Here is a 113,266-nt window from a genome sequence, read left to right on the forward strand (position 1 = left end):
GCGTGAACCATTGCGGCGGAGGCGTCGGCCCCGACCAGACCGACCTCCTCGTCGCCCTGGATCGTTGGGTCATGGAAAACGCGGCGCCGGCCACCTTGTTGGCGGAAAAGTTCGACGCCGAGGGCGCGCCGGTCCAGTCCCTGCCGCTCTGCCAATACCCGCTGTATCCACAGTACGCCGGACCGCCGAACGATGCGGCTGCGTCCAAAAAGGCGGCTAACTTCATTTGCGTGGCGCCGCAATCAGATGGGTCATAGCGCCAGCCGAACGCGTTCCGCTTCGTCGATCCCTGTCGACCCTGATCTCATTCCATTGCCGGCCCCGACCATGAAGTCGCAGCCTGCGTCGATCTCCGCCCCCGCGCATTGCGTCCTAACACAAAGGAGTCACCCATGATCAGAACCCTCGCCCTGTCCGCCGCTCTGTCCTTCTCATCTCTCGCCGTCGGTCCCGCCCTCGCCCAGTCGTCCGTCACGCAACCGTCCTCCGGCCAGACCGCGACCGCCGCCTTCGCCCTCCCGGCCCTACCCTATGCCGCAGAAGCGCTTGAACCGGCGATCGATGCGGAGACCATGCGTGTTCACCACGGCCGGCATCACAAGACTTATGTCGACAACCTCAACGCTGCGGTAGCGGCTGACCCAGCGCTCGCCGGCGTCTCCATCGAAGACCTTCTGGGCCGCGTCTCCACCCTGCCCACGGCCATCCGCAACAACGGTGGCGGCCACTGGAACCATAGCCTGTTCTGGACTCTGCTCGCGCCCGTCGGTCAGGGCGGCGAACCTTCCGCCGAGCTGACGGCGGCCATCACCCGCGATTTCGGCTCGATGGACGCTTTCAAAACCGCCTTCAACCAAGCCGCCACGACCCGCTTCGGCTCCGGCTGGGCCTGGTTGATCGTCAAGGACGGCAAGCTGCAGATCACCTCGACAGCCAACCAGGACAATCCCTTGATGGACCTTGCCGAGGTCCGTGGCGCGCCTGTACTCGCCGTCGACGTCTGGGAACACGCCTACTATCTGAAGTACCAGAACAAGCGCGCTGACTACCTCACCGCCTGGTGGACCGTCGTGAACTGGAACACGGTCAACCGTCTCTACGCCGAAGCGCAGTAGCGCCTTTCCATCACCCCGCGCCGTCGTCTGACGGCGCGGCGCCGCTCCGGGGATCTTGATGACCGACGACTATCGCCTCACAGCTGAAACGCCCTCCCCCGCCGACTATCTGAGACTGCGCGTCGAGGCGGGTCTTTCACCGAAAACGACCGAGGGCGCGGCGGCCGGCCTGCCCAATACCGTCTATGCTGTGGTGATCAGACGGAATGGCGAGGCTGTCGGGATGGGCCGGATTATTGGTGATGGCGGCCTCTTCTTCCAGGTGGTCGATATCGCGGTCCAGCCCGCACACCAGGGCCGGGGACTGGGCAAAGCCATCGTCGCCGCCCTGGTCGATCACTTACGAGCAACCGCCCCCAAGGGGGCCTATGTCAGCCTGATGGCGGATGGAGAGGCGCATCGACTCTACGCCCAGTTTGGCTTCGCGCTTACCGCACCTCGCTCGGTTGCGATGGCGTTCGTGATCTAGGTCGCTGGAAGACGCGCCTCCACACGAAGCCCCCCATCTGCTGACCGGAGAAACTGCACCTGTCCCCCATGAGCCTTCACAGTGGCGAGGACGATGGAAAGGCCCAGACCGCTCCCTCCGGTAGGGGCATTCGACGCGCGGAAAAAGCGCCGTCCCAAACGATGCAGATCCGAGAAGGCCACGCCCGGTCCGTCGTCCTCGACGATCAAGCGTCCGGAAGTCGGGTCGTAGCTGATCAGGATTGAAGACTCTGCGTGCGCCTGTGCGTTGGCAAGGAGATTGGCGGCCGCTGCCCCGAAGCGATCCGGATCCACATTCAGCAGGGCGTCACCTTCGACGATCGACACCCGGGAATCGCCTTCCGCTCCCGCAAACAGTGATCGGAGCGTCACCCAGCGGCGATCTTCGTCGCTAACCGGCATCTCGTCCTCGCGCGCCAGGGCGAGAAGCCCCGTGACGAGGCGGGCGGTGCGATCGACAGAGGTCTGAATCTGCTCCAGCGCGCGGCTTCGAACGGCAGGATCCGAAGACGACGCCGCAATCTGCGCCTGGACACGCAGCCCTGCCAGAGGCGTGCGCAACTCGTGCGCGGCGGCGGCCGTGAACTCGGCCTCGCGACGCCGCGCTGCGCCAAGGCGTGACATCAGGTCGTTCAGCGCCAGGGCGAAGGGACGGAGTTCGCGGGCGTCCGGCGATACGTCCAACGCCGTCAGATCTTCCGCATCCCGTACCGCAAGGCTGCGGGTCATTTGTCGAATAGGGGCCAGCCCCCGCCCAACCGACCACCAGATCAGCACGCCCAGCGCCAGCAGGCCGAGGACCGCCGGACCGATCAAGGCGGTGACGACATTGCCGACCAGGTGTTCGCGAACGGCCAGATTGTCCCCGACCATGACCCGGAAACCGGCGTCACGATCATGCACCGTATAGACACGCCAGCGCTCGCCCCGGATCGTGCGCTCAGAAAATCCGTCGCCCCCTTCCGACAACCGCTCGGCAGGCGCGCTTTGGGAACGGCCGATCAGATCGCCTTCCAGCGACCAGATCTGGCAGGAGAGCTGACGGTCGTAGACATCGGCGGCCCCGGTGTCCGGAGCCTGGATCGCCGGGCGCACGCTGCCGGCCTGCATCAAGGACGAAACCATGCGGGCCGACTCCATCAGGCGCCGGTCCAGCACCCGTTGCACTTCGGCTCGGGTTTGGATTTCAACCCAGACGACCGCGCCGCCCCAGACCAGGGCGGTCACGAGCGCGAGAGTGACGAACAGACGCAAGCGGATCGAGCTCATTGCAGGGTGTATCCCACGCCGCGGACGGTGCGGATGAAGCCGGCTCCCAACTTGGCCCGCAGATAGTGGATGTGCACTTCCACGGCGTTGGAGCCGATCTCCTCCTGCCAGCCGTACAGGCGTTCTTCCAGCTGACTGCGCGAGAGGACCTGTGCGGGCCGTTCCATCAGGGCCTCCAGGATAGCGAACTCACGTCTCGAAAGGGGCAGGTCCCCCTCTTCACGCCAAGCCAGACGCGACTTGGGATCGATGGTCACCCCGCCGTGGCGCAAGGCGGGGGTCGAACGTCCGAGCAGGCGACGCCGCACCGCGCGCAATCGCGCGGCCAGCTCGTCGAGATCGAACGGTTTGCCGACATAATCGTCCGCGCCGGCGTCCAGACCCACTATGCGGTCCCGACTGTCATCGCGCGCCGACAAGACCACCACGCCGACATCCATGTCGCGCTCTCGAACGAAACGCAGCACCGAAAGGCCGTCGCCGTCAGGAAGACCCAGGTCCAGCACGACCGCATCGAACGCCGAGCTTTCCAGCGCCGCGAGGGCGTCCTCGACCCGCCCGACGACCTCGACCGTCCAGCCACAGGCGCTGAGCCCGACCTGGAGGCCGTCAGCGAGAACGGGATCGTCTTCTATGGCGAGCAATCTCATGCGTTGTGACGTGCAAGCTCCGGCTTAAGCCTGACTTAAGCTCGCTTGCCCACGAGATGGCCATGAGGTTTTTCCGCCGACTGCTGCCCGCCGCTCTCGCTCTTCTGTCCTTCGCCCTACCGGGTTCGGCCTTGGGTCAGGCTCCGCTTTCGCCTGACAAGGCCTTCGCCCTGACGGTGACGCGTGAGGCTGACGGCGACCTGGCCTTCGCCTGGGACATTGCGCCTGGCCATTATCTCTATCGTGACCACACCGTCGCCAGCACGCCGGGCGGGAAGGAGTCTCTGCCGCTGGAACTGGCCGCCGGCGAAACCAAGGACGATCCGGGCTTCGGCGTCGTCGACGTCTGGCATGACGCGGGTCGCGCGATCCTGTCGGCGCAGACGTTGACGCAGGCCGGCGAGCCGACGTCGGTCAACATCACCTATCAGGGCTGCCTCGAAGACTCGATCTGCTACCCGCCGATGACGCGCACCATCGACGTGCCGACCCGGCCGCAGTCCGACGTGGCCGCGCGGGAGGCCGATGCGCAGACCGCACAGGCCGCGGCCATGCTGGCGATCCAGGCGCCGGGCGCTGCACCCGCGCCCGAGAACGACGAGGGAGCGGCGGCGCCTTCGCCGGTCGCGTCATCGCCGGCGGTCACTCTGGACGCCAACCCGGGCTTCGTCGATCGCCTGGCGCTGCAGGGCGGGGCGACCTGGGTCCTGCTCTCCTTCTTCGGCTTTGGCGTGCTGCTGGCCTTCACGCCCTGCGTCTTTCCCATGTATCCGATCCTGGCCGGCGTCATCGGACGCGGCGTGGACGGGCGCGGTACGCGCCGAGGCCTGATGCTCTCGGTCGCCTATGTGCTCGGCCTTTCCATCGCCTTCGCCCTCCTGGGCGTCGCGGCCGCCTGGTCCGGACAGAACCTGCAGATGGCGCTCCAGTCGGTTTGGGCCGTGGGCGCTCTGGCTGTCGTCTTCGTCATCCTCGCCGCCTCCATGTTCGGCGGCTTCGAGTTGCAACTGCCCTCGACCTGGACCAGCCGCCTCTCCCGCGACGGCGGCGATGGCCGGCGGTCCCTGCCCTCAGCCGCAGGTCTGGGCTTCGTCTCCGCCCTTATCGTGGGGCCTTGCGTCACCGCGCCCCTGGCGGGCGCCCTGCTCTACATCGCCCAGACCGGCGACGTTGGGCTGGGCGCGGCGGCCCTGTTCTTCCTGGGCCTGGGCAAGGGGGTGCCCTTGATCGTGTTCGGCACGGTCGGCGCGCGCTTCCTGCCCAAGGCCGGGCCGTGGATGGACCGGGTGAAGATGCTGTTCGGCTTCATCTTCCTGGGCATGGCCTGGTGGCTGGCCAGCCGCATCCTGCCGCCGAACGCGACGCTGGCTCTCGGCGCGGCGCTGGCGCTCGGTCTGGCGGCGGCCCTCGGCCTGTTCCAGCCGCTGAGCCCGAACCTGAGAAACGGCGTCGCCCGCGTCGCCGGCCTGGCGGCCGCGACCTGGGGCCTGTTGCTGCTCGTCGGCCTCAGTCTCGGGGCGGACGACCCTTGGCGTCCGCTTGAGCCCCTAGCGCGTCCCGCCGGAGCCGCAGCCGCCGCGCCGGTCGAAACCGCGGCGGTCGTGCTGGATCAGACGGCGCTGGACCGCGCCGTCGCCGATGCCGGCGCGCGCAAACGTCCCGCCCTGGTCTATTTCACCGCTGACTGGTGCGTCAGCTGCAAGGTGATCGAGCGGACGGTGTTCGAGGACCCCGCCGTCATCGCCAGCCTTTCGAACACCGACCTCATCAAGGTCGACGTCACGCGCAGCACGCCCGAGGCGCGCGCGCTTCTTGAGCGGCACGGGGTGGTCGGACCGCCGACGATGATCTTCCTTTCGCCCTCGGCGACCGAAGCGCCGGGCAGCCGACTGATCGGAGAGATGTCGGCCCAAGACGTCGCATCCGCCCTGCAGAGCGCCGGAGCCGCCGCATGAACGCCATCACCCTGGGCCCGCTCGTCCTGTCGGGAGAGCGGTTCGCCATCATCGCCGGCGTGTTCGTCTTCATGATCGGCGCCGGACTGCTGGCCAGCCGGGTCAGCCCGCGCTTCAATCTGTGGAGCACGGTTCTGGTCTTCGGCGGTCTGGCCACCGCCCGCCTCGGTCACGTGGCGACGCACTGGGAGTATTTCGGGGCCGACCCGTGGCGAGCGCTCGCGATCTGGCAGGGCGGGTTCAGCTGGATCTGGGTCGCGCCGGTCATGATCCTGGCCACGATCCTGCTGCTGCGCACGACGCGCGAACGCGCCTGGGCCATTGCGCCTGTGCTGGCCAGCGCCCTGGTTTGGACTACCGCCCATCAGTTGGCCTCGGCGACGCAGCCCATGGCGCCGCCCGCCCTGACGCTGGCCGCGATGGACGCCCCGCCCATCAACCTCTCCGCTCCGGGCGACCGGCCCACGGTGATCAATCTCTGGGCCACCTGGTGCCCGCCCTGCCGGCGCGAGATGCCGGCTTTGGCCCAGGCCGAAAAAGCCCATCCGAATGTGCGCTTCCTCTTCGTCAACCAGGGCGAGGGCGAAGCCGGCGTTCGGGCCTTTCTGCAGAGCCAGGGGCTGGCCCTCGACCATGTGCTGTTCGACGAGGCCATGGCGGTGCCCCGCCACTACGGCACGGCCGGCATTCCGGTGACCCTGTTCCTCCACGCCGACGGCCGTCTGGCCAAGGCCCACATGGGGGAAATCGCCCCCGAACAGATCGCGACCGAAATCGCGCGTCTGCACTGACCCCTCGCCTCACGGAGCTTCCATGAACCGCACCTTCGCCCCTGCCCTCGCCGCCGTCCTGGCGCTCGCCGCCTGCGGCCCCGCCGACGCCGACAACGGCGCGGCGCCCGCCAGCCCTTCCGCCGCCTCCGGACAAGACATGCCGCCCATCGCCCAGGTCGGCTTCAACGATCTGCTGCGCGACCCGGCAGCGCCCTTCATCGGCGCCGAAAACGCCGATGTGACCATCATCGGCTTCGTCGATTACAACTGCCCCTACTGCAAGAAGATGCAGCCGGAGATCGACGGCCTGCTGAAGGCGGACCCCAAGGTGCGCGTCCTGTACAAGGACTGGCCGATCTTCGGCGACGTCTCGGAGACCGCCGCCCGGACCGCCCTCGCCGCCAGTTACCAAGGCAAGTACGAGGCCGTCCATAACGCCTTCATGCTGTCGCCGTCGCGCATCGGCGACCAGGCGGACATCACGCGTCTGGTCCAGTCGGCCGGCGTGGACATGGCGCGCCTGAATCAGGACCTGGCCGATCACCGCGCAGACATCGACGCGGTGCTCGACCGAAACGGCCGAGAAGCGGCGGCCCTGGCCCTGCAGGGCACGCCCGCCTTTATCATCAACGGCAATCTGATCCCCGGCGGCATGCCCCAGGCGCAACTCGAAGCGGTGATCGGTCGTATCCGCTCCGGACAACCGCTGCGCTGAGACCGGCCATGACCACCTTGACCCTGCTCCAGCTGAACGACCTGCACGGCTATCTCGAGCCGCATCCCGAACTGGTGCGCACCGAAGGCGGCTGGCGGTTCGAACGGCTGGGCGGGGTCGCCCGCATCGCGCGCCTCTTCGAAGAGGCGCGCGCCGAAGGTCCATGCCTGACCCTGGACAACGGCGACACCTTCCATGGCACGCGGGTCGCCGTCGCCAGCCGGGGCGAGGCCTTGGTCCCGATCATGAACGCCCTGAAGATCGACGCCATGACGGCGCACTGGGAGTTCGCCTATGGCCCCGCGGGGTTCAAGGCGTTGGCGGCGCGACTGGATTATCCCGTCCTGGCCGCCAATGTCTTTCGCAAGGATGACGGCGCGCCGGTGTTCGACGGGCGATGGGTGTTCGAGCGCGGCGGTCTGAGGATCGGCGTGATGGGCCTGGCCTGCCCCATCGTCGACAAGACCATGCCCCCCGCCTTCTCCGAAGGCGTGCGGTTTGAAATGGGTGTGGCCGAAGCCCGCGAGCAACTGCACCAGCTCCGCGAGGAGAAGGTCGATCTGGTCGTCCTGCTGTCGCACCTCGGCTTTCCGCAGGATCTGAAGTTGGCCGCGGAAACACCGGGCATCGACGTGATCCTGAGCGGCCATACCCATAACCGCCTGCACGAGCCGGCCCGCGTCGGCGACACCCTGATCATCCAGTCCGGCTGCCACGGCGCCTATATCGGCCGGCTGGACCTCGAGATTGCAGAGGGCCGCGTGTCCCTGCGCCGCCATCGGCTCATAGCCGTGGACGCTGGCCCCCAAGACGATCAAGTCGCCGGCTTGGTGGAGACGGCCCTGGCGCCCGAGCGGGAGCGTCTGGCGCGCGTCGTCGGCCGCACGGCCATTCCCCTTCACCGCTACGCCATGGCGAGCGCGCCGATGGACGACGTCCTGCTGGCGGCGGCGGCGCAGGCAGCGGGCGTGGACATCGCCTTCTCGAACGGCTGGCGGTATGGCGCGCCCGTCGCGCCGGGTCCGGTCACTCTGGGCGACCTCTACAATATCGCGCCGATGAACCCGCCCATCTCGCGCACGACGCTGACCGGAGCCGAGTTGAAGGCGATGCTGGAAGAGAATCTTGAGCGCACCTTCGCCGCCGACCCGTATGAGCAGATGGGCGGCTACATCAAACGCTGCCGGGGCCTCACGGCCTTTGTGAAGCTGGAGAATCCCAAGGGGCAGCGCCTTGATCGCCTGCTGGTCGGGGACCGACCTTTCGAGCCGGAGGCGGACTATCCGGTGGCCTTCGTCACCGCCCAGGGCGTGCCCGAACATTACGGGCGGGACCGCCGGACGCTCGACATCGACACTGTGGGCGCGCTTGAATCCTGGTTCGCCGACCATACGCCCGGCGAGACCGATCTGCCCGCCAGCGTCCTCATCATATGAAGGAACACCTTATGGACTCCGTCGCCGCCCGCGACTTCTGGAATAGCCGCTATGACCGCCAGGACTATCTGTTCGGCAAGACGCCCAACGCCTTCCTGGCCGCTCAGATCGCGCGGCTCCAGCCCGGCATGACCGCTCTGGCGGTCGCCGACGGCGAGGGACGAAACGGCGTTTGGCTCGCCGAACAGGGCCTGACCGTCACGACCACGGACATCGCCCCGCGCGCGATCGAGAAGGCCCTCGCCCTGGCCGAGCGACGCAGGGTCACACTGGACGCCCAGGTGGCGGACCTCGAGACCTGGGCCTGGCCGCAGGATGCGTTCGACGTCGTGGTCGCCGTCTTCATTCAGTTCGCCCCGCCTCCCCTGCGCGACCGACTTTTCGAGCGTATGAAGGCGGCCGTGAAGCCTGGCGGCCTGTTCCTGCTGCAGGGCTATCGGCCGGAACAGATCGCCTATGGAACGGGCGGTCCGGGCCAGGTCGAGAACCTCTACACCGAGGCGCTGCTCCGCGACGCCTTCGCCGACTTCGACATCCTGCATCTGAAAAGCCACGACAGCGACGTCTCCGAAGGCGCCGGCCACAGCGGCCGGTCCGCCCTGATCGATCTCGTCGCCCGCCGTCCCTGACCCCCAGCGCCCGCACACCGGAACCGGCCATGAAAACCCTCCTCCTCGCCCTGTCCCTGGCCGCCTCCCTGGCGGCCTCCCCGAGCTTCGCTCAAGCTGTTTCAGGCTTCGGCGGCTTCAAGCCCCTGCCCGAGGCCGGCGAACAGCCGGATCCGTCGCGCGTCTATCGGGTCATCTTCGACGTGTCCCAGGGCGGTCCGGACGACAGGCCGCTGAAGGGACTGGATCGCGTTGCGCGGCTGGCGAATATGCTGGCGGCGGGCGGCGTGGACGCCGACCATCGTCAGATCGTCGTTGTGCTACACGGCGCCGCCACCCCTGCGGTCCTCTCCGACGCCGCCTGGGCCGCGCGCGGCAAGGGCGACGCCAACCCCAACAGCGCCCTGATCCGCAGCCTCATCGCCGCCGGCGTCCAGGTTCGGCTGTGCGGCCAGGCCATGGCCGGGAACGGCATCGCGCAAGCCGACCTCGAACCGGGCGTGAGCGTTGATCTCGCCGCCCTGATGACGGTCATCCACCTTCAACAGGCCGGATATGCCCTGGTTGTGAACTGACGTCTCGGCATAGGCGGAACCTTCACTGGCCATAAGAACTATTAGTTTGGGTAAGTGTGTATGTAAGTGTTCAATGGGGCGTCTGAAGGAGACATCGACATGACCGGACTGCCCCGCCTCAACGAACCCGCCCCCGACTTTCACGCCCGCACCACGCACGGGGATCGCAGCCTGGCCGATTACCGCGGCAATTGGCTGATCCTCTTCTCCCACCCGTCGGACTTCACCCCGGTATGCACGACCGAGTTCATCGGCTTCGCCAAGCACGCGGATGAGTTCGCCGCTATGAACTGCGAGCTCCTGGGGCTCTCGATCGACAGCATCTTCTCGCACCTGGCCTGGACCCGGAACATCAAGGAGAAGTTCGGCGTCGAAATCCCCTTCCCCATCATCGAGGATCTGAAGATGGAGGTGGCCCAGGCCTACGGGATGATCCACCCCGGGGCGGCCGACACCTCGGCTGTCCGCGCCACCTTCCTGATCGATCCGGAAGGCAAGCTGCGCGCCATGGTCTACTATCCCATGAGCAATGGCCGCAGCATCGAAGAGTTCGTTCGGCTGCTCACCGCGCTCCAGGCGTCCGACGCCAACGGGGTCGCGACGCCTGAGAACTGGCGCCCTGGCCAACCGGCTATCGTCCCTCCGCCCAAGACCGCCGAGGCGGCCGAGGCTCGCGCTTCCGAGGGTTACGTCTACACCGACTGGTATTTCTCGACGCGCGACCTCCCCGACGCCCCGAAAGCCGCCTGATCGGACGCTGGCCGGACCGCGCAAGCGGTCCGGCCCTGTTCTTCGCAAACCAAACGGAGCCTTCATGCAGATCATCGACCACGGCGGAGCCCGCATCGCGGCGCTCCACGACAAGAAGACCGGCAGTTGGCAATATGTCGTCTCCGACCCGGTCAGCCGCAAATGCGCGATCATCGATCCGGTCTGGGATTTCGACGAGAAGGCGGCGGCGACCTCGACCCGCAACGCCGACGCCATCCTGGACTACGTGAAGGCTGAAGGCCTAACCGTCGAATGGCTGCTGGACACCCATCCCCACGCCGACCACTTCTCCGCCGCGCCCTACCTCAAAGAGAGACTGGGTGCGCCGACCGCCATCGGCGAGAAGGTCATCGGCGTCCAGAGGCTGTGGAAGGACATCTACGGCCTGGACGACGACTTCCCGACCGACGGTCGCCAGTGGGACCGTCTCTTCCAGGCCGGAGATACGTTTGCTGTCGGCGACCTGCAGGGGCGGGTCATCTTCTCCCCAGGCCACACCCTGGCGTCCATCACCTATGTGATCGGCGGCAACGCCTTCGTCCACGACACCTTGATGATGCCCTATGCCGGCACCTCGCGCGCCGACTTTCCGGGCGGCGATTCCAAGGCCCTCTACCGAAGCATCCAGGACATCCTGGCCCTGCCCGATGAGACCGGCATCTTCGTCGGCCACGACTACGGTCCCGATGGCCGCGAGCCCGCCTGCTTCAGCACCGTGAGAGAGCAGAAGGCGGACAACATCCATGTCGGCGGCGGACGCGGAGAGGCGGATTTCGTGCGGCTTCGCGACGGCCGGGATGCCACCCTTCCCCTGCCGAACCTGATGCTCTACGCGCTTCAGGTGAACATCCGCGGCGGGGTGCTGCCGCCACCCGCCGAGGACGGCCGCATCTATTTCAAGATCCCCGCCAATCACTTCGCCCCGCCCCAGGAGAACTCTTGATGCGTCCTTCCACCCTGGCCCTGGCCGCCCTTTTGAGCACGACGGCCCTGGCCGCCCACGCCCAGACGCCCGCCGATCCTCTTCATGTCTACGGTCCGGGCGGCCCCGCCCCCGCCATGCGCGAAGCGGCGAAGGCCTATGAAGCGCGCACCGGTCGCGCCGTGGCCGTCGTCGCCGGACCCACGCCCCAATGGCTGGACCAGGCCAAGGCGGACGGCGACCTGATCTTCTCCGGCTCCGAGACGATGATGACCGACTTCGTCAGCGCTCTGGAGGGCCGCATCCGCGCCGAGGCGGTCGAGCCGCTCTATCTGCGCACCGCCTCCATTCTCGTTCGCCCGGGAAATCCGAACGGCATCGGCGGCCTGGAAGATCTCTTCCAGCCGGGTCGCCGAGTCCTGGTCGTCAACGGCGCGGGCCAGAACGGCCTGTGGGAAGATATGGCCGGTCGCACCGGCGACATCGCCAAGGTGCGCGCCCTGCGTCGCAACATCGTCGTCTACGCCCGCAACAGCGCCGAGGCCCGACAAGCCTGGATCGACGGCCCGACGCTCGACGCCTGGATCATCTGGGGCATCTGGCAGGTCGCCAATCCGGACCTCGCTGATGTGGTCGAGGTCGAAGAGCCCTATCGCATCTACCGCGACGCCGGCGCCGTTGTGACCGAGACCGGCCGCCAGGACGCCGACGCCCAGCCGTTCCTTGAATTTTTGAAGTCCGACGAGGGAGCCGCCATCTTCGCGCGCTGGGGCTGGCGGACCGGCCAACCTTAAGCCTGCCTTAAGGTGAACCCCGCGGTGTCGGCGGCATGGCCAACCGTCGCTCCTTCACCCTGAACCGCCGACACCTGCTCGCGGCGGCCGCGGCGCCGCTCTGGCTCTCGACAACCGCGCGAGCCGCATCGGCGCCCGCCGCCTTGAACATCAGCGCCCTGACCGCAGCCTTCTACGCCGCCCGCGGCGGACGCCCGGCCTGGGCGGGGCCAGCGCGCCGGCAAGCCATGGACGCCCTGGCCCTGGCGGACCGCCACGGTCTATCAGCGCCCGACGGTCTGGCCCTAAGTGAAGCCGAACTGACCCAGGCCGTCCTGACCCTGGCCGAGGCGCTCGCCCATGGCCGGGTCGACCCGGCATCCGTCGAGACCCTTTGGGAGATGGGTCGCAACCAGGTCGATACGCCGCCGCTGCTGGCGACGGCGGTCGACGACGGAACGTTGGCCGAGACGATGGCGGGCCTCGCTCCCCAGGACCGCGGCTATCAGGGCTTGTGCGACGGCTTCCTTCGCTATCGCGCCATCGCCGACCGCGGCGGTTGGCCGCCCTTTGCCCTGGGCGCGACGATCGAACCGTTTGCGTCCGACCCCCGCCTTCCCGCCCTCCTGCCGCGCCTTCGGGTGGAAGGCGATCTCACCGACGCCGCCGCCGCGATGGTCGGCCCGTCTGGCGGTGACTACGGGTCGGTGCTGCAAGAGGCCGTTCGGGTGTTCCAGGTGCGCCACGGTCTGGAGGCGGACGCCCGCATCGGCCCGGCGACCCAGCGGGCGCTGTCGATTTCGGCCGAGGCCCGTGCTCGCCAGATCGCGCTCAATCTGGAACGCCGCCGTTGGCTAAAGAGAGACGTCGCCCCGGAGCGGATCGAGGTGAACACCGCCGCCTCCATCATGGTCTACTGGAAGGATGGTCGGCCCGTGCATTCGATGCGGGTCGTGACAGGTGACGCCGACAATGCGACGCCCAGCCTCGAACGGCCCTTCGCCTCGGTCGTCGCCAATCCGCCCTGGACGGTCCCGACCTCCATCGCCCAGCGCGAGATCCTGCCGCGCGGCGCCGCCTATATGCGGGCGAACAACATGACGATCCAGAACGGCATGGTGGTTCAGCGCGCCGGCCCGAACGCCGCCCTGGGCCAGGTCAAGTTCGAACTTCAGGACAGCTACGCCATCTTCCTGCACGACACCCCGTCGCGGGGTGCGTTCGACCAGAGCTTCCGCCATCTCAGTCACGGCTGCGTGCGGGTGCAGGACGCCGTCGGCTTCGCCCGCCTTCTGCTGGCGCCCGACCCCGAGAGGCTCGCCCGCTTCGATGCCGCGCTGGACAGCGGCCAGACCGTCCGTGTGGCGACCGGTCGGCCGATCGACGTACGTCTGCTGTATTGGACCGCCTTCCTGGACGGCCAGGGCCGCGTCGCCTTTCGCGATGACATCTATCGTCGCGACACCCGTCTGGCGGAGGCGTTGGGTATCGCCCTGCACCTGCCGCGGCCCGACGACCGGCGCGCCGATGCTGACGACGTCGGCCCCTGACGGTTATTCGGTCGTGCGGCCGTCGAAATGCTCGTGGTCGGCGGAGGCCTCTTCCACCGTGGCGTGAACCGTCCCGTCGAGATGCTCCGGCGGGCCATAGAGGGTGTAGAGCCGAAGCGGCTCGGACCCCGTGCTGACCACATTGTGCCGGGCGCCCTGAGGGACGATGACCCCGTCGTCCGCCTTCACGGCGTGACGAACGCCGTCGATCCAGATTTCGCCCTCGCCCGCCTCGATGCGGAAGAACTGGTCGCGGTCGTCGTGGACCTCTTCGCCGATCTCCTGACCGGGCGGAATGGCCATGAGGACGAGCTGCAGATTGTGGCCGGTGTAGAGAACGCGGCGAAAGTCTGTGTTCTCTTCCGTCAGACGTTCGATATTGTCGATGAAGCCCTTCACGAGAGTCTCCTGTGCGGGTTGGCCGTCAGCGACGTGCGACGGCGGTGATGCGCGCGAACTGAGCCGTGTCGCCGCGAGCCGGCGTCGATGGACGGGGCGCCGGGGCGGCGACGCGCGCGCCGACCGCCTTCGCATCGCCGCAGAAGATTTCGTACAGCATGCCCATCACCGCCTGGGCCCGTTCGTCGGCGATCGAGTAGAAGATCGAGCGCGACTGCCGACGCGTCTTGACCAGACCGTACTGGCGCAGCTCAGCCAGCTGCTGGGACAGCGCAGGCTGTTTGATGCCCAGGTCCGCCTCGAGCTGGCCCACCGACCGTTCCTCCTCGGCGATGTGGCACAGGATCAGCAGCCGGTTGGCGTTGGCCAGCTGGCGCAACAGCTCTGCGGCCTCCGGCGCCTTTTCCTTCAACCGCTCCATGGCGGCCGCTTGATCGTCGGTCATGCGCGGCGCTCGCGATAGTACCAGGGCGCATCGCCGTCACCGTCGGCGATGGCGGCGTCCAGGGTGGTGGCGGCCGGCTCCAGGAGAGCGTCGCCGGGCGTCCAGCCCGCCGGCGTGGAGGCCGCCTCGCGGTCCGAGGTCTGCAGGGCGGTCACGAGACGCAGCAGTTCATCAACCGAGCGGCCGATGTTCATCGGGTACCAGCTGATGGCGCGCACCACGCCTTCGGGATCGATCACGAAGGTGGCGCGCACCGTCGCGCTGTCGCTCGAGCCGGCGTCCACCATGCCGAAGGCGTGGCCGATGGCCATGGAGGGATCCTCGATGATCGGGAACGGCACCTTCACGCCGAAGCGGCGGTAAATGTCCTTCAGCCAGGCCAGGTGAGAATACAGACTGTCCACCGACAGGGCCATCAGATCGCAGTCGATCGCCGCGAAGACGTCGGCCTGCCGGGCCAGGGCCACGAACTCGCTAGTGCAGACCGGCGTGAAGTCCGCCGGATGGGAGAACAGCACCAGCCAGCGTCCACGGTAGTCGCTGAGGCGCTTTTCGCCCTGCGTCGTGCGCGCGCTGAAGTCCGGCGCCGTATCGTTGATGCGCAGGGCGCGCATTGCGGGGGGATAGACGGCTGGCCCGGTGTCGATCGTTTCCATAGCCGCAAGCTAAGCGCTTCCCACCGTTTCCGCTACATTAAAATACATACTTGCACGAACTATGAATGGGTATATGTGTTGAGTCACCGAAACGGAGACACGCCATGTCCTCGCCCATCCCCGATCCCGCCCGCGACCACGCCGCCGACATCGTGCGCGCCGCGCTGGGCGATCCTCGCCAGCGCCCTGTCGTCAGGTCATTCTTCGACGAGGCCACCTTCACCGTCAGCCATGTCGTGCGCGATCCCGGCTCCGACGTCTGCGCCATCATCGACAGCGTGCTCGACTACGATCCGGCGTCCGGCCGCACCGCCCACGCCTCGGCGGACGCCCTCATTGATTACGTGAAATCCGAAGGTCTCACGGTCCAGTGGCTGTTGGAGACCCACGCCCACGCCGATCACCTGTCGGCGGCGCCCTATCTCCAAGAAAAGCTCGGCGGTCAGCTGGCCATCGGCCATGAGATCCTCACCGTCCAGGCGGTCTTCGGCAAGATATTCAACGAAGGGACCGACTTCCGCCGCGACGGCAGCCAGTTCGACCATCTGTTCAACGACGGCGACCGGTTCGAGATCGGCGGGCTGAAGGCCACGGTGCTGCATGTGCCCGGCCACACCCCGGCCTGTCTGGCCTATGTCATCGGCGACGCTGTCTTTCCCGGCGACACCATGTTCATGCCCGACTACGGCACGGCGCGCTGCGACTTCCCCGGCGGCGACGCCGGGACCCTGTATCGCTCGATCCATCGCCTGACCTCCCTGCCGGACGAGGCGCGGGTCTTCCTGTGCCACGACTACAAGGCGCCTCCGGGCCGGACCGAGTTCGCCTGGGAGACCACCATCGGCGCCCAGCGCACCGGCAACATCCATATCCGCGACGGCGTCAGCGAGGACGAGTTCGTGGCCATGCGCACCCAGCGCGACGCCACCCTGCCCATGCCCAGGCTGATCCTGCCGTCAGTCCAGGTGAACATGAACGGCGGCCGCCCGCCCGAGCCCGAGGACAATGGGGTGCGCTACCTCAAGGTCCCGCTGAACGCGCTGTGAGGCGAGCCCCCCATGCCTGAACCCATTTCCTTCGTCTGGCCGCTGGCCGGCGGCCTGCTGGTCGGCCTGTCCGCCGGCCTTTATCTGCTGCTGAATGGGCGCGTGGCCGGGATCTCCGGCCTGACCGCCGCGGCGACCGGCCTGTCGAAAGGCGCGCCGCGCACCCTGGACCTGCTTTTCATCGCCGGCCTGCTGGGCGGCGCGGCCCTGGCCTCAGCGCTGATCCGCAGGCCCGAGGTGCAGATCACCTCGGACATCTGGCTGCTGGTGCTCGGCGGCCTGATCGTCGGTTTCGGCACCCGCTGGGGCTCGGGCTGCACCAGCGGCCACGGCGTCTGCGGCCTGGCCCGCCTGTCGCCCCGCTCCATCGTCGCCACCGGCGTCTTCATGGCCGTCGCGGCCCTGACCGTCTTCGTCACCCGCCACCTGTTGGGAGGCCTGGCATGAACCGGCTGATCGTCGCCGTCCTGTGCGGCCTGCTGTTCGGCGCCGGCATGGTGGTGTCCGACATGATCAACCCGGCCCGCGTCCTGGCCTTCCTGGATGTGACGGGCGCCTGGGACCCCTCGCTGGCCTTCGTCATGGGCGGGGCGCTGATCCCCTCCGCCATCGCCTATCTGATCCGCCGGCGCATGGAGACGCCGGTCGCGGCCGAGACCTTCCATGTGCCTGAGAGCCGCACCATCGACACCCCTCTGGTCGGCGGGGCCGTCCTGTTCGGCCTGGGGTGGGGGCTGGTCGGTCTGTGCCCCGGCCCGGCGCTGGCGGCCCTGACGACCGGCGCCTGGCAGGCCTTCGTCTTCGTCGGCGCCCTCGTGGCCGGCATGGCGCTGTTCCGCCTGACGCTCGACCGAAACGCCTGAACCAGAAAAGACCCTAGGGAGACAAAGCCATGGATATCCGCCCCCTGGACGAGGCCCTATCCGCCTCGCCCCAGATCGCCCCGGAAGACCTGCCCGCCATCGCGGCCCAGGGTTTCCGGTCGGTGATCTCCAGCCGACCCGACGGCGAGGAGCCCGGCCAGCCCAGCGCCGAGGCTCTGCGCCAGGCCGCCAAGGCCGCCGGCCTCGCCTTCGCCCACGTTCCCGTGGTCGGCGGCGCCATCTCCGACCAGGACGTGGCGGACTTCCGCGAGGCTCTGGCTGACCTGCCCCAGCCCGTGTTCGGTTTCTGCCGCACCGGCACGCGCACGACCACCCTGTGGGCGCTCACGAACGCCGGCTCGGAGAGCCCCGATCATCTGATCGCCCGCGCCAAGAGCGCCGGCTACGACCTCGGCGCCCTGCGTCCCCGTCTTGAAGGAGCCGCGTCATGAGCGCCCAATACGCCCTCCTGGATTCCTGCGATGTCCTGATCGTCGGCGGCGGATCCGCCGGCATCGCCACGGCCGCCAGCCTCCTGCGCCGCCGCCCAGGCCTCGATGTTCGCATCGTGGAGCCGTCCGAACATCACTACTATCAGCCCGGCTGGACCATGGTCGGCGCCGGCGTCTTCACGCCCGAGCGGACCCAGCGCCGCACCGAGGACCTGATCCCCCAAGGCGCCCAGTGGGTGCGTGGCGCGGTCGCGGCCTTCGACCCCATCCATGATCGCGTCGAACTGACCGACGGCCGCTGGATCGGCTATCGGATGCTGGTCGCGGCGCCGGGGCTGAAGCTGGACTGGGCGGCCATCCCTGGCCTGGCCGAAACCCTGGGACGCAACAACGTCACCTCCAACTACGGCTACGAGACTGCGCCCTACACCTGGAAGCTGGTGCAGGCGATGCGCAGCGGCCGGGCGATCTTCACCCAGCCGCCCATGCCGATCAAATGCGCCGGCGCCCCGCAAAAGGCCATGTATCTGTCAGCCGACCACTGGCGCGACAACGGCCGCAACGACATCGAGATCGAATTCCACAACGCCGGCCCGGTGTTGTTCGGGGTCAAGGACTACGTCCCGGCGCTGATGGAATATGTCCGCAAATACCGCATCGACCTGAACTTCGGGTCGAAACTCGTCGCGGTGGACGGCCCGGCGCGGATCGCGACCTTCGCCGTGACGGGTGCGGACGGCGAAGTGCGCCAGGCGCGGCGCGAGTTCGACTTCCTGCACGTCTGCCCGCCGCAGACCGCGCCGGACTTCATTCGCGAAAGCCCGCTGGCCGCCGAAAGCGGCTGGATCGAGGTGGACGACGCCACCTTGCGCCACAAGCGGTTCGAAAACGTCTTCGGCCTGGGCGACGCCTGCTCGGCGCCCAACGCCAAGACCGCTGCGGCCGCCCGCAAACAGGCGCCCGTCGTGGCCGAGAACATCCTGTCGCTGCTGGACGGCCAGCCGATGCGGGCGGTCTATGACGGCTATGGCTCATGCCCGCTCACGGTCGAGCGCGGCAAGATCGTCCTGGCCGAGTTCGGCTATGGCGGCAAACTTCTGCCAAGCTTCCCGAAATGGATGCTCGACGGCACGAAGCCGACCCGTCTGGCTTGGCACCTGAAGGCTCAGGCCCTGCCCGAGATTTATTGGCTGGGCATGCTGAAGGGCCGCGAATGGCTGGCCAGTCCCGAGCACGTCGAGCCCGCGATCCAACCTCGTCCCGCCGTCGCCTGAGCCGGATCATGGACCTGTCCCCGCTGCAGTACGGCCTCGGCGCCGGCGCCGGCTCGCTGGTCGGCTTCACCCTCGGCCTGGTCGGCGGTGGCGGGTCCATCCTGGCCGTGCCGCTGATCGTCTATCTTGTGGGGGTCAAGGATCCGCATCTGGCGATCGGCACCAGCGCCTTCGCCGTCGCGGCCAACGCCTTCGCCAATCTGCTCAACCACGCGCGCCACGGCACGGTGAAATGGAAGATCGCCGGCCTGTTCGCCTTGGCCGGCGTCTTCGGCGCCTTTCTCGGCTCCAGCCTGGGCAAGGCGGTTGACGGTCAGAAGCTGCTGGCTCTGTTCGCCGCGCTGATGCTGGTGGTCGGGGTGCTGATGCTGAGAGGCCGCTCGGCCTCGGGGGACCCCGACGTGGTGCTAACGCCGGGCAATGCGCCGAAGCTCGTGGGAGCCGGCGCCCTGACAGGGATCATGTCCGGCTTCTTCGGCATCGGCGGCGGCTTCCTGATCGTCCCTGGCCTGATGGTCTCGACCCGCATGCCCATCTACTATGCGGTCGGCTCGTCGCTGGTCGGCGTGACGGCCTTCGGCCTGACGACGGCCTTCAACTACGCCCTGGACGGCTGGGTCGACTGGCCACTGGCGGCCGTCTTCATCGGCGGCGGGGTGTTGGGCGGTCTGGTCGGCGCACGGCTGGCCAAGGCCCTGTCAGGACAAAAAGGCCTATTGAACACAGTGTTCGCCGGGCTGATCTTCGTCGTCGCCTTCTATATGCTTTACCGCAGCGCCGGCGCGCTCGGCCTGATCGGGTGAGACCACACCATGGAACTTGACGCCCTGATCCTGGCGCGGATGCAGTTCGCCTTCACCGTCGCCTTCCATATCGTCTTCCCCGCCTTCTCCATTGGCCTCGCCAGCTATCTGGCCGTGCTGGAGGCCCTGTGGCTGAAGACGGGGCGAGACCTCTATCTGAACCTGTTCAAATACTGGCTGAAGATCTTCGCCGTGGCCTTCGGCATGGGCGTCGTTTCGGGTTTGGTCATGTCCTACCAGTTCGGCACCAACTGGTCGGTCTTCTCCGACAAGGCCGGACCGGTCATCGGCCCCTTGATGGCCTATGAGGTGCTCAGCGCCTTCTTCCTGGAGGCGGGTTTCCTGGGCGTCATGCTGTTCGGCCTGAACCGCGTCGGCAAGAAGCTGCACTTCCTGGCCACCCTGATGGTCGCGATCGGCACCTTCGCCTCGGCCTTCTGGATCCTGTCGGTCAACAGCTGGATGCAGACCCCGCAAGGCTACGCCATCAACGAGGTCGGCCAGTTCGTACCGGCCGACTGGTTCAAGATCGTCTTCAATCCCTCCTTCCCCTATCGCCTCGCCCACATGCTGCTGGCGGCCTATCTGACCACCGGCCTGGTGGTCGGCGCGGTCGGGGCCTGGCACCTGATGAAGGAGCGGACGAACAAGGGGGCGCGCAAGATGTTCGCCATGGCCATGGGCATGATCCTGGTCGCCGCCCCGGTCCAGATCTTCATCGGCGACATGCACGGGTTGAACACCCTGGAGCATCAGCCCGCCAAGGTCATGGCGATGGAAGGCCATTTCGAAAGCCACCCGGACGGGGCGCCGCTGATCCTGTTCGGCATTCCTGACCGCGAGGCGGCCACCGTCCACGGCGCGGTCGAGATCCCCAAGCTGTCGTCCCTGATCCTGAAGCACGATCCGAACGCGCCCCTGGCCGGTCTGGACACCATCGCCCGCGCCGACTGGCCGCCGGTCGAGATCGTCTTCTGGTCCTTCCGCGTCATGGTCGGCCTGGGCATGGCCATGCTGCTGCTGGGGCTCTGGGGGCTTTATGCTCGCCTGCGCAAACGCCTCTACGATGCGCCCTGGCTGCACCGCTTCGCCCTGATCATGGGGCCGATGGGCTTCGTCGCCGTGCTGGCGGGCTGGATCACCACCGAGGTCGGCCGTCAGCCCTGGACCGTCTATGGGCTGCTCCGCACCGCCGACAGCGCGGCGCCCCTGGCGGCGCCCGCCGTCGCAACCTCCCTGGCCGCCTTCGCTGTGGTCTATTTCACCGTCTTTGGCGCCGGGGTCTTCTACATCCTGCGTCTGATGAGCCATGCGCCGCACCGGGACGAGCCGGGCGTGGCGGAAACCCCGATCCGCACGGCGGGCATCACCCCCGCCCCCGCCATCGACCCGGACCGCCCCATCCCGACCGGCGAGGAGACCGATCATGAGCGTTGATCTGACCCTGGTCTGGGCCGGCCTGCTGGCCTTCGCCGTCTTCGCCTATATCGTCATGGACGGGTTCGACCTGGGCGTCGGCATCCTGTTCCCGACGCTGAAGGCCGGGGACCAGCGCGACAAGGCGATGAACTCGATCGCCCCGGTGTGGGACGGCAATGAGACCTGGCTGATCCTGGGCGGCGGCGGCCTGTTCGCCGCCTTTCCCCTCGCCTACGCCGTGTTGATGCCGGCGGTCTATACGCCGATCATCGCCATGTTGCTGGGCCTGGTCTTCCGGGGCGTGGCGTTCGAATACCGCTGGCGCACGGTGCGGGCCAAGCCCGTCTGGGACGTCGCCTTCTTCGGCGGCTCCCTGCTGGCCGCCTTCTCCCAGGGCGTCACCCTGGGGGCCATCCTGCAGGGGGTCGAGGTGTCGGGCCGCGCCTATGGCGGCGGCTGGTGGGACTGGCTCAGCCCCTTCAGCCTGCTGACCGGCGCCGCCGTCGTCGTCGGCTACGCCCTTCTGGGGGCCACCTGGCTGAACATGAAGACGGAAGGCGCGCTCCAGACCCACGCCCGCGCGCAAGCCTGGAAACTGGGTCCGGCGACCCTGCTGATGATCGGCGCGGTCAGCCTGGCCACCCCCTTCCTCGACGGCGAATACGCCCGGCGCTGGTTCGACTGGCCCGGCGTGCTTCTGACGGCCCAGGTGCCGTTGCTCGTTCTGATCGTCGCGGCCGCCTTCTTCTGGACCATGCGTCAGAAGCGCGAAGTCTGGCCCTTCCTGCTGTCGCTGGGCCTGTTCGCCGTCACCTTCGCGGGTCTGGGCGTCAGCGTCTTCCCCTACGCCGTGCCCGACGAGATCACCCTCTGGCAGGCCGCCGCCCCGGCCTCCAGCCAGCTGTTCATGCTGGTCGGCGCCCTGATCCTGATCCCGATCATCCTGGCCTACACCGCCTATGCCTACTGGGTGTTCCGGGGCAAGGTCGGCGACGACGGTTACCACTGATGCGTCGCGACTCCAGAAACGGGCTCCGGCAGGGCCTTTGGTTCGTCGCCCTCTGGGTGCTGGGCGTGGGTGTCCTGGGCGTGATCGCCTATCTGCTGCGCGGCGTTCTCAAGCTGGCCGGCGGGTGACGCCGCAGGCGCCGAACCGCTGGCCCTGGCCGCCGCTCATCACGGGCGGCGCCGTCCTTGTCGCGCTCATCACGGCGCGTCTATGGACTCCGCCCGCCCTCTTCCCCGGCGCCTTCGCCGCCGGCGGCCTCCTGGTCGGGCTCGCCCTTGGTCTGGACCTCTGGGCCATGCTGGAGATGCGGCGGCGGCGCGCCAACATCTTGCCGCACCGGGCGGCGACCGCTCTGGTCACGACCGGTCCGTTCGCCTGGAGCCGCAACCCGATCTATCTCGCGAACGGGCTGCTTCTGCTCGGCCTCGGGGGCCTGTTCGACAACGCCTGGTTCTTCGTGGCCGCCCCCGTCGCCGCCTTCGCCACCGACCGTCTCGCCATCCGGCGCGAGGAACGACACCTGGCGGCCCTCTTCGGCGCGGCGTGGTCCGTGTACGTGGGCCGGGTGCGCCGCTGGCTGGGCCGGCGGATGACGTCGTGATCCCCTTTCGCCCGGCCCACAGACGCCTCCCTATCCCGTCGCTTCGTCACTACCGTGAGGTTACGGGGCGCGGCATGTGAACCAAGCAGCTATGCTCCGCTCATTACTCCGCAATCATCTCGTCAGGGGGCGCCTTATGACTGCCCCTCACTCCCACTCGATTACACAAATTACCCCAAGCCGCTGATCGGCTTGGGGTTTTTTCTCGCATATCGGTCGCCGGACCGATTGAATAACCGACAAACGGGAAGTATTCTGAAAACATTCAGAAAATTCTAAGCAATAACATTTGCGTGAATTCGTCATCTTTTGCGGTCTATCGGACTTTCTGAGCACCGAGATGCAATGCAACGAGTTCGATTCGCCTTGCCACTTTGCACCATCACTCGGACGTACACTGTATCTCATGCGCATGTTCGTCGTCGAGCTTACCGGCTCGATCGTATGGCGATAGCGACAAGCGTCGTCGATGCCTGTCATGCCGCGCTCGACGACCGGAATGCAAACGCCGCACTGGCTTTGCGGCCGACGGCGTCCTGATTTTCGACGACGGCGGGACTGGCCGATCGGTCTTTCGCCACGAGGACGACAGATGGCGGATTACGCACATCCGTTGGTCCTCGGACGCGGTGCCCTGATCTCGCGATCAGGCGGCGGGAGTCGCTGACGCTCCCTTCTGGGCGAGCCAGGCGTCGATCAGGGTGATTTCGCGCTCCTGAGCCGAGATCACCGCCTGGGCCAGGTTCCGCGCTTGGGCGTCCTTGCCTTGCGCGAGCTCCACACGGACCATCGAGACGGCTGCGACGTGGTGACCTCGCATCTGCGTCATGAAGTCGATGTCCGCGTCCCCGGTGAAGGGAGGCATCGCCTCCATCATCGTGTTCATCGATGCCTTGTAGCCTTGGGTGGCGACGGAGTCGCCGGGCGCAGGCGCAGCCATGCCGCCCTCCATTCCGCCATGGGCGTCCGCCGCTGCGGCGGCCTCAGGCGCGGCTACGGCGGGCTCTTCGGCTTGCGGGGAACAGGCCGTAGCCAAGGCGCAGGCGGCGAGGACGAGGCTGATGCGTTTCATGACGGCTCCTTGGGATCCGACGTTAGCGACCAGGAGGGCCCATTCGTTCCGCCAACTCTACCGTCCGGCCCGCGCCAAGAGCTCGATCAGCTCGCCGGCCTTGGCCTTGCGATCCTCGGGATCGTCGCCGGTCATGGCGCCCATGACGCAGTGGTCGAGGTGATCCCGTAGCACTTCGGTCTCCACGCGATGGAGCGCGGCTCGAACGGCCTGAAGTTGGGTCAGCAAGTCGACGCAATACCGGTCATCTTCAACCATGCGGGAGATTCCCCGCACCTGGCCTTCGATCCGGCTGAGCCTGTTGAGGACTTTGGGTTTCGTGTCGGTTTGCATGCGGCCTGTCCTCCTGAGCCCGTTCATATACCCCAGACGGGTATCTTGCGATATACCCCCCATGGGTATATGTGAGCCCTTCGGTCAGCCGGAGAGAGCGACATGTCCACGCATCCTCACAATCATGCCTCGGGTCACGCCTGCTGCGGGGCGAAGGCCTTGGATGGCGCGGCTACGGTCAAGGATCCCGTCTGCGGCAAGTCGGTCGATCTCACGACTACCGCTCACCGAGCCAGTCATGGCGGTCAGGACTATTTCTTCTGCTCGGCGGGGTGCCGGACCAAATTCATCGGCGATCCGATGCGTTACCTGAACCCTCGCGTGGAGGCCGAGCCGGCCGTTCCCGGCGCCATCTACACCTGCCCGATGCACCCCGAGATCCGGCAGGAAGGCCCAGGCTCCTGCCCGATCTGCGGCATGGCGCTTGAGCCGGAGACGGTCACGGCGGAAGCCCCGCCCAACCACGAGCTGATCGACTTCACCAGACGCTTTTGGGTTGGTCTGGTCCTGACCCTGCCGGTCTTCGCCCTGGAAATGGGCGGACACCTGGCCAATCTCCACATGTTCATCCCGGGCCAGATGTCGAACTGGATCCAGTTCGCTTTGGCGACCCCCGTGGTTCTCTGGTGCGGCTGGCCCTTCTTCGAGCGCGGCTGGACATCGCTGCGCACCCGGCGGCTGAATATGTTCACCCTGATCGCCATGGGGGTCGGCGTGGCATGGCTTTACAGCGTCGTGGCCGTCGTCGCGCCAACCCTGTTCCCGCCCGCCTTCCTGAAGGCCGACGGAAGCGCGCCGGTGTATTTCGAGGCGGCGGCGGTCATCACCGTGCTGGTCCTCGTCGGGCAGATTCTGGAACTGCGCGCCCGCGAACAGACGTCGGGCGCGATCCGAGCCCTGCTGGACCTCACGCCCAAGACCGCGCGCCGAATCCGGGCGGACGGCGTCGATGAAGATGTCTCGCTTGACCAGATCGCCGTCGGCGACCGCCTGCGGGTAAGGCCCGGAGAGAAGATCCCGGTCGATGGCGAACTCCTGGAGGGTCGGGTCGCTGTCGACGAATCCATGGTGACCGGCGAGTCCATGCCGGTGACCAAGGATGTCGGCGACCGCGTCGTGGCCGGCGCGCTCAACAAGACCGGATCCTTCATCATGCGCGCCGACAAGGTGGGCGCCGACACCCTGCTGTCGCAGATCGTCCAGATGGTGGCCCAGGCCCAGCGCAGTCGCGCCCCGATCCAGCGGCTGGCCGATACGGTCTCCGGATGGTTCGTTCCCACGGTGATCGCGATCGCCCTGCTCGCCGCCGTCGTCTGGGGCCTGGTCGGTCCCGAGCCCCGTTTGTCCTACGCCCTGGTCGCCGCCGTTTCGGTGCTCATCATCGCCTGTCCCTGTGCGTTGGGTCTGGCGACGCCGATCTCGATCATGGTCGGGGTGGGACGTGGCGCCCACGCCGGCGTCCTGATCAAAAACGCCGAGGCGCTCGAACGCTTCGAGAAGGTCGACACTCTCGTTCTGGACAAGACCGGCACCCTGACGGAGGGCCGTCCGTCGGTAACGGCGATCCTGCCCGCCCTCGGCTTCGTTGAAGCCGACATCTTGCGTCTTTCGGCCAGCCTCGAGCGGGGCAGCGAACATCCGTTGGCCGACGCGATTGTCCGGGCAGCCAAGGACCGGGACATCCCCCTTACCGAGGCCGTGGACTTCGACAGCCCGGTCGGTCGCGGCGTTCGCGGGACGATTGAGGGCCGCCAGGTCGCCCTGGGCAACACCCGTTTTCTCGGCGAGCTTTCGATCGACGTCTCCGCGCTGGAGCCGAAGGCGGAGGCCCTTCGCCACGACGGCGCCACCGCCATATTCGTGGCGATCGACGGAAAGGCGGCCGGGGTCATCGGCATCGCCGATCCCATCAAGGCCACCACGCCGGCTGCGATCCTCGCGCTGAAAGCGGCCGGTCTGCGGCTGGTGATGATGACCGGGGACAACCGGACGACGGCCGAAGCGGTCGCGCGTCGCCTCGGCATCGACGAAGTCCAGGCGGAGGTTCTGCCGCAGGACAAGGCGTCTGTCGTTCAACAGCTTCGTTCGCAGGGTCGGATCGTCGCCATGGCGGGGGATGGCGTCAACGATGCCCCTGCCCTCGCCGCAGCCGATGTCGGCGTCGCCATGGGGGCGGGTTCGGACGTCGCCATCGAGAGCGCCGGCGTCACGCTGCTGGGCGGTGATCTGCAAGGCATCGTGCGCGCACGGCATCTGTCCCGTGCGGTGATGGGCAACATCCGCCAGAACCTCGTTTTCGCCTTCGGCTACAACGCCCTTGGCATCCCCGTGGCGGCTGGCCTGCTTTATCCCGTCTTCGGCTGGCTTCTCTCGCCTGCCCTTGCGGCGCTCGCAATGGCGCTCTCCTCGGTCAGCGTCATCGGCAATGCGCTGAGACTGCGCGCGGTGAGGCTTTAGCCAAGATAGGCAATCAACAGTCCGCCCACCCACCTAAGGGAGGAACCGGCTGTGACGGGCCGGATTGATTTAGACGCTGACCGCAGTCTCCAAGCATTCGCAGCGGCAGGCGATGACGAACTGAAATTTCTGAAGAGGATACGGACGATGTCTCATCAACAGATGGACCACGGCGGTCAAGGCAACGCTCGTGGACTTGGCCCTTACCGAAGCCTGTACCTGGAGTTGGCGCTCGACTTCGTCATCATGTACCTGGTCATGTACACGATGATCGCCACGCTCGGTCACTTCTATCTCAACCTGAACAACGTCTACATGACCCTGATGATGGTCGCGCCGATGGCGGTCCTCATGCTCGTCTTCATGCGGTCCATGTACCCGTCGCGCAAAACAAACCTGGCCATTGGCGCGGTCGCGGCCGTGATCTTCGTCGGCAGCTTCATCGGCATGCGCACCCAGGCGTTCGTTGGCGACGACGAATTCCTGCGATCGATGATCCCGCACCATTCCGGGGCCGTGTTGATGTGCGAGCAAGCCTCCCTGACAGATCCGGAGATCATCGCTTTGTGCGACGGCATCGTGCGTGGTCAACAGGCGGAGATCGCCCAGATGCAGGCGCTCCTCGAGAAGCGTCGCCGCTGACCCCGGCGTGCGGGGGAAGGCCTCAGCCGCCGCCCGCTTCCTCTTCATGAGGGACGCGGTCGTGTGGCGCGTAGAGAAGCAGAAGGCCGGGACCGGCCAAACGTCTGGAGACTGAGTATGCGTTACTTCCACCCCGCGCCCTTCATCGCCGTCGCGGCGGTCGTGGCCTTCGCCGCCGGACCGGCGGCGGCCCACGCTCGCCTGGTCAGCGCCACCCCGGCGCCCGACTCCACCGTGGCCGCGACCCGGACGCTGACCCTGACCTTCAGCGAACGCAGCGTTCCCGCCTTTTCCGGCTTCGACGTCGTCAATGCGGCGGGGGAGAAGATCGCGATCCGCACCTCGGTGGCCGAGGACGGCAGGACCCTCACGGGCGCGCTGGCTCGCCCGCTGGCCGCCGGCGCCTACCGTGTCGACTGGCGTATCGCGTCGAGCGACGGCCACCGCATGACGGGATCCTACGCCTTCACGGTGCGCTGACGCCGTGCTGGAAGTCGCGGTCATCGCGCTTCGCTGGCTTCAATACGGCGGCGGCGTCGTCCTTCTCGGCGCGCCGCTGTTCCTTCTCTACAGCTTCAAAGACGCCGACGCGCCGAACCTGGAATGGTCGCGACCGACATTGCGCCTCGCCGCGATCATCGTCGCGCTCGGCTCGCTCGCCGCCCTGGTGGCACAGACGGCCGTCATGGCGGGGTCGCTGGGCGAAGCCGTCAAACCCGCGTCCCTGTCCTTCATGGTCACCGGCACGGCCCTGGGCATGGCGATGGTCGTGCGGGCCGCCGCCGCCTTGCTTGGGCTCGTCGCCTTGGTCGCCCTGAAACCCGGTCGCGCGCTCTGGAGCGTGACGGCCGCCTTGGGTCTGATGGTGGCCGCCAGCTTCGCGTGGACGGGTCACGGCGCGGCCACCGAGGGCCCTGGCGGGCCCCTCCATCTTGTCGCCAACATCATTCACGCGGTGGCAGCGGCCTTGTGGCTGGGCGCCCTGGCGGCGTTGACGGCCCTGCTTCTGCGCCGAGCCGGTCCGGACGACCTTGCAATCCATCGCGCCCTGCATGGCTTCGCCGGCCTTGGAACGCTCGCGGTCCTGTTGCTGGTGCTGACCGGTCTCGTGAACAGCTGGTTCCTGATCGGTCCCGAGCGCGTGGCGTCGATCGCGGGCAACCTCTACGGCCAGCTTCTGGTCGCCAAGCTCGTCCTCTTCGGTTTGATGCTTGCGCTGGCGGCGAGCAACCGGTTCCGGCTGACGCCGACACTGGGCTCTGCGCTGGAGACGGGCCAACCCTCCGTCGCCGCCATGAGCGCGCTCCGGCGCAGCCTGTTGATCGAAACGGGTCTGGGACTCGCCCTGATCGGCGTCGTGGCGGTCATGGGAACCCTGCCGCCCCCGGCGTCTCTGTAGGCTCGATTGCAATGATCAAAATGAGATCGTCGCTCCGCCGACCGTTGAAGTATGATCAGACAATGCCGTTCCTGCGTCATGACCTCCTCCGACTGACGACCGCGCTGCTCGCGGCGTTTGCCGTGCTGTTCGTGTCCACCGCTTCGATCGCCTGCGAAGCTCCGGTCGATCAGGATATGGCGTCCATGTCGATGAGCGGCGACGGCGTCCCGTGCGAGCCGAAGACCGTCAGGATCTCGTGCCATAAGGCGTGTCTGGCCATCTGCCAGGGCCTTGTCCCCCAGGGCGGTGAATCCACCCACGCACGGGTCTATGCGTCTGTCCTCTATCCATCCCTTGATGCGCGGCATGCCGATTTCAGTGTGGAGGCGGACGACCCGCCCCCACGACGCTGATCCTGTTGAAGATGACCGAACTCATTCAATCAAACAGAGATCATAACCATGAAACGCACTCTCACCCTCGCAGCCCTGTTGCTGCTGGCTTCCGGTTCAGCCGCCTTCGCGGCCGCGCCGGACGCCGTGGCGCAGGCCGTATGCGCTTGCTGCGACGCTATAGCAGCCTGCGCGGAAGCCTGCACCTGCTGCTGATCGTATGATCGGGGACGCCCGCCCGCGAGGGCGGGCGTCTTCTCGATGTTCCTCACCGACGTCGCAGAGCCGGCGACCCGCTGGCGCGGGCCTGAGCGTCAGCCGGGCGCGCGCGACGACCAGTGAATGTGGTGGATGCGCCAGCCGTCGGCATGGCGTCTGAGGACCATGGTTTCGGTCGTCAGGCGGTCCACGGCACGGCCGTTGAATTGGCCCGTGGTGCGGCCTTCGCTGGCGATCCAGGCGATGTCCCCATCGGCCCATCCCGATCTGCGCGTCACCGTCGCTTCAGAGGCCGCGGCGAAGGCGGCGTCCGAACCCAGGTGATGGGACGCATACTCGTCGCGCGATCGCTCCGCGCCACCCTCCTCGAAGATCATCACATCCGGCGCCATCAAGGCCAGGGCGACGGCCGTGTCGCCGGCCTTCAGGGCGACGTGAAAGGCGTCGACGGCCGCCGCCGCGTCCGTAGCTTCCGCGGCGACCGAGCCGGCGGCCTGGGCATGGCCGTGGGCGTGGTCCTGGGCGAAGGCGGGTGTCGCCGAAAGAACGGCGAGCGACAGGACGAGTGCGAGAGAGGTGCGGGACATGGCGAACTCCGGATTGTGGGTGATCTGAACGGGCTGAGCGCGATCTGCGTCAGGCCGGCGGGTTGTGGCGGGCGAACACGCGGGTCGCGCCCGAGCGAAGCACCAGCAGGGTGTCGTAGGGCTCCTTGCGCCCCTGCGGCGTCTCCATGCCGGGCGAACCGAGCGGCATGCCCGGGACCGCGACGCCCACCGCCGCCGGTCTCTCGGTCAGCAGTCGAATGACGTCCGGGGCCGGCACATGACCCTCGACCAGATAGCCATCGATCAGACCGGTATGACAGGAGGCGAGCGCGTCCGGCATGCCCCGGCTGCTCCGGACCGATTGAAGGCTTGGAAGGACGGTGATGGTGGTGGTGAAGCCCGCCTGGCGCATGTGCGCGATCCAGGCGTCGCAGCAGGCGCAGGTGGGCATCTTGAAGACCGTGAGGTTTCTGGACGGACGGGTCTGGGCGCAGGCGGACCCGCCCATGCCGATGAAGACGGCCGCGCCCATGAGTAGACGACGGTTCAGATTGGCGGGATTCAAAAGGGTTCTCCCTGATCGCTGTGGACGGATCGCTGCGCCTCGACAGGGTCGGCGCGCTGCGGCACCAGCCGCGCCCGCAACCACCGTCGGCCAGGCTGCTCGACGAAGACATGGATGGCGGCCGCGGCGGCGAGCGTCAACACAAGCATGGCGGCCAGTTCGACCAGGCCCATTCGATAGTCCGCACCCCAGCCGGAGAACGCCTGCGCCGCATTGCGCCACACCATCAGGATGGGGATGTGGACGAGATAGAGGGCGAACGACGCTTCGCCGGCGAACAGATGGACGGGGTGAGACAGGAAGGTCCGGACCGGAGCCTTGGCCAACAGGGCGAGCGACAGGATGAAGGGACCGGCCGCCGCCACGATGACCCGGTCGTCGGCGCCGATCTGCATGAGCGTCAGCAGCAGGGTCGTGGCGACCAGGGCGCCCATGAGGGACATTCGCGGCGAAGGCGTCCAGCGCTGACCGAGATAGTAGAGGCCAATGCCGTAGAGGAATTCGGGAATGATGCGCAGGATCCCGAGGCTGTCCTCGGCGCGAGGCAGCATCCGGCCGAACCAGGCGCGGTAGAAGGCGTCCAAAGCGACGAAAAACAGCATGGCGAGTGCAATCAGGACCCACGGCCTGGCCCGCAGCCGGAGCGCGAGGGCGGCATAGGCGGGGAAGGCCAGATAGGCGAACCACTCCGCCGACAGCGACCAGGCCGGTCCGTTCCAGAGCGCCATGCTCTCGCGCGGGAACCACGCCTGTACGAGCAGAAGGGTGCCCGCGAAGTCGACGGGATTAAACCGGCCAGGCTCCAGCCCGACGCCGAACACCGGCGCGATCAGCACCAGCCCAAGCATGGCCAGGAGGATGAACAGGTGAGCCGGATAGATCCGGGCCAGGCGCGCCGCCAGGAATCGACCGTAGTTCGGGGCCCGGTCTCCCTGCAGGTAGACGTGGGTCAGGATGAAGCCCGACAGGATGAAGAAGACATCCACGCCCAGGCGCGCGCGGTTCAACAAGCCCGCGCTCTCCGCCGGGAGGGTCCAGTAGAGCTGGAAGTGGAACAGCACGACGCCGAGGGCGAGAAAGAACCTCACGCCCGTGAGCGGATCGAGCACGTCGGGGAATGGAACCCGCCTGGGCCCTGCTCTGTCGCTCACGTCTTTTCCCCGGACGACAGGGCGCGTCCCGGTCGTCTCTGGTATCTACGCGGGCGACGGCTCGTCCCCTCGTGAGGGGACCGGAAGGCCGGCGCGTATGGCAAGTGGGGCGTGACGCAGGTGCGCAATGACTGACGACATGAATGAGTTGATCGCAGCGGTCGGGCCGGGCGACGCCGGCCGGCTGGTCGGCATGGAAGACGCGGTCTGGGTGCGGATCGGCGAACGCAGGGAGCGTGCCCGCATGGGTCAGGTTCGGGTCGCCGCCGTTGCGCTCGCTCTGGTGATTGGCGTCGCGAACGGAGGGCTGATGCTCATGGCTCCACGGCCGGAGCCGTCCGAGATGCGGATTTTCACGGTCTCGGCGGGCTTGTCGCCTCTCTCCGGCCTGGACGTTCGGGGATGAGGGCCGCCTGGAAGTCGATCGTTATCACGGCCATCCTGGCCGCGCTGGCCAGCGGCGCGGCGACCTGGGCGAGCGCGACCTGGGTCATGCGGGAGCGGCAGCCGCCAAGCCTGCACAGCGTCGTCCATGAGAAACTCGACCTGAGCCCTGAGCAGGATCGACGGCTCGACGTGGTCGAAGCCCGGTTCGCCGCTCAGCGGCCGGCGCTCGAAGCGGAAGTCCGCGCGGCCAATCGCGAACTGGCGGCCGCTATCGCCGCCAGTGACGGCGACACGCCCCAGGTCCAGGCCGCGGTCGATCATTTCCACGCGGCCATGGGCGATCTTCAGAAGGCGACGATCACCCACGTGTTCGAGATGCGATCCGTCCTGAGCCCGGCGCAGGCCGAGGTGTTCGACGCCGCCGTCGTCGAGGCCCTGCACGACGACGCCGGCTAAGCGGCGCGCGTGGGTGCCGAGCAGAGCATCGAGGCCCGTGCGGCGACCGGAGACCGGGCGGCCTTCACCGCCTTGATGGCCGCCACAAAGGCAGATCTCTACCGGTTCGTGCGCCGCTATGTCGGCGATGAGTCCGAAGCGCATGACGTGCTTCAGGAAAGCTATGCGTCCGCCTGGCTCGCCCTGCGGCGGTATGATCCGGCGCGGCCGTTCGACGTCTGGCTGCGCTCCATCGCTCTCAACAAATGTCGAGACTGGGGCCGGCGGCGCGCGGTCCGCCGGGTTGTGCGCGGCGTCATGGGCCTGGAGGCGCCCGAGGCGGCGGCGGTGGGCGACGATGCGCCGTCACCCGAGACACGGCTGGACGATCAGCGCAGGGCCGAAGCTCTGCAACGCGCCTTGCGGGACCTTCCCGACGCCCTGAAGGGGCCGCTTCTGCTCGCCACGCTCGAGGGACGGTCTCACGCCGAGATCGCCTCGATCCTCGGTATTACGCCCAAGGCGGTCGAGACCCGCGTCGCCCGCGCCCGCAAGACCTTGACGGCGGCTTTGGCCCAAGCTTCCGGCGGAAACGCTTGACCTTGCCCTGATGGGAAGATGCACAAGCTGCAATCCCGACGTCTGCGGCATCCTGACGCGAGGGATACGCCGCCCGGCCGCGTATCTGAACGAACGGCTGAATAGCCCGACCAAGGAATTTCTCGCCTATGTCCACGCCCCGCCTCGATCGCCGAACGCTTCTCCGTGGCGCAGCCGCCGGCGGCGGGCTGCTGGGCCTGCAGGGTCTGCTCCCCGCCTGGGCGCAAACCGGATCGGCGGGACTGCGGGCGGATCTTCCGACGCTGACGGGACCGAACATCGACCTGACCGTCGGACACACGCCCTTCACCGTGGGCGGCCGCACCGGCCATGCGGTGACCATCAACGGCGTTCTGCCGGCGCCGCTGCTACGCCTTAGAGAAGGCCAGAACGTCCGGCTAGCGGTGACCAATACGCTGGACGAGGACACCTCAATCCACTGGCACGGCCTGCTCGTCCCGTTCCAGATGGATGGTGTTCCTGGCATCAGCTTCCCCGGCATCAAGGCCCGTGAGACCTTCGTCTACGAGTTCCCGATCAAGCAGTCGGGCACCTTCTGGTATCACAGTCACTCTGGCCTACAGGAGGCGATGGGTCACTACGGCCCAATCGTGATCGACCCGGCGGGCGCCGATCCGGTCGCCTACGACCGCGAGCATGTGCTGGTCCTGTCGGACTGGAGTTTCATGCATCCGCACGAAATCCTGGCCAAGCTGAAGAAGAGCCCGGGTTACTTCAACCAGCAGCGCACCACGCTGGCGGGGCTCATGGACGGCAGCGACCGCATGAGCCTGGAGGAACGGCGCATGTGGGGCCAGATGCGGATGGACCCGCGCGACATCCTCGACGTCAGCGGGTCGACCTACACCTATCTGATCAACGGCCATGGACCGCAGGAGAACTGGACCGGCCTGTTCCGGCCCGGCGAGCGGGTGCGGCTGCGCATCATCAACGCGTCGGCCATGTCCATCTTCAACGTTCGCATCCCGGGCTTGCCGATGACCGTGGTGCAGGCCGACGGCGAGAACGTGCGCCCGGTCGAGACGGACGAGTTCCAGATTTCGGTCGCCGAGACCTACGACGTCATCGTCCAGCCGACCGAGGACCGCGCCTACACCATCGTCTCCGAAGCCATCGACCGGTCCGGCATGGGCCGGGCGACCCTGGCGCCGCGCCTGGGCATGACCGCCGAGGTCCCTCCCCTGCGAGAGGTCCCGAACCTCACCATGCGCGACATGGGCATGGGCGGAATGGATCACGGCGCGATGGCCGACATGTCCGGTATGGATCATGGCGCGATGGCCGGCATGGACCACGCGGCTCCGGCCCAGAACGCGCCCGCGGCCGGCGAGATGGCCGGGATGTCCATGTCGGGCATGAACATGCGCGATCCCGAGAACGCTCCGCCCGACATGGCGGTGGGCGTCGGCGTCGATGCGATCGCCATGGATCCCGCCAACCGTCTGGGTGAGCGTCCGATCGGTCTCACTACAGTCGATCATCGCGTCCTCGTCTACACCGACCTGGTGTCGCTCCAGCCGAACAAGGACCCGCGCCCCCCGTCTCGGACGATGGAGATCCACCTGACAGGCAACATGGAGCGGTTCATGTGGGGCTTCGACGGCCGAAAGTTCAGCGAACTGGTCGAACCGATCCGCTTCGAGCGCAACGAGCGGGTGCGGGTGACCCTGGTCAACGACACCATGATGGCCCACCCGATCCATCTGCATGGTCATTTCTTTGAACTGGTGACCGGCGGACCCACCGGTCACCAGCCCCTCAAGCATACGGTCAACGTCGCGCCCGGCGGCAAGGTGACCTTCGATCTGACCGCCGACGCGCCCGGCGACTGGGCCTTCCACTGCCACATGCTGATGCACATGCACGCCGGCATGTTCAATGTTGTGACGGTGCGGCCCATGGACGGAGCCGCGTCATGAGCCGCCTCGCCGTCGCCCTCGCCCCGCTGGTGCTCGCCGTCAGCGCCTTCAGCGCCCAGGCCCAGGACACTCACACGGGCCACACTATGCCGGCGACCGCGGCGCCGGCCCGACCGGCGCAGGATCCGCACGCCGGTCACGTCATGCCGCCCGCGCAGACGCCGCCCGCCGCGGATCCGCATGCAGGCCACCGGATGCCGGCGCAGCCCGCGCCCGTAGACCCGCAGGCGGGACACCAGATGCCGGCGGCGACGCCCGGCCAGGCTGATCCACACGCGGGCCACGACATGTCGGCCATGTCACCCGCGCAGACCGACCCTCACGCCGGGCATGACATGTCGACCATGAGCATGGGGCCGCCCAATGTGGCGACCAGCGCCGACAACCCCGGCCGTCCTCCGGAGGACCCGCTCCCGCCCGCCGCCCTGGCCGGCCCTGTCCACGCTGCCGATCTCGTCTTCGGCGCCGAGGCCATGGCCGCCTCTCGCCGGACCCTGATTCACGAAAACGGCGACGTCCGCACCACGGCCGTCATTCTCGATCGCCTCGAAGCCGGCTTCGGCGACGGCGGCGAGACCTACCTCTGGGACGTCCAGGGCTGGACGGGCGGCGACATCAACCGCTTCTGGTGGAAATCCGAGGGCGAAGGCGATTTCAACGGCGCGCTCGAGGACGCCGAAGTCCAGGCTCTCTACAGCCGCGCCGTGACGCCCTTCTGGGACCTCCAGGCCGGCGTGCGACAGGACTTCCGGCCCGACGGCGAAGATACGACGCATCTGGTCCTCGGCCTGCAGGGCCTGGCGCCCCATTGGTGGGAAGTCGACGCCGCCGCCTTCCTGTCGACCGACGGCGACCTGACCGCCCGCGTCGAGGCCGAATACGACCTGCGCATCACCCAGCGCCTGATCCTTCAGCCCCGCCTCGAAATCGACGCTTCGGCCAGCGACATTCCGGAACTGGAGATTGGCTCGGGCGTGTCCTCGGTCGAGGCGGGCCTGCGACTGCGCTACGAGTTCCGCAAGGAGTTCGCCCCCTATGTCGGCGTCGAGTGGAGCCGCGCGCTCGGAGACACAGCCGGCTACATCGAAGCCCGCGGCGGCGAGGCCGAGGACATCCGGTTCATCGTCGGCCTCAAGGCCTGGTTCTAACCGAAGGAGACCACCCCTTGATCCGCATTCTCACCCTCACGGCGGCCCTGGCTTTCGCCGGCGCCGCCTCCGCCCAGGATCCGCACGCCGGCCACAGCATGCCGGCGCAGGCCGCCGCGACCCAGTCGGGAGTCACGACGGCTCCCGCGAACGGGGCGATGACCCAGGGCTCGCCGGAACGCTTCAGCGTCACCTTCCCGCATACGATGGTCCTCAAGACGGTCACGCTCACCGCCGAAGGTCAGGCCCCGGTCGAAGTGAGTGTCCCCGCAGCGCCCGCCGCCGCGACCGTCGGCGTGGCTCTTCCGCGTCTGGCCCCAGGAACCTACACTGCCGCCTGGACCGCCGAGGGCCCGGACGGCCACAAGATGTCCGGCTCGGTCAGCTTTATGGTTCACTAGGAGAACGACGATGAAAGTTTCCAACCTGCTGGCCGCCGCCGGCGCGATCCTAACCCTGAGCGCCGGCGCGGCCCTCGCCGCCGAAGGTTGCGAGTGCTGCAAGGACATGGCCGCGGACGCCGCCATGAGCTGCTGCGACGAGATGAAGACCGAGCCCGCCCCGCCCGAGCCGACGCCGCCCGCCCCGGCGCCGTCGGATACGCCCGCGCCTCAGGGCCACGCCGACCACAACTGATCGTCGCATCGATGGTTTCCGGCGGTTTCCCGTGGGGGAGCCGCCGGACGCCTCAGTTCTGGATAAGGCGGATCAAGTTTCCGTCCGGGTCGATGAGCGCGCCGATCCGCAGTCCCGACTCCTCAAGCTTCGGCGCGTGCAGGCGAGGGTGGCCCCAGCAGGTTTTCGGCAATCCTGAAACGACGCACTCTGCGTAAAACCCGTCCAGGTCGTCCAGCCGCAGGCAGCAGCTGAAGTTGCTGGTCAGCGGATCCACGTCCGGATGCGGGAAGAACTCCAGCGTCAAACCGCCCCTTTTCAGGATCATCCAGCCTTTGTCGCGCCAGTCCTGTTCGAAGCCCAGTCGAGTGTAGAACTGGGACGTAACTTCGAAATCCCGCGACGGTAGGTTGGGCGTGGCGTGGTCGGTCACGGCGAACTCCGGGAATGCAGCAATGCCGCCGTAGCCTAGCTGCAACACCCCTTGCCATCTACCTGGATCGGCGGACACGGCACGTCGGCATAGGAGCAGAACACGCAGCAGTCGCCGGGTAGGGGCTTCAGCTTCACGCCGCAGCCGAGACAATCGTAAAACCAGATGCAGGCGTCGGTGGGCATGGTCTCCGTCGCGACATGACCGCAATCCGGGCAGGTCAGCGTCGAGTCTAGAACGATGGCCCGGGTCATCGCATGGCCGCCAGTCGCGTCATGGCCCACGGCTCGATGTACGGCTGCCAGGCCATGGACAGGACGATCAGCAGACTGGCGATCACCAGCAGCCAGAAGGCGAGCCGCGAAGGGTGGCGGCAGGCCCCGTCTTTCCGACACATCCGCAGGCGACGCCAATGCAGCAGCCAGCCCGCGGCCAGGATGACGGCGGCCAGAAGCGTCAGCCAGTTCCGCGCACCCGCGATGACCGCGGCGCCGGCGAAGGATACGCCCGCCACGGACAGAGCCAGAGGCAACACACAGCACGCGGCCCAGGCGAACACCGAGGCGACACCGCCGAGGGCGGCCGAGGCGCTGACGGCGACCTCGGGCATGCGGGGCCGGTCGTAATCGATGGCCATGGGACCTCCCGTTCGATTTCTGCTACAGGCTACAACCCGTAGCCGCTACAGGATCAAGAGCCATGTCCGCACGAAGTTTGACGATCGGGCGCCTCGCTGACAGCGCCGGGGTGAACCTGGAAACGGTGCGCTACTACGAACGTATCGGGTTGATGCCCGCGCCGGCCCGGACCGAGGGCGGCCACCGCAGCTACGAGCCGGAACACGCCCAGCGCCTGCGCTTCATCCGCCGGTCGCGCGAACTGGGCTTCGGCATCGACGCCATTCGGCGCCTGATCGCGCTGAGCGAGCCGGGCGTTCAGGCGTGCTGCGAAGTCCGCGACATGGCCCAAGACCACATCGCCAGCGTGGACGCCAAGATCGAGGATCTGCAGAGGCTACGGAAAGTGCTGAGGCAGGCTGTGGCCGACTGCAGTGAAGGCGGGCGGGTTAGGTGCCCGGTGATTGATGAGCTGGGCTCGAGCTAGCGTCGAAGCTACGACCCTGTGCCGATGACAGCGGTCAGCCTCAGTGCCGTGAAGGCCTGATCGACGCGGCCGCCTCGCGGCAAGCATCTTCGCAACGCCGGCATTCTTCGGCGCAGATACGGCAATGCTCGTGCATCTCGGCGTGCTTCTCGCACTCGATGGCGCAGTCGGCGCAAGCCTCGGCGCAGGTCTCGAGCATGCGCTTTATCAAGGCCTCGTTGCTGCCGGCGCGCCGCACGGCGAGCCCGGCCGTAGCCAGACAGACATCGGCGCAGTCGAGATCGAGCCGGATGCACTGGGTCAGGTCCCTGACCATCTCCTCGGCCAGGCAGGCGTCAGCGCAGATGCGGCATACGGCGGCGCAGCCGTAGCCCGCTTCGATCGCGCGAATGAGGCTGTCGTTCACGCTGCCGCGTACGTCGGGGTGGGTGCTGATCATTGGTTGGATTTGCATCGGAGGCTCCCTCGGGTGATCTGGATCCAACCCCGGCGCCGGGAAGATGTTCCGAACGGCGACGCCTCCCGACCTCGTCAAACCCGTACTTCGCCGAGCCGAGATCATGTGGAAATGCGGTGGACCAGACATCAGGGGCCGGCCGGCGACCTCAAGCTCACATGCATTCGACCACGGATCACTGAACCGCTTGCGATTTGGATCTCCGCACTTGCCCGCGAGAGTTCATCTACAATCGGCGGCGCAACCGAGATTGTGGGGTCGGCGGGCTCCGGAACAGAGAGGCGCTGGTCTTGAGCCAGGGACGTAATGCGTCGGCCCGGGCGCGCCGGGCCGGCCTCGTCCTCGCTGCCCTCGAGGGCCGAAGGCTCGTCTTCGCGAGCGGGCCCGCGCGAAAAGTCAGCCTGTTGGTCGCGCGCGCCGTGTTGCGCCTTATACGGCCGGGCGGAGGCCGTTGCCGCTCACATGCAGTTTTTGGCGCCTTCGGGGCCCCGCAAGCGTCGGCGGGCTAGCTCTCGACGCCACGGTTCGCCGCAGCGGACGCTTCGCCTCCGGCTTCCGCCGGCTCCTCAATCCCGTCGCCCATGACCATTCCACGGGGATCAGCGCTTGCGTGACCGGCCTCGTACGGTCGCGATACGTCAGCGAAGGCATGGTTGCGAGACCCCGGGCGCCTCAGGCGAACGGATTCGCTTGGCCGGGCCGGCCGAGCAGGGGGCTGTGTCCTGCCCGGGCGGGTGCGGGCCTTCTACCAGAGGTTCCGCTGCGATATGGGCGGACTTAGCCGGCGCTCAACGCCTGGGCGACGTCAGGTCAGGGCGCGACAACTGCGCCCGTCGCCAAACCGGCCCGCGCCCGCCATGGTGGGATTTGGACTCCCAAGGAGCGCTCACTTTGGTTCAAACTCGCCCGCGCTTGTCCCGCCGGACCCTCGTGTTCGGCCTGCCCCTGGTCGCCGTGGCCGGCCCGGCCCTCGCCGCGCCCCCGAAACGGATGATCGCCTACAAGACGCCATGGTGCGGCTGCTGCGGCGGCTGGATCGCCCACATGCGCCAGGCGGGCTGGAACGTCGAGGTCGTCGAGCGCGAGGATCTCGCCCCGATCCGGGCCCGGCATGGCATTCCGGACCGCCTCGCCTCGTGCCACACAGCGGTGGTCGGCGCCTACGCCATCGAGGGCCATGTTCCGTCGAGCGATGTCGAGCGGCTGCTCGGCGAACGCCCCGCCGCCCGCGCACTAAGCGCGCCCGGCATGCCGGCGGGCTCGCCGGGCATGGAGGCCGCCGGGCGCGAACCCTATGCGACCGTCCTGATCCTCAACGACGGTTCGACCCGCGTGTTCGGTCGCCACAACGGGGCCTGAGAAGGCGCACCGCCGGCAGTCACGACGGTTGACGACGCGGCGTCCAGCGCAGCAGGCGCATGGCGTTGGCGGTGACCAGGACCGTGGCTCCGGTGTCAGCGAGGATGGCGGGCCACAGGCCCGTCACCCCGATCACGGTGGTGACCAGGAACACCGCCTTCAAGCCCAAGGCGATGGTGATGTTCTGCCGGATATTGCCCATCACTCCGCGGGACAAGGCGATCATGTCGGGAATGTCCCTGACCCGGCCGTGCAGGACGGCGGCGTCCGCCGTCTCCAGGGCCACGTCGGTGCCGCCGCCCATGGCGATGCCGACATCCGCCTGGGCCAGGGCCGGGGCGTCGTTGATGCCGTCCCCAACCTTGGCGACCACCAGACCCTCGGCCTGAAGCGCCTTGACGATCACCAGCTTGTCCTGCGGCAGCAGCTCGGCCCGGGGCTCGAGGCCCAGCGCGGCTGCGACCGCCTCCGCCGTGCGGCGGTTGTCGCCCGTCAGCATGACGGTGCGGATGCCCCGCCCCTTGAGGTCAGCCAGCCCCTGAACCGCGTCGGGCCGCGCCTCGTCGCGCATGGCGAGGAAGCCGGCGACGCCCTCCTCGACGACAAGGACGGAAACCGTCTTGCCCTCGGCGTTCAGAGCGGCGATGGTCGCGTCCTGCGCCGGCGTGATCGGCGCGCGTCGGGCCGCGGCCAGCGGCGAGCCGAGGAAGATGCGTTCGCCGCCGACCTCGCCTTCTACGCCCTCCCCCGCAATGGCCTGGGTGGCCGACGACGGTGGCGCCGTGATCTTATCCGCCTCGGCTCGGGCGAGGATGGCGAGGGCGAGCGGATGGCTCGATCCCGTTTCCAGCGCGGCCGCCAGCGTCAGCAGGAGGGAGGCGTCCCGCGTTCCGGCGACGACGTCGGTGACGACGGGCTTGCCGGCGGTCAGGGTCCCCGTCTTGTCGAAGGCGATCGCCGTGATCTTGCCCAGCGTTTCCAGCACGGCCCCGCCCTTCATGAGCAGGCCGCGCCGGGCGCCCGCCGACAGGCCGGCGGCGATGGCGGCCGGGGTGGAGATGACGAGGGCGCAGGGGCAGCCGATCAGCAGCACGGCGAGACCCTTGTAGATCCATTCGCTCCACGTCCCGCCGAACAGCAGCGGCGGCGTGACCGCGACGAGGGCGGCGAACACGAGCACGCCCGGCGTGTAGATTTTCGAGAAGCGGTCGATGAAGCGTTCGGTCGGCGATTTCGATTCCTGCGCCTCCTCGACGAGACGCACCACCCGGGCGATGGTGTTGTCCGAGGCCGAGGCCGTCACGCGCACCCGCAGGACGCTGCCGCCGTTAATCGTGCCGGCGAACACAGGATCGCCCACGACCTTGCGCTTGGGCACGCTCTCGCCCGTCACCGGGGCCTCGTCGAGGTCTCCCGCGCCCTCGATGATCTCGCCGTCCGCCGGAACGCGGTCTCCGGGCCGGACGAGGATGATCGCGCCCACCGCCACGGTCTCGGCGGCGACCTCCGTGGTCACGCCGTCCACCTCGACGAAGGCGGTCTTGGGCACGAGGGCGGCGAGCCCCTGGATGCTCTTGCGCGCGCGACCAGCCGCCACCCCTTCGAGCATCTCGCCGACGAGGAACAGCAAAACGACGGCGGCGGCCTCTTCCGCGGCTCCGATGAAGACGGCGCCGACGGCGGCGATGGTCATCAGCATTTCGATGGAGAAGGGCGTGCCGTGGCGCGCCGCCGAAAAAGCGCGCGACGCGATCGGAATGAGCCCCACGGCCAGGGCGGCGAGGAAGGCGTATCGTTCCAGGGAGGGGAACAGCGTGCCCAGTCCATAGGCGGACAACAGCGCCAGGCCGCAGAGCGCGGTGAGGCGGGCCTTGCCGGTCCACCACCACGGGGCGCCCCCGGCCCGGGCGGCCGCCGGAGGTGGGCCCGCCGCCGCAGCGACGGCTCCGGACGTCGGCGCGGCCGCTTCTCCGCTGTAGCCGAGGTTGCGCAGTTGCTGCAGGACCGCCTCGTCGGCGAGGTCTCCGCCATGCCGGATCTTGAGCACGCCGGTCTGCACCGCCACCGAGACGTCCTCGACGCCCGGCAGCCTGCGGATCGCCGTGTCGATCTTGCGGCCGCAGCTGGCGCAATCCATCCCGGTGACCCGGTATCGGCTTTCGAGAGTTTGCGCCGTCATGTCTGTTCCTTGTGATCTCTATTGGGCAAGGCTACCTCCTCCAGCGACTGTAGATGCAAGCTAAAAAATGAGCGCGCCGTTCGGTTGGAGTGGAGGGCGCCGTCCGACGAACCCCGGAGGCGAGCCCAGCCCCTTGATGACCTCGCCTTGTCCGCATGACCGGGAGACCGCGCCGCCGACGGCCGCACAGGTGGAACGCGCCCTGGACGCAGCCGCCGCCAGCGTCGCCGCCGCCGGGGACAAGCTGACGCGCCCCCGGCGCAGGGTGCTGGAGCTCCTGCACGTCGCGGGCGCTCCGGCCAAGGCCTATGATCTCGTGGCGACGTATCACCGGGAGGCCCGCGTCGCGACGCCGGCGACCGTCTATCGGGCGCTGCAGTTCCTCGAGACCCGCGGTCTGGTTCATCGTCTTTCCAGCCTTAAGGCCTATGTGGCCTGCGATCCCAAACGCCTCGGTTCGCCTGCGGTTTTTCTTCTGTGCGACTGTTGCGGCTTCTGTCGCCAGATTCCTTCGTCCGGCATGGCGTCGCTGGGCGCGGCCGCGACAGCGGCGGGCTACGAGATCGAACGGATCACGCTCGAAGGCCAGGGTCTGTGTCCGGCCTGCCGCCCGCAGCGCCCCGGCGCGGCCCGGGATCCGGCCCCCCAGACAGAGCCGGAGGCGGCCGCGGGGGTCCGGGCCCACAAGCACTGAGCCGCGCCCCTGATCAAGCCCGGGGCGGGTCGATGGCGGCCTGGCCCGGGCGCCCGGCCGCGGCGACGCCGGGGCCCGCGGCCCATTCCATGGCCTGTTTGGTGGCGGCGGCCGACATTCGGGTCGCCCCCCCCCGTCGGGACGGACTAAGCCAGGTCTGGACCGGTCGGTCGAAGCCGTAGCGAAACACGGCGGCGGCCACGAACGCCCCGACCAAGCCGATCGCCCACAGGACCCAGCGAACGCCGGACGACCACGCCTCCTGTCCAAGGGCGTCGAGCAGGCCGAACCAGACGATGCGGCTCACCTCATTCGTGAGGAACATCGAGAACGACATTAGGGCCAGATGCTCGATCAGCCGTGAAGGACTGCGCACCGGCACGGCGCCGGCGGCCCAGATGATCACGGTCATCAGGCCGAGCGACACCAGGCTGAAGGCGCCGAAGGCCTGCAGCCCCACGAGCGCGAAGGCGGCGGCGAGGCCGATCGCCCTGGCCCGGTGCGGCGCGACACAGACCCGCGAACCGTAGAAGGCCGCCGCGACTCCGAGCAGGAAGAGCGGCAGGGCGCGCAGGATGCCGTAGCGCATCGGCAGGCGGTAGATCGGATCGCCGAGCCACAGCGAGGCGGCGATATCGGCGGCGACGACGAGGAGCGTCGCGCCGATCACCATTGCGACCGGCGGCCAGCGCCACAGGGCGCGGCAGATCCAGGGCAGCAGGAGATAGCAGCCGATCAGGGCCGAGAGGGTCCAGGTCGGGGCGTTCCACCCCTGCCCGCCCGGCACGCCATAGGCCTGGACCAGTAGCACCTGCGCGGGCAGTTGCGACCAGTCGAACCAGCGCGGATTGCTGGGCGCGATCCCGGCCAGGGCGGCGCCGCCGACGAGCAGCACCAGGACGAGGCTGACCGCCAGGTGGGCCGGAATGACCCGCAGCAGGCGCTGGCGCGCATAGGCGCGCAGCGAGGCCTGTCCGGACGCGAGGCGATCACCGTAGATGCGGGCCAGGACATAGCCGGAGTCGATGATGAAGAAGTCGGTGAGCAGATAGCCGCGCTCGAAGACTGGATGCAGTTGTCCGAGAGGCACAGGCGCGGCCTCGCGGAAATGGTAGAGGATGATCAGCGCCCCTACGATAAAACGCAGCGCGTCCAGCCAGCCGCCGCGCGCGATCCGGACGGGGCGAGGCGATGGCTCGGTCAGCGCGGCTTCGGGCATTCAGTCAGCCTTCCGTGGCGCAGACTTGGCGGCGGCGCTGCGGTGCTCATGTGGACGCAGGACGATCTGGTCTCGCGAAGCGTAGAGGACGGCCGTTCCCAAAACCCAAACGACGACCAAGCCTCCGACGACCATCAGTCCGGGCCTATCGCGGGGTCCAAACACAAACGAGCAGCCGATCACGCCGCCCAGAATGGCCCCGTAACCAAAATGCAGCGGCACCTTGTGTGCGCCCAGCAGCAGAAGGGCCATGCAGAAGACCAGGCCTCCTGCGAACAGGCTGACCCCGATGGCGACGAGCGTATCGAGCACGGGCCGTGGCTTCAGCGGGCGCGCCTGGAGCCGCCGCCTACCTCGTTGGCGATAGCGGCCTTCCCGCCAACGAATGCTCCGGCCGCGCACGGTGAAGCGTTTGCCGGCCATGCGTCAGGGCCTTGCGTTGGGCGCGGGCGTGTCCTCATGGCGCGCAAGAAGGATTCTCATCCGGACAATTTCGGATTCCTGGGCCGCAATGATCTCATCGGCCAGATTACGCACGTCGCGGGCTTCGCCATGCTCGACGGCGACCTTGGCCATTGCGAGCGCACCCTCGTGGTGGGCGATCATTCCGCGCAGGAAGTCGATGTCGGCGTCGCCCGTGTAGTTGATGCTCATGGCCTGGTGCATCTTCGCGCTGGCCTCGCGATAGGCGCGAGTCGATGGGCTGTCCGTGGTCTCGCCAGCGTGGCTTGCCTCGGTGTCGCTCGGGCGAGAGTCAGCCGCCGACGGCGCCGCAGGGACCTCGCGGGTTTGCCGCGAGATCATCCCGAAGGCGAAGACCGACAGGGCGAGAAAGACGGCGATGACGGAAATCCATCCGAAACGCTTCATGACGATGTCCTCGAGAGAGCCGGCGGGGCCACGGGGGCGGCCGGGATTGCACTGGGAAGGATGGGCGCCGTTCGGTCGCGGTAGCCGAGCAGGCGCAGAGCGTTGAACACCACCAGCAGGGTCGACCCCTCGTGGAGCGCCACGGCAGGGCCGATGCCAAGGCCGAGGATCGTCGCCGGCACAAGGAAGGCGACGATTCCGAGACTGACGTAGAGATTCTGGAGAATGATGCGCCGCGTCTGTCGGCTGAGACCGACGGTGAAGGGCAGCTGCGACAGGTCGTCGGACATCAAGGCGACGTCGGCGGTCTCAAGCGCAACATCGGAGCCAGCCGCGCCCATCGCGATACCGACGGTCGCCGTGGCCATGGCCGGGGCGTCGTTCACCCCGTCGCCGACCATGGCAATCTTGCCGTCAGCGCGAAGGCGTTTGATGGCGTCGACCTTGTCCTCGGGCATGAGGTCGCCCCAAGCCTCTGTCAGGCCGACCTGTCCGGCGATCGCCTGTGCGGCCTTCTGGTGATCGCCCGAGATCATGATCATTCGCCCGATGCCGAGGGCGCGAAGAGCGGTCAGCGTCGGCCGCGCTGCTGGGCGAGGCGTATCAAGAAGCCCAATGACACCGAGATCGCGCGTGCCGCGTCGCACCACCATCAGGGTTCGCCCCTGCAGTCGCAACTGAGCGACGACAGAGGTTGTTTCGTCGCCGAGCGGCGCTACGCCGTCGACGCCGAACATCTCCGGCTTCCCTATCCAGATCGTCTCGCCGTGCAGCTGGGCGGTCACGCCCTTGCCCGTCAGGCTCTTGAGGTCGATCGCGGCCGGGATGATCGTATCGCGCAAGCGTGCGCCACCGTCGCGCGCGATGGCCTCCGCCAACGGGTGGTCGCTGAGCCGTTCGACCGCCACAGCGACCGCCAGAAGATCGCCCTCCTTCGTCCCGCGCACCGTCATGACGTCGGTGATCCGCGGCCGTCCCTCGGTCAGGGTGCCGGTCTTGTCGAAGGCGATGGCGTTGAGCGAGCCGAGGTTCTCCAACGGCGCGCCGCCCTTGATCAGGACACCGGCGCGCGCCGCACGGGCGACGCCCGAGAGGACGGCGCTCGGGGTGGCGATGGCGAGCGCGCAAGGACTCGCGGCGACCAGCACGGCCATGGCGCGATAGAAGCTGTCGCGGAACGGCTCATCGACGACGACCCAGGCGAACAGCAGGACAAAGGCGAGCGCCAGCACCACAGGCACGAAGATGCGTTCGAACCTGTCCGTGAAGCGCTGGGTCGGCGACTTCTGCGTCTCGGCCTCACTCACCATCCGAACCACCTTGGCCAGGGTGGTGTCGCTCGATGTGCGGGTCGTCTCAATCTCGATGGCGCCTGAGCCATTGATGGTGCCCGCGAAGACGAGAGACGGCGATCCGACCTGGGCCGGTCTCGCCCGCGCCGCCTCGGGGTCCGCGACGGGCTGCTTGTCGACAGGCATGCTTTCGCCGGTCACGGGGGCTTGGTTGATGCTTGTGGTGCCGACCACGACAAAGCCATCAGCGGGCAGTCGTTCGTTTGGACGCACCACCACGGTGTCGCCGACGACCAAATCTTCGACAGGCAATTCGACGACCTGCCCGTCGCGTCGCACATGGGCTGTCCGGGGGGCAAGCTCGGCCAGGGCCTCGATCGCGCGTTTGGCGCGGCCCATGGCGTAGTGTTCGAGCGCGTGGCCGATGCTGAACAGAAACAGCAGGAGAGCGCCTTCGGCCCAGGCCCCGAGCGCCGCCGCACCTGCGGCTGCGACGAGCATCAAGGTATCGATCTCGAAGCGCTTCTGGCGGAGGTTCTCGAACGCTTCTCGCACCGTAAAAAAGCCGCCGAAGATGTAGGCGATCAGGAAGAGGGCGAGGGGAATCCAAGCGGGAAGGCCCGTTGCGAGTTTCTCGAGGGCGAATCCAAGGCCCAGAGCAAGGCCACTTGTCAGGGCGAAGATCAGCTCCGTATTGGAGCCTAGAACGCCACCGTGATCGTGCTCCTCGGACTTGGTGTGGAGATGGTCCGGCAGTGTTGTGCTGGTCATAAATAGGGTCCCGTTGCGGGTTGGGAATCGCGGCTGCTTGCGGCGACCGCCGCGATCGAGGGGGCGGGATAGCGACACGGGCGAAGGCGCGCCGGGCCAGCGGGTTCCAGCGCGATCCGCTCGCAGGTGGTCATCCCGGTTCTCCCGACCTCAGGGCACGGGCACGACGGCATTAAAGCCCCCGAGCCGCTGGAGCTGCTCAATCGCTTCGAAAAGCGGAAGCGCTAGGAGAAAGACGAAGCCGTCGCGCACCGTGCGGACGAAGAATACCGGCCGGATCATGATTTCCGCCTCGTCGCGCCATAGGGAGAGCTTGGGCAGGAACCGAGGGGTGCGCTCACGGTAAGCTTGGTAGTCGTGTCCAAAGGCGTCGGAGAGGAAGCGTTCTTCGCGGCCGACCACGATGCGAAACACCACCCAGCAGGCTAATCCGAAGACCAAACCGACGCTAAGGCTGCCGGACTGGGCGCCGATGCCAAACGCGCCGATGAAGCTGAAGACGTACAGCGGATTGCGGCTGACCGAATACGGTCCTGCGGATATGATCTCCTGTTTCTTGCGGCCACCGATGTAAAGGGAACACCAAGCCCGACCGATGATGCAAACCATGATGGCGATCAGGCCCAGATGCTCGACAGGATGTTCGAGCAAGGGCCAGGATGTGACGAGCGCCGCGCAGACGACAAGAAGCAGGCCCCCGACGAGAATGCCCGCCTTGCGCCATCGTTGAACGGATTGGATATCGACCGCTGATCGACAGGCGTCATCAGGGGGCGAGGAGCCGGACAAAGCGGGGTTTGCGGGCTTGGAGACGCTGTCGGAGGGCTCGAGCGGCATCATTGCCCCTCCCCCTCAGCCGGACGATCCTTAGCCGCATCGCGCAGGATATCCACGCCGCCCTTCAACGCGATGGCGGCCACGAGGACGCCGACGACGAGGTCCGGCCACGCCTGGCCGAGCCAGAGCACCAGGGCCCCGGCGACGAGGATTCCCCCGTTGGAGGCGAAGTCGTTAAAGCTGAACGTCTCGGCAGCCTTCATGTTGACGTCGCCGCTGTGCTGACGGCGGATCAACTGCAGGCAGATCAGGTTGATGATCGCTGCGACGACCGAGAGTCCCATCATGGTCGGGCCGATCGGTTCGGTCCCGATGAGGAATCGACGACCCGCGTCCAGAAGGACGCCAGCGCCGAAGATAAGGAGCATGACGCCCGAGAGGCGCGCCGCCCCCCGCTTCCACGAACCAGGCCGACCGATCGCGAGAAAGCTGATCAGATAGACAGCAGCGTCCGAGGCGTTGTCCACTGCATTGGCCAGCAGAGCGCTGGAATCGGCGGACAAGCCGCCGATCCCGAGCGCTAATGCCAGGCCCGCGTTGAGCGCGAGAACCGTCAGCAACGTGCGTCGCTGCTGACGGTCATCCTGAGTGCGAGCAATCAATCCTCAACCCCCTCGTCCTTGCGATGACGCACCGCCTTGGCCGCGAAGGTCGGCAGGACCAGCAGGGTCAGGGCCGTCGCGGTCAGAAGGCCGCCGATGACGACCGTCGCCAGAGGCTTCTGAACCTCGGCCCCCGCGCCGTGGGCGAGCGCCATCGGGATGAAGCCGACAATGGCGACCAAGGCTGTCGTCAACACCGCACGCAATCGGCTGGACGCCCCTTCGATCGCCGCGTCCCGGGGCGCGAGCCCCGCCTGCAATCGCTCGCGAATGGCCTGCATCAAAACAAGTCCGTTCAGGGTCGCCACACCCGAGACGGCGATGAAGCCAACGGCCGCAGACACCGAGAACGGCATCCCTCGCATGAGAAGCGCCAAGGCGCCGCCGATCAAGGCCAAGGGCACGCAGGCGAAGACCAGCCCAGCCTCGGAGAACGACCCCAGAGCCATAAACAGCAGCACACCGATCAGGACGAAGACGATCGGAATAACCAGGCCCAGCCGTTGTTCGGCCCGTTTGAGGTTCTCGAACTGACCGCCCCAGGTCAGGCGGACGCCCGGCGGGAGCTGGATTTGGTCCACCTTGGTTTGTGCGTCGGTGACGAAGCCGCCCAGATCCCGGCCGCGAACGTTGGCCTGGACCACCATCCGTCGGCTACCGTCGTTGCGGCTGATCTGGTTCGGCCCCTCGGCGCTTTGGATACGGGCTACCGAAGACAGCGGCACGGTTACGCCTGTCGAAGAGACGATCGGAAGGGCCGCGAGCGCCGCCGGATCGTTGCGCGCATCGTCCGGAAGACGGACGACGACGTCGAAGCGACGGTCGCCCTCGAAAATCCGGCCGGCCTCCGCGCCGCCGATGGCGGCCGAGACCGCTTCAGAAACGTCGGCTGCGGACAGGCCGTAGCTGGCCGCCGCGAACCGATCGACGCTGACCGTGAGCGTCGGCAAGCCCGACGCTTGTTCGACGCGAACGTCGGCGGAGCCGGTGGTCTGCCGCAGTACGCCGGCCACCTCATCAGCGACCCGCTGCATGGTGTCGAAGTCATCGCCGTAGACCATGACCGCGAGGTCGGTCCGGACCCCGGAAATGAGTTCGTTGAAGCGGAGCTCGATGGGTTGGCTGAACTCGAAATTATTCCCGATCTGTTGGTTGGCGAGCTCTTCGAACCGCTCGAGCAAGGCTTCCTTCTCGAGACCTGAATCCGGCCAGTCCTTGCGGTCCTTCAGAACGATGACGCTGTCCGAAATGTTGGGCGGCATCGGGTCGACGGCCGCCTCGGCGGTGCCGGTCCTGGAGAACATGGTCTCGACTTCCGGCTGGGCGGTGATGACCCGTTCCAACGCCATCTGCATGGCGAGCGACTGTTCCAGCGACGCCGAGGGAACACGCAGCGCCTGCATGGCGATGTCGCCTTCGTCCAGGGTAGGGATGAACTCCCGCCCGAGGGACGAAAAGGCCAGACCACCGACGACGACCGCGCCGAGCGCCGAGATCAGGACGATCTTCGGACGATCGACGGCGGCGCGGATGGCCGGCTGGATCCAACGCCGCGCGTGGCGGAGCAGGAAGGTTTCGTGTTCGTGGGCGTGGCCGTGTTCGTCGGTCTCGACCTTCTTGGGATCCCGCACCAGCAGGGCCGTCATGGCCGGAACGAAGGTGAAGGAGAAGATGAAGGCCCCGACCAAGGCCAGCATCACCGTCGCCCCCATGGGGACGAAGGTCTTGCCCTCCACCCCCTCAAGCATCAGCAGGGGCGTGAAGACCAGCAGGATAATCAGCTGACCGAAGGCGGCCGGCTTGACCATCTTGCGAGCTGCGGCCACGGCGACATCGAGGCGTTCCCGACGGGTCAGGGCCCGTCCCAGATCGATCCGCCGCTGCGATAGCATCAGCAGGGTGCTTTCGACGACGATGACCGCCCCATCGACCAGAAGGCCGAAGTCCAGCGCGCCCAAGCTCATCAGGTTTCCACTGATGCCAAACCTATTCATGCCGATGACGGCGAACAGGAAGCTGATCGGGATCATCAAGGCCGTGATGCTGGCCGCACGAATGTTTCCGAGCAGCAGGAACAGCACGACGATGACCAGAAGGGCGCCCTCGGTGAGGTTGCGGGCCACGGTCGAGATGGTCGAGTTGACCAGGGCGCTACGGTCAAGGACCGTCACCGCCTCGATCCCTGCGGGCAGAGTCTTGCGAACCTCATCGAGTCGCTCCCCGGCCGCCTGGGCCACGGTGCGGCTGTTGCCGCCCGCGATCATCAGCGCCGTTCCGAGCACGGCCTCGTGGCCGTCACGGCTGGCGCCGCCCAGGCGCGGAGCCTGGCCGATCTCGACCGTGGCGACATCGGCGACCCGCACGATCAGGCCGTTCCGGTTGACGACCGGCGCCTGAGCCAGATCTTCCACGGTGGAGGCCAAGGCGTCGGTGCGGACCGTCAGAGCTTCGCCAGCGCGCTGGATATAGCCTGCGCCGGCCTGAGTGTTGGCGCGATCGAGGGCCTGGATAAGGTCGCCCATGCCCAGGCCGTAGGCGGAAAGGCGCGCCGCGTCCGGACGGACCGCATACTCCTTCACATAGCCGCCGACGGTGTCGACGCCGGCGAGACCGGGGGCGGTCCGCATTTGCGGCGCGACGATCCAGTCCTGCACGGTGCGCAGATAGGTGGCGCGCTGCTGCGGGGTCGAAAGCAGATCGCCTTCGGGCGTCAGATAGGCTCCGCCCGCCTGCCAGCCCGGCTCGCCAGGCTTGGCGAGGTTCTGACTGTTGAATGGCTTGTAGTCGATCGTCCACATCAGCACTTCACCGAGGCCCGTGGTGATCGGGGCCATGGTCGGCTCCACCCCGTCAGGCATGGCCTCCCGGGCGCCCGCGAGCCGTTCGGCGACCTGCTGGCGCGCGAAATAGATGTCGGTCTGGTCGGTAAAGATGACCGTGACCTGGCTGAAGCCGTTTCGGCTGAGGGATCGGGTCGTGGTCAGGCCGGGAATGCCGGCCATGGCGGTTTCAATCGGGTAGGTGACCTGTCGTTCGATCTGTTCAGGCGCGAGCGCCGGAGCGACCGTGGTCACCTGGACCTGGCGATTGGTGATATCCGGCACGGCGTCGATGGGAAGCCGTGTCAGCTCGAGGAGTCCGTAGGCCGCGACAAGCGCCGTGGCGAGAACCACGAACCATCGGAATTTGACCGAGAGTTCGATGATGAATTTGAACATGCGGTGCGCCCCTAGTGACCGTGCTCGGCCTCGCCCTTGGCGAGCTCGGCTTTGAGGAGGAAGGCGTTCGTGCCGGCGACCCGTTCAGCCCCGGTGAGGCCACGCAGGATTTCAGTCCGCCCCCCGGCCTGACGACCGGCGAGCACCGGACGGGCCTGGAAGCCGTTCGGGACCTGAACGAAGACGACGGTGTTGCCGTCGACGGTCTGGACGGACTCGGTCGGCACGGTGAGACCGCCGGTCGTCTCGCCCGTCACGATCGCCCCCGTGACGGCGGAACCGGCCGGCGGGAGGACAGAGCCCGTCGGCCGGGCCCGAATGACCGTGGCGCCGCTTTCGCCGCCCGCGCCTGCGGCAACGCCGGTGACGATAGCGTCGAAGTCGCCGCTGGGGCTGCTGACCCGCAGAGGCGCCCCGGCCCTTACATTGGCGGCCAAAGCAGGCGGCGCGTTGAAGACGAGCTCAACCCTGGCCGGGTTGGTGACCTCGGCGACAACGCCGCCAGGGGCGACGAAGCCGCCCGGTCCGACCTGGACGCTGGTCACGACTCCGGTGATGGGGCTGGTGACGCTGAGGCGGCCCGAAGCGTTGGGCGAGCCCGCCGCGCTGGACCGCGCGCGAGCCGCGCGGGCGCCGGCTTCGGCGCTGAGCAGTTGCGCGCGGGACGCCTCGACCTCCTGTCGGGCGACAACGCCCTGGTCCGCCAGATTGCGGTTGCGTTGATAAGCCTGGCGCGCCACTTCAGTTTCGGCGGCCGCCGCGTCTGCGTCCGCGCGGAACGTCGCCGCTTCACCGCTGACGACGCTCGCCAGGGGCTGACCGATCCGGACCGACTGGCCCGGAGCTACGAGAACCCGCTCGACCCGCCCGCCGACGGACGCCGCCACAGCGGCGCGCGCGTCGACCATGGGCTCGACCCGCCCGGAGAGCCGGGTTTCGGCGCCCCCTCCCCGACCGACGCCGACCACGATCAGGTTGGCGGCCTGGGCCTGGGCCGCGCTCAGAGCGACGAAGCCTTCCGGCGCTTCGGCCTCGCCTTCGTGGCCGGCTTCGCCCTCGGCATGAGCGCCCTCTTCTTCAGCGTGACCCGCCTCACCCTCGGCGGCGGCTGGAGCGGCGTCCGGCCCGCGCGTGAGCAGGAACAGCCCGCCTCCGCCAAGCAGAACGACGGCGGCGGCGCCGCCGATCAGCAACGTCTTGTTGGATGTGCGCTTGCGCATCATTGGGCTCCTTGGAAGGGGGCGCGGCCGTCCTGGCGCGCAAGTTCAATCTCGGCCTGGACGCGTGCAAGGCGCGCATCGACGGCCGAAGTTCGGGCAGAGATCAGGGCTGCACGGGTGACCCGCAGCTCGAGTTGAGAGATGCGCCCCGCTTCGGATCCGATCCGCGACAGACGGTAGGCCTCCTCGGCAGACGCCACCCCTGCATCGGCGGCGGAGACCCGGCTCACGGAGGCGGCGAGGCGCGCCCGCGCTGCGGCGCGATCGGCCTGGGCCTCCTGGCGGGCGCCCAGGAGCCGCGCATCCGCAGCCCGGAAGTCGGCCTGCGCCGCGTCGATGTTCCCGCGGTTGCGGTCGAACAGGGGCAGCGGCATGCTGACGCCGAAAGTCAGCGCCGTCGCGTCTTCCATCTCGTAGCGACGGACACCAACGCTGGCGTTGATGTCCGGGCGCGAGCGGATCCGCTCCACATCGATCCTGCGTTCGGCGGCCGCGCGCTGAGCCTCGGCGACGCGAACGGCCGGCGCCTCCGCCGGGGGAGCGAAGGTCGCGGCAGGTGCGAGGTCCAGCAGGCTGGTGTCGATCGTCGTGACCGGAGCCGCCAGCATGGCGACTGCGGTCAGCCGCGCGAAGGCCGCGTCGCGCTCCGCGACGGCTTCATCGCGAGAGGCACGCGCCGCAGCCGCTTCGCTTTCCCCCTGGATGCCGCGCAGCAGCGGCTCACGGCCTTCCTCGACAAGAACAAGGGCGGCCCTCGCATCGGCGATGGTCAGGGTGAGGCTTTCCTCCGCGAGAGCAGCCCGCCTTTGGGCGGCTTCCGCATCGGCATAGACCTGAGCGAGCCTTCCGGCGGCGTCGATGATGGCGAGATCCCGCTGCAGCGCCGCGGTTCCGGCTTCCGCGCGGGCGACATTGACCCGCGCGGTCCGACGTCCCCACAGCTCGAGGTCCTGGCTGATCGACAAGGTGGTTTCGGCATTGGCGTAGCCCGAGAAGGGCCCCGTGCCGAAAGCGTTCTCGGCGTCGAGAGCGATCGTCGGATTAGGCCTCGCACGGGCCTGGCGGACACGTGCTTCGGCGGCGTCCGACAGGGCGCCGGCTTCAAGGGTGGCCGGGGTTTGACCCAGCTGGGCGAGCAGCTCGGCGAAGGACGGCGCGGGGTCAGCCCAAGCGGGACTGGCCAGCACGGCCGCGAATGCGGCCAACGCGCAGCCGACCGCGAAACGCGGCGGCCTGCGATATGAGGGAGGCATGATTCATCTTCCAGAAATTTGACACGAGTTCGCGCGCACGGCGGCGCAGACGTCCGGTCAGACTCTGGGAGGGCGCTTCAGGCCGTCGGGAGAGATCGACGACGGAAAATCACTCGAGGGGAAGGCGTGAACAGGCCGCGCGTGGATCTGCATCGCGATGTGGTCGGCGACATCCGCACGGGCAGTTCCGTTGTGGTGGCAGTGGCCGTGGGTGCAGACTCCGTGCCCAGCGCCAAGGTCGACCTGGTCGCCATCGCCCGCATCTTCAACGACCATGGCGTGAGCCGATGCCGTCTCCGGGACGCAGGTCGCGGCGTCAGCGATCGGGGCGACGAAAAACACGGCGGAGACCAGGGTCACCGCCAGTATCAGTCTTGCCCATGTCGCAATTGGCCACGCCATCGCGTGGTGGATACTTTCATTCGGGCGATCAAGCAATCTGTTACAGTGTTCGGGGGCTGCGACTGTTTCGAGTGACCACCAATCCGCGGTGAGGGAGAGGGAAAGTCGACATGCAAGGCCGAGAGTGGCGCGTCGTCGGCCATCTCGACCTATTCAGCAACGTCGAGCGATCTTTAAGCGAGCGCACGCTGATCGCGTCCGATTCTTTCGCTGCGTCTGCAGGTGGATCGAGATTGCAGAATGCGCAATCTTCACCTGAGTAGCGCTCCCGCTATCAGGTCGGGCCATCGTGAACCGGTCAGCCAGACCGCTCCGCCGGTCGCCGCGACGCCAGGCTCTGGGTAAGGTCGTTGCGCGCGCATAGCCAGAGCGAGCGGACGTTGGCGTCGCCTGCGCAGTGGCTTACCAGCAGTAAGCCGGCCAGGGCGTTGGCGAAGAAGCCCAGAGGGCCCAGTCCGGTGATGCCACGGGACGGCGCCCCGGAGGTGGCTCGCGAGATCGCGTAGCTGAGGAATAACAGCACCAACGCAACGAGGCTGGCGCCTTGGCCATTGGCCGCCCCGGACTGCACGGCGACCGAACGTCCGATCACGGCCAGGCTGATGCCGTAGGTGGCGCGTCGGCCAGGAAGTTGAGCACATTGGCGCCCAGGGGGCGCCGAGCCTTGCAGGGACACGCCGCTGGCTATGGCCATAAAGGCGGCGCAGTTGACGGCGATCACCGCGATCATGATGCGCCGGTAGGCGGGGTGGCGCTGTCGAACCTGGAGGCCACGCCGCAACTGCAGCCGGGCGAGGAAGTGCACAGGACGAGAGGGGGTTCAGTCATCGGATTACCCTTTCGCGAGAAGCATGCATCTCCCAATGGCTAGACGATCATGCCGAGAATGCATGGCTTCCATGAAAGAAACGCCTGTCAGATAAAACCAGCTTGATCCTCTAGTAACTAGAGGGCCCAAAATCAGTTGAAATCCATTGGAGGCTTCATGATCACCATGCACCCGACGCGACGCGTTCCCGGCCGCCTGCAGACGATCGCCTTCGCGCTCGCGGCGCTGATCGCCGTCGTGGATCAGGCCGCCAAGGCCGCGGCGCGCGCTCAGCTGGACGCTCCGATCAACCTCACGCCGTTTCTCGCGCTGCGTCTCGGGTTCAACCCCGGCGTCACCTTCGGCCTGTTCGCCGGCTCAGGCGCCGTCGGCCGCTGGGCGCTGAGCGCCGTGGCCTCCCTGATCATCGGCGCCCTGCTGGCGTGGATCTGGCGCACGCGCAGCGCCGTGACGGCGGCCGCCGCAGGCCTCATCGCCGGTGGAGCGATCGGGAACCTCGTCGACCGGCTACGCTTTGGCGCGGTCACCGATTTTATCGATCTTCATTGGGGGGCGGCGCACTGGCCGACCTTCAACCTCGCCGATGCGGCCATTGTCTGCGGCGTCGCGCTGCTCCTCCTCACCGTCCGGGGCTCGGACAGCCGCGCGGCGTCCTCGACCCTGGGACGGGCGGCGCGATGAGGCTTCCCGCCGAACAGAGGGCGATCGCCGTCCGCTCGGCGCCGGCGATTCTCATCACCGCCTCAGCGGCGGCCTCCGCCTGGCTGCGGCTTTCCCCGCCCCTTCTCGGCGCGGCGCGCGACATGGCGACGGCCGATAGGCTGGCCTATGCCCTGCAGGCGAATCTCCCGGTCTTCCTGTGGCTCGCGGGGTGTTTGAGGGTGGTGGCCAGCATCCGGTTCCGGTCCGACGCCGACCGGCCGGGTCCGCCGATGCGGCGCCCGGCGCCAGGCTCGCCCTACCCGCCGCCGTGCTACAGAACTCGCTTGAACAGACCGTTCTGGCGGTGAGCGCCCACCTGGTGCTCGCCACCGTGCTGCGCGGCGAGGAGATGATCCTGCTGCCGGTGTTGGTCCCTCTTTATCTGGTTGGTCGGGGTTTCTTCGCCCTGGGTTACGCGCAGGGCGCGGCGGCCCCGGCCTTCGGCATGGCGCTCACCGGCGCCTCCACGATTGCCGCCTTCGGCATCGCCGTCGTCCTGATGGGGCTGGGCCGATGATCCCTCCCCGCCCCAGATGCCTTTCACCCGCCGTTACGAGCTGACGCGATGCCCCTCCCCTCTCCCGCCTCGTCCGGGTTGCGCCCCATCGGCAAACTGGCCGCCGCCACGGGCGTCAAGGTTCCGACCATCCGCTTCTATGAAGAAATCGGCTTGCTTCCGCCGCCGCCGCGCACCGCCAGCGACCGGCGCATGTATGACGACGCGGCGGAGCGCCGCCTGTCATTCATCCGGCATGCCCGCCAGCTGGGCTTCGATCTGGATTCGATCCGCTCCTTGCTTGATCTGTCGGATCACCCCGATCGGCCCTGCGCCGAGGCCAGCACCCTGGCCGAACGTCATCTCGCCGATGTGAAACAGAAGATCGCCCGGCTCCGCGCCCTCCAGCGCGAACTGTCGCGGATGACGACGGAATGCGCCGGGGGCCGGGTCTCCGCCTGCAAGGTGATCGAGGCGTTGCACGATCCATCCGCGCCGCTTTGACCCTGTGGAAGATCCGGAAGGCGCAAAGACCCCGGAGCCATTAGCCCACCGCGACGTTTGGAGGCGATTGGCGGCTCCCGTCGCGGACCGCCCGTCCTTCTGGAGGATTTCGATGACGCATCGGCCGACCTCGCGACACGGCGACCAGACCCTGGCCCTGCTGACAGACCCTTATCGGCGCCTTTCCCACCTGTTCGAGCAGGCCGGCGCCGACGTCGTCGAGACCCGCCTGGCGCTGAAGGAGACGACCTGTCTGAGAGGCCGCGAGGCGGCGCGGATCTTCTATGACGAGACCCGCATCGTGCGGGCGGGCGCCATGCCGGCGCCGGTCCGCCGCACGCTGCTCGGCGAGGGCGGCGTCCAGGGGCTGGACGGCGAGGCCCACCGCGCCCGCAAGGGCGTGTTCATGTCCCTGATGTCGCCAGCCCGTGTCGCGCGACTGGGCGAACTGTTCGAAGCGGAGTGGCGGCGCGCGGCCGTCGAATGGGCCGGCGAGGACGACATCGTGCTGTATGACGCCTTGCAGCCGGTGCTAACGCGGGCCGTCTGCGCCTGGGCCGGCGTGCCGCTCGAGCCGCACGAAGAGGCGAAACGGGTCCGTCACCTGAGGGCGCTGTTCGACGCGGCGGGATCGCGGGGCCCCCGGCATCTGTGGTCGAGGCACGCGCGTCGCCGCGTCGACGCCTGGCTGGGCTCGATCATTGAAGACATTCGCGCCGGCCGTCTGTCGCCGGATCCGGACACGGCCGCCCACGCCTGGGCCTGGACCCGCGCCGCGGACGGCGAACCGTTGCCGATCCACACGGCGGCGGTCGAACTGGCCAATGTATTGCGGCCGACTGTCGCGACCTCGGTCTACATCGTGTTTGTGGCGCACGCGATGCAGGCTCACCCGGATGCGGCCCGTCTGGCCGACGCCGACGCCGGACGTCGCCGCGCCTTCGTCCAGGAAGTCCGACGCTTCTATCCGTTCTTCCCGGCAGTGATCGGGCGTGTGCGCGCGCCGTTTCGCTGGCGCGACCTGGTCTTCCCGGAGGGCCGTCAGGTGGTCCTCGACCTCTATGGCTCCAATCACGATCCCGCACACTGGACTGATCCCGAGGCGTTCCGGCCGGAGCGGTTCAGCGACGGCTCCGGAGATCCGTTCGGTCTCATCCCCCAGGGCGGTGGGGATGCGGCGACCGGTCACCGTTGCCCTGGCGAAGGGATCGTCGTGGAGCTGATGGAGCGCGCCGTCGGCCTGCTCGCCGACCTGAACTACCGGCTGCCGGATCAGGATCTGGAGATCGACTTCCGCCGCCTGCCGGCCCTCCCCGGAAGCGGGTTCCGAATGGAGACGCGCGACGCGGCCCTCAATGAGGGGGGCGCCTGATGCCGCTTCCTCGGGCTGGCCGGGGCCCTTCTCTCCCATCCACTCGCAGCAAAGGCTGACGCCATGAGCCGTTCGACGACCTCCTACGACCTGGTGATCATCGGCGGCGGGCCGGGCGGATACCCGTGTGCGATCCGGGCGAGCCAGCTCGGCCTGTCGGTGGCGGTCATCGACGACCGCGAACTGCTCGGGGGGACCTGCCTGAACATCGGGTGCATTCCGTCCAAGGCGCTGCTCCAGGCCACCGAGCGGCTGGAGATGGCGCGCAATCTCGAAGCGTTCGGCGTCATGGTAGACAATGTGCGGGCCGATCTTGACGGTGTCATGCGGCACAAGGGCAAGGTGGTGACCGAGCTTGGCGAAGGGGTCGCCTACCTCCTGCGCAAGCACAAGGTCGCCCGCTTCCAGGGCCGCGGGCGGCTGCTGGCGCGCGACCGGGTGGAGGTGCGCGCCGCGGACGGCGCTTTCGAGGTGCAGGCCAGCAAGGCGGTGGTCATCGCCAGCGGATCGGAAGCGGCGACCTTGCCCGACCTGCCCATCGACGAGCGGCGAATCGTCACCTCCGCCGGCGCCCTGAGCCTGACGGCGGCGCCGCGCCATCTGGCGGTGATCGGCGGCGGCTACGTCGGACTGGAGCTGGGGTCGGTCTGGCGTCGGCTCGGCAGCGAGGTCACGGTCATCGAGGTGCTCGACCGGATCGCCTCCGGCGTCGACTCGGAGATGTCGGCGGCGCTGCACAAGGTGCTCGAGGCCCAGGGCTTCCAGTTCTGCCTTGGGCATAAGGTGGTCGGATCGCGGATGGAGGGCGACGACGTCGTCCTCGACGTCGAGCCCATGGGCGATGGCGCGCGAGGAACCATCAAGGCCGATGTCGTGCTGGTCTCCATCGGCCGACGGCCCGCAACCGCCAGGCTCGATCTGGAAACGGTCGGCATTGCGCCCGACCGCAGGGGCTTTATTCCGGTGGACGAAGGGTTCCGGACCAGCGCCGACGGGGTCTACGCCATCGGCGACGTCATCGGCGGCGCCATGCTGGCCCACAAGGCGGAGGAGGAAGGGATCGCCCTGGCCGAACGCCTGGCGGGGGGCGCGGGCCATGTGGACTACGGAACGATTCCGGCGGTCGTCTATACCTGGCCGGAACTGGCTTCGGTCGGCCGCACCGAGGACGACCTCAAGGCGGCCGGCGTGGCCTACCGCGTGGGGCGCTTCCCCTTCTCCGCCAACGCCATGGCCAAGGCGCGTCTGGAGAAGAACGGTCTGGTCAAGGTTCTGGCCGACGCCGCGACGGACAAGATCCTCGGCGTGCACATCCTGGGCCCTGAGGCCGGCGGGTTGATCCATGAAGCGGTCGCCGCCATGCAGTTCGGCGCGGCGGCCGAGGATCTGGCGCGGACAAGCCACGCCCATCCGACCCTGCCGGAAGCCCTGCGCGAAGCCTGCCTGGCGGTAGCCGAGCGCACGATCCACCTCTGACGGCCGCGCGTTACGAAGTCTGACCCGACGGCAGCTGCGATCGCGGCCGCCTCTGCGGGCCCGGGCGCGTCCGCAGTTTAGACGCGACAGCGGCGTCGCTTGAATGCTATTGCGAGCCGCTCACAACTAGGTCTCCCATGCGTCCTCTGCTCCGTCTGCTCACCCTGCTGTTCGCCCTAGGGTTGGCCGCCCCGGCCCTCGCCCAGGCGCCGTCCGCCTCGGAGGCCCAGGTCGCCTGGCGGCTGCTGGATTATGTGGCGGTCGACTACGCCGGCGCAGTGGCCGACGGCGAGATCGTCAATCCGGCCGAATACGGCGAGATGATCGAGTTCAGCACCCAGATCCGGACGCGTCTGGACGCCCTGCCGGCCAACCCGGCCAAGGCCGCCCTGATGCGCGACGCAGAGGGCCTGCAGGCGGCCATCCGGGACAAGGCGGATCCGGCCGTCGTCGGCGCCCGGGCCAAGGCCCTGGCCGGCGCGGTGCTGACGGCCTATCCGAGCCCGCTGGCGCCCTCGTTCCCGCCCGACCTGGCCCGCGGCGCCGCCCTCTACGCCGAGCAGTGCGCGGTCTGCCACGGCGTGACCGGGCGCGCCGACGGCCCCGGCGCCGAAGGGCTCGATCCGCCGGCGATCGCCTTCGCCGACGTGGAGCGCGCGCGCCAGCGCAGCGTCTTCGGGCTGTATCAGGTGATCGACCAGGGGCTGGAGGGCACGGCGATGGCCAGCTTCTCGCACCTGCCGGCCGAGGACCGCTGGGCGCTGGCCTTCTATGTCGGCCGCTTCGCCTTCACCGACGCCGAAGCCGCCGAGGGCAAGCGCCTGTGGGACGGCGATCCGGCGGTCCGCGCGGCCTTTCCCGACCTGGCCGCCCTCACCCAGACCACGCCGGCCGAGCTGGCCACCCGCCTCGGCGAACCCCGGGCGCGGGCCCTGACCGCCTATCTGCGACGTCATCCCGAGGCCGCGGCGCGCCCGGCCGGATCGACGCTGACCCTGGCGCGGACGCGCCTGGCGGAGAGCGAGGCCGCCTATCGACGGGGCGATCGCAAGGCCGCCACCGACGCGGCGCTGTCCGCCTACCTCGACGGCGTCGAGCCGATCGAGCCGGCCCTCGGCGCCCGGGACAGCGCCCTGCTGCGCCGGGTCGAGACCGCCATGACCGAGCTGCGCGTCTCTATCAGCCGGGGTGCGCCCGCCCAGGAGGTCGCCGGTCGGGTCGCTCGTGCGAACGCCCTGCTGGACACGGCCGAGCGGGCCCTCGCGCCCCAGGAGGCGGACAATCTCGCCAGCTTCCTCGGCGCCTTCACCATCCTGCTGCGCGAAGGCCTAGAGGCCCTGCTCATCGTGGTGGCGATGATCGCCTTCCTCAGGAAGGCCGAACGGCCCGAGGTGCTGCGCTACGTCCACGGCGGCTGGGTCGCCGCGCTGGTCGCCGGCGGGGCTACCTGGGCGGCCGCGACCTTCTTCATCTCCATCAGCGGCGCCAGCCGGGAACTGACCGAAGGGTTCGGTTCGCTTCTGGCCGCCGTCGTGCTCGTCTCGGTGGGCATCTGGATGCACGGTAAGTCGCACGCCGACGCCTGGCAGACCTATATCCGCGACAAGCTCTCCCATGCGCTGTCGAAACGGTCGGCCTGGTTCCTATTCCTGCTGTCCTTCGTGGTGGTCTACCGGGAGGTGTTCGAGACCATCCTGTTCTATGCGGCGATCTGGAGCCAGGGCGGCCACCTCGGCATGCTGGCCGGCGCCCTGACGGCGGTGGTCATCCTGGCCGTGGTTGCCTGGGCCCTGCTGGCCTACAGCAAGCGCCTGCCGATCGGCCGGTTCTTCTCCCTGAGCTCGATCCTTATGGCCATCCTGTCGGTTGTCCTCGTCGGGAAGGGGGTGGCGGCGCTGCAGGAGGCGGGCTGGCTCGACGTCCATCCGCTGGCCTGGATCCCCCGTATCGAGATCCTCGGCCTCTACCCGACGGTCGAAGGCGTCGCCGTTCAGCTGCTGACGATCGCTATCCTCGTGGTCGGCTTCTCCCGGCATGCGGCACCGAAGGGCGCGCGGCCGGCGGACATCGGCTAGGGCCGCCAGCCCTTCAGCGAACTTCCGCCCCGCCGGGGGCCGCATGGGCAGGCGCCGGCTTCCGGTTCTGAAACCGCCCTCCGCCCCCGGAGTCCGCAGGCCGGGGAGACGGTCTTATCGGACGATGGGTTTGCCTCCGGCGGGCAGCACATCGGGCTCTTTCGTTGGAATGTCGTCGCTTGCGGGATCAAGAACCTCCGGCACGTTGCGATGCAGCTCGTCGATCCAGACCTGGCCATGAGCGTCCGAGGGCATGCGCCAGTCGCCCCGCGGCGACAGAGAACCGCCTGTCGTGACCTTGGGTCCGTTCGGCAGGGCCGAGCGCTTGAACTGATTGGCGAAAAAGCGCTGCAGGAACACCTCCAGCCAGCTGCGAATAGACCCGATGGGGTAGGCCCGCTTTTGCTCGTCCGGAAAGCCCGGCGGCCAATTCCCGGCGGCGGCGTCCTGCCAGGCGTGCAAGGCCAGGAAGGCGATCTTGGAGGGCCGCAGCCCGAACCGGGTGAGATAGTAGATCCAGAAGTCGTGGAGCTCGTAGGGGCCGATCTTGCCTTCGGTGCTCTGCGACTCGCCCTCGGCCGTCTGCGGGATGAGCTCCGGCGAAATCGTTGTCGCCAGGATGTCGAGCAGGACGTCGGACACCGCGGGGTCGAACAGGCGGTTCGCCGCTGTCCAACGGACCAGGTGTTGAATGAGGGTTTTCGGGAGGGAGCCGTTGACGTTGTAGTGGCTCATCTGGTCGCCGACGCCGTAGGTGCACCAGCCGAGCGCGAGCTCGGACATGTTGCCGGTGCCGAGCACCATGCCGTTCCGCTGATTGGCGGCCCTGAACAGGAGGTCTGTCCGGAGCCCGGCCTGCACATTCTCGAACGTCGTGTCGTACACAGGTTCGCCCCTCGCGAACGGATGGCGCAAGTCCTGCAGCATCTGCTGGGCGAGCGGCTTGATGTCGATTTCCTCGACGGTCACGCCGAGCCCGTTCATCAAGGCGTAGGCGTTAGACTTGGTCCTCGCGCTCGTGCCGAAGCCGGGCATTGTGAACCCGAGAATGTCCGTGCGTGGACGCCCAAGCAGATCGAAGACCTTGGCCGCGACGATCAAGGCGTGCGCTGAATCCAGGCCTCCGGACACGCCGATGCAGATCTTGGCTGTTCCGGTCGCCTCAAGCCTCTTGGCCAGCCCGCTCACCTGTATGTTGAACGCCTCGTAGCAATCCTGGTCGAGACGGGAGGGATCGTTGGGCACAAAGGGAAAACGGTCGATGCGTCGTTGCAGGCCGAGGTTGCGAACTGGCGGATCAAGATGGAAGGTCACCCGGCGAAAGCGCCGGTCGGGCATCCCGTTGGCGATCGCGGCCTCGTTAAAGGTGCCGGTCCGCATACGTTCCAGCTGCAGCCGTTCCACGTCTATGTCCGCGACGGCCATCTGGGACCCCAGGCTGAAGCGCTCCGTCTCCGCGAGCTGCGCCCCCAGCTCGTAGATGCAGGCCTGTCCGTCCCAGGCCAGGTCGGTCGTCGATTCTCCATAGCCGGCCGCGGAGTAGATGTAGGCCGCCCAACAGCGGCCGGACTGCAGCTCGCAGAGTCTTCGCCGCGTGTCCGCCTTTCCGACAACGATATTGCTTGCGGACAGGTTCGTCAGAATCAGCGCGCCGGCGAGCGCGGCGAAGTCGCTGGGCGGCGCGGGCGCCCAAACATCCTCGCAAATTTCGACATGAAAGATCAGGCCGTCGACATCGTCGGCCTGGAACAGCAGATCCATTCCGAATGGAGCGGTCTCGCCCCCGATCGTAATCTCGCCTTCCACATCCCGCCCGGAGGCGAACCATCGCTTTTCATAGAACTCGCGGTAGTTGGGCAGATGGCCCTTTGGCACCACGCCAAGGACCCGCCCCCGGTGGATAGCCACCGCACAATTATAGAGCCGTCCCTCACGACGGAGGGGCGCGCCGACCAGAACGACCGGATGGAGATCGCGGCTTTCGGCCACGAGGTTCACGAGTTGCCGCTCGACCTCGTCGAGCAACGCCCGCTGCAGCAACAGGTCGTCGATCGAATAGCCCGAGAGGCCCAGCTCCGGGAAAACCATCAGCGCGATCCCTGCCTCGTCTCCCTCACGGGCGAGCCTCAGGGTCTGCTCCAGGTTGAACGCCGGATCCGCGATCCTGCAGACGGGACGGCACGCAGCGACCCTCACGAAGCCTTGCTGGTAAATCGACAGGAAATCGGCTGCGTTGCGAGGCACGTCTGCTCCTATTCCGCTTCGGGCATTACTGTTTTCGGCCGGACGGCCCGCGCCTGGTCCCCCTTGCTTAGCGCGGCAAGGGCCTGGAGGTTCGTTAGGATGAGGACGTCAACCGGAGACTGCCTTTCGCCACTTCTGGCGAGTTACGACCATCGCGATGCTCGGCGGCCGCCGCGGCCATGGGGTCAAGGTCCGTATTAAGGGGGAGGAATGCGAGGCGTGTTCGCGTTGTCGAGGAGAGGTCACGCCTGGCGCGCGATGGCGATCCCCGACAGATCGGAAGCGGCGTCGAGGGGAATCCTGGCCGCCTTGCGCTCGGAATAGCGGTCCACCAGCTGGGCCGCGTGCGGCCGGGTGAGGATGGTGAAACGCACCAATTCCTCCATCACATCAACAATCCGCTCATAGTAGGCCGAGGGCTTCATCCGGCCGGCCTCGTCGAACTCCTGGAAGGCCTTGGCCACGCTGGACTGGTTGGGGATGGTGATCATCCGCATCCAGCGGCCCAGCAGGCGCAGAGTGTTGACGGCGTTGAAGCTCTGCGACCCGCCCGACACCTGCATCACCGCCAGGGTGCGGCCCTGGGTCGGGCGCAGGCCGCCCAGGCTGAGCGGCAGATGGTCGATCTGCAGCTTCATCAGGCCGGAGACCTGGCCATGCCGTTCCGGACTGCACCAGACCATGCCCTCCGACCAGAAGGCGTGCTCGCGCAACTCGCGCACCGCCGGGTGGTCGTCGTCGCCGGGCGCGCCCGGCAGGGGCAGGTCGGAGGGGTCGAAGATGCGGGTCTCGCATCCCATCCGCTGCAGCAGACGGGCCGCCTCCTCGACGCAGAGCCGCGAATACGACCGCTCGCGCAGCGAGCCGTACAAGAGAAGGATCCGCGGCGCCGGGTCGGTCGGGCCCAATCCACGGGCGGGGTCGGCGGACAGATAGGCCGCGTCCAGAGCCGGCAGGTGATCCGGATCCGGCAGCGAACGCAAGCGGGCGAGGGTCATCAGAGGTCCTTGATCAGATAGGCGGCCGACGCCGGGCAGACGTCCGCGAACTCGCGGGTTCGCCGGATCGCGGGCGGTGCAGACGCCCGATCGGCGACGACGAAGCCGTGCCGGGCGAAGAAAAGCTCGGCCGTCGTGGTGAGCAGGTGAAGCCGTTCGCTACCCAGATCGCTCGCCATGGCCTCGACGGCGGTCAGTATGCGGCTCCCGATCCCTTGGGCCTTCAGGTCGGCGAGCACGACCAGGGAGCGCAGCAGGAGATCCTGCCCTTCCCCTTCCAGGCCGACATAGCCGGCGATGCCGCCGTGTTCGTGGGCGGCGAAGTATCGACCAGCGCCAGGCTCGGGCAGACCCGCGCCGCGCAGGGCCGCGATCAGGCCGACGTCATCCGCGTCCAAGAGATGCAGGACGACCATCAGGCCGCGTCCGCCGGCGGAGCCGTATCCGGGAACCAGCGTCGGCCCATCCACAGCGCAACTGACACCAGCAGGATCAGCACTGGCACCTCGACCAACGGGCCGATGACGGCCGCGAAGGCGACCGGCGAGGTCAGGCCGAAGGCCGCGATGGCGACGGCAATGGCCAGTTCGAAATTGTTCGAGGCCGCGGTGAAGGCCAGGGCGGTGGTGCGCGGATAGTCGGTCTCGATCAGCTTGCCCATCAGGAAACTGACCACGAACATCACAAGGAAGTAGATCGTCAGCGGAATGGCGATGCGCAGGGCGTCCAGCGGCAGGGCCACCACCTCCCCGCCCTTGAGGCTGAACATGACCACGATGGTGAACAGCAGGGCGATCAGGGTGATCGGTCCGATGCGCGGCAGAAAGCGCCGCTCGTACCAATCGGCGCCCCGGCGGGCGATCAGGCTGCGACGGGTCAGGAAGCCGGTCAGGAAGGGAAGACCAAGGTAGACGAGCACCGCCCCGGCGATGGTCCAGACGCTGACGTCCACCACACTGCCCTGCAGGCCGAACAGGGGCGGCAGGACGGTGAGGAAGATCCAGGCGTAGAGGCTGAAGAAAAGGATCTGGAAGATCGAGTTAAAGGCGACGAGGCCAGCGACATACTGGTTGTCGCCCCGCGCCAGCTGGTTCCACACCAGCACCATGGCGATGCAGCGCGCCAGGCCGATCAGGATGACGCCGGTCATGTATTCCGGCTGATCGCGCAGGAAGATCACCGCCAGCGCGAACATCAGCACCGGGCCCAACACCCAATTCTGGAACAGCGACAGGGCCAGCACCCGCTTGTCGGCGAAGACACGCGGCAGTTCCTCGTACCGAACCTTGGCCAGCGGCGGGTACATCATCAAGATGAGACCGATGGCGATTGGGATGTTGGTCGTGCCGATCGAGAAGCTATTGACCCAGGCGGGCAGGTCCGGCGCCAGCGTCCCCAGAGCCACGCCGAGACCCATGGCCACGAAGATCCACAGTGTCAGCCAGCGGTCGAGGAAGGACAGGCGACGCGGCGAGGCGTCCGCCACCGGGGTATCGATCATCGCTTCACCCGCTGGCCGGCGGCGTCGATGACGACCTCGCCGTCCTCCTTGGTGAAGGGCTTGAGATCATCGGCGGGCAGAAGATCGAGCACGGCCTCCGATGGCCGGCAGAGTCGAACGCCCATGGGACTGACGACGATCGGGCGGTTGAGAAGAATCGGATGGGCCTCGATCGCGTCGAGCAGTTGATCGTCCGTCAGGCCCGGGTCCCCGAGGCCCAGCTCGGCGAAGGGCGTGCCCTTTTCGCGTAACAGGTCGCGCAGCGGCGCGCTGGTGCGTTCGGCCAGCTGGGCGATCATGGCCCGCGACGGCGGGGTCTTCAGATACTCGACGACGTGCGGCTCCATGCCGACATGGCGGATCAGCTCAAGCGCGTTGCGCGACGTCCCGCAGGCGGGGTTGTGATAGATGACGACGTCCATGGGATCCTCAGGGGCGGCAGGGTGCGAGTTCGGCCAGTAAGGGCTGACACAGGTCCGCCCTCCCCTCGCAGCAGTCCTTAAGCAGGAACAGGACCAGCTCGCGGAACCGGTCCAGGTCGGCCCGGTAAATGATCGAGCGGCTGCGCCGCTCCGACCTGATCAGCCCCGCGCGGGTCAGAACGCCGAGATGGGACGACAGTGTATTGGCCGGGATGGCCAGATGGTTCGAGATCTCACCGGCCGGCAAACCGCCGGGTTCGTGGCGCACGAGGAGACGAAACGCCTCCAGCCGCGTAGACTGCGCCAAGGCGGCGAGAGCGAGAATCGAGGCTTCCGTTTCCATAGTTCCGAATTAGTCGAACTATGGAAGCGATCAAGCTCTCGCTTTCTTTTGATCAGGCTGACCGACGTCCCAGCCTGTGGATGCCACGGATGTAAACCAACTCCGCCAAGAGCTCGATCAGAGTCTGGGTGACGATAATGGCCGGGACCAGGGGGATGGCGCCGGGCACGACCAGGGCCAGCGGCAGGACCACGAGCGAGTTGCGGGTCCCAGCGCTAAAGGCGACGGCGCGGCCGGCTTCCGGCGTCAGCCGTGCGAGCCTCGAGACGGCCCATCCGATGAGCGGCGCCAGCACGGAGAAGGCGACATAGACCGGCACGACACTCAGGGTCCGGTCGAGGGTCTGTCCGAGTTGCGGCATGACCGCGGCGACGACGATGAAGAGCACCAAGGCCGTGGCCGGCACCGGCGCCAGGCCGAGACCAGACGAGACTCGCTCGCCCATTTTGCTGCGGGCCGCCCAGGTCTGGACCAGCGCCGCCAGAACGAACGGGATGGCGATCAGCCAGACGAAGGCGTGGATGAACGGACCTGGCTGCACATAGGCCGCCGCCTCGGCGCCGAGGAACAGACGCAGATAGATGGGCAAGAGCACCATCTGGGCGATCAGCAGCATCGGTGTCGAGGCTAGGAGCAACCGGGCGTCCGCACGACCCAGATGAGCGAAGGTCACGACATAGTCGATGCAGGGACAGAGCAGCACCATCAGCACGCCGAGACGGATCAGGGGATCGGCCGGCAGGAACTGCATCAGGCCCAGGACGAACAGGGGCACAGCGATGAAGTTCACCGCCAGCAAGGCGCCCAGGAACCGCAACTCCTGAAGCGCCCGGCCGAGGGCGGCGACCGGCACCTGCAGGAAGGTGACGAACAGCATCAAGGCCAGCGCCGGATTGATCGCTGATTCCAGCACTTCCGTGCGCGGTATCAGGAACCCGATGGCCGTCGCGACGATCACGGCGGCGAAATAGATCCAGACCTGTCGGGCTTCGAGGCCGTCGCGAAGTTCAGACGTGTTCATCCCGGATCCTGACTTCGCACTGCACCCCTAACGGGCGCGACCGCCCCGGCTGTCAAGCCTCGTCCTGCGTTCCGCGGCAAGAGGGTGGACCGAACAACTGGCGGCGTTCGAGCGGCGTCGGCGCACGCCCGTAAGCTCTGGCGCGCGCACCGCACTTGAGGGTTTGGCTTGGTTCCTACTCCGGCTAAGATGGGCCCCGGCGGGCCTTGACCGGATAGCCTTTGATCTTGAGCCAGGGGACGTTCTGCGTCGGCGGCGATCACGGGTGAAGACGTCGAGCTTCACACAGAAGTTCCCGGCCCGCCCCCTCCCCTCCTCACCAACGGGCGACGCTGAGGCGGCGCCATCGATCCTTCTCCGCCAGAGGCACCTCGGCCAGATCGGCGTGATCGCGCCACCGAGTGATCACGCCCTTCTCAACCTCGAAAACATTGATGGCGCGGACGTTCATGACGAGGCCACGGTTCGCGGCCAGCAGATAGAGGCTTTCGGCGATGACCAGCTCGCCCTGGGTGACGGACTTGAGAATGTGAAGTTCGAACAGCGAATAGCTTTGGAAGAGCCGACGCCAGAAGCCGAGAAGCGCTGTACGTCCGACGAGTTCGCCCGCGATGTCGAACTGGGCCGCGACCTGCTCCGACAGATAGGATTCGAGGCGACGCACATCGCGTGATGCGATCTCCCCGGCGAAAGCTTGGACGACGTCTCCGGGCATAAGCGACATGATCACCGTTCAGGCGCGCAATCATGATCCGATTCTCAGCGAAAAACTCGCGTATCGCGTGTGACCAACGATGTCACTCCGGTTCGATAACCCCGGCCCCCACCGCGACCGCGACGGCCTCTATCCGGGTGCGCACGCGCAGCTTCGAGCACACCTTCTCAAGGTAGCTGTCGACCGTGCGCGGCGACAATCCGAGGATGGCGCCGATATCTCCCGAGCTCTTGCCGCGACTGACCCACAACAGGCACTCAAGCTCTCGCGGGCTCAAGGCGAAAACTCGAGAGCCGACATTCGGTTGGAGGTTCGGAGCCATGATTTCACTCGCGATTGACCGGTGAAGGCTGAACGGACCAGCAGCCACGAGCAACACAGGCGAGTTGCGCATTCTCCGCAAGAAAGTTGCGGAGAATCGACGTCGGCCCGCCGCCCCTTAGGATCGAAGCCAGCGCCAGAGACTGATTGCCCCTGCTTTGGCGACCGCTTACACAGTCCGGCGTCGGGCGCCGTCAGATACGGGCGCAACTTGAGCCGGGGTCCGTCAGTGGCGGAGGCGGCGTTTCGCCCTGAAGTAGCGGGCCTCTTCGCAGAGGATTCCTCGCCCGACCCCTCCGCCTTGCACCGGGACTCGCTTTGATTCATTGTCGGCCGTCGGCGCTTGCGTCGAAGGGGCCGGGAATCCCCTGTGCGAAGCTCAATCTTTACGACCGCGCCTCGACGCGCGGCGTCCGTCCGCTGGTGACCGCGGCGCACCCCTGTGTGCGCCCGGTCGTGGCGGGCGCGCTCTCGGATTCCTGCCTCCTGAAAACCGGCGGGAGGTCGCCTTGAGCGATGTGAAGGAGATGGATCCGGGCGCTGCGGCGAGCCTGAATGGGCTCTACCGACGCTATTCGGGGTGGTTGGGAAGGCGGCTGCGCGGACGTGTGGGCGCCGATGAAGCCGCCGATGTGGTGCAGGAAACCTATCTTCGCCTGGCTCCCTATCTCCTCGAAGATATCCGCCACCCCAAGGCTCTGCTTCTTCGCGTCGCGCTAAACCTGGTTCGCGACGAGCGACGCCGGATGGCCCTCCGGGACCGGGCGATGCAAGGGGCGATTCCTATGTGGGTCACAGCGGCCGACGCGCCTGTCGACCGGCTGCACCTCAAGCAGGTTCTCCTGACCATGCCGCCGCTGTATCGGGACGTCTTCGTCTTGAGCCGGTTTGACGGTATGACATATCCGGAGATTGCTCTGGCCCACGGGATCAGCCTGGCTACGGTTGAACGGCGGATGGCCAAGGCTGTTGAGCACTGCATGGCCCAACTGGACGTCTAAGGCACGAACGATGACTGCCGATAATGACCTGGACGTAAGACGACGCGAGGCCGCGTCGTGGTTCGCCACCCTCAACCAGAAGCGGGTGGCGGCTTCGGACATCACTGCTTTCAGTCAATGGCGCCGCACCCCTGCGAACGCTGAAGCCTATGCCCGGATAGAAACGATGTGGGAGGCGGCCGGGAGCCTCAAGGGCGACGCCGATATCGCCGCCTTGACTGCAGGGGCCCGCGCACGCGCCGACGCCTCGCGCAAACTGCAGGGCCGCCTCGCCAAAGGCCTTATACCGATCGGCGCCGTGGCGGCCGTCGCCGCCGTGGTTGTCGGCGTGACAATGTGGTCTGCCCGCCCTCTGTCCTATGAAACCGGGCTGGGCGAACGGCGGATCGTCGTCCTGGCCGATGGGTCAAAGGTTACCCTGGACACCGAGTCTCGCATCACCGTCAGGCTCACCGGCCGTCGCCGTGCTGTGGAGCTGGCGAGCGGCCAGGCCTTCTTCGATGTGGAGGGCGATCCCGCCCGCCCCTTCGTTGTTCGCGCCGGCGCGACCGACGTCACCGCCGTAGGAACCCGGTTTGACGTCCGCCGCGCGGGCGGCGGCGCGCAGGTGACGCTCGTCGAAGGCAAGGTCGATGTCGTAGACCGGGGGCAAGCCACGCCGCGGTGGTCCCTCGCCCCGGGCCAGCAGATTGTCACCGCCTCGCCTCGTCCAGCCGTCCGGTCGGTGGATGCGGCGTCGGAGACCAGTTGGACAGTCGGCCGCCTCATCTTCGCCGGCGACACCGTCGAAGCCGCTGTGGCCGAGGTCAATCGCTACACCGCGTCCAAGGTCGTCCTGGATGCGCCCGCCATCGCCGATATCGCTGTCAGCGGCGCTTTCAACACGGGCGATGTGGAGGGCTTCGTGTCCGCGCTGACCGAGCTCTATCCGGTTGTCGCCAACCGCACGGCTTCCGGTCAGATCGTCATTCGTGACGCCCCCGCGAAAAATGCGAGCGTGCGCTGAGGGGTTTTGCCACGCCCCTTCGTCTCTTCCCCGAACCGCGTCTGTGCGGATATCCATTTCGGGGGATTATTATGCGTATCGGTCTTTGTTCGTCTGCATTCGGAGCACTCGCTGTCGCGGCGGCAATGCCTGTCGTCGCCCAGGCACAATCCCCTGCCGTCCAGTTCCGGGTCCCGGCGGGCCCGCTACAAACCGCTCTTCCGCTGTTCGCCACGCAGAGCGGCGAGCAAATCCTCTATTCCACCGACCTCGTAGCCGGCCGTCAGTCTCCGGGCGTCAGCGGCGCGCTGCGGACCGATCAGGCGCTGACCGCGCTACTGCAGGGCACGGGCCTGAGGGCGCGGCGCACGAGCCCGAACACTCTGGTCGTCTTTGATCCTTCCGTCCGGGCGGAGGCAGCAGATGAGGCGATTGAGATCGACGAGGTGATCGTCACTGGCAGTTTGATCCGCGGCGTCGCTGACGGCCCGTCGCCAGTCATCACCGTGACCCGGGGCGATATCGACCGACAGGGGCATGGAACAGTTGCCCAAGCGCTTGCCGCCCTGCCCCAGAATTTTGGCGGCACCGGTAACGATGCCGCAATGAGCAACGGCGGCGACCGGACGGGTACGAACAGCTTTTACGCCTCGGGCGTCAATCTGCGCGGCTTGGGCAGCGATGCGACTCTCGTTCTGGTCAACGGCCGACGAATGGCGGGCACAGGAAACAAGGGCGACTTCGCCGATGTCTCCACAATACCGACCAGCGCCGTGGCCCGCATCGACGTGCTGCTCGATGGTGCGTCAGCGCTGTACGGAGCGGATGCCGTGGGCGGCGTGGTCAACATCATCCTGCGTGAGGACTATGACGGTGCCGAGACGCGGGTCCGGTACGGCGTCACCTCGGATGGGGCGAGCGATGAGCTCCAGATTGCCCACACCGTAGGGAGCCGGTGGTCGTCAGGCTCGGTCCTGGGCACCTATGAATACAATGACCGCAGCCGCCTGGCGGCATCCGAGCGGGACCGGGCGAACGACGCGGACTTGCGGCGGTTCGGAGGATCCGACCGGCGTCGCATCTTCAGCAACCCCGGCAACATCGTCGTCTTCGACGCCGCAGCCGGCGGCTATGTCCCCACCTACGCCATCCCCAGTGGGCAGAATGGCGAAGGCCTGAGCCCGAGTGACTTCATCGTCGGTCAGGGCAATCTCTACAATCACCGCGAGGGCCTGAACGTCCTGCCGGAGCAAAACCGACACAGCGCCTATCTGGTCCTCAATCAGGACCTAGGCGACCGCGTCTCGGTCAACGCCGATGTTCGCTATGGCCTGCGCGAGTTTGAGGCGGTGTCTCAAGGGTTTCCAACGACCTTCACCGTGACCGCAGCTAACCCCTATTTTGTGTCTCCGACAGGCGCGACATCACACATCATCGCCTATAATTTCGGCCGCGATCTCGGCAATCCGAGGATCGAAGGCCGCGCCGAAAGCCTCGGCGGTTCGATCGGGGCCAAGATCGATCTGGCAGGAAGTTGGCGGCTGGACACTTACGCCGCCTACGCGCGCGAATACGGTGAAAACTCGAGCAGCAATCAGCTGAACTCCACCTTCCTTCGCGAGGCGCTCGGCGCGATCGCTGACAATCCGGCGACCAACTACAGCGCACCGCGCGATGGCTACTTCAATCCCTTCGCCGACGGCTCGAACAGCTCGCCGGCAGCCTTGGCCTTCATCGGCTCCGGCTGGGCGCGCGGGGTCGGGGAGACGACGGTTTCGTCCGTCAACGCCTTGGCGGACGGGTCCCTATTCACCCTTCCTGCCGGGGACGCCAAACTGGCAGCGGGCGTCGCCTTCCGCCGCGAGACCTTCGAACGTCAGGACACAAGCTTCACATCAGGCGTAGCGCCGTCGGTCGGCGTCCCCGTCGCCTTCGACCGGGAGGTGGCATCCGCCTTCGCGGAAGTCCGCATCCCCCTCTTCAGTGCCGCCTACCGCCGCGCTGGATTCGAGAGGCTTGAGCTATCGATTGCCGGACGGTTCGAGAACTATTCCGACGCCGGTCAAACGACCAGCCCCAAGGTCGGGGTTCTGTGGCAGCCCTATTCGGAACTGGTGCTGCGCGCCAACTACGGCGAGTCCTTTCGCGCGCCGGCGCTGCGCGAGTTGAACGAGACGGCGGACCAGAGCCCAACGTTCCTCCCGCGCGGATCGCAACAGGTGCTGGCCGAAATTCTCTACGGCGGCAATCCCGACCTTGAGCCCGAGCAGGCCAAGAGCTGGACGCTTGGCGGAGACTATCGGCCAGCGGCCCTTCCCGGCCTTCGCGTGGGCCTAAATTTGTTCAGGATCGATTTCGACAATCAGATCGGTCAGCCCGCCTTCACGGCCCTGACCACCGCCCTTGCCAATCCCGCCCTGTCGGCCTTCGTTCGCATCATCGATCCGATCAACAACGCGCAGGACCGCGCCGACATGCAGGCGTTGCTGGATCTGCCGACGACAGCGCTTGCCGATCTGTTCCCCGCCGAGGCCTATGGCGCCATCGTCGATGCCCGGTTTGTGAACACGTCCAGCGTGCTGCTCAAAGGGATCGACGCCAATCTCGGCTACGCCTTCGACATCGGCGACCACGCGTTCGATCTCGACGCCAACCTGACCTATCTGGACCGGTTCGATACGCAGGCGACCCCGACCGCGCCCGTTCAGTCCGGCATCAATAGTCCCAACTTGCCGGTGGACTTCCGGGGGCGCGCATCCGCCAACTGGACCCATTCGGACTGGGGGGCTTCCGCAGCCATCAACTACGTGGATGGCTACCCTGACGCCACCGGGCGCCCCATCGGCTCATGGACGACGGCGGACGTCCAGTTCCGCTATGCACCTACGCATGGGATCTTCGACGGCGCGTCCCTGACGCTGAATGTCCAGAACGTCTTGGATACCGATCCACCCTTCTATGACTCGCCTGAAGGCGTCGCCTTCGACGCCGCCAATACCGGCGTGGTTGGCCGGCTTGTCTCTATCCAGCTGACCCGGAGCTGGTGATGAAGCTCTTTATCGGCCTCATGGCCGCGGCGACCATTCTGGTCCCCGCGAGCCCAATTCTGTGCCAGACGGCGTCTGCGCCAGCGCTTGATCCTTTCACGATCGACGACCTGCTGAGCCAAGAGGGCGTCGGCAACATCCGCATTTCTCCGGACAGCCGATGGGTCGTCGTGGAGCGGCAGGCTCCGTGGAACACCGCGAGCACCTATAAATACGACCAGTATACCGAGACCTTGCTGAGCCGGCTGGAGGTGTTCTCAGCAACCGACGGCGGCCGTCGCCACACCATTGAGGAGCCAGGTCACTCCGCAGGGTTCGCCTCGGGCCCCTTCTCGCCGAGCGGTGCTTCGATGGTCGTCTATCGCCTATCGGAGGGGGGATGGAGCATGGGCGTCATGACGCTCGCGACGGGATCCGTGCGATGGCTCGATCTCTCCCCAGAACTGGCGCGCTTTGGCGAGACTGTCGTTTGGCGCTCCGAGACGGAGCTTTTGGTCGCCGCCCGCAGGAACGGCGCGCTGCCCTATATGCTCGGCGTCTATGCTCAATCGGTCGTAAAACAGAGCGACCTTTGGCGACGCGCCGAAAGCGGACATTCGCCGTCGGCGATCTCCACGCCGAGTGGTTCGGCGCGCGATAGCCGCGATAAGGGGACGCCGCTCCAGCTTCTCCAGGTCAATCTCGCGACCGGCCGCGAGACCCTCCTCCTCGAGGGCGCGATCATCGACGTCTCGCTCTCGCCCGACGGCCGCTCGGCCGCCGCGCTGCTCGACGGGCCCGACATCCAATATGGCCTCGATACGATCTTGTTCACCGGCACGCCCAAACGCGTGCGCCGCATCCTTCTCGCCGATCTCGAAACCGGGGCGACGGTCGAACCCCTGCCCGATCAAGATTTCACGTCACACCTGCTTTCGTGGTCGCCGCGTTCCGATCGATTGATCGCCTTTTCCCGCCCCGTCGGCGGGCGCTTCGAGGCGGGGCGTTTCTGGCTCTTGGGTCGAGCCGGGCCTGCCACGCCGGTCGATCTGGGCGACGCCTCGCCCGCGATCAATGGCGACAGCCAGACCATTCCGATCGCCCGGGCCAGTTGGGACGGCGACCGCCCTGTCTTCGAGGTTCGCTTGGCGGACGGATCGAAGGCGTGGATGATAACCGACCGTAGCGGACGCCGCCGGACCGTGGCCCAAGTCGAGGATGGAGAAGCCCTTTTGAGCTTCGGCGGCGCCACCTTCATCAGCCGCAATAGCGGTCTGACCCCTTTCGGGGACGGTCGCACACCTGCCGGACTCCAAGGCAGTCTCGTCGATGCCGGGACATCGTCCGATCTGGGTGCACGGGCGACGCAGAACCCCACGGCGGAACGCCTCGGCCGCGGCGTCTTGATGGGTCCTGACGGGTGTCTGCGGCACGCCAGCGGCTCGGCACACTGCTTCGGCCGGCTCCCCGCTGACGAGACCGTAGCGGCCGCGAGCCCTGATACCGCCTTCATGGTGACCCGCCGGCGATCCCCGGGCGGCGCGACCCAAGTCCGACTGCGAACCCAAGCGGACGAGATCGAACTGGCGACTGTGAACGCCGATCTTGACCACCGCGACTGGGGGACTGTTGTCCCGGTCGATCATATCGGACCGACGGGTCAACCCTTGCGCAGTTGGTTGCTTCTGCCCACCGCCCCGACCTCCAGACCTCCCCCGGTGGCGGTGATCGCCTACCCTGGCCGGGTCTTCCCGGCCGCGCCTGCGCGGCTGCTACCGGGCGCCCTGAACCTGCACGTCAATCCGGCCATCCTGTCCGCTGCAGGCTACGCGGTGCTCATGCCCAGTTTGCCCGAGCGAGCCTCACCATCCTCAGATCTGGGCGCGCTCGGTCCGGAGCTCGCAGCGATCGTTGAGGCGGCATGCGCGGCAGGCCGATGTGACGCTGAACGCGCCGCCCTGATCGGGCACAGTTTCGGCGGCTACGGCGCCCTTCGCGCGGCGACGCAGACCGAGGCTTTCAAGGCGATCATCGCTTCGAACGGCTACGGCGATCTCAGCGAAGCCTATGAACCCCGGGTCTATTCGAGCCTGAGTGGAGAAGCGGGCATTTCCATCCAGAGCGGCTGGCTCGAGGGGGGTCAGGGCGGTCTCGGTGTCCCTCTGGGGACGGACCCGCAGCGCTACATCGATCGGAGTCCGCTGTACGCCGTTGACCGTATCCACACCCCGACCCTGCTCATCCAGAGCGACTTCGACGGCTCTCGCTTCGACTCGATCTTTGGCGCTCTCTATCGGCTGAACCGCGAGGCGGAGCTCGTCACCTATTTCGGAGAGAGCCACGAGTTCGTCAGCCCGGCCAATGTCCGCGACCTTCACCTACGTATTCTCGGCTGGCTCGACCGCTATCTTGGCCCGCCTCACCCGCTCGATCCGAGCTTCCCAGCTGCGCGCCCAGATCTCAAGCGCAGCCACGATCAGGAAGCGATTGGTGGCGGGATCCCAGATTAGGCGGGAGTCCGCGAGGGCCTGATCATACGCCCCGGTGTCGATCAGGCCCTTCTCCTCAAGCCGGCCGCCTACGAGGAGATTCTTGAGGACATTGACGCTCAGACGCACGACCAAGGCGTAGAAGCGGCTGAGATCGCCCTTGTCCCGCCGTTCGGCGATCAAGGGCGGGAGCCTGTCTTTGAACGCGATCCGCGCGAGGCCGCGATCCCTCGCTCCCAACGTCAGGCGATCGGTAGGGATGGCCAGGCAGTGTTCCATCACCGGCTGGGTCAGAAGGGGGTGAAGCAAGGTCGCCGAGCGGGCGCGCAGACAGTCGCCCCAGTAGGTCTGGCAGTTGGCGAGTTGCAGAACCTGGCGGGCCTTGGCGGGCGGCAGGGCCTCCGACTCGGCAAGCCACCGGTGTCGTCGCGTCTTTGAGGGCGGCCGCGGTGGGGGCAGCAGGCTGTGTCGGGCGATGGTCCAGACCGAGTGACGGGTCCAGCGCGCCACCGCCGCGATATAGGCCGGGTCCACTCCCCTCAACCCCTGCCGTCGAATCCGGTCCGCCACCACCAAGGGGTCAGGCGACTGGAAGAAGACGGCATCGCCCCCTTGGCCGGTGAGCAAGCCCGTGGCGCGGACTTTCCGCGCCCGACCGGCCATGTCGGCGTCATAAACCATGTCGATGCCGTGGAGCGCCGGCCGGACGCCCTGCCCCAGCGGATCAAACTGTCGCCGGGTAAGGGAAGCGATCGGCTTGTGGATTTCCTCCAGAGGCACGCCCAACCGAAGGGCGGCCGCGCGGGCGAACACCCTTTCATCACCCTCGGGCTGGTCATCGAAATAGTTCACGAACCTGGACCTCGGGCCGCCACCGCATTCAACGAGGCTGGCGGCGACGATCGCCGAGTCGAGGCCGCCGGAGATTTCGGTGACGATACGGTTGTGACCGGCCACGAGCGCCTGAATAGAATTATCGACCACCTCGACAAGGGCCTCCGGTCGGTCGTCCCAAGCGTCAGCGGTTAAAGCGAAGCGAGCCGGCGTCCACACCGCAGTCTGGGTAACCGCCCGACCGATCCGCGCCAGGCCGCCCGGGGATATGGCTTCGAGTCCGGTCAGGGCGAGCGTATCCGACGCCAGGTTCACCGCGCCGACGATCTCGCCGAGCACAGCCCAATCGATCGCCAGGTCCTCAGGTAAGACCGAATTCAGCGCCTCAGGCGGTTGGCTGGTCGCGATGCGCGCTGACCCGAAGCGCCAGCAAATACAGTCCAACGCGCCGCTAGGATCGCGCAGCAGTCGCAGATCGCCGTCATCGTCCCGCCAGACGAAGACGTAACGGCCCCAGCCGTGCGAAACCACGGCGCGCGCCAGGCCTTCGTCGGAGCGGTGAAGCGCCACCAAGGTCGAAAGAAACGCCCCGTCTCCTCGCCAGTCTCCGATCAAGACATGTCGACGATGGACCTGGGTGACCTTGAGCGGCGCCTGCGGCCCGAGATAGACGCTCAACCCGTCGACCTCGAGGGCCTTGCGCCAACCGGCCGTCAGGAGCTGTCGTACCGGGCCAGCCAGTGCCGCACACCCCGTCGACGCCCCGCCATGGTCGATGACGACATAGCCTCGCAGATCGGGCGTGGAGGCGCTCATCGACAATAGATCGGGGTGTAGGCGGCGAGGCGCTCGACATCGTCGTTGAGGCAGAAGTCGTCTAGCTGAACCCAGCAGTGCGCCGAGAAGGGCCACAGGCGGACACCGAAGACCCAGTCCGCCGAAAGGCCGGCGCGACGTAGGTAGCTCATCAGCATGGCCGAACGCACAAGGCATTCCCCCTCCTGGGGCAGCCACGGCGCAATCCGCCAGAAGGCCCGGGCTGCGTCCGCGACCGCCTCCGCGCTCACCGCATCGTCACGGTCCGGAGCGACCGCCAGGATCGGACGAAGCCCCGTTCCGCGCAGGGCGCGGCGAACATCCAGAACCGCGCCGCAGCCCTGCAGAATCTGACCGAGCGACACCTTCGGCGGGGCGTCGTGGATGACTGTCTTGCCGGGCAACGGCGGCGGAATCCTTGATGGGGCTCCAGCGCGATCCGCAGTCAGCCGCGCCTCGGCGACCGCCGCCTCGCCCGGTCCGCTCAGTCGCAGGGCGCCGCCGCTTTCGGCATGGACGCTCAGCGCACCGCCGGGAAGGCAAAGGTAGGCGTCCGCATCCAGGTCGATTAGGGCGAGGTCATCACCCACGACGACGGCATGCACTCCGTCCTTGAGGAACGATTCCATGCGATATTTCCCCTGATCATTTTGTCTGCGCAGGCTGGGCGCGCTCACGACTGAACGTCGAGGCACGCCCGTGCGCACTCACTGGACCCGTGCCCGAAAGCCGGTCGGCGTGGTGTAGAAATAGGGCGGGATCAGTTCGATACGGTCCCCGAAATCACAGGCGCGAGTCATCCGGCGAACAGAGCCGCAAACGATGAGGTAGAGGGCGGTTTTCATGGGTCTCTCCATGAGCAAACGGAGCCACTGGCGGCGCCGGCGGCTCCGCCGGCTGCTCAGCTGAGGCGGACTTCCGCCGTGGTGTAGCGAAGCTCAGGAACGAGCTCGGCCCGCTTGCCGTCCTCGACTGCCCGGGTTTCTTCCCGGGCTGAGCCCAACTGAGTGACCTCCAGTCCCACACCGGCCGGGGTGTAGAACCCGCCGCCGATAAGCTCCATGTGGGTTCCCTCGTCGTATGCACGGGTTTCGCGCCGCGCGGAGCCCAGAGCGAACAGGCTCGACATTGACGTTTTCAGCATGACTTACCTCCTTCATCCAGACGGAATGTCCGGTCACAACAAGAGGGTCCTCAAACATCGTATTTTCAAACTATATTTGGAATATACTTCAAGCTGATTGTCGCATCACTTTCTCAAGAGACGCCGAAAGGGCGATCCTTTGTTCGTAATACTCGTCGAGATTTTCCGCCACAGCGTCCCACCGCCCCTCTCGCCGAAGACTTTCAAGACGCAGGACGCTGTCCAAACCGGTGTCTTGCAGCAGAACTTCGATCCGGCGGATCGGCCTGAGTTGGAGACGAATCCGGCGGTAGGCGTCGAGCACCGCACTGTTACCGCCTCTATCGGCAAGCCAATCAAACACGCCTTCGATCCGCAGTACCTCGTCTACCGGCGACTCCATGGGCGCCACCTCTTGCGGAACATCGGTCGTCGCGGACCACAGAAGGAACTGACGGTGAAGCTCGTATAACCCAGCAATATCAGCCGCCGTTGGGCTAGGCGCGAAATAACCTCGGCCCGGTCGATGCTCGATTATCCCTTCACCGGCGAGGTGGGCGAGGGCCTCGCGGACGGGCGTCGGGCTGAGGCCGAGTTCGGTGGCCAGGCTGGTGGCCACGAGCGGATGCCCCCAACCGAACCGCCCGGCTGCGGCATACCCTGCCAAGGCGGTTCGGGCCACGGCGAACTGGTCCCGCTCGCGCATCACAGGCCCCCCAGCCGCGGCGCATGGCCATTGGTTCGTCCGTTCACCACCGACGCCACCCACTCCATCGACAGATTATAAGCAGCCAAGAACCGGCCAACAGTTTTCATACGATAACCGCCTGTTCTTTGCGCACCTTGCGCAAGACTTGGGACACCGTGAGCTTCCCGTCTTTCATTTGATGCTCAACTGCCGCATTTTTCAACCACCGGGAGTAAGGCGTCGAGAATCGCGTTGACCTCCACAACCCGAGGCAGCCGAGCATATGGAAAGCGATCGTCCGCGCTCTCAAAACGAAATCCTGGCTGCGGCCCTGCGGTTGATCCGCCTGCATCGACGGATGAAACCGGCCGAGGTCGCCGACGCCATGGGCATGGCCAAGCGGTCCTACGAACACTTCGAGGCCGGGAAGGGAAAGATCAATCTCGAGCGGATCCACCGGTTCGCCGAGGCCACGGACAGTGATCCCTACGCCATCATCGACTGTATGGCGCTCGGCTCCCCCGAGTTCGCCGTTCGCTGCGCGGACAACAAGGCGATGCTCGCGCTGCGGGTTGTCACACAGGAGTTCGACGAGGACGTGGGCGATGCGATCATGGAACTCGACACGCGCTCGATCATCAACGCCTTCACGCGCACCCTGAAGGACCTTGGGATGCAGGCCGTGAGACGTGATGACGCGGCCAAGGCCTGGCTCGATGAGCGGATCGGACGGCTGGTCACGCCCTCGAAGGACGAGGACGAGTGACCGGGGTTCGTCTCACACCGTAAGTTCGCTGCGTGAACCTTGCGGTATTGCCGCAAGTTCGAAACCGGGTCTGGCTTGAGTCCCATGACCCAGTCGCTTTCCAGATCGTCCGGTGGAGGTCGTCTCGCGCTCGCCGCCCGCCTGTCTGAACGGCAGTCAGACTGTCTGCGCCTCGCCGCCCAAGGCCTACCGTCCCGCGAGATCGGACGTCGCCTCAGCCTCTCCTCCCGCACGGTCGACGACCATATCCTGCTCGCCTGCAGGACGCTGGGTGTCAGAACCCGCGTCCAGGCCGTAGCCCGGCTTGTCGGAGACGACCGCCGCGAAAGCGAGCCGCGCACCTTCGCCCCGTAGGTCTGCGGTGGCGCCCTGACGGATCGATTGGGCGCTGCCGATGGGGTCTGCTGACGGCTCTTAACGGAGCCCTGCCTTGCTCGATCTCGCCCTCGTCCTCGCCCTTTCCGCCCAGTGCGCACCCGGGGTCTCGCCGCAGACCCTGGCCGCGATCGCCCATACGGAGAGCCGCTTCAATCCCCTGGCGATCGGCGTCAATCGCGGCGCCGCCGTGCGTCAGCCCAGGACCCGCGAGGAAGCGGCACGGGTCGCGCGCCGCCTGATCGCCTCGGGCGCCAACATCGATCTCGGTCTCGCTCAGATCAACTCCGGCAATCTCGGATGGCTGCGTCTGAGTGTAGAGGACGCCTTCGACCCCTGCCGCAACCTGACCGCGGCAGGGACCGTGCTGCGCGCCGGCTTCGATCATGCATCGACGGCCTTTGACCGCCAACAGGCCCTGCGCGTGGCCCTGTCCCGATACAACACCGGTCATCCCGATCGCGGCTTTCGCAACGGCTATGTCGCGCGCGTCGAAGCGTCCGCGGCGCGCCTGGGCCTGGCCGTCTCCGCGCCGCCGCTCACCGAAGCCGCATCAGGCTCGCTCCCCGATCAGGTGGCGCCAGACCCCGTCGCGCCACCCGCCGCCTGGGACGTGTTCGCGCACGCCACCGCCAGCGCCGTCGTCCTCTTCGCCCCCGCCTCACAGACCCAGACCTGGAGCGTCAACCCGTGACCCTGTCCCCCATTCGACGCCGCCAATGCGCGGTCGGAGCGATCGCCCTGGCGACCACCCTGATGTCGGTGCAGCCCGCCTTCGCCCAGGCCAATGTCGAGGGCCTGCTGCAGAATGTCGTCGACATGCTGACCGGCAACACGGCCAGGCTGTTGGCCATCCTGGCGGTCGTCATCGTCGGCATCCTGTGGATGTTCGGCCTGTTCGATCTGCGGCGCGCCGCCATCGTCATTCTCGGCATCGTCGTGGTCTTCGGCGCCGCCGAGATCGTCGGCCTGATCACGGGCGGCGCCTGATGGCCCGGGCCGACGCCTGTCTGATCGTCGCGGGGATCGCCGGCGGGCTTGCGCTGACGCTGATGCTCGGCGTCCGGCTGATCTCGCCGGCACGCTACGCCCAGGCTCTGGGCGGTGGTCTGGTCGGTCTCGCCGTGGCGAAAGCCGCCCTGGCCCTGAGCGGGGCGGACCATGGCTGAGGAACGACTGATCGAAGAGCCCCTGTTCCTAGCCTGCACCCGGCCGGCGATGATCCTGGGCGTGCCCATGGAGGCCATGGGCGTCAACGTCATGATCTCGGGCCTGGCCTTTCTCGTCGGCGGCAGCCTGCTCTATCTGCTGATCGCGCCGGCCCTGCATCTGGTCTTTCGCGCGATCTGCAAGGTGGACCACAACGCCTTCAGGCTTCTGCTGGTCTTCGTCGACACCAAGGGCCGGTCCCGCAACGGCGCCCTGTGGGGCGGCAGCTCGGCGACACCCCTCCCCCTGGTCCGGCGTTACAGCGCAAGGGAGCTGCTCCGTGGCTGAGCTCCGTCTCTCGCCGTCGCGCCTGCGCAGGGAGGGCGACGCCCTGGCCGGCCTGCCCTATGCGCGCCACGCCTCGGACCACATCGTCACGCTCGATAGCGGGGCGCTGATGGTTGCCTTCCAACTTCAGGGCGCGGCATTCGAGACCGCCGACCCGCGCGATCTGAACGACTGGCACGTCAAGCTCAACCAGACCTGGCGCAACCTGGCTGACGATCGGTTGGCGGTCTGGCACCACATCGTCCGGCGCGAGGTCCAGCCCGAGGTCATGGGCGGGTTCCGCTCCGACTTCGCACGCGATCTGAGCCAGGCCTACGAAGCGCGGCTCGGAGGCCGGCGGCTGTTCGTCAACGAACTCTTTGTCAGCGTGGTGCTCCATCCCGGCCGTGATCCCGGCGATCGCGCTGCGGCGCTCATGCGTCGCCTGCAGACAGCCCGCCGTCAGGACACGGAGGTCGCCCCCGAACAGATCAAGCGGCTCGAGGACGCCGCGCGCGATCTTGAGCAGTATCTCGGCCGCTATGCGCCGCGCCGCCTTGGCCTGTACCAACACGGAGACATCTGGTGCTCCGAACCGATGGAGCTGGTTCGGCTCGTCCTCACCGGCCGGCCGGGACGCGTCCCCATCGTCTACGGCCATCTCGGATCCGCGGTTCATACGGTGAGGGTCATCTTCGGACGCGAAAGCCTGGAGCTTCGGGACGTCGACGCAGGCCGTTACGCCGGCGTTCTCGCCATCAAGGAATATCCGGCCTCAACCCGGCCCGGACTGTGGAACCCGCTGCTGAGCGCCCCCTTCGGGTTCGTCATGACCCAGTCCTTCGCCTTCCTGTCCAAGGCGGCCGGGCGATCGGTGATGGAGCGCAAGCAGAACCAGATGGTCTCCGCGCGTGACCGCGCCGCTTCCCAGATCGACGGCCTTTCGGACGCGCTGGACGATCTGGTCAGCAACCGGTTCGTGCTCGGCGAACACCAGGCGTCCGTCCTGGTCTACGGCGACACGCCCGCCGCCCTGGCCGACCACCTTTCGAAGGCGCGAGCGCATCTGGCTGACTCCGGCCTGGTCGTCGCCCGCGAGGACCTCGGCCTCGAGGCCGCTTTCTGGTCCCAGTTCCCTGGCGGCTTCGCGCGGCGCACGCGTCCGGCCGCGATCACCTCCCGCAACTTCGCCGCTCTCGCGCCTTTCCACGCCTATCCCGTCGGAAAGCCACAGGGCAATCACTGGGGATCGGCGGTGGCGACGCTGCGCACCACAGCCGGATCCCCTTTCTACTTCAACTTCCACGTCGGCGATCTCGGCCACACCTTCATCTGCGGCCCCTCCGGGTCGGGCAAGACGGTCGTCCAGAACTTCATGCTGGCGCAGCTGGAGCGGTTCGACGCCCAGCAGCTGTTCATCGACAAGGACCGGGGCGCCGAGATCTTCGTTCGGGCCTGCGGCGGCACCTATCTGGCTCTGCGCAACGGCGTGCCCACGGGGTTCGCGCCCTTCAAGGCGTTGGAGCCGTCACCCGCCAATCGCGCCTTCCTCAGCCGGCTCGTGCGGACCCTGGTCGCCCGACCGAACGAGACCCTGTCGGTCCCGGAAGCGCGCGCCATCGACGAAGCGGTCGCCGCGCTTGAGGCCCTCCCGCGCGAGCGACGCTCCCTTTCAGCGCTGCGCAGCCTGCTCGGTCAATCGGACGTGGGCGGCGTGGGGGCGCGGCTGGAACGCTGGGTCCGGGGCGGGCCGCTTGGCTGGGCTCTGGACGGCGACGACGACGCCTTGTCGCTCGACGCCCGCTTCGCCGGTTTCGACATGACCGATGTGCTGGACCACCCCGAGGTCCGCACGCCGATGATGCTCTACCTCTTTCACCGGATCGCCCAGCGGGTGGATGGGCGCCGGCTCGTCCTCGACATCGACGAGTTCTGGAAGGTGCTGGGCGACGCCGCCTTCACCGACCTGGCCCAGGACGGCCTCAAGACCTGGCGCAAGCAGAACGCCCTGATGGTGTTCGGCACCCAGTCCCCGGCCGACGCGCTGCGCTCGCCGATCGCCCACACCATCCTCGAACAGTGCGCGACCAAGATCTTCCTGCCGAACGCTCACGGCCAGGCCCGCGACTACGTCGAAGGCTTCGGCCTGAGCGAGGAGGAGTTCCGGCTGATCCGGGACGAGCTGACGCCGGAGTCTCACCGCTTCCTGGTCAAACAGGGTCACGACAGCGTGGTCGTGGAGCTTGATCTCAAAGGCCTCGACGAAGCGCTGGCCGTCCTGTCCGGACGATCCGAAACCGTCGCCCTTCTTGACCGGCTGAGAGCCGAGACCGGGGACGACTACGCCGACTGGCGGGGCCCCTTCCATTCCCAGAGGAGACTGACATGAGACGCTCCATCCTTTCGATCGCCGTCGCGCTGGCCGCGATGACCGCTGTTCCGGCCCACGCCCAGCAGGTTGTTTACGACCCCACGTCCTTTGCCCAGATGGTCAAGGATGCGCGCACTGCCATCGAACAGCTCGACAGCCTGAAGGCCCAGGTCCAGCAGGGCGAGGAACTCTTCGCCAGCCTCAACGACCTGTCCGACGTCAATGCGATCGCCGAGCGGCTGGGTCTGCCGGAGATCCGCAATCCGCTGCCGGACATGGCGACGCTCCGGTCGGCGGCCGACGGGAATCTGTCGGCGCTCGGCGAACTGGCGGAGCGGGCCGACGCGATCCGCCGCGAGACCCGCGTCTATACGCCTGACGCGCCGTCCGCCGCCGCCGAGGCCCTGGAGCGGTCCGGCGCGCGGACGGCCCGTGACCTGGCGATCGGCGAGACTGTCGACCGGGCGGCGACCGATCGTCTCGAAGGCCTGGAGACGCTGCGTCGCGCGCTCGACACCGCGCCGAACGCGCGGGCCGTTATGGACCTGAACGCCCGGCTCGCGGCGGAACAGGCCCTGATCCAGAACGAACAGGTCCGGCTGCAGGGCCTGGCCCTGACCCAGGCCGCCGAAGCCCGTCTTGAGGACCAGCGGGCACGGGAGCGGATCGCCGCGGAACGGTCGGCCCGTATGGACGCCTACCGTCAGGCCTTTCAATGAAGGGCGCCCTGGTCCTGCTGGGCCTGCTCGCGGGTTGCAACGAGCCAGAGGCTCACAGAGCTGAGCCGCGCCTGGATCGCGCTGCCCTCGAGGCGACTGTCGAGGACTGCGAACGCGGCGCCCGCCGGCAAGGCTGTGACGCCGCGCATGCCCGGCTCGCCCAGGCTCGCCGCGCTGACCGCATGGCCGCCTACCGGCAAGGCTTTTAGGAGGTCGCGATGTCGCTTCAGGTCTTCGAGCCGGCCTACACCTTCCTCGACGAGAGGCTGAGCGCCTTCCTCGGGGACCGGCTGGGCGCGGTGATCGCCGAGGTCGAAGGCCCGCTGCGCATCGCCCTGGTTCTCTACATCGTCCTCTATGGCTTCGCGATCTTCCGGGGCGCCATCAGCGAACCGGTCATGGATTTCGCGATCCGCGCGATCAAACTGCTGTTCATCTATGTGCTGGCCACGACCCCGGCCTATTCGGACTTCGTCACCGAGCCGCTGTTCCGCGACCTGCCGAACCTTCTGACGCGTGCCATCAGCGGCGCGGAGACGCCGAACGTCGGCGCCGCCTTTGACCAGTTCCTCGCCTACGCCGGCTATCTCGGAGAGAAGATCGGCAGCGAGGGTTCGGCCTTCGACCTGTCCCCCTACATCGTCGCCGCGGTCGTCTTCATCGTCGGCGCCCTGGCCTGCGCCCTCGGCTTCGGCGTCGTTCTCGTCGCCAAACTGGCGCTCGCCCTTCTGGTCACCCTCGGGCCCATCTTCATCGCCTGCGCCCTGTTCGACGCAACGCGGCGCTTCTTCTTCGGCTGGCTGTCCCAGGCGGTGAACTACCTGGTACTGTTCGCCCTGATCATCACCATCTTCCAGCTCGTCCTGTCGCTGGTCCGGGATCAGTGGGGCGCGATCGAGGGCGGCGACCCGATGGTCGGCGGCCTGATCTTCATCGCCCTCTGTTTGCTCGGCGCGATCTTCTTCCTGCAGACGCCCGCGATCGCGGCCGGCATCGCCGGCGGCGCCAGCGCCGGGCTCGCCGACTTCGCCAACGCCGCTTCCCTGGGATCCAGCCCCAGCGCCGTCGCGCGGGGTCCTCTCGAGGCCAGCCGTCAACCGCCGCGCGGCGGCGGATCCATCCGTCCCACAGGAGCCCGCTAATGCCCTCTTTGCGAACATCGTCCCGCGTCGTGTCGATCGCCTTGGCGGTCCAGGCCCTGTCCGCCTGCGCCACCTTCCGGACCGCCGATCCGCCGGTCTGCGACGGCCGCCATCGTCGACCCGCCAATCCTTACGGCTCGTTCCTCTCCCCGGCGGCGCCAAACGTGCTCACGCCCGCGGCAGACGCGTCTTCGTCCATCCATCCTGGCGCGGGAGGCTGCGCATGACCGGCGTCCCCTCCTCCGATCTGAAGGCCTATTTCGCAGAGGCGCGGCGATGGGATCAGGATCGGCTCAGCGCCGCCATACGCTCGCGCCGGCTGGCCTGGACCGTGGCGGCTGTGGCCGCCGGCCTCACCGTCGTCGCCGTCGCGGCGGTGGCGGTGCTGACCCCGCTCAAGACCACCGAACCCTTCGTCGTGCGGGTCGACCAGACCACCGGCGCGGTCGATGTGGTGCGGGGTCTGTCCTCGGCCGAAGGCCCGGCCACCTATGACGAGGCCGTCAGCAAGTACTTCCTCGGCCAGTACGTCCGCGCCCGAGAGGGCTATCTCGACCCCGCCGCCGAGGAAAGCTTTGCCCTGGTCTCGATCCTGTCGGGCGCGACGGAGCAACGCCGCTGGGCCGACCTCTATCGCGGCTCCAACCCGGCCAGTCCCCAGAATCTCTACGGACCCGAGGCGGAGGCCGTGATCGCGATCCGCGCCATTGGCTTCATCAACGAAGGCGTCGCCAATGTGCGCTTCCACCGCTCGGTGCGTCAGGCCCAGCAGATTGTCGAAAGCGATTGGATCGCCACCATCGCCTTCACCTATACGCGCGCGCCGATGTCGGAGCCGGATCGCCTGCGCAATCCGCTCGGGTTCCAGGTGACCTCGTACCGCGCCGATCCGGAGGTGGTCCGATGAGAAGTCAGTTGATCGTCCTGGCCGTCGGCCTTGCGCTGATGACGTCGGGACCGGCCAGGGCCGAAGAGCGCGACGCCCGGATGGTCGAGGTCGACTACGCCCCGGGCGCCGTCTACCGCATCTCCGGGGCCTTCCGCACCGCCACCCAGGTCGTGTTCGGTCCGGACGAAGCCATCCGCCATGTCGCGATCGGCGACAGCGTCAGCTGGGAGGTCGCGGCCGAGGGTTCCGTCCTCTTCCTCAAACCCCGCGAACGCCTGCAGGCGACCAATCTGCTTGTGGTGACCGAACGTGGAGGCGCGGCGCGTCACTATGCGTTCGAACTGGCGGCGCGAGACGCCCGCGATCGATCCTCCATCGCCTACCAGATCCGGTTCCGCTACCCGGCCGACCTCCAGGCCGCGACCGTGGCGTCGCTGGACGCCGCCGCCGAGGCGATCAAAGACCGCGTGATCGATCTGACGCTCGATCAGGCGGCCCTCTCCGGCCCCCGTAACCTCGCCTACAGCGTCCAGGGCGCGTCGGACTTGCAGCCCAGCGAGGTCACCGACAACGGCCGCTTCACCGTGCTGAGGTTCCCGGCTAACCAGCCCCTTCCTTCGATCTTCGCTGTGTCCGCCGAGGGCGAGGAAAGCCTGGTCCCCTTCGATGTACGCGGCGAGTTCGTGGTCGTCCACGCGGTCGTCCCGGGCCTGCGGCTGCGCCGCGGTGCTTCGGTGCTGTGCATCTTCAACGAAGCCTACGACCCGCGCGGCGTCGCCACCGGGACCGGGACGGCCTCGCCGATGGTGGATCGAAGCGTGACGCAAGGAGTCCGACCATGACCGCCTCGCCTGAACCGAAAGACGACGCCGCGGCGGAACCCCGTCCTGAAGGCCAGGGTCTGCCGCCGACGACCGACCGGGGCATATCCCCCATCGCCGGCCGTTTCGGCGGCCGCGGGTCCAAGGTCGTCACCTTGGCCGCACTGGGGCTCGGCTGCGCGGTCTTCCTCTTCGCCACTTGGGATCGTGGCGAGGGGGGTAACCAGAAGGCAGCGGCGACCGAACCGGCCCGGCAGGTCGTTCCGTTCGAACCGGCACGCCGCGACACCGAGCCGCCCCTGCTGACGGATCAGCCTCTCGATCCCGACGCACCGGTCCTGACGTCGTCTGGCGAACAGGTGCCAGCGCTCGAGACCTCGCCCTCCCCTGCATCGAACGGCCCCTCGGCAGCCGAACGGCGCCAGACCCTGATCGACGAGGCGAGGCGTTCCCCGGTCCTCGCCTACAGCCGCCAAGGCTCCGGCGTCGCACCGACCGGCATCCTGACCGCTGCGGCCGTTGCGTCTGGGCCCCCTGCGCCGATCCAGGCGCGCGTCACGCCGCTCGACGGCTTGCGCGAGACCTCGCCTATCCGTGAGGCGCGCGCCCGCCAGTTGGGGGATCGCAACCTCTTGCTGACGGCGGGAGCCTCCATCCCCTGCATCCTCCAGACGGCGATGGACAGCGCGACCCCGGGGTTCGCCAGCTGCATCCTGCCACGCGACGTCTACTCCGAGAGCGGAACCGTAGTGTTGATGGAACGCGGCACCCGGGTGCTCGGCGAATACCAGGGCGGTCTGCAGCAGGGCCGCAATCGGCTCTTCGTCCTGTGGACCCGCGCCGTCACGCCTGCGGGCGTCACCGTGGGCCTGGCGTCTCCGGCCGCCGACGCCCTCGGGCGCGCAGGTTTCGACGGCCGCGTGGACACCCATTTCTGGGACCGGTTCGGCGGCGCCCTCCTGCTGTCGCTGGTGGACGACGGTCTCTACGCCGCCGTCGGGCGGGACGACGCCGTGCGCGAGACCGCGCGCCTTCCGTCGGACGCGGCCGGCGTCGCGTTGCAGAACTCGGTCGACATCCCCGCGACCCTGCGCAAACCCCAAGGCGCCGAGGTCTCTATTTTCGTGGCCCAGGACCTGAACTTCGCCGGTGTCTATCGGCTGAGCGCAAGGTGATGGACGACACCGCTGTCCTGGAGCACTACCTCGCGCCGCTGCGACCCCTGCTCGCACCAGACGACGTGACCGAACTGGTGATCAACCGCCCCGGCGAGGTCGGGATCGAACAGGGCGGCCGGTGGCGCTGGCATGAAGAGCCGCTGCTCACCGAGGCCTGGCTCAGGACGCTTGCCGTCGCCGCCGCCGCCTTCACCAAACAGGATGTCAGCGACGCCCGGCCGATCTGCTCGACGACCCTGCCCGGCGACGAACGATGCCAGATCGTTCTTCCGCCTGCAGCCCCGGCCGGCACGGTGTCCCTCACCATCCGTAAGCCCTCGCGCCGGCAGTTCGGTCTCGACGCATTTGCGACCGGGGGATTGTTCGATGCGGTCGTCGCGGCGGATGACGCGTCTGCCGATCCGATCGACGCCGAACTCCTCGCCCTGAAAAGATCGGGAGACTGGTCAGCCTTCTTCAAACTGGCCGTGGTCTCACGGCGCAACATCCTGGTCTCGGGCGCCACCGGCTCCGGCAAGACCACCTTCGCCAAAGGTCTGGTCGAGGCCATTCCCGACCATGAGAGGCTGCTGACGATCGAAGACACGCGCGAACTGGTCGTGCCCCACCGCAACGTCGTCCACCTGACCTATTCCAAGGAAGGCCAGGGCCTCGCGCAGGTCACCGCCAAATCCCTGCTCGAAAGCGCCCTCAGGATGCGGCCCGACCGCATCCTGTTGCAGGAACTGCGCGACGGCACGGCCTTCTTCTATCTTCGCAACGTCAACTCCGGCCACCCCGGCTCGATCACGACCGTCCACGCCGACAGCGCGTCCCTGGCCTTCGAGCAACTGACGCTGCTGGTCCGAGAATCCGAGGGGGGCCGCGATCTGCCGCGGGAAGACATTCGGGCCCTGCTGCTCCTGCTCGTCGATATCGTCGTCCAGATGCGCAAGACCGATGGCCGGTTCGGGGTGACGGAGGTCTGGCATGACCCGGTTCGAAAACGCCAGCCCGGCGGCTAGGCTCGCCCTCGCGCTGGCAGGCCTGGCCTGTCTCGCGGCGCTGGGATCGATCGGCGCCGTCCTGATCGCCTTGGCTGGATTGAACCGGCTGTCGCCCGATATCGACCTCACCCGCGTGCCGGCCTGGCTCTGGTACTACCGCCACGACCCTGATCTCCAACGCTGGCTTGGTATCGGGTCCCTGATCAGCGCCTTGCTTGTCGGGATCACAGGTGTCGCGGTGGCGCTGAGCCGGAAGCGCCCCCTGCACGGCGGAGCGCGCTGGGCCTCGAGCGCTGATCAGGCGGCGGCGAGTCTAAGGGCCCGCGAGGGTATTCTCCTCGGCCGCACCGCAACCGGCCTGCTCATCTCGGGCGGTGCCGACCACGTCATGCTCTACGCACCGACCAGAACGGGCAAGGGCGTGGGCGTCGTCATCCCCAATCTGCTGACCTGGCCCGGTTCGGTCGTCGTCTTGGATATCAAGCGCGAAAACTATGAGGCGACAGCGGGGTTCAGGGCTGCAGCGGGCCAACGTGTCCTGCTGTTCGATCCGCTGGCGCTCGACGGGCGCACCACGCGCTTCAACCCTCTCGGCCACATCGACCGCACGAATACCATCTCCGTCCTGGATGAACTCCAGCGGATGAGCGTGATGCTTTTTCCCGGCCACGACCATGCCGATCCCTTCTGGTCCGAAGCGGCCCGAACAGGCTTCATCGGGATCGGCGCCTATGTTGCTGAAACGCCTGATCTGCCGTTCTCACTCGGCGAGATCTTCCGCCAGCTGACCCGTAACGATGCCCGCACCCGCTTGCCGGACATTATCAAGGCGCGGGGCCAGACCGACGCGCCCCTGTCTGCGGGCTGTATCTCCGCCCTCTCAGACTTCTGCGGCTCGAGTGAGAACACCTTCGCCTCAATCCGCCAGACAATCACCAGCCGAATGGGCCTGTGGCTTAATCCGACGGTCGATGCGGCGACGGCTGCAAGCGATTTCGATCTGCGCGACCTTCGCCGGGGCCGCCTGTCGCTCTACCTCGGCGCCTCGCCAGACAACATGCTACGGATCGCACCGCTATACAGCCTGCTCTTTCAACTGTTGGTCGATCTCAACTCCCGCCGCCTCTTCGCCACAGGTGATCAACCGGTCCTCGTCCTTCTGGACGAGTTCGCCCGGCTTGGTCGGGCGCCAGTTCTGGCCCACGCCTTCTCCTATCTCGCAGGCTACGGGTTCCGGTTGCTCCCTGTCATTCAGAGCCCGTCTCAGCTCCGGGCGCTCTACGGTCCCGAACCTGTCTGGCCTGGGCGCTTGATCGATACGACCATGTCGAGACCATCGGGTTTGACTACGGTCAGCGCCACCGCGCCGAACTGAGCGTGCGCCAGACAGTCATGCAGGGGCTTCAAGCCTTTCCCGCGTGGGCCGGAAAGCTGGGTGAAGATCGCGTCCTCGACCTCGGCATATTGGGCCAGATCAGCGAGACCGCGCTGACGCAGGACATGGAAATCCAGACAATGGCGTCGGGGCTACCCAACACCTTTATACCTGGGCGCAACCTCCTCTTTCTCACCTTCGCCGCGACTGTCGCCTATCGTCGGGGCCTCAAGCATATCGTGACGGGCGTCTGTGAGACCGATTACTCCGGCTACCCCGACTGCCGGGACGACACGATCAAGGCGCTTCAGGTCGCGCTCAACCTGGGTATGGAGACGCGGCTGGTCCTCGAGACGCCATTGATGTGGATTGATAAGGCTCAGACCTGGGCTCTGGCCGACCGCTTGGGCGGCCGAGACCTCGTCGAGTTGATTCGGTCCGAAACCCTGACCTGCTACAAGGGCGCGACCGAAACCCTGAATCCCTGGGGGCGTGGCTGCGGGGAGTGCCCCGCCTGCGATCTGCGCCGAAGCGGCTTTGACCGATGGCGGAAGACCTCCGCCTGATTCATCCAACGGTCTTTACTTGGCATGAATTGCCAACGCTGGGTTGCTGCGCTTTGATGCCCCCCAGGGGGAGTTTGAGTGCAGGGTCAGCAGTTCGAGGTCGCGAACCGGCTCATGGGTCGCGAGCGCTTCTCCTTTCGACGCCACGATGGCGTTTGCCTGGGTCGGAGCGTGCCCAATGGCTGATGCCTGGCTTCAGGAGACCCTTGAGACGACGAAAACGCGCTACTTGGCTGCGAGAACGCCTGCGGATCGCATGGTCTTGCTGCGGGAACTGGCGCGCTTGAGTGGCGGCCGAGCTCTGCCCCCCGCTCAGCTTATGCCGTCCGAGACGGAGACATTGGCCCGGTTCGGTCTTGCAGCCACAGCTGATGGCGCAATCCGAATTGTCGATGAAGACCTTTCGGACATCGCGCCCGGCTTGGACGCCGCTCTCAGGATCGATGCTTCGCCCCGGGGCGGTGTTTCGCCGGCTCCCTCGGACGCCGTCCTGCTGCGCTTGACGCCTCACGATCGTTATCGGAGCCGGGCTCAGAAGTCCGCTATTCAAACAGCGCTGACGGCCCCCGACGGAAGCTCCCTGATGGTTTCGATGCCGACGGGGGCCGGCAAGAGTCTTCTGTTCCAAGCTCCGGTCCTCTTGTGGCGGGAGAGCGTTCCCGGAGCCTGCGCCGTGGTCATCGTGCCGACCATCGCGCTGGCGGAAGATCATGAACGCACTTTGCGGGGCATGCCTGGCCTGGAGGCCAGTCGGGCGATGAGCGGATCGACGCCCCTGGCGCAGCGCGAGGAAATCCTCGCGAACTTCCGCAATGGCGACATTCCGATCCTCTTGCTGTCGCCTGAAGCCGCCTTCGGCGCCGCCCGGCCCGATCTCCTGCAAACTGCGTGCGCCCTTTCCGCGCCGGAGAAGTATGGCCAGAGAGGTCTCCTCTCGGCCGTATTCGTCGACGAAGCTCATATCATCGAGAGTTGGGGCCGAAGTTTTCGCCCGGACTTCCAACGACTTCCCGCGTTCATCGGCGAGTTGCGCACGCGCAATCCAGCTCTGCGCACCGTTCTCCTCTCGGCGACCCTAACTCCCGCCTCCCAATCCGTTCTGCGCGCCGACTACGGCTCGGGACCCTGGGGCGAGATCCATGCGCGCACGCCACGCTATCAGTTCGATCTTTCCGCAGCGGATTTCAGTGATCAATCGGAGCGGGACGCGGCCCTGTATCGCTTGATTGACCGGGCGCCGCGACCCGCCGTTGTCTACACAACGCGGGTCGAGGACGCCGACAGGCTCCACGACCGCCTGACGCAGGAAGGCGGGTACGAGCGCGTCGCGCTGTTCACGGGTGCGATATCCGATGCAAAGGCTCGCCGCGAGATCGTCGAACGCTGGGCGGCCGGCGACCTTGATCTTGTGATCGCCACCTCCGCTTTTGGCCTGGGCGTCGACAAGGCCGACGTTCGAACGGTCATCCACGCCTGCCTCCCTGAAAGCGCAGCGCGTTGGTATCAAGAGGTGGGGCGAGCGGCGCGCGATGGCTACCAGGGCCTGGGCGTCACCCTCTGGACCCGAAAAATGGACCGGGCAGGACCCCGGGGCCGCTCAGTCGACGAGGTCGGCCGCTACGAGTCGGACGAAGACGATGCCGCGTCGATGGCGGGAAATGGCTGGTTGTCGGCCGAACTCGCTGAAGCGCGATGGATCGCCCTGCTGAAGGGCGCCATCAGCGACGGCAGGGATTCGCACGGCGCATTGCGCCTCGTTCTCCCGCTCGACGCCGCACGGGACGGTCTGGATCCGCGCTACACTGGTGAGCGGAACCGCGGCTGGAACCGCAGCTTGCTGAACCTCATGCAACGCCAGAGCGTGCTGACCATCGAAGCCGAGGCCCCGCGCGAGGACGAGACGCCCAAGCATTGGCGCGCAACGATCCTGCGGGATGAAGTGCTGAACCCTCAAGATGCATCGGCTTGGTCACAGGCCTGGGCGCGGATTTTCGCGGGTCGCGACCAGGAAGCGAGCCGCGCCCGCGCCGAGCTACGGGCCTTCGTGACGGCGATGCAGCGACAGGATCGCGACTGCCTTCTTCGGTCCGCCTACCGTCTCATTGAACCTGACGCTGCGCCGGTTGCATGCGGTCGCTGCGAAGCCTGCCGGCGACAGGGCGTTTCGCCTCCAGGCGGCTTGCGTTCAGATGTTGCGCGCTTCGCCTGGCCGCCCGCCGAGACGCTGCGTCCGATCCTCCCACGAGGGGTGATCCTGGTCGCGCCTGAGGGGTCACAGGACCGCCTCATCGGCCGCCTGGCCCGCGTCGGGATCGAGCAGATCGTGGCGCCTGAGGCTGAGGCGCCAGATATCGCCGCGGCCTTGGCGGCCCATCCGGTTCAATATGGTTTCGTTCAGCCCGCCGAGGACTGGCTGCGACGTGACGGCGTGCTTCCAGATCTCCCGACCGCCTTCCTGCCGCCGGCCCTGTCAACACTCGGTCCATGGGTCCGGGAGCTTGAGCGTTTGGCAAACGCTCGCCCCCACCAACATCTGATCCTGGTTGCAGATCCGGCCTCGCGGGTTGACGGTCGGGCGCTCCACCAGATCGCCTCTCAACACGCACCCTACGACGAAGCCATCCTCGACGAGTTTTTCGTCGCCTTCCAAGGAACGGGCATATGAGCCTTCTAAGCAGCACCCAAGGTACGCCGGAGCGAGTTTGGTCCGCGATCGGGATTGTTGCGGCCGAAGGCGGACGGATCGGTCGCGACGATCTCTGGACGTGGTTGAACCCCGCCTTCGTCACCGATGGTGTTGCGCGTCCCATCGGCGGTGAAGCCGAGCGCCAGGTGATCGGCGCCGCGTCCAGCCTCGACTTCCTCAAGCCCGAAGCGACCGACTATGTCCTCGCCGCGCCACCCCTCGCTGACTATGAGGCCTATGCTGACGAGGTGCATGATCGCCTCTGCCAAACTTCCTCAGACCATCCTGACCATGTCATGCTCGAGACCTTCGCCTGGCTTGGTCTCAAGGCGGAAAGTTCCGGCACGGACTGGGCGGCCGCAGGTGACTTTGCAGACCGGGTTGAAGCGGACCTCGGGAACGCTGAAACCGGAGACGCCAGACGGTTCAATGACACCAAACAAACCGCTTGGAGACGCTGGATGGGCTTTCTGGGCCTGGCCGTTCAACTGCCCGTGCGGTTGAGCTTCCACCCTGACGTAACACGTCGGGTCGATATCGAACTGCGTCGCGCCGCGCTCCCCACCGGCGTCCCCCTGCCCGTTGAGACCGTCCTGCAGACTTTGGCGCAGCGCATGCCCTATCTGGATCGCGGCGCACTGCGTGCGCGGGTCACACATTCTGTCCGCCTCGGGGTCAGCACTGATGGCCAGTCGCGCGAGATCGCCGCACTGAGCCGTGGGGAGCGGACCCGGTTCGTGGCGCGTTATCTCTCCGCTGTTCGGACCGGGGTCGAAGGCTTGGTCGCCTGGCGGTCCGCCTATCGCGACAACGCCTCATTGGAGCTGCCAAATCCTTGCCAGATGTGCGCTCGGGTCGAGCCTTGTTTCAGCGCCTTTGGACAGACCGATGGCATCGGCCTGTATCCATTCACGCCGGAGGCGGTGGATGGCTTCTATGAGGCTCTCAAGAGCGACGACGACGGCCAGACCCACAAGACGCCCCGAGGGGTGCTTCAGGGCGTTCTCAATCCCACATTGCTCAATCCGGAGAGGCTCAATACGGGCGCATATCCCGGGCCCGAGATCGAGTCGCGCTACCTCGAGCCCCCATTTCTGGACAGCTCGATGCGGACCCTCGTTCACAACAGCACCTCAGATCCTGCGGTCGAAGCCCGCCTCAGCCGAGTGCTACGGTATTGGGGCGACCTTCGTCCGCGCAAGACAGTCGACGACGGCGTCGAGCGTTTCGCGGGCGTTCAGCGCAGCGTTCTTGAAGAGTTCAACCTGCCGTGGATTGGCGATGGTCAGTCGGTGTCTCCGCCTGAGCCGACACCCGCGCCGGTTCGGCTGACGACGCCTGAGCCGGAGATCCAGCCGTTTGATCGACCCACAGAGCCGACGGGGCCCGCGACGGCTCCGCGCGTTCGTCCACCAACACCGCAACCGCGTGCAACGGATCAGCCGAGGCAAGCAACGCGCCAGGAGCTCCAGAAGCTTCTGATGCAACTGGAAACGCTCCGCACGAACGGGGTCGTACCCAACGTGAGTGATTGGAACGGCGCCGTCCACGCGGTGGTCCGCGAGATTGATCCGCGTCGACTGGGCGCGGATCGCCGCACCTTCGAGCAGGTCTTCACGGCATCAAATATCAAGATCGCCGGCACGGGGCAGACGACGAACACCCATTTCGTCATACCGCGAGATCCCTGGCTTATCGAAGGCCTGGAAGCCTACGCCCGCTTGCGTGTCGACGATGAGTTGACCGGCGAGCAAACCGAGTTTCACAGAAGGCGACTGGCTCGCTTCAGCCGCCGCCTTGAGCAACGGGCACGCACGCATCTGGATCGACTTTTGCCTCTAACGACGGATGGCGGCCGATGGTCACCGGTCGCTGCGGCGACCCAGGCGCTGGCTGTCCGCGCCTGGTTGCGTGGCGCGACTTCACCCACGGAGACAAGCGCTGACCAGTGGATCGCACTCCTGAGCGACGAAGGTGACCCCACGACCGCGCCCAGCCAGCGCACCCAACCTTGGCAGGACGCCTTGACCGGGGGCGACAAGCGACATCTGGATGTGCGGCAGGCGCTACGACGCATGATCAGCCTTCCTCAGGGGACCGCGACCACCTTCGGCCTCGCTGACGCCAGCACGGCCGCTCACGCGCTTGCCCATGTCCGCAACACCTTGAGCTTCTCGCCGGGCGTTGAGCCTTCGACGCCTGACCTGCCCTTTGACTGGCGTGATATCCGTCCGATGTCGGACCGAATGGCGCAACACCTGCCCCGCATCGTTCGAGGCGAAACCGAGATTTTGAAGGATCGTGTCAACCGGCTGCTTGGGATGCTTCGCGGCAAGGCGCCACGCGACCATAACGAACGACTGGTGACGCTGATCGATCAGGTCTCTCACGACATGATCGGCAGGGCGACGACGGAGATCAAGGCTTGGGAGGACGAGCGGAGACGCCAGGCCCGCATTCTGGAAACTGAGCAGCACAACAGGCTGATCGAGTTGCTCTGGCGGCTGTCGCCAGAGAGCGGCACGACGCTGCCGACCGGCCCCGAGAGCCTCGCCTGGCTGATTTCGGCGCCTGCCGGCGAACTGTCAGGCGCGCTTGATCTGTTCAACCGGGGCGAGGCGGCCGTCGCCGCCCTCCTGCCCCATGTGCGCGATCTCGTGGACGCCGCCAGCAAGACAGTGAACATCGATGATATTCATGCGGCAGGGCGAACGCTGGCTGAGGCGGCCGAACGCGCCCGCGCACGGTTGGAGGACTGAAAAATGACGGACGCCCTCGAACTGCTCGAAGGCCTCGCACCCGGGATCAGCAGCGCGAAAAAGAGCCTGGCGTTTGGTGCCGCTGCTGATCGCGCGCGCGTTCCGGTCGAACAGGCGCCCCGCCATGCACTGTTGCTCACGCGGCTGGTGCAATGCGCCAACGATCTCGACGGCTTGAACGACGTGGCCTTGCGTCAGCGGTTGTCGACAGCCATCGCCAAGGCCGAAAGCGTGGGCGAAAGCCTTGAGGATGCCGAGACCGCGGCTGATCTGGAAGCAGTCGCGACGGACTATTCCACGGTCGGCAACGCCCTGTCGCAGGTCATAGAGCGGCTGAAGAACCACTGGTCCCAACTCGTGGCGCAGGACTTCGTGGACTTGGCGGCCGTCGGCCACCTGCTGTCCAAGATCTCTGGCGCGGAGTCGATCGGGCGTGATCTGGTGGAGATCAGCACCGCAGCCCAGACGCTCGCCAATGGTGATCCGTCCGCCGAGAAGCTCGCCGAAGTCGCGCCGGCGCTTCGCCTGAGGCGTGCGCAGACCCTGGATGCGATGCAGGCGTTCACGGGCGAGCCTGAAGTGGACGCCTTCCTCGGGGCCGTCACCCGCCAGGAAGCCAGCTTGGACATGGTCACGCCCAAGGTCATGTCCTGGCTGACGGACAAGGGCGCCCTGTCCGCGTTTCGCGTCCGGGGCTAAGCCTCCTGACAGAGGAAGCGCGTCAGCAGTTCCCGACTGGTCGAGGACTCCATCAGGCCCTCGCTCATCAGGTCGCTCGGCCGATGCACGCAGGCGGGACATCCATCGACGCAGAGGCGTGCGCTCAGCCGATAGACCTGGTCGGCCAGACGTCCCCGCGCGCTGAGCCCTTCTTCCTGCAGGCCTTCCTCGAGCCCGCCATAGGCCGCGAGCAGGTGGTTCAAGACCGAGTCCGGCTGGCTTTCGGCCCCGCGCACGGCGACGCTCGTCGCTTCCCAGGCGGTCGGGGGCCGTCCCAACCGGGCTTGCAGTGACAGGCTGGATCCCCGCACGGCGAGCGCCAGATCATAGAGGTCGAACCGTTCGCTTCCGACCGCTTCAACCCCGAACAGAACCCTCAGCACCCCGGCGGGTAGAGGCATGTCCGGATCCAGTCCGAGCGGCGCGGCCAGGGTGCGGAGCGCATCCGGGTCGTTCGGATCCAGCGCGCGCCATTCGGCATGGTGTTCCTGAAGCGAGAACAGGCGATCAAGCGCGGCGTCCTCGGATGCATTGGGACAATCACCGAGGAAGCCGTCCCGCCAGTGCCCGGCGCCCGCCCCGGCCCGGGCGACGAACGCGCGGGTGGTTCCATCCCCGTGATTGCCGACCTCACAGATGGTGATGTCGCATCCTCCCGCGACATCAGCCCCGAACTGCAGGGGCAGGACAGCGTGAACGAGGACCTGACGATCGTCCCCGTGTCCGACATGGACGAAGCTGTCCTTCAACCGAAGCGCCAGGCTGTGGACGACGGCGGAGTGGAGCCAGGCCCGTATCTCGCCGGGGTTTCCCGCCGCGCGAAGCGCGTCTGACAGGATCGGCTTGAGCCGGTCGTCAGAGAAGGCTCCCGCCACCTTGGCCACGCGATCGGGCGACAGGAGCGGATGGCAGGCCAACAGATCGGCGCGTACGTCCTCGAAGAGGGCGGCGATGTCGCCGGTGTTCCAGAGGAACGCGATCCGACGCAGCCGATCCTGATAGGCCGGGTCCGCCAGGGCGCTGGCGATCAGTTCGCCCGCGCGGCGCATCTGGAACATGTTCAGGCCAAGCGCCTGTGCGCCGCTCTCCACCTTCCAGCGCACGAGGGCGCCGACCACACGCTTGCGGACCTGGTCGTCGACCGTCACCCGGGCCTCTTCAGCGTCGAGGAAGACGCCGAGCCGTTCGGCGTTGAGCCGATACCGGACGCCTTCGGTCTGGACGTGATAGCCGTGCAAGGTCGGCCCCTTGCCGGGACTCGTGAAGACCTGGGTGATCGGAAGCGTTTCGCGAGGGGGACCGGTCAGAACGAGTTCGGCATCGGCGCCCCAGAACACCCGAGCCAGGGCCAGACCGGTTGTCTTGCCCCCAACCCCGTCGCCGAGGAAGGCGCTGAACGCCTCGACCCAAGGCGCCAGATCCTCTGTCGGCAGCGCTCTTGCCTGGTCGTCGGTCGGCTTCAGGATCGGGAAGCCGCGCAGATGGCTGTGCGATTGATGACCAATCTGCCGATTGGCCGGGGCCTGGCCCGCAGGGACGACTACGTCGGCCGCATCTAGCCCGAAGTCCGCGATCCAGGTTGCGCCGTGCACCTGTCCGAGGCGCTGCAAGGTGATTTGCCGGGGCCTCACATATTCGGCCGCAAGGCCGGGCAGCAAGGTTCGGGCCTCTCTAGGCAGCCGCTCGAGCCAGGCGGCGGGATCATCGCCGAAGGGCTTGGACACGAGCGCGGAGGCATAGTCCTGCGCCGCGAGCCATGGCCCCTGCCCGGCTACGGGCGGGCGCCAATCGACCTCGACCGGGTGGTAGCGTCTCGTGGCTCCGCCCGGAGCGACGGTGGCGGTAGCCAGGGAGACATCCTCGGCGCGGGGTTCGACCTCGCCCGCACGGATGATGTTCAGCCGAGGCAGGTTGATGGAATCAAAGAGGAGGTCCGGCGCCCACTCGAGGTCGGCGCGCAATCGGGGCAGTCCTTCTCCGGGGGCTTTTCCATTGCGCTTGGCCAGGGCCAATGCCCAGAAGGCGGCCAAGTCTGACGCATAGCCCTCCCAAACGGGTTCGCCGAAAACAAGCCGGACCAGCGCTTCGGCCTCCGCCAGGGCGGCGGGCGGCGGCGATTGGGGATTGAAGGGACCGGCACGGCGCTCGAAGCGAGCGAACGCGTCGAGGATGGTCGAGACGATCTGGCCCCGGCGGACGAAGAAGTTGTCGGGGTTGAGGGGACTATCGAAGCCGGTCGGCTCAAGCATGGTCCAGGGGCGTTTGAACCACCAGCTGTCGCGGCTCGTGTAGATCGAGAGGGTCACGGCCGTGATAGGCCGGTCATCGCTCCCGCGGCCCCCTCGCCCCTTGCGCTGGACGAAGCTGGCGAGGTTCTGCGGCGCATAGTGCTGATAGACCAGGGTGATGTCCGGATCGTCGTAACCGACCTCCAGCGACGACGTGGCGAAGACGACGTCGGATGCCTTGATCGCGTCCTCGACGCGTCCGGTCGAGGCGGAGGTGACAGGTCGGTCGATGATGCTCAGCGGCTGACCCGGGCGGCGCAGGCCCTGGGCGCCGACCTGTGCGGGATCGGTCGCCGCGAACACCCAGCACTCGCCGCTCTGGAACCGATCACAGCCGTAGGGTTCCCCGCAGCACTGGGTCGGGAGCACGCCGGTCGCCGGGTCCTCGGGATATTTCCGGGTGCGGTAGCTTGCGAGTTCCTTGCCCTCCTCGGCGTCCGTGTAGTCGCCATGCAGGCGTCGGACCTTATCGATAGAGTCCAGGAAGACGACGCTGCGGAATCCGCCATCGCTGTCGGTGCGCCGCCTCATGCCGTGGGCCAGGCACATCAGGCTCTGGATAGTCGTCGAGGCGCCCGCGATGTCTGCACCACGGGACTCGACCTCTGGCTGGATGAAGTAGAAATACTCCCGCCCGCGCGGATTGATCTGCTTCTCCGTAGCGCTGGCGGCGATCGAAAGCACGTTAGCACGTCCCGCCAGGCGGCCCCAGGTCGCGGCGGGATCGCCCAGTGTGGCGCTCATCCCGACCATCAACATTGGCGGCGCGTCTGGCGCATTCATCGAAGTCCGCGCCGACAGGCGCTGGAGCGCCAGCGCGACCTGGGCGCCGTGGACATGGGAATAGAGGTGGATCTCGTCAGCCATGACCGCCCGGGGCGGAGCGAAGTCAGGATCATCACCGAACAGGCGGCCCGCGATGGGCGTGTGCATCCACTGATGGAGCGAGTCCGTGGTGATGATGAACAGCGCCGGCGGCGTCTCGCGCAGGGCCAGTTTGCTGCCGATCCAGCCGTCGAATGACCAGTCGCAGGCAACGCAGGCAAGCCGATCAGCGCGATCGTGGCCTGCGCCTCTGTGCAGGTGAAGGGTCTGGGCGCACTCCGGGCAGCCGAACAGCGGAAAGATGAGCTCGCCTTCCGACAGCATCCGCCAACCCTCGTCCAGATCCCAGGATTGCAGGGCGTCCAGACGGTTGGGCGTGCCCTTGAACTGCATCCCCACTGTGAGTCTTGGAGCTCCAGGCTCCCGCGAGAGCAGGCCGGCGTAACGCACGAGGCGCTGCGCCTGGTTGGTCGCCAACCTGATGCGGGGGTAGGCGAGCACGGCGCGCACGCCCTTGACGCCGGCAAGCCGGTCCGCCGCGGCGCCGGCGATCAAGGGAAGAGCCGCGGCCTCGGTCTTGCCGGCCCCTGTGTCCGCCGAGACAACGACCGCATTCTCCCCGCCCCCCGCCCAGGCCCGGCTGAGCGCCTCAAGGCTGCGGCGCTGGAATCCGGCGATCGCCGCATCCCGCCCCCAGAGCTTGAGCAGTCCGTCCTTAAGCGAGGTCAGGGCCTGAGCATGGGTCCCGCCCAGTTCAGCAGCCAGTCCATCGAAGACGGCGGCCAGGGGCTCGTTTCTGATGGGTTTGTCGCGGTTCCGCAGTTCCACCTTCAGGCTGCGGACCAGGAACGGACGCTTGTCCGCATCATCCCGATCGAACCTCTGCTTCACATAGCGCACCTCGCGGGCCAGTTCGGCCATTCGGCTCCGCACCCGCCCCTCGCCTGCAAACAAGACCCAGCCATTCGCGGCCAGCCGCCCTAGGGCGGCCTGGGCCTGTGTCCGGCTGAAGCCTTCGCCATCCGCCAGGGTCGCAGCCGAGGTCCAGCCTTCGAAGACCCCGAAGTTGATCCGCCTGGCCTCCAGGGTCTCGAGGGCGTTTAGAACCGCGAAATCCTCGTCGGACAGGACGGGGGCCTCCGGCGGTTCCGGCAAGGGCTCGAGGGTAGATGCGCCGGTCCATTCGATCCGGAGCCGTTCGCCATCGCTGGAATACTGGATCAGGCCCTCATCCCGCAGACGATCGAACGCGGGACGCACGACATCCCCGCCTACCGCGTTCACCCAGGCGAACTGACGCCGCACGTCGTCATAGAGCGGCGGCTTACGGCCGCGCTTGGATTGGTTGATGACCTCTTCGGCGCGGCCTTTTACTGTCTCGTAGTCGACCGGGAAAATGCGTCGCGCCGGATCGAACGGGCGCGCGTTCCAGAAGTTCGCCTTGGCTGTGATGACCTGCCACAGGTCGATCCGCCCACTCGCTTGCAGGCGGCTCAAACCGGGCAGGATGGGCTTGCGGCCGAGGCGCTTCTCGAGCTCAAAGCTCGCGGCGGTGCCGTAGGAATTGCCCAGGGCGACATCCCGCACCGCCTGAAGGAGGTGCTCATCCTCCTCGGTAAGCGCCTGCGTCTGCGACGTGGCGACGGGCTCCTGGACCGGCGGATCGACCAGGTCGCCCGAATCCTGGAAGCCGACCAGCCGGATCTGGACGTCGATCTTGGCGCCGGTGTTGTCGATGATCTCGACTTCACGCATGAGCGCGGCGTCGAAGACGAACTCCCGCAGCCCTTCCGCCTTGTCCATCTGCTCCTGGTCGACCGGGGAAGCCTCCAGCAGGCGCCGGCTGATCAGGACGATCAGCTTGTGACGGGCTCGCGTTACGGCGACGTTCAAACGTTCGCGGGCGAAGATGAAGTCGGCCTCGGCCAGGGCGAACTCGGTATCTGCGACGCAGTATGAGAGAACGACCGCATCCCGCTCCTTGCCCTGGATCCGGTCCACGGTCTCGACGAAGGCGTTGGCGCGCAGCAAGGGCGGCAGAGCGTTGCGGATGGCGGCGTTCTGCGCCCGGTGGGGGCTGACGGCCGCGATGCGTTCGCGCCAAAGTTCGCCCTTATAGGCGCCGTCGCTTTCGGTGACATCCACGAGTCGCTCGGCCAGTTTCTCCAGCAGACGCGCACTCGCCCAAGCTTCGAAGGGGTTGCTGCTCGAGGCCGGCGGACCGTCGTGGACCAGAACCGCGATGGGCCAATCGGGGTCCAGCGCATGCGCTTCCCACGGCTCAAGGCCGTCGCGCCAGTTCGGCTTCAGGGTCAGGCGCGCCTCCCGGACGGCGTCTGCCGATCGATACTTCCCGGGATAGAAGGTCTTCTCCGGAAAGGCGGTGAGCGGGGCGTTGAGCCGGAAGGTCTCCTCCAGCGCGAACTCTTCGGCGCCGGCGGATTTCATGAAGGCGTAGAGCGAGCCTCCGAGCTGTCGTCCGCTGACATCGACATCGCGGCCGGCGCGGATCGGGGGCAGTTGCCGGTCGTCGCCGGCGACCACGATCCGTCCGTCGGGCTTGAGGCCTGACAGGGCCATCAGGCCCTGGCTCAGAACCAGTTGCGACGCCTCATCGATGCAGATGAGATCAAACAGGGGCGCGACGACGCCGTCGCCGGGCGCCTTCTTGTGTGAGAGCAACCGGTGAAGTTGCCAGACGGACGCTCCGACCACGACCGCTTCTGCGGTCAGATCCGCAAAGGCCGCCTCCCCCTCCTCTTTGGCGACAGAGGCACGGTGTTTGATGCGATCGGACAGTCCAGCGGGCGGCGCTGCTCCGAGATAGTGGACCTCGAACGCCTCGGGCGCGAACTGCCCCAGGCGAGCGGCCACGCTGTCGAGAAGGTTCCCGATGGCGTTGCGCGTGAAGGCGCTGACGAAGACGCGCGCGGGCAGTCCCGCCGATCGCCGCGCCAGAATGTAGCCGAGGATCAGCCAGGCCAGTAGGTGGGTCTTGCCGGTCCCGGGCGGGCCGAGCACAAGACCGGCCCGTGTGGAGGCCAGACCTTCCCACGCCCTTTCCTGGGCCGGGCGCAGAGCCGGACCGCCGCCGGCCTCGAGCAGGGGCGCTGCGAAATCCCCAAGAGCCTGAAGCCAGAGCTCCGGATCGGTCGCGCCGCTGGCGAAGGTCTCGGGCTGGTTGAGGAAACGCAGGATGTAATCGCGCGTGCTCATGCCGCCTGCCCCGCCGCCAGATGCCGCAGGAAGCGCGCGGCCTTGTCCGTATTGAAGTCGATGAAGTGCCGGTCCAGGTGCCAGCCCTTGGTGGGGGTCGTCCTAAGCAGGTCCTGGAACAGGGGGCCGTCGAAAACGCCACGCCCAACGATGACCTTGACGATGTTGGAATAGGCCACGTCCTGCGGAGACGGTTGCAGGATGCGGCATTCGACGAGCGGCCACTGCAGCATATCCAGCCGCAGGTCCGGTTGGTCGTCGGTAAGGATCAGTTTCAGGTCGTTAGGGCCAAGATCGCTGTCCTGACTGGCCGGCGGAATCCGGAACCTCATCAGTTTGTCGCGACCGTAGTTGACGACGGACAGCAACTCGAGCCCCGCCATGGCGCGGCTCGCGTCGCGGCGCCGGCTGGCCGGTTGGGCGAGGTTGACGAGCGCCTCAAGCAGCCCGGCCCGGTTCTCCAGAAGTTCGCAGGCGATCAGGACATCCAGATCCGCCGCATCGAGCGGATCGAACGTCTCGTGGAACAGGAACGGCCGCTTGCTGAGTCTCAGCATCGGCTGGCCGCTCGCGGTCGCGACCGCGTGTTGTGCGTAGAGCCAGGCGGTCACGCCCTGAAGAGCGGACAGGCGAGCGGCGACGTCGGCGACGATGTCCTCGGTCCCGGGTGCGCCGGCCACGCTTTCGCGGAAGCCGCGGATGACGTCGATCGAGAGCAAGGACGAAAAGGGTCGCTCGAACCCGGGCGCCGGGGTGTAGGCGGCGGCCGCACCAACGGTCGCGAGGGCCTGGCTGACCTGGCGCAGGTCATAGGCGACCGAGACCGGCAGGGCGTAGAGGTGTTCGACCACGCTTCGCACCGCCGTGGCGGGCAGATGGTGCGCGCCTTTGAACTCCGGTTCCGGGACGATGTCCTCCGGCGGGAACAGCCGCACGAGATGCAACAGCGCGCCACGCACGCGGGGATCGTCCAGATGACGGCCGACGGCCTTCTGCAAGCTTAGAGCTTCGGAGGGTTCGTAGAAGAAGATGTGCGCATATTTGAGAGCGGCGTCGTCCCCCCGATCCATCGCCTCTCGGTTGGCCTGATCGACAGCGGCCAGATCCCCGATCAGCCGCCCCATGACGGCGACCAGAGCATCGGCCTCGTCTTTAAGCTCAGCCGTTTGAGGCACGCGGATATCATCACTGGCCGACCCGTCCGGGCCGACACGCCGATAGCCGACGGCGGCAATCCGGTCATCGACCGGATCGTAGTCTACCGAGACGAAGAACCGCAGATCGGCTCTCGGCGGCATGAGGAAGGTGTGCTCCTCTTCGGTCCGCTGGATCGCGTTGGTCGCCAGGGCGGCGGCGCGCGCAACCAACCGCGAGGCGTTGCGGGTCAGGGACCAGCCGGCACCGGGCGTTTTCGCCAGTCCGTAGGCTTTTGACAGCGCACCAACGGTCTCAATCCCCATCCTCTTGAGGGCACGTTTGGAATCGTGGGTCACGCCGGGGACGGCGGACACGTCGCGCCCCGCAGCGAGGGCCGGCGCGATTGACTGGACGCAGTGCTCGAGGAAGGCGCACTGTTCGCACTTGAAATAGAGGTGGTGGAAGGTCTGGTCGGACGGACCGAAGCCGATCCGCTTCTGCGCGATGGCTGGCAGGGTCTGGCTACAGAAGTCATCGACCTGGCGCAGATAGGGTCGAAGCGCGAACACCTCGGCGTCGGCCCGATCGCCCTGGGCCGTGCCGTTGTCCGGGATGCGCCAGACTTCCCCATCGCGGTTCAGGGTGACCGGACTGGAGAGGCGGATCTCGGCGAGCCGCTCTTCCAGCACCCGCACATAGAAGGCGATCTGAGTCTTGTGGAAGGCCGTCGCCCGCCGGGTGGCCTTGATGTCGATGATGGTGAAGCAGGCACGACCGTCGGGCAGGATTTCCCGCCGGACGAGGTCGGCGATGTTCCGGTTGAGTTCCAGCCCCGTGCCTTCCAGAAAGCGCGGAACGCCCGTGGGCTTCAGGTTGATCTGGGCGGCATAGGTCTCCGAACGTTCGCCGCGCAGAAACGCCAGCGTCAGTCGTTCCGAGAGCACCTTCTCCCCCGGCGCAGGGCGCAGGACGGCGGCCTCGGCGGCCAGCCGATTGACCACCCGGTCCTCGAACTCATTGCCGAGCTTCGCCCAAGGCGCTTCGCGAATGTCCTTGAGCACCGGCACGGCCGCCAGTTCGTCATCGCTCGACAGCTCATAGCGGACCTTGCGCTCGCAGCGGTATTGGAACCACGACTTGACCGTGGATGCGCTGAAACCCTTCAAACCCGCCGCTCCCCACGTCCTCTCAGGGACGCTTCCTACCTGGCCGAAACCGACCCTATCGCGCCAGACGTGCATCAAACCTTCACGCACAGCCGAAGCGAGACAATAAGCTTCTCCTTGAGTCGCTGCTGGCCCACTATGGCGTGAACGAGACCGAACCAAAGGGGAAACCGTGGCGGCGCCGAAGCAAACTGCCGACAAGCTGGTGATCCTCAAACCGCTTGTCTGGAACGCCGGCGGATATCTGGGACCCGCTGGAAGCCGCTCGGTCGGCGGGTTTGTCTCGGAGAACGGCTACGGCCACGAGGAATGGAATGGCGATCCCAAGCGCGAGTGGCAGGGTTACCGGATCTTCCACACGGAGAGCAAAGGCCGGATGGAGGGCTTCGCCGAGGCCGGTCGGCTTGGCATGATCATGACTGCATACCGGCCCAAGATCGGGCCGGTAGCGCTCGGGGTCGCGACGTCGATACAGGCGAACTCGGCCAAGGAGATGGCGAAGATCGCCAAGGCTCTGCGCATCCATGCAGACGGCGAGAGGATATGGGCGCTGCCATCCGTCCAGCAGAAGTTCGGAACGCGGGCCAAGTTCAACAAACACTGGGACAGCCTGGCCGGCTATATTCGCTGGCGGTCTCCGGCCGAAGAGTACGTCTGGTTCGACAACCCCATTCCTATCGACCCGGAGGGGGTCTTCCCGAGCGGCGATCCGGCACGTCCCCGACAGGACATCGCCAAGCGCCATAGTGGGTATATGGCCATTCGTCCGGACCAAGCGCTCGCCATTGTCGGAGGCACCATACCCGCCGGCCATCCCTGTTTGACATGGCTGAAGGAACCTGAGTTCGACCTCACGCTGGTCAACCCCAAGATCCGCAAGGCCAAGGCCCCGAAGAAGTCCGCCGCGAGCGCCGCCCCGACCACCGCGCCCTATGTCCGGTGGCTGAAGGAGCAGGAGATCGCGGTCTCTCCCCGGCACCATGACCTTCAGAGCCGCTTCAAGACCTACATCTCGAGCCGGTGCAACCAACTGGCGGAGAACCGGCGCGGCGTGGACCTTCAGTATGTCTGTGCGTCCAAGGGCCTGGTTCTTGTCGAGGTGAAGCCTTGCGAAACGGCCACTGCGCGGTTCGCCATTCGCACCGCGCTTGGACAACTGCTCGATTATCGTCAATCGATCGGCGGCCCGCCTTGCCTTCTGATCGTGCTGGAACTCGCTCCCCCTGAAGAGCGGGACATCCAACTAGCCCTGAGCAATGGCGTCGGTATAGCCTGGCCCAAGGCAAAGGGGTTCGATGTCCGCTGGCCAACGGCTGTGAAGACGAGTGTGAAAGCCGTCCCCGCCTGAGGCTCGCAACGTCGCTCACGGCAACGCCCTGCGGCAAGGCCGACGGTACGGAGTCTGACTCATGGCGCACGTAATCAGCGTCGGCCATGCGTCAAAGCCAGCCATTGGCCCCACATCGCCCTTCTGATCGGTTGCTTAAGCGTCGTCTTTAGAGGCTGCTTCAAGGAGTTCTGCGAGCCGCGCCTTGCAGACCTCCTCCGCGAGTACGCGAAGCACGTTCACTCGCTCCGAGAGCCAGGCGAGTTCGTCGCCACTGATCCTGTAGTGCTCGGAGTAGCGCGCCTTCACATAGGCCTCGCGCAGGAGTTCGAAACAGCGGCGTTCGAACTTGGTCTCGCGGGGCCAGGCCTCGGCTAGGCGAGGGTCGATAGCCTCGGCCTTCTTACGCAAGAAGGCTAGGTTGTGAGCCTTGCCGCTGTAGAGCGTCACGACCAGAAGCACCGCATGATAAAGATGTTCAGCTGTCTGGTGAAAATTGAAGGCGGCTAGGTTCGGCTCATCGTCCGACATGCAAAAGGCCGCCACTTTTCGAAAGCTGGCTGCGCTCGTCATCCATTTCTCATAGTGCCGCTCCGCCTCCTCCAGCGCCACGCGCGCCTTGAGGTCCGCCGGCTTGTGCAGCTTGGCGCCCGGCGTGTCGTAGAGCAGCACGCCTTCGCGCACGATGTCGGCGAAGAAATAGCGACCGCGATCCAGTTGCTCGTTCACGTCGTCGAGCGAATGGACGATGAGGCTGACGGGCGTGCGGATGTCAGGCCCGATGGGCATGGTCCGGTTTTCGGCCTCGTACCAGAATTCGCCGTCGGTCAGGTCTTCATGATCGACGACGATCAGCAGGTCGAAATCCGAGAAGTAGCGCCCGACGGGGTCATGGACCCAGTCGCCGCGCGCATAGCTGCCGTAGAGGATGACCTTGAGAATCCTGCCGTCCTTGAGCCGCGCGGCGCGACGGGTCGAGATCGCCTCCTCGAACGCCGCGCGCACAGTCTCGACCACCTGACGGAGTTCGGCCTGTTTGCGCAGCGGTAGATGATCGAGGCTCTTCTTCATGGCTGGAGTCTCCGCGATACGGCCGCACACGGCAAGGCTGAATACGCCGTCTTCGACCTGTCCGCCTCGCCGAGCGAGCGTCGTACCCAACGATGGTCTTCGCCGCCGCACGGCGGCGCCGATGAAAAAGCCGCGCGCCCCTAAAAGGGCGCGCGGCAAGTTTTCAGTCTCTCAGCGACGGCTATTCCGCCGCGAACGCATAGGCGTCGTCATCGCGCGGTTCGCTCGCGCTTTCGTCCTCCGGCTCCGCCGCATCGGACACCGTCCGCAGGACCGGGGGCAACCACCCCTTGCCCTCCACCAGCCGTTCCGCCGCCTCGGCCATGTCGCCCTTTTTGAACCCGGCGATCCGGCCCGCCTCCTCCGCGTTGACGGCCTCCGTCACCGCCTCCAGCACCCGCGTCTTTGGGACGCGCGTGAAGTAGCTGGCCGCCGTCGCCGACCACGTCCCGGCCATGTCGAGGCCGACCACCGTCGCCAGCGTCTCGGCCTGCGCCAAGGCGCCGGGTCGCCGGTCGTGGGGGTCACGCACGGCGTAGAGGCCGACCCCGGCGCAGCAGGCCATCAGGTCCAACTGGTCCGATGGAGCCAACCCGAACACCACGCCCCACAGGTCCTCGGCCCGCTCGGGCAGTCGCGCGCCCCAAGCCTCGCACCGGTCCCGAACCCGCCGACCGGCAGGACCGTCGTCCACCCCCGGCGCCAGCCGCTCCAGACCGCTGACAGACAGTCGAAGCTGCAGCGGCGTCCAGAGGCCATATCCCGGATAGAAGACCTGCAGCGCCAAGGCATGAACCACGGTCGCCAGCGCCGCGCCCACATCCGCCTGCACCGCGTCGCGCAGGCCCATGGTCTTGTGGGCCGTGAGGTCGATGACCAGCCGGTCGGACAGGGCGCTCCCGACCTCTTCCGGCTCCGGCGCGCGCCCGCCTCTCTCGGCGTCGGCGTCGCCACCGCAGTCCTCGACCGCCTCCTCTTCCGGCGGCGGCGCGACCGCGTCCTCGGCGCGGACCAGTCCGCGCTCGAAACGGGCCAGACCGTCATGGCCGAGCATCACCACGACCCCCGCCCGGGCCTTGGCCTCGGCGGCGTAGTCGAAGTCCGGACCGAAGGCCTGCAAGCTCTTGTCGATCTCCTCCAGCCGCGCATCCTCTTCGGGCGACAGCCCCTCCGCGCCCGCCTCGGAGACGATCCGGTCATATTCCTCCGACAGGGCCGTGATCTCGGCGGCGTCCGCCTCCGACCGTTCGACGGCCACCGGATAGACCCGCCCGAAGGCCGAGACGTCCGGATAGTCCAGGGCGGGCTCCGCCCACTTCCAGCCCTCCCGTTCGCGCGCCTCGTCGGCCAACCCGGACAGCTTCTCGCCGACCAGCCGGTCCAGCAGGACCACGTCCTCCAGCCAGCCGCCGCCGTCCTCGGTGAACAAATCCCGGAGGATTCCGCCGCCTTCGGCCTTATAGGTTTCGACGCCGACGAAGCGGACGCGCCGGTCGCCGACGCTCACCTTGGCCTCGGTCATGGCGCGCCGGATGGCGTAGGCCGGGGTATGGGGGCCGACCTGCTCCAGCACCTGCCGCTGCCGGTCCTGATCCTCGCTGACGCAGAAGGCGCTCAACTGATCCAGCGCCAGCGTCCCGGCCCGGTAGGCCGCCATCAACTCCGGAGCCGCTGAGCCGAGCCGGAGACGCTGACGCACGACATGGGCGGACACACCGAACCGGGCGCCGATCTCTTCGGGGCCGTAGCCCTTCTCGACAGCCAGTCGCTGGAAGGCCTCGAACTGGTCGGCGGGATGCATGGCCTCGCGGGTCATGTTCTCATCGAGGCTGATCTCGTGGGCGTCGTTCTCGGCGTCCACGATGACCCGCACCGGATGGGTCCGCTTGATCGCCTTGCGCTTGGCCAGCAGCCGAAGCCCCTGACGGCGCCCCTCGCCGATGCTGACGAGGTAGCTCCCGGTCGGAACGCCTTCCCCGTCCCGCTCGATCTCGACCACGGGCGGCTGCAACACCCCCTTGGCCTTGATCGAGGCCGCGAAGGCCTCGATGGTCGCCGGGCTGTGGGGCGTCTTCCTCGCATTCTTCGGTGAAGCCTTGAGCCGGTTCAGCGGCACGGTGATCTCCGCGCCATGGGCGGGGGTGGTCGCCTCGGTCGCGACGGTTTCGATGGATTGAGCAGTCATGTCTCTGCCTCCTTTGGGCAAGGGTTGCAGGCACGCGAACTGCGCGCCTGAAACCCTGCCCGTCGGCGAGACCGGGGTAGCAAGGGCCAGGGCGGACCGGCCGGAGGGGACTCCCCACCTTTTTCAAGTGGAAAATGTCCGGTGCCGATACCGATCACTGCTCTCACCAATCCGCCTCCGGGCAGGGCTGTCATGCGAGCGCAAGCGCGCCGCATGACGCCTGCCTCGCGGCGAGCAGCGGGTGTGCAAACGGAGGTGCGCCTTCGCGGGGACCCGGCTGCAGGGCCTGACGATCCCGAGAGATCGACGCCCCTCGCATGGGACTGAAGCTGGGCGGAAGGCGTGCCGAAGTGCGCCGAGGGCGGAGCCCTAAGCACGGCCGGCCCGCAAGGCCGGCCAAACAAGAATGCTCATCGAGAGTCTAGGCCGAGGCTTGCTGAGGCTGACGCGCGGCGTCGAACAGTTCGCCCGTCGACAGCATGGCGCAGGCGACGCCGATCAAGCGGCTGCCGATCGACCTCAGCGCCCGGGCGTGGGAATGGCCGCGCTTCCTGAGCGCCGCATACCGGTTGCGGCAATTGAAGTCCCGCATCACGGCCACGCGCGCCCAATGGTAGACCGCTGTCCGGAGCCGACGCGGACACGACTGGCGCATGATCACCAGCGTCTGCTTGCCGCTGCGCCGGGTCACCGGCGCCACGCCCGACAGGCCACGAAGGGCTTGGGCGTCCCGCCGAACCACGGCGTCGTGCGCTTCCGACAACAGGGCGGCCAGGACAATCGGTCCGACGCCGGGAATGGACTGCAGAATCTCCGGATCATGGTGGCGCGGGGGCGTCGGATCGGTCGACGGGATGGCCGCGACCGCCGCGGACAGG

General features: G+C 67.2%; 111 protein-coding genes and 2 pseudogenes (2 of these 113 running past the window's edge). 68 read left to right on the forward strand and 45 right to left on the reverse strand.

Translation table 11 applies throughout. The annotated features are described in order from the left end of the window. The 3 genes from KWG56_RS08195 to KWG56_RS08205 form a co-directional block, all read left to right on the forward strand. Positions 1–257 carry the 3' end of a tannase/feruloyl esterase family alpha/beta hydrolase gene (locus KWG56_RS08195; RefSeq protein ID WP_219354414.1) on the forward strand. It extends 745 nt beyond the left edge of the window, so 257 of the gene's 1,002 nt are visible here — the last part of the coding sequence; the start codon falls outside the window, past its left edge; it ends in the stop codon at positions 255–257. 135 nt (positions 258–392) lie between these two features. Then, positions 393–1,115: a superoxide dismutase gene (locus KWG56_RS08200; RefSeq protein ID WP_219354415.1), complete on the forward strand. Its 723-nt coding sequence runs from the start codon at positions 393–395 to the stop codon at positions 1,113–1,115. A gap of 58 nt (positions 1,116–1,173) precedes the next feature. Then, positions 1,174–1,584: a GNAT family N-acetyltransferase gene (locus KWG56_RS08205; protein ID WP_219354416.1), complete on the forward strand. Its 411-nt coding sequence runs from the start codon at positions 1,174–1,176 to the stop codon at positions 1,582–1,584. On the opposite strand, the gene KWG56_RS08210 is transcribed toward KWG56_RS08205, so the two are convergent. Further along, positions 1,581–2,873, reverse strand: coding sequence for an ATP-binding protein (locus KWG56_RS08210; RefSeq protein ID WP_219354417.1), 1,293 nt, complete (start codon positions 2,871–2,873; stop codon positions 1,581–1,583). The two genes, KWG56_RS08205 and KWG56_RS08210, sit on opposite strands and share 4 nt — an antisense overlap. Beyond that, positions 2,870–3,523 carry a response regulator gene (locus tag KWG56_RS08215; RefSeq protein WP_008264155.1) on the reverse strand — a complete coding sequence of 218 codons (654 nt, stop codon included), beginning with the start codon at positions 3,521–3,523 and terminating at the stop codon, positions 2,870–2,872. Before KWG56_RS08215 ends, KWG56_RS08210 begins: the two co-directional genes overlap by 4 nt. A gap of 62 nt (positions 3,524–3,585) precedes the next feature. Between KWG56_RS08215 and dsbD the strand changes: the two genes are divergently transcribed. The 10 genes from dsbD to KWG56_RS08265 all read left to right on the forward strand — a co-directional run bounded on the left by dsbD (position 3,586) and on the right by KWG56_RS08265 (position 13,601). After that, positions 3,586–5,478 carry a protein-disulfide reductase DsbD gene (gene dsbD, locus KWG56_RS08220; RefSeq protein WP_244999702.1) on the forward strand — a complete coding sequence of 631 codons (1,893 nt, stop codon included), beginning with the start codon at positions 3,586–3,588 and terminating at the stop codon, positions 5,476–5,478. Continuing rightward, the gene (locus KWG56_RS08225) at positions 5,475–6,269 is read left to right on the forward strand and encodes a TlpA disulfide reductase family protein (protein ID WP_008260699.1); all 795 of its coding nucleotides are present in this window, start codon (positions 5,475–5,477) and stop codon (positions 6,267–6,269) included. The genes dsbD and KWG56_RS08225 overlap by 4 nt, the downstream gene beginning before the upstream one ends. A 22-nt stretch (positions 6,270–6,291) precedes the next feature. Beyond that, positions 6,292–6,966: a DsbA family protein gene (locus KWG56_RS08230; RefSeq protein WP_008258895.1), complete on the forward strand. Its 675-nt coding sequence runs from the start codon at positions 6,292–6,294 to the stop codon at positions 6,964–6,966. Positions 6,967–6,974: 8 nt separating this feature from the next. After that, positions 6,975–8,402, forward strand: a complete 1,428-nt coding sequence (locus tag KWG56_RS08235) for a bifunctional metallophosphatase/5'-nucleotidase (RefSeq protein ID WP_219354419.1) — start codon at positions 6,975–6,977, stop codon at positions 8,400–8,402. Between the two features lie 11 nt (positions 8,403–8,413). Further along, complete coding sequence (locus KWG56_RS08240) at positions 8,414–9,031, forward strand: class I SAM-dependent methyltransferase (RefSeq protein ID WP_244999703.1); 618 nt, start codon at positions 8,414–8,416, stop codon at positions 9,029–9,031. A 29-nt stretch (positions 9,032–9,060) separates the two neighbouring features. After that, the gene (locus KWG56_RS08245) at positions 9,061–9,585 is read left to right on the forward strand and encodes a DsrE family protein (protein WP_219354421.1); all 525 of its coding nucleotides are present in this window, start codon (positions 9,061–9,063) and stop codon (positions 9,583–9,585) included. A 99-nt stretch (positions 9,586–9,684) separates the two neighbouring features. Next, entirely contained in the window at positions 9,685–10,335 is a 651-nt protein-coding gene (locus KWG56_RS08250) for a peroxiredoxin (RefSeq protein ID WP_219354422.1), read from the forward strand. Between the two features lie 64 nt (positions 10,336–10,399). Continuing rightward, entirely contained in the window at positions 10,400–11,299 is a 900-nt protein-coding gene (locus KWG56_RS08255; protein ID WP_219354423.1) for an MBL fold metallo-hydrolase, read from the forward strand. Continuing rightward, the gene (locus KWG56_RS08260; protein ID WP_219354424.1) at positions 11,299–12,072 is read left to right on the forward strand and encodes a substrate-binding domain-containing protein; all 774 of its coding nucleotides are present in this window, start codon (positions 11,299–11,301) and stop codon (positions 12,070–12,072) included. The genes KWG56_RS08255 and KWG56_RS08260 overlap by 1 nt, the downstream gene beginning before the upstream one ends. A 35-nt stretch (positions 12,073–12,107) precedes the next feature. Continuing rightward, complete coding sequence (locus tag KWG56_RS08265) at positions 12,108–13,601, forward strand: L,D-transpeptidase family protein (RefSeq protein ID WP_219354425.1); 1,494 nt, start codon at positions 12,108–12,110, stop codon at positions 13,599–13,601. 3 nt (positions 13,602–13,604) lie between these two features. Here the strand turns inward: KWG56_RS08265 and KWG56_RS08270 are convergent, their stop codons facing one another. From KWG56_RS08270 to KWG56_RS08280, 3 genes are read right to left on the reverse strand one after another with little or no spacing between them, the layout of a single operon-like run. After that, positions 13,605–14,000 carry a cupin domain-containing protein gene (locus tag KWG56_RS08270; RefSeq protein ID WP_219354426.1) on the reverse strand — a complete coding sequence of 132 codons (396 nt, stop codon included), beginning with the start codon at positions 13,998–14,000 and terminating at the stop codon, positions 13,605–13,607. A 25-nt stretch (positions 14,001–14,025) separates the two neighbouring features. Continuing rightward, positions 14,026–14,445 (reverse strand): ArsR/SmtB family transcription factor, encoded by a 420-nt coding sequence (locus tag KWG56_RS08275; protein WP_008259045.1) that lies wholly within the window; start codon positions 14,443–14,445, stop codon positions 14,026–14,028. Further along, entirely contained in the window at positions 14,442–15,101 is a 660-nt protein-coding gene (locus tag KWG56_RS08280) for a peroxiredoxin (RefSeq protein ID WP_244999704.1), read from the reverse strand. Before KWG56_RS08280 ends, KWG56_RS08275 begins: the two co-directional genes overlap by 4 nt. 104 nt (positions 15,102–15,205) lie before the next feature. Between KWG56_RS08280 and KWG56_RS08285 the strand changes: the two genes are divergently transcribed. The 10 genes from KWG56_RS08285 to KWG56_RS08320 are packed head-to-tail and all read left to right on the forward strand — an operon-like array spanning position 15,206 to position 22,568. Beyond that, the gene (locus KWG56_RS08285; RefSeq protein WP_219354427.1) at positions 15,206–16,147 is read left to right on the forward strand and encodes an MBL fold metallo-hydrolase; all 942 of its coding nucleotides are present in this window, start codon (positions 15,206–15,208) and stop codon (positions 16,145–16,147) included. Between the two features lie 12 nt (positions 16,148–16,159). Continuing rightward, positions 16,160–16,594: a YeeE/YedE family protein gene (locus KWG56_RS08290; protein WP_008259836.1), complete on the forward strand. Its 435-nt coding sequence runs from the start codon at positions 16,160–16,162 to the stop codon at positions 16,592–16,594. After that, a complete protein-coding gene (locus KWG56_RS08295; RefSeq protein WP_008259144.1) occupies positions 16,591–17,010 on the forward strand; it encodes a DUF6691 family protein in 420 nt (139 codons plus the stop codon). The genes KWG56_RS08290 and KWG56_RS08295 overlap by 4 nt, the downstream gene beginning before the upstream one ends. A 29-nt stretch (positions 17,011–17,039) precedes the next feature. Then, on the forward strand, positions 17,040–17,462 hold the full coding sequence (locus tag KWG56_RS18765; RefSeq protein WP_008260019.1) for a protein tyrosine phosphatase family protein: 423 nt from the start codon (positions 17,040–17,042) through the stop codon (positions 17,460–17,462). Next, on the forward strand, positions 17,459–18,736 hold the full coding sequence (locus KWG56_RS08300) for an NAD(P)/FAD-dependent oxidoreductase (RefSeq protein ID WP_008260866.1): 1,278 nt from the start codon (positions 17,459–17,461) through the stop codon (positions 18,734–18,736). Before KWG56_RS18765 ends, KWG56_RS08300 begins: the two co-directional genes overlap by 4 nt. Before the next feature lie 8 nt (positions 18,737–18,744). After that, positions 18,745–19,539 carry a sulfite exporter TauE/SafE family protein gene (locus tag KWG56_RS08305; protein ID WP_008264059.1) on the forward strand — a complete coding sequence of 265 codons (795 nt, stop codon included), beginning with the start codon at positions 18,745–18,747 and terminating at the stop codon, positions 19,537–19,539. A 9-nt stretch (positions 19,540–19,548) separates the two neighbouring features. Continuing rightward, entirely contained in the window at positions 19,549–20,976 is a 1,428-nt protein-coding gene (locus KWG56_RS08310; protein WP_008263196.1) for a cytochrome ubiquinol oxidase subunit I, read from the forward strand. Beyond that, the gene (gene cydB / locus KWG56_RS08315; RefSeq protein WP_008259839.1) at positions 20,966–21,967 is read left to right on the forward strand and encodes a cytochrome d ubiquinol oxidase subunit II; all 1,002 of its coding nucleotides are present in this window, start codon (positions 20,966–20,968) and stop codon (positions 21,965–21,967) included. The genes KWG56_RS08310 and cydB overlap by 11 nt, the downstream gene beginning before the upstream one ends. After that, positions 21,967–22,095: a DUF2474 domain-containing protein gene (locus KWG56_RS18915; RefSeq protein ID WP_194943540.1), complete on the forward strand. Its 129-nt coding sequence runs from the start codon at positions 21,967–21,969 to the stop codon at positions 22,093–22,095. The genes cydB and KWG56_RS18915 overlap by 1 nt, the downstream gene beginning before the upstream one ends. Continuing rightward, entirely contained in the window at positions 22,092–22,568 is a 477-nt protein-coding gene (locus tag KWG56_RS08320) for a methyltransferase family protein (protein WP_008259823.1), read from the forward strand. The genes KWG56_RS18915 and KWG56_RS08320 overlap by 4 nt, the downstream gene beginning before the upstream one ends. Before the next feature lie 646 nt (positions 22,569–23,214). Here the strand turns inward: KWG56_RS08320 and KWG56_RS08325 are convergent. Both KWG56_RS08325 and KWG56_RS08330 read right to left on the reverse strand, forming a co-directional pair. After that, complete coding sequence (locus KWG56_RS08325) at positions 23,215–23,640, reverse strand: DUF305 domain-containing protein (protein WP_219354428.1); 426 nt, start codon at positions 23,638–23,640, stop codon at positions 23,215–23,217. Positions 23,641–23,697: 57 nt separating this feature from the next. Beyond that, complete coding sequence (locus KWG56_RS08330) at positions 23,698–23,973, reverse strand: metal-sensitive transcriptional regulator (RefSeq protein WP_040349360.1); 276 nt, start codon at positions 23,971–23,973, stop codon at positions 23,698–23,700. A 102-nt stretch (positions 23,974–24,075) separates the two neighbouring features. Between KWG56_RS08330 and KWG56_RS08335 the strand changes: the two genes are divergently transcribed. The 6 genes from KWG56_RS08335 to KWG56_RS08360 all read left to right on the forward strand — a co-directional run bounded on the left by KWG56_RS08335 (position 24,076) and on the right by KWG56_RS08360 (position 29,061). Then, on the forward strand, positions 24,076–26,430 hold the full coding sequence (locus tag KWG56_RS08335) for a heavy metal translocating P-type ATPase (RefSeq protein ID WP_040349359.1): 2,355 nt from the start codon (positions 24,076–24,078) through the stop codon (positions 26,428–26,430). 147 nt (positions 26,431–26,577) lie between these two features. Next, complete coding sequence (locus KWG56_RS08340; protein ID WP_228763639.1) at positions 26,578–27,072, forward strand: DUF305 domain-containing protein; 495 nt, start codon at positions 26,578–26,580, stop codon at positions 27,070–27,072. A 117-nt stretch (positions 27,073–27,189) separates the two neighbouring features. Further along, the gene (copC, locus tag KWG56_RS08345; protein WP_008260662.1) at positions 27,190–27,552 is read left to right on the forward strand and encodes a copper homeostasis periplasmic binding protein CopC; all 363 of its coding nucleotides are present in this window, start codon (positions 27,190–27,192) and stop codon (positions 27,550–27,552) included. A 4-nt stretch (positions 27,553–27,556) separates the two neighbouring features. Continuing rightward, on the forward strand, positions 27,557–28,471 hold the full coding sequence (gene copD, locus KWG56_RS08350; RefSeq protein ID WP_008260446.1) for a copper homeostasis membrane protein CopD: 915 nt from the start codon (positions 27,557–27,559) through the stop codon (positions 28,469–28,471). A gap of 62 nt (positions 28,472–28,533) precedes the next feature. Next, positions 28,534–28,866, forward strand: a complete 333-nt coding sequence (locus KWG56_RS08355; protein ID WP_219354429.1) for a hypothetical protein — start codon at positions 28,534–28,536, stop codon at positions 28,864–28,866. A 48-nt stretch (positions 28,867–28,914) separates the two neighbouring features. Next, complete coding sequence (locus KWG56_RS08360; protein ID WP_219354430.1) at positions 28,915–29,061, forward strand: hypothetical protein; 147 nt, start codon at positions 28,915–28,917, stop codon at positions 29,059–29,061. A gap of 98 nt (positions 29,062–29,159) precedes the next feature. Here the strand turns inward: KWG56_RS08360 and KWG56_RS08365 are convergent, their stop codons facing one another. Genes KWG56_RS08365 through KWG56_RS08375 form a run of 3 tightly spaced genes read right to left on the reverse strand, consistent with a single transcriptional unit; the run spans position 29,160 to position 31,286 of the window. Beyond that, a complete protein-coding gene (locus tag KWG56_RS08365) occupies positions 29,160–29,651 on the reverse strand; it encodes a YybH family protein (protein ID WP_219354431.1) in 492 nt (163 codons plus the stop codon). Positions 29,652–29,700: 49 nt separating this feature from the next. Next, positions 29,701–30,177 (reverse strand): DUF411 domain-containing protein, encoded by a 477-nt coding sequence (locus tag KWG56_RS08370; protein WP_219354432.1) that lies wholly within the window; start codon positions 30,175–30,177, stop codon positions 29,701–29,703. Beyond that, complete coding sequence (locus KWG56_RS08375) at positions 30,174–31,286, reverse strand: acyltransferase family protein (protein WP_219354433.1); 1,113 nt, start codon at positions 31,284–31,286, stop codon at positions 30,174–30,176. Before KWG56_RS08375 ends, KWG56_RS08370 begins: the two co-directional genes overlap by 4 nt. A gap of 169 nt (positions 31,287–31,455) precedes the next feature. Between KWG56_RS08375 and KWG56_RS08380 the strand changes: the two genes are divergently transcribed. The 7 genes from KWG56_RS08380 to KWG56_RS08410 all read left to right on the forward strand — a co-directional run bounded on the left by KWG56_RS08380 (position 31,456) and on the right by KWG56_RS08410 (position 36,474). Continuing rightward, positions 31,456–31,734, forward strand: coding sequence for a hypothetical protein (locus KWG56_RS08380; protein WP_040349357.1), 279 nt, complete (start codon positions 31,456–31,458; stop codon positions 31,732–31,734). Then, on the forward strand, positions 31,731–32,171 hold the full coding sequence (locus KWG56_RS08385; RefSeq protein WP_166604668.1) for a Spy/CpxP family protein refolding chaperone: 441 nt from the start codon (positions 31,731–31,733) through the stop codon (positions 32,169–32,171). The genes KWG56_RS08380 and KWG56_RS08385 overlap by 4 nt, the downstream gene beginning before the upstream one ends. Positions 32,172–32,180: 9 nt before the next feature. After that, positions 32,181–32,750 carry an RNA polymerase sigma factor gene (locus tag KWG56_RS08390; RefSeq protein WP_219354434.1) on the forward strand — a complete coding sequence of 190 codons (570 nt, stop codon included), beginning with the start codon at positions 32,181–32,183 and terminating at the stop codon, positions 32,748–32,750. Between the two features lie 128 nt (positions 32,751–32,878). After that, positions 32,879–34,690 carry a copper resistance system multicopper oxidase gene (locus tag KWG56_RS08395; protein ID WP_008264371.1) on the forward strand — a complete coding sequence of 604 codons (1,812 nt, stop codon included), beginning with the start codon at positions 32,879–32,881 and terminating at the stop codon, positions 34,688–34,690. Beyond that, a complete protein-coding gene (locus KWG56_RS08400; RefSeq protein WP_040349356.1) occupies positions 34,687–35,838 on the forward strand; it encodes a copper resistance protein B in 1,152 nt (383 codons plus the stop codon). The genes KWG56_RS08395 and KWG56_RS08400 overlap by 4 nt, the downstream gene beginning before the upstream one ends. Positions 35,839–35,855: 17 nt before the next feature. Beyond that, entirely contained in the window at positions 35,856–36,239 is a 384-nt protein-coding gene (locus KWG56_RS08405) for a copper resistance CopC family protein (RefSeq protein ID WP_008261639.1), read from the forward strand. Between the two features lie 10 nt (positions 36,240–36,249). Continuing rightward, positions 36,250–36,474, forward strand: coding sequence for a hypothetical protein (locus tag KWG56_RS08410; protein WP_008262058.1), 225 nt, complete (start codon positions 36,250–36,252; stop codon positions 36,472–36,474). A 52-nt stretch (positions 36,475–36,526) separates the two neighbouring features. Here KWG56_RS08410 and KWG56_RS08415 read toward each other — a convergent pair whose 3' ends face one another. Genes KWG56_RS08415 through KWG56_RS08420 form a run of 3 tightly spaced genes read right to left on the reverse strand, consistent with a single transcriptional unit; the run spans position 36,527 to position 37,523 of the window. Further along, a complete protein-coding gene (locus KWG56_RS08415; RefSeq protein WP_040349972.1) occupies positions 36,527–36,886 on the reverse strand; it encodes a bleomycin resistance protein in 360 nt (119 codons plus the stop codon). A 35-nt stretch (positions 36,887–36,921) separates the two neighbouring features. Next, positions 36,922–37,140 (reverse strand): GDCCVxC domain-containing (seleno)protein, encoded by a 219-nt coding sequence (locus tag KWG56_RS18920; RefSeq protein ID WP_083793340.1) that lies wholly within the window; start codon positions 37,138–37,140, stop codon positions 36,922–36,924. Continuing rightward, positions 37,137–37,523 carry an MFS transporter permease gene (locus KWG56_RS08420; protein WP_008264030.1) on the reverse strand — a complete coding sequence of 129 codons (387 nt, stop codon included), beginning with the start codon at positions 37,521–37,523 and terminating at the stop codon, positions 37,137–37,139. The genes KWG56_RS18920 and KWG56_RS08420 overlap by 4 nt, the downstream gene beginning before the upstream one ends. Before the next feature lie 62 nt (positions 37,524–37,585). Between KWG56_RS08420 and KWG56_RS08425 the strand changes: the two genes are divergently transcribed. Then, complete coding sequence (locus KWG56_RS08425; RefSeq protein ID WP_040349355.1) at positions 37,586–37,990, forward strand: MerR family transcriptional regulator; 405 nt, start codon at positions 37,586–37,588, stop codon at positions 37,988–37,990. Positions 37,991–38,030: 40 nt separating this feature from the next. Here the strand turns inward: KWG56_RS08425 and KWG56_RS08430 are convergent, their stop codons facing one another. After that, a complete protein-coding gene (locus KWG56_RS08430; protein WP_040349354.1) occupies positions 38,031–38,444 on the reverse strand; it encodes a four-helix bundle copper-binding protein in 414 nt (137 codons plus the stop codon). A gap of 933 nt (positions 38,445–39,377) precedes the next feature. Here KWG56_RS08430 and KWG56_RS08435 point away from each other — a divergent pair. Then, complete coding sequence (locus KWG56_RS08435; RefSeq protein WP_134581245.1) at positions 39,378–39,806, forward strand: DUF411 domain-containing protein; 429 nt, start codon at positions 39,378–39,380, stop codon at positions 39,804–39,806. Between the two features lie 19 nt (positions 39,807–39,825). Here the strand turns inward: KWG56_RS08435 and KWG56_RS08440 are convergent, their stop codons facing one another. After that, positions 39,826–41,985, reverse strand: coding sequence for a heavy metal translocating P-type ATPase (locus KWG56_RS08440; RefSeq protein ID WP_134581246.1), 2,160 nt, complete (start codon positions 41,983–41,985; stop codon positions 39,826–39,828). Between the two features lie 190 nt (positions 41,986–42,175). On the opposite strand from KWG56_RS08440, the gene KWG56_RS08445 reads away from it, so the two are divergent. Next, positions 42,176–42,679, forward strand: coding sequence for a Fur family transcriptional regulator (locus KWG56_RS08445; protein ID WP_244999705.1), 504 nt, complete (start codon positions 42,176–42,178; stop codon positions 42,677–42,679). Between the two features lie 13 nt (positions 42,680–42,692). Here the strand turns inward: KWG56_RS08445 and KWG56_RS08450 are convergent, their stop codons facing one another. The 11 genes from KWG56_RS08450 to KWG56_RS08500 form a co-directional block, all read right to left on the reverse strand. Then, positions 42,693–43,898, reverse strand: a complete 1,206-nt coding sequence (locus KWG56_RS08450) for an acyltransferase family protein (RefSeq protein WP_219354435.1) — start codon at positions 43,896–43,898, stop codon at positions 42,693–42,695. Beyond that, entirely contained in the window at positions 43,899–44,321 is a 423-nt protein-coding gene (locus KWG56_RS08455) for a hypothetical protein (protein ID WP_112863181.1), read from the reverse strand. A gap of 3 nt (positions 44,322–44,324) precedes the next feature. Next, on the reverse strand, positions 44,325–44,768 hold the full coding sequence (gene copM, locus KWG56_RS08460; RefSeq protein ID WP_088582518.1) for a CopM family metallochaperone: 444 nt from the start codon (positions 44,766–44,768) through the stop codon (positions 44,325–44,327). Beyond that, entirely contained in the window at positions 44,765–46,909 is a 2,145-nt protein-coding gene (locus KWG56_RS08465) for a heavy metal translocating P-type ATPase (protein ID WP_425331944.1), read from the reverse strand. The genes copM and KWG56_RS08465 overlap by 4 nt, the downstream gene beginning before the upstream one ends. A gap of 72 nt (positions 46,910–46,981) precedes the next feature. Further along, positions 46,982–47,671, reverse strand: a complete 690-nt coding sequence (locus tag KWG56_RS08470) for a methyltransferase family protein (RefSeq protein ID WP_219354436.1) — start codon at positions 47,669–47,671, stop codon at positions 46,982–46,984. Then, complete coding sequence (locus tag KWG56_RS08475) at positions 47,668–48,228, reverse strand: cation efflux transmembrane domain-containing protein (RefSeq protein ID WP_008261511.1); 561 nt, start codon at positions 48,226–48,228, stop codon at positions 47,668–47,670. Before KWG56_RS08475 ends, KWG56_RS08470 begins: the two co-directional genes overlap by 4 nt. A gap of 38 nt (positions 48,229–48,266) precedes the next feature. Next, positions 48,267–51,488, reverse strand: a complete 3,222-nt coding sequence (locus KWG56_RS08480) for an efflux RND transporter permease subunit (RefSeq protein WP_008263211.1) — start codon at positions 51,486–51,488, stop codon at positions 48,267–48,269. An 11-nt stretch (positions 51,489–51,499) separates the two neighbouring features. Then, positions 51,500–52,708, reverse strand: a complete 1,209-nt coding sequence (locus tag KWG56_RS08485; protein ID WP_040349349.1) for an efflux RND transporter periplasmic adaptor subunit — start codon at positions 52,706–52,708, stop codon at positions 51,500–51,502. Next, positions 52,708–53,961 carry a TolC family protein gene (locus KWG56_RS08490; protein ID WP_040349348.1) on the reverse strand — a complete coding sequence of 418 codons (1,254 nt, stop codon included), beginning with the start codon at positions 53,959–53,961 and terminating at the stop codon, positions 52,708–52,710. The genes KWG56_RS08485 and KWG56_RS08490 overlap by 1 nt, the downstream gene beginning before the upstream one ends. Before the next feature lie 57 nt (positions 53,962–54,018). Further along, complete coding sequence (locus KWG56_RS08495) at positions 54,019–54,321, reverse strand: hypothetical protein (RefSeq protein ID WP_244999706.1); 303 nt, start codon at positions 54,319–54,321, stop codon at positions 54,019–54,021. Between the two features lie 340 nt (positions 54,322–54,661). Beyond that, a complete protein-coding gene (locus KWG56_RS08500; protein ID WP_008262257.1) occupies positions 54,662–55,093 on the reverse strand; it encodes a hypothetical protein in 432 nt (143 codons plus the stop codon). A gap of 255 nt (positions 55,094–55,348) precedes the next feature. On the opposite strand from KWG56_RS08500, the gene lspA reads away from it, so the two are divergent. The 6 genes from lspA (at position 55,349) to KWG56_RS08530 (ending at position 61,817) form a co-directional block, all read left to right on the forward strand. Beyond that, positions 55,349–55,873 carry a signal peptidase II gene (lspA, locus tag KWG56_RS08505; RefSeq protein WP_008258720.1) on the forward strand — a complete coding sequence of 175 codons (525 nt, stop codon included), beginning with the start codon at positions 55,349–55,351 and terminating at the stop codon, positions 55,871–55,873. 190 nt (positions 55,874–56,063) lie between these two features. Continuing rightward, positions 56,064–56,411, forward strand: coding sequence for an MAPEG family protein (locus KWG56_RS08510; RefSeq protein WP_153923203.1), 348 nt, complete (start codon positions 56,064–56,066; stop codon positions 56,409–56,411). 48 nt (positions 56,412–56,459) lie between these two features. Then, on the forward strand, positions 56,460–56,894 hold the full coding sequence (locus tag KWG56_RS08515; RefSeq protein ID WP_040349346.1) for a MerR family transcriptional regulator: 435 nt from the start codon (positions 56,460–56,462) through the stop codon (positions 56,892–56,894). Between the two features lie 112 nt (positions 56,895–57,006). Continuing rightward, positions 57,007–58,266, forward strand: a complete 1,260-nt coding sequence (locus tag KWG56_RS08520) for a cytochrome P450 (protein WP_008261169.1) — start codon at positions 57,007–57,009, stop codon at positions 58,264–58,266. 63 nt (positions 58,267–58,329) lie between these two features. Beyond that, the gene (lpdA, locus tag KWG56_RS08525) at positions 58,330–59,742 is read left to right on the forward strand and encodes a dihydrolipoyl dehydrogenase (protein WP_008259848.1); all 1,413 of its coding nucleotides are present in this window, start codon (positions 58,330–58,332) and stop codon (positions 59,740–59,742) included. A gap of 137 nt (positions 59,743–59,879) precedes the next feature. Further along, positions 59,880–61,817, forward strand: coding sequence for a cytochrome c/FTR1 family iron permease (locus KWG56_RS08530; protein WP_153923204.1), 1,938 nt, complete (start codon positions 59,880–59,882; stop codon positions 61,815–61,817). A 114-nt stretch (positions 61,818–61,931) separates the two neighbouring features. Here KWG56_RS08530 and KWG56_RS08535 read toward each other — a convergent pair whose 3' ends face one another. From KWG56_RS08535 to KWG56_RS08575, 9 genes are all read right to left on the reverse strand, one after another. After that, positions 61,932–64,061 (reverse strand): NAD(+) synthase, encoded by a 2,130-nt coding sequence (locus KWG56_RS08535; protein WP_040349344.1) that lies wholly within the window; start codon positions 64,059–64,061, stop codon positions 61,932–61,934. A gap of 242 nt (positions 64,062–64,303) precedes the next feature. Further along, complete coding sequence (gene arsH / locus KWG56_RS08540) at positions 64,304–65,059, reverse strand: arsenical resistance protein ArsH (RefSeq protein WP_008259815.1); 756 nt, start codon at positions 65,057–65,059, stop codon at positions 64,304–64,306. Next, a complete protein-coding gene (locus KWG56_RS08545; RefSeq protein ID WP_219354437.1) occupies positions 65,059–65,475 on the reverse strand; it encodes a GNAT family N-acetyltransferase in 417 nt (138 codons plus the stop codon). Before KWG56_RS08545 ends, arsH begins: the two co-directional genes overlap by 1 nt. Further along, complete coding sequence (arsB, locus tag KWG56_RS08550; RefSeq protein ID WP_008264093.1) at positions 65,475–66,560, reverse strand: ACR3 family arsenite efflux transporter; 1,086 nt, start codon at positions 66,558–66,560, stop codon at positions 65,475–65,477. The genes KWG56_RS08545 and arsB overlap by 1 nt, the downstream gene beginning before the upstream one ends. Further along, complete coding sequence (gene arsC, locus KWG56_RS08555; protein ID WP_219354438.1) at positions 66,557–66,982, reverse strand: arsenate reductase (glutaredoxin); 426 nt, start codon at positions 66,980–66,982, stop codon at positions 66,557–66,559. Before arsC ends, arsB begins: the two co-directional genes overlap by 4 nt. A 7-nt stretch (positions 66,983–66,989) precedes the next feature. Beyond that, complete coding sequence (locus KWG56_RS08560; RefSeq protein ID WP_008264065.1) at positions 66,990–67,325, reverse strand: ArsR/SmtB family transcription factor; 336 nt, start codon at positions 67,323–67,325, stop codon at positions 66,990–66,992. A 52-nt stretch (positions 67,326–67,377) separates the two neighbouring features. After that, a complete protein-coding gene (locus tag KWG56_RS08565) occupies positions 67,378–68,346 on the reverse strand; it encodes an arsenic resistance protein (RefSeq protein ID WP_008260487.1) in 969 nt (322 codons plus the stop codon). 316 nt (positions 68,347–68,662) lie between these two features. Continuing rightward, positions 68,663–69,070, reverse strand: a complete 408-nt coding sequence (locus tag KWG56_RS08570) for a nuclear transport factor 2 family protein (protein ID WP_232216215.1) — start codon at positions 69,068–69,070, stop codon at positions 68,663–68,665. Positions 69,071–69,143: 73 nt separating this feature from the next. Beyond that, positions 69,144–69,383: a helix-turn-helix domain-containing protein gene (locus KWG56_RS08575; protein WP_083793413.1), complete on the reverse strand. Its 240-nt coding sequence runs from the start codon at positions 69,381–69,383 to the stop codon at positions 69,144–69,146. 517 nt (positions 69,384–69,900) lie between these two features. Here KWG56_RS08575 and KWG56_RS08580 point away from each other — a divergent pair. The 4 genes from KWG56_RS08580 (at position 69,901) to KWG56_RS08595 (ending at position 76,904) form a co-directional block, all read left to right on the forward strand. Next, the gene (locus KWG56_RS08580; RefSeq protein WP_244093384.1) at positions 69,901–70,383 is read left to right on the forward strand and encodes an RNA polymerase sigma factor; all 483 of its coding nucleotides are present in this window, start codon (positions 69,901–69,903) and stop codon (positions 70,381–70,383) included. Between the two features lie 10 nt (positions 70,384–70,393). Further along, complete coding sequence (locus KWG56_RS08585; protein ID WP_219354439.1) at positions 70,394–71,389, forward strand: FecR family protein; 996 nt, start codon at positions 70,394–70,396, stop codon at positions 71,387–71,389. Positions 71,390–71,514: 125 nt separating this feature from the next. Next, entirely contained in the window at positions 71,515–74,415 is a 2,901-nt protein-coding gene (locus KWG56_RS08590; protein ID WP_219354440.1) for a TonB-dependent receptor, read from the forward strand. Next, positions 74,415–76,904 carry a S9 family peptidase gene (locus KWG56_RS08595; RefSeq protein ID WP_219354441.1) on the forward strand — a complete coding sequence of 830 codons (2,490 nt, stop codon included), beginning with the start codon at positions 74,415–74,417 and terminating at the stop codon, positions 76,902–76,904. Before KWG56_RS08590 ends, KWG56_RS08595 begins: the two co-directional genes overlap by 1 nt. Here KWG56_RS08595 and KWG56_RS18770 read toward each other — a convergent pair. The 5 genes and pseudogenes from KWG56_RS18770 to KWG56_RS08615 form a co-directional block, all read right to left on the reverse strand. Then, positions 76,905–78,533: pseudogene (locus tag KWG56_RS18770) on the reverse strand (asparagine synthase-related protein); the annotation flags it as partial. It lies immediately after the preceding gene. Beyond that, a complete protein-coding gene (locus tag KWG56_RS08600; RefSeq protein ID WP_219354442.1) occupies positions 78,530–79,162 on the reverse strand; it encodes a lasso peptide biosynthesis B2 protein in 633 nt (210 codons plus the stop codon). The gene KWG56_RS08600 and the pseudogene KWG56_RS18770, both read right to left, overlap by 4 nt. A gap of 78 nt (positions 79,163–79,240) precedes the next feature. Beyond that, complete coding sequence (locus tag KWG56_RS08605) at positions 79,241–79,378, reverse strand: hypothetical protein (protein ID WP_219354443.1); 138 nt, start codon at positions 79,376–79,378, stop codon at positions 79,241–79,243. 56 nt (positions 79,379–79,434) lie between these two features. After that, entirely contained in the window at positions 79,435–79,677 is a 243-nt protein-coding gene (locus tag KWG56_RS08610; RefSeq protein WP_219354444.1) for a hypothetical protein, read from the reverse strand. Positions 79,678–79,765: 88 nt separating this feature from the next. After that, a complete protein-coding gene (locus KWG56_RS08615) occupies positions 79,766–80,362 on the reverse strand; it encodes a GntR family transcriptional regulator (RefSeq protein WP_219354445.1) in 597 nt (198 codons plus the stop codon). Between the two features lie 265 nt (positions 80,363–80,627). Here KWG56_RS08615 and KWG56_RS08620 point away from each other — a divergent pair, with 265 nt between their 5' ends. The 18 genes and pseudogenes from KWG56_RS08620 to KWG56_RS08705 all read left to right on the forward strand — a co-directional run bounded on the left by KWG56_RS08620 (position 80,628) and on the right by KWG56_RS08705 (position 99,152). After that, positions 80,628–81,110 (forward strand): helix-turn-helix domain-containing protein, encoded by a 483-nt coding sequence (locus KWG56_RS08620; RefSeq protein ID WP_114816366.1) that lies wholly within the window; start codon positions 80,628–80,630, stop codon positions 81,108–81,110. An 84-nt stretch (positions 81,111–81,194) separates the two neighbouring features. Then, positions 81,195–81,464: a helix-turn-helix domain-containing protein gene (locus tag KWG56_RS19060; protein ID WP_219354447.1), complete on the forward strand. Its 270-nt coding sequence runs from the start codon at positions 81,195–81,197 to the stop codon at positions 81,462–81,464. Positions 81,465–81,540: 76 nt separating this feature from the next. After that, positions 81,541–82,179 carry a lytic transglycosylase domain-containing protein gene (locus tag KWG56_RS08630; RefSeq protein ID WP_219354448.1) on the forward strand — a complete coding sequence of 213 codons (639 nt, stop codon included), beginning with the start codon at positions 81,541–81,543 and terminating at the stop codon, positions 82,177–82,179. Then, the gene (locus KWG56_RS08635) at positions 82,176–82,475 is read left to right on the forward strand and encodes a TrbC/VirB2 family type IV secretion system protein (protein ID WP_114816369.1); all 300 of its coding nucleotides are present in this window, start codon (positions 82,176–82,178) and stop codon (positions 82,473–82,475) included. Before KWG56_RS08630 ends, KWG56_RS08635 begins: the two co-directional genes overlap by 4 nt. Further along, a complete protein-coding gene (locus tag KWG56_RS08640; RefSeq protein ID WP_114816370.1) occupies positions 82,475–82,654 on the forward strand; it encodes a hypothetical protein in 180 nt (59 codons plus the stop codon). The genes KWG56_RS08635 and KWG56_RS08640 overlap by 1 nt, the downstream gene beginning before the upstream one ends. Further along, positions 82,647–82,982, forward strand: coding sequence for a VirB3 family type IV secretion system protein (locus KWG56_RS08645; protein ID WP_114816371.1), 336 nt, complete (start codon positions 82,647–82,649; stop codon positions 82,980–82,982). The genes KWG56_RS08640 and KWG56_RS08645 overlap by 8 nt, the downstream gene beginning before the upstream one ends. Then, positions 82,975–85,350 carry a VirB4 family type IV secretion/conjugal transfer ATPase gene (locus KWG56_RS08650; protein WP_219354449.1) on the forward strand — a complete coding sequence of 792 codons (2,376 nt, stop codon included), beginning with the start codon at positions 82,975–82,977 and terminating at the stop codon, positions 85,348–85,350. Before KWG56_RS08645 ends, KWG56_RS08650 begins: the two co-directional genes overlap by 8 nt. Further along, a complete protein-coding gene (locus KWG56_RS08655) occupies positions 85,347–86,051 on the forward strand; it encodes a TrbJ/VirB5 family protein (protein ID WP_219354450.1) in 705 nt (234 codons plus the stop codon). Before KWG56_RS08650 ends, KWG56_RS08655 begins: the two co-directional genes overlap by 4 nt. Before the next feature lie 218 nt (positions 86,052–86,269). Beyond that, the gene (locus KWG56_RS08660) at positions 86,270–87,193 is read left to right on the forward strand and encodes a TrbL/VirB6 family protein (RefSeq protein ID WP_244999707.1); all 924 of its coding nucleotides are present in this window, start codon (positions 86,270–86,272) and stop codon (positions 87,191–87,193) included. A 223-nt stretch (positions 87,194–87,416) separates the two neighbouring features. Beyond that, positions 87,417–88,100 carry a VirB8 family type IV secretion system protein gene (locus KWG56_RS08665; RefSeq protein ID WP_219354451.1) on the forward strand — a complete coding sequence of 228 codons (684 nt, stop codon included), beginning with the start codon at positions 87,417–87,419 and terminating at the stop codon, positions 88,098–88,100. Beyond that, a complete protein-coding gene (locus KWG56_RS08670; protein ID WP_219354452.1) occupies positions 88,097–88,924 on the forward strand; it encodes a TrbG/VirB9 family P-type conjugative transfer protein in 828 nt (275 codons plus the stop codon). The genes KWG56_RS08665 and KWG56_RS08670 overlap by 4 nt, the downstream gene beginning before the upstream one ends. Beyond that, the gene (gene virB10 / locus KWG56_RS08675) at positions 88,921–90,078 is read left to right on the forward strand and encodes a type IV secretion system protein VirB10 (protein WP_219354453.1); all 1,158 of its coding nucleotides are present in this window, start codon (positions 88,921–88,923) and stop codon (positions 90,076–90,078) included. The genes KWG56_RS08670 and virB10 overlap by 4 nt, the downstream gene beginning before the upstream one ends. Further along, positions 90,078–91,085 (forward strand): P-type DNA transfer ATPase VirB11, encoded by a 1,008-nt coding sequence (virB11, locus tag KWG56_RS08680; protein WP_219354454.1) that lies wholly within the window; start codon positions 90,078–90,080, stop codon positions 91,083–91,085. Before virB10 ends, virB11 begins: the two co-directional genes overlap by 1 nt. After that, positions 91,051–92,442 carry a type IV secretory system conjugative DNA transfer family protein gene (locus KWG56_RS08685; protein ID WP_219354455.1) on the forward strand — a complete coding sequence of 464 codons (1,392 nt, stop codon included), beginning with the start codon at positions 91,051–91,053 and terminating at the stop codon, positions 92,440–92,442. The genes virB11 and KWG56_RS08685 overlap by 35 nt, the downstream gene beginning before the upstream one ends. Next, a pseudogene (gene queC / locus KWG56_RS08690) lies at positions 92,340–93,008 on the forward strand (7-cyano-7-deazaguanine synthase QueC); the annotation flags it as partial. The gene KWG56_RS08685 and the pseudogene queC, both read left to right, overlap by 103 nt. Before the next feature lie 178 nt (positions 93,009–93,186). Next, positions 93,187–95,673 (forward strand): DEAD/DEAH box helicase, encoded by a 2,487-nt coding sequence (locus KWG56_RS08695; RefSeq protein WP_219354456.1) that lies wholly within the window; start codon positions 93,187–93,189, stop codon positions 95,671–95,673. Beyond that, entirely contained in the window at positions 95,670–98,453 is a 2,784-nt protein-coding gene (locus KWG56_RS08700; protein ID WP_219354457.1) for a hypothetical protein, read from the forward strand. Before KWG56_RS08695 ends, KWG56_RS08700 begins: the two co-directional genes overlap by 4 nt. A gap of 3 nt (positions 98,454–98,456) precedes the next feature. Then, the gene (locus KWG56_RS08705) at positions 98,457–99,152 is read left to right on the forward strand and encodes a hypothetical protein (protein ID WP_219354458.1); all 696 of its coding nucleotides are present in this window, start codon (positions 98,457–98,459) and stop codon (positions 99,150–99,152) included. Here KWG56_RS08705 and KWG56_RS08710 read toward each other — a convergent pair. Both KWG56_RS08710 and KWG56_RS08715 read right to left on the reverse strand, forming a co-directional pair. After that, on the reverse strand, positions 99,149–105,502 hold the full coding sequence (locus KWG56_RS08710; protein ID WP_219354459.1) for an AAA domain-containing protein: 6,354 nt from the start codon (positions 105,500–105,502) through the stop codon (positions 99,149–99,151). The two genes, KWG56_RS08705 and KWG56_RS08710, sit on opposite strands and share 4 nt — an antisense overlap. Next, entirely contained in the window at positions 105,499–108,021 is a 2,523-nt protein-coding gene (locus tag KWG56_RS08715) for a hypothetical protein (protein WP_219354460.1), read from the reverse strand. The genes KWG56_RS08710 and KWG56_RS08715 overlap by 4 nt, the downstream gene beginning before the upstream one ends. Between KWG56_RS08715 and KWG56_RS08720 the strand changes: the two genes are divergently transcribed. Beyond that, positions 107,978–109,153 carry a hypothetical protein gene (locus tag KWG56_RS08720; protein ID WP_219354461.1) on the forward strand — a complete coding sequence of 392 codons (1,176 nt, stop codon included), beginning with the start codon at positions 107,978–107,980 and terminating at the stop codon, positions 109,151–109,153. The genes KWG56_RS08715 and KWG56_RS08720 overlap by 44 nt on opposite strands. 135 nt (positions 109,154–109,288) lie before the next feature. Here KWG56_RS08720 and KWG56_RS08725 read toward each other — a convergent pair whose 3' ends face one another. The 3 genes from KWG56_RS08725 to KWG56_RS08735 form a co-directional block, all read right to left on the reverse strand. Then, entirely contained in the window at positions 109,289–110,362 is a 1,074-nt protein-coding gene (locus tag KWG56_RS08725) for a HEPN domain-containing protein (protein ID WP_244999708.1), read from the reverse strand. A 22-nt stretch (positions 110,363–110,384) separates the two neighbouring features. Then, entirely contained in the window at positions 110,385–112,388 is a 2,004-nt protein-coding gene (locus KWG56_RS08730) for a ParB/RepB/Spo0J family partition protein (protein ID WP_008263418.1), read from the reverse strand. A gap of 421 nt (positions 112,389–112,809) precedes the next feature. Next, positions 112,810–113,266, reverse strand: partial view of an IS110 family RNA-guided transposase gene (locus KWG56_RS08735; protein WP_003167293.1) — the 3' portion only. The gene runs 791 nt beyond the window's last position; only the last 457 of its 1,248 coding nucleotides appear in the window; its start codon lies off the right edge, out of view; its stop codon occupies positions 112,810–112,812.

Origin of the sequence: Brevundimonas nasdae, from assembly GCF_019395145.1 — a bacterium.
GTDB lineage: Bacteria > Pseudomonadota > Alphaproteobacteria > Caulobacterales > Caulobacteraceae > Brevundimonas > Brevundimonas nasdae.

Bases quoted from the DNA above. Each gene is read 5' to 3' on its own strand.
- KWG56_RS08230 (WP_008258895.1), top strand. From the start codon at position 6,292: ATGAACCGCACCTTCGCCCCTGCCCTCGCCGCCGTCCTGGCGCTCGCC.
- KWG56_RS08500 (WP_008262257.1), bottom strand. From the start codon at position 55,093: ATGATCGCGGTGATCGCCGTCAACTGCGCCGCCTTTATGGCCATAGCC.
- KWG56_RS08480 (WP_008263211.1), bottom strand. From the start codon at position 51,488: ATGTTCAAATTCATCATCGAACTCTCGGTCAAATTCCGATGGTTCGTG.
- KWG56_RS08245 (WP_219354421.1), top strand. From the start codon at position 9,061: ATGAAAACCCTCCTCCTCGCCCTGTCCCTGGCCGCCTCCCTGGCGGCC.
- KWG56_RS08275 (WP_008259045.1), bottom strand. From the start codon at position 14,445: ATGACCGACGATCAAGCGGCCGCCATGGAGCGGTTGAAGGAAAAGGCG.
- KWG56_RS08260 (WP_219354424.1), top strand. From the start codon at position 11,299: ATGCGTCCTTCCACCCTGGCCCTGGCCGCCCTTTTGAGCACGACGGCC.
- KWG56_RS08410 (WP_008262058.1), top strand. From the start codon at position 36,250: ATGAAAGTTTCCAACCTGCTGGCCGCCGCCGGCGCGATCCTAACCCTG.
- KWG56_RS08420 (WP_008264030.1), bottom strand. From the start codon at position 37,523: ATGGCCATCGATTACGACCGGCCCCGCATGCCCGAGGTCGCCGTCAGC.
- KWG56_RS08710 (WP_219354459.1), bottom strand. From the start codon at position 105,502: ATGAGCACGCGCGATTACATCCTGCGTTTCCTCAACCAGCCCGAGACC.
- KWG56_RS08430 (WP_040349354.1), bottom strand. From the start codon at position 38,444: ATGCAAATCCAACCAATGATCAGCACCCACCCCGACGTACGCGGCAGC.
- KWG56_RS08565 (WP_008260487.1), bottom strand. From the start codon at position 68,346: ATGAACACGTCTGAACTTCGCGACGGCCTCGAAGCCCGACAGGTCTGG.
- dsbD (WP_244999702.1), top strand. From the start codon at position 3,586: ATGAGGTTTTTCCGCCGACTGCTGCCCGCCGCTCTCGCTCTTCTGTCC.
- KWG56_RS08615 (WP_219354445.1), bottom strand. From the start codon at position 80,362: ATGCGCGAGCGGGACCAGTTCGCCGTGGCCCGAACCGCCTTGGCAGGG.
- KWG56_RS08700 (WP_219354457.1), top strand. From the start codon at position 95,670: ATGAGCCTTCTAAGCAGCACCCAAGGTACGCCGGAGCGAGTTTGGTCC.
- KWG56_RS08380 (WP_040349357.1), top strand. From the start codon at position 31,456: ATGACTGACGACATGAATGAGTTGATCGCAGCGGTCGGGCCGGGCGAC.
- KWG56_RS08355 (WP_219354429.1), top strand. From the start codon at position 28,534: ATGCCGTTCCTGCGTCATGACCTCCTCCGACTGACGACCGCGCTGCTC.
- KWG56_RS08645 (WP_114816371.1), top strand. From the start codon at position 82,647: ATGGCTGAGGAACGACTGATCGAAGAGCCCCTGTTCCTAGCCTGCACC.
- arsH (WP_008259815.1), bottom strand. From the start codon at position 65,059: ATGACCCTCGCCCGCTTGCGTTCGCTGCCGGATCCGGATCACCTGCCG.
- KWG56_RS08455 (WP_112863181.1), bottom strand. From the start codon at position 44,321: ATGGCCGGCAAACGCTTCACCGTGCGCGGCCGGAGCATTCGTTGGCGG.
- KWG56_RS08560 (WP_008264065.1), bottom strand. From the start codon at position 67,325: ATGGAAACGGAAGCCTCGATTCTCGCTCTCGCCGCCTTGGCGCAGTCT.
- KWG56_RS08330 (WP_040349360.1), bottom strand. From the start codon at position 23,973: ATGCAAACCGACACGAAACCCAAAGTCCTCAACAGGCTCAGCCGGATC.
- KWG56_RS08205 (WP_219354416.1), top strand. From the start codon at position 1,174: ATGACCGACGACTATCGCCTCACAGCTGAAACGCCCTCCCCCGCCGAC.
- KWG56_RS08605 (WP_219354443.1), bottom strand. From the start codon at position 79,378: ATGAAAACCGCCCTCTACCTCATCGTTTGCGGCTCTGTTCGCCGGATG.
- KWG56_RS08240 (WP_244999703.1), top strand. From the start codon at position 8,414: ATGGACTCCGTCGCCGCCCGCGACTTCTGGAATAGCCGCTATGACCGC.
- arsC (WP_219354438.1), bottom strand. From the start codon at position 66,982: ATGGACGTCGTCATCTATCACAACCCCGCCTGCGGGACGTCGCGCAAC.
- virB10 (WP_219354453.1), top strand. From the start codon at position 88,921: ATGACCGCCTCGCCTGAACCGAAAGACGACGCCGCGGCGGAACCCCGT.
- KWG56_RS08290 (WP_008259836.1), top strand. From the start codon at position 16,160: ATGCCTGAACCCATTTCCTTCGTCTGGCCGCTGGCCGGCGGCCTGCTG.
- KWG56_RS08285 (WP_219354427.1), top strand. From the start codon at position 15,206: ATGTCCTCGCCCATCCCCGATCCCGCCCGCGACCACGCCGCCGACATC.
- KWG56_RS08325 (WP_219354428.1), bottom strand. From the start codon at position 23,640: ATGAAACGCATCAGCCTCGTCCTCGCCGCCTGCGCCTTGGCTACGGCC.
- KWG56_RS08250 (WP_219354422.1), top strand. From the start codon at position 9,685: ATGACCGGACTGCCCCGCCTCAACGAACCCGCCCCCGACTTTCACGCC.
- KWG56_RS08585 (WP_219354439.1), top strand. From the start codon at position 70,394: ATGACTGCCGATAATGACCTGGACGTAAGACGACGCGAGGCCGCGTCG.
- KWG56_RS08470 (WP_219354436.1), bottom strand. From the start codon at position 47,671: ATGATGCCGCTCGAGCCCTCCGACAGCGTCTCCAAGCCCGCAAACCCC.
- KWG56_RS08490 (WP_040349348.1), bottom strand. From the start codon at position 53,961: ATGCCTCCCTCATATCGCAGGCCGCCGCGTTTCGCGGTCGGCTGCGCG.
- copC (WP_008260662.1), top strand. From the start codon at position 27,190: ATGCGTTACTTCCACCCCGCGCCCTTCATCGCCGTCGCGGCGGTCGTG.
- KWG56_RS18920 (WP_083793340.1), bottom strand. From the start codon at position 37,140: ATGACCCGGGCCATCGTTCTAGACTCGACGCTGACCTGCCCGGATTGC.
- KWG56_RS08360 (WP_219354430.1), top strand. From the start codon at position 28,915: ATGAAACGCACTCTCACCCTCGCAGCCCTGTTGCTGCTGGCTTCCGGT.
- KWG56_RS08595 (WP_219354441.1), top strand. From the start codon at position 74,415: ATGAAGCTCTTTATCGGCCTCATGGCCGCGGCGACCATTCTGGTCCCC.
- KWG56_RS18765 (WP_008260019.1), top strand. From the start codon at position 17,040: ATGGATATCCGCCCCCTGGACGAGGCCCTATCCGCCTCGCCCCAGATC.
- KWG56_RS08200 (WP_219354415.1), top strand. From the start codon at position 393: ATGATCAGAACCCTCGCCCTGTCCGCCGCTCTGTCCTTCTCATCTCTC.
- KWG56_RS08485 (WP_040349349.1), bottom strand. From the start codon at position 52,708: ATGCGCAAGCGCACATCCAACAAGACGTTGCTGATCGGCGGCGCCGCC.
- KWG56_RS08395 (WP_008264371.1), top strand. From the start codon at position 32,879: ATGTCCACGCCCCGCCTCGATCGCCGAACGCTTCTCCGTGGCGCAGCC.
- KWG56_RS08705 (WP_219354458.1), top strand. From the start codon at position 98,457: ATGACGGACGCCCTCGAACTGCTCGAAGGCCTCGCACCCGGGATCAGC.
- KWG56_RS08730 (WP_008263418.1), bottom strand. From the start codon at position 112,388: ATGACTGCTCAATCCATCGAAACCGTCGCGACCGAGGCGACCACCCCC.
- arsB (WP_008264093.1), bottom strand. From the start codon at position 66,560: ATGATCGATACCCCGGTGGCGGACGCCTCGCCGCGTCGCCTGTCCTTC.
- KWG56_RS08235 (WP_219354419.1), top strand. From the start codon at position 6,975: ATGACCACCTTGACCCTGCTCCAGCTGAACGACCTGCACGGCTATCTC.
- KWG56_RS08570 (WP_232216215.1), bottom strand. From the start codon at position 69,070: ATGTCGCTTATGCCCGGAGACGTCGTCCAAGCTTTCGCCGGGGAGATC.
- KWG56_RS08655 (WP_219354450.1), top strand. From the start codon at position 85,347: ATGAGACGCTCCATCCTTTCGATCGCCGTCGCGCTGGCCGCGATGACC.
- KWG56_RS08215 (WP_008264155.1), bottom strand. From the start codon at position 3,523: ATGAGATTGCTCGCCATAGAAGACGATCCCGTTCTCGCTGACGGCCTC.
- KWG56_RS08280 (WP_244999704.1), bottom strand. From the start codon at position 15,101: ATGGAAACGATCGACACCGGGCCAGCCGTCTATCCCCCCGCAATGCGC.
- KWG56_RS08600 (WP_219354442.1), bottom strand. From the start codon at position 79,162: ATGGAATCGTTCCTCAAGGACGGAGTGCATGCCGTCGTCGTGGGTGAT.
- KWG56_RS08385 (WP_166604668.1), top strand. From the start codon at position 31,731: ATGAGGGCCGCCTGGAAGTCGATCGTTATCACGGCCATCCTGGCCGCG.
- lpdA (WP_008259848.1), top strand. From the start codon at position 58,330: ATGAGCCGTTCGACGACCTCCTACGACCTGGTGATCATCGGCGGCGGG.
- KWG56_RS08295 (WP_008259144.1), top strand. From the start codon at position 16,591: ATGAACCGGCTGATCGTCGCCGTCCTGTGCGGCCTGCTGTTCGGCGCC.
- KWG56_RS08685 (WP_219354455.1), top strand. From the start codon at position 91,051: ATGACCCGGTTCGAAAACGCCAGCCCGGCGGCTAGGCTCGCCCTCGCG.
- KWG56_RS08610 (WP_219354444.1), bottom strand. From the start codon at position 79,677: ATGCTGAAAACGTCAATGTCGAGCCTGTTCGCTCTGGGCTCCGCGCGG.
- KWG56_RS19060 (WP_219354447.1), top strand. From the start codon at position 81,195: ATGACCCAGTCGCTTTCCAGATCGTCCGGTGGAGGTCGTCTCGCGCTC.
- KWG56_RS08590 (WP_219354440.1), top strand. From the start codon at position 71,515: ATGCCTGTCGTCGCCCAGGCACAATCCCCTGCCGTCCAGTTCCGGGTC.
- copM (WP_088582518.1), bottom strand. From the start codon at position 44,768: ATGAAGCGTTTCGGATGGATTTCCGTCATCGCCGTCTTTCTCGCCCTG.
- KWG56_RS08225 (WP_008260699.1), top strand. From the start codon at position 5,475: ATGAACGCCATCACCCTGGGCCCGCTCGTCCTGTCGGGAGAGCGGTTC.
- KWG56_RS08365 (WP_219354431.1), bottom strand. From the start codon at position 29,651: ATGTCCCGCACCTCTCTCGCACTCGTCCTGTCGCTCGCCGTTCTTTCG.
- KWG56_RS08310 (WP_008263196.1), top strand. From the start codon at position 19,549: ATGGAACTTGACGCCCTGATCCTGGCGCGGATGCAGTTCGCCTTCACC.
- lspA (WP_008258720.1), top strand. From the start codon at position 55,349: ATGATCACCATGCACCCGACGCGACGCGTTCCCGGCCGCCTGCAGACG.
- KWG56_RS08660 (WP_244999707.1), top strand. From the start codon at position 86,270: ATGTCGCTTCAGGTCTTCGAGCCGGCCTACACCTTCCTCGACGAGAGG.
- KWG56_RS08440 (WP_134581246.1), bottom strand. From the start codon at position 41,985: ATGACGGCGCAAACTCTCGAAAGCCGATACCGGGTCACCGGGATGGAT.
- KWG56_RS08520 (WP_008261169.1), top strand. From the start codon at position 57,007: ATGACGCATCGGCCGACCTCGCGACACGGCGACCAGACCCTGGCCCTG.
- KWG56_RS08340 (WP_228763639.1), top strand. From the start codon at position 26,578: ATGTCTCATCAACAGATGGACCACGGCGGTCAAGGCAACGCTCGTGGA.
- KWG56_RS08400 (WP_040349356.1), top strand. From the start codon at position 34,687: ATGAGCCGCCTCGCCGTCGCCCTCGCCCCGCTGGTGCTCGCCGTCAGC.
- KWG56_RS08255 (WP_219354423.1), top strand. From the start codon at position 10,400: ATGCAGATCATCGACCACGGCGGAGCCCGCATCGCGGCGCTCCACGAC.
- KWG56_RS08665 (WP_219354451.1), top strand. From the start codon at position 87,417: ATGACCGGCGTCCCCTCCTCCGATCTGAAGGCCTATTTCGCAGAGGCG.
- KWG56_RS08545 (WP_219354437.1), bottom strand. From the start codon at position 65,475: ATGGTCGTCCTGCATCTCTTGGACGCGGATGACGTCGGCCTGATCGCG.
- KWG56_RS08265 (WP_219354425.1), top strand. From the start codon at position 12,108: ATGGCCAACCGTCGCTCCTTCACCCTGAACCGCCGACACCTGCTCGCG.
- KWG56_RS08210 (WP_219354417.1), bottom strand. From the start codon at position 2,873: ATGAGCTCGATCCGCTTGCGTCTGTTCGTCACTCTCGCGCTCGTGACC.
- KWG56_RS08620 (WP_114816366.1), top strand. From the start codon at position 80,628: ATGGAAAGCGATCGTCCGCGCTCTCAAAACGAAATCCTGGCTGCGGCC.
- KWG56_RS08575 (WP_083793413.1), bottom strand. From the start codon at position 69,383: ATGGCTCCGAACCTCCAACCGAATGTCGGCTCTCGAGTTTTCGCCTTG.
- virB11 (WP_219354454.1), top strand. From the start codon at position 90,078: ATGGACGACACCGCTGTCCTGGAGCACTACCTCGCGCCGCTGCGACCC.
- KWG56_RS08640 (WP_114816370.1), top strand. From the start codon at position 82,475: ATGGCCCGGGCCGACGCCTGTCTGATCGTCGCGGGGATCGCCGGCGGG.
- KWG56_RS08515 (WP_040349346.1), top strand. From the start codon at position 56,460: ATGCCCCTCCCCTCTCCCGCCTCGTCCGGGTTGCGCCCCATCGGCAAA.
- KWG56_RS08670 (WP_219354452.1), top strand. From the start codon at position 88,097: ATGAGAAGTCAGTTGATCGTCCTGGCCGTCGGCCTTGCGCTGATGACG.
- KWG56_RS08305 (WP_008264059.1), top strand. From the start codon at position 18,745: ATGGACCTGTCCCCGCTGCAGTACGGCCTCGGCGCCGGCGCCGGCTCG.
- KWG56_RS08335 (WP_040349359.1), top strand. From the start codon at position 24,076: ATGTCCACGCATCCTCACAATCATGCCTCGGGTCACGCCTGCTGCGGG.
- KWG56_RS08530 (WP_153923204.1), top strand. From the start codon at position 59,880: ATGCGTCCTCTGCTCCGTCTGCTCACCCTGCTGTTCGCCCTAGGGTTG.
- cydB (WP_008259839.1), top strand. From the start codon at position 20,966: ATGAGCGTTGATCTGACCCTGGTCTGGGCCGGCCTGCTGGCCTTCGCC.
- KWG56_RS08300 (WP_008260866.1), top strand. From the start codon at position 17,459: ATGAGCGCCCAATACGCCCTCCTGGATTCCTGCGATGTCCTGATCGTC.
- KWG56_RS08450 (WP_219354435.1), bottom strand. From the start codon at position 43,898: ATGCCCGAAGCCGCGCTGACCGAGCCATCGCCTCGCCCCGTCCGGATC.
- KWG56_RS08425 (WP_040349355.1), top strand. From the start codon at position 37,586: ATGTCCGCACGAAGTTTGACGATCGGGCGCCTCGCTGACAGCGCCGGG.
- KWG56_RS08695 (WP_219354456.1), top strand. From the start codon at position 93,187: ATGGCTGATGCCTGGCTTCAGGAGACCCTTGAGACGACGAAAACGCGC.
- KWG56_RS18915 (WP_194943540.1), top strand. From the start codon at position 21,967: ATGCGTCGCGACTCCAGAAACGGGCTCCGGCAGGGCCTTTGGTTCGTC.